The organism is Rhizobium sp. LEGMi-198b, assembly GCF_054114205.1.
The window spans coordinates 1-113192 of sequence record NZ_JBSYVH010000006.1 but is presented as its reverse complement, the minus strand read 5'-3'; the positions used below and the strand labels follow the sequence as shown (position 1 = coordinate 113192).

Here is a 113192-nt window from a genome sequence, read left to right as displayed (position 1 = left end):
CGTCGCAGGCCTTTTTCCCGAACAAAGACAGCCAAGCAGCGTTATCTCCCCATGAGCAACCGAGATAGCGAGGAGAAAATCATGGACTGGAATAGAGTCGAAGGAAACTGGAAGCAGGTTAAAGGCAAGGTAAAGGAGCAATGGGGTAAGCTCACGGACGACGACCTCGATCAAATCGACGGTCGCCTGGATCAGCTCGAAGGCAAAATCCAGGAACGCTATGGTTTGGAAAGAGATCGCGCGCGGCGCGACATTGATAGCTGGTATAACAGACAGACCTGGCACTAACAGGTCGTATTAGGCAATTGCCCCGCGCCGCGGGGCATTTTTTTGATTCCCGGCACCGAGTCGAATGCCACCCTTCAAAGCCGCAACGACGCTCTGGACAAGATCAGGTCGACGAAGGCGCCGACCCGACCCAATGGAAATCATTGAATGTCCCCGCCCAGGTTTCGTCATTCAAGGATGAGGTAGGACGAGCAGGTTCTCTCTGCCGTTCCTCATCGCGATCCGTGCTTTTTCGCGAACGAGCCCTCCGAGATCGATATCGGGGTCACGTTCCGGGTCCAGACCATCCCAGTCCAATGCCACCTGCAGCAGTGCCATGTTCGTCAGGTGGACAAGGTTGCGAAGCTGTAGCGCTTCGGCCGCCTCCTTCGCCGTGGAAATCAGCCTGAACATTCTGACAAATTCACGCACTCTCAGACTATCGTCTTCGGGCATGAGCACCTCCTAATTCGAAACACGAAGGTCACGTTTCTTACGCCGCGATCTCCAACAGTCGGGTCGTAACGGATCGGATCGGCTTCGGGCGAACATAAAGGGGAGCCGAGACTTTGAGCATGCGCCGCATGTTTGCGAGCACACGCTGCGAGACCTCGAACGCACCGCAGCAAACAGGATATTTTCCATATCCGTCGCAGCGGCCGAGTTCCTCAACTTCGGCACCTGCCCGCTTGTACACGCGCTTGAGATAGGGTTCATAGTTGGAAATCATAGTGTGGATGCCATGATCGAGCGCGCATTCGCAAAGCGCGAGCAACAACAGGCTGAATGCCCGGCCTGCATCGATGTCGGGAAACTCGCTCGCAATGGCAGCTTCATCGATGCACATGCGCGTTCCTTCCCAAATCCCCGGGGCAACGAGGTCCGTTGCGGCCGGAAACGTGTCTCTGAAGACGTCGTAAAGAAGCGTCGGCCCTGTCGTCGGCATGAGCCGTATCCCGCCGTAGAACCGCATGCGGCGCTCATCGCACCAAACAAGATAGGCGGGGCCGAGCGCATCATAGCTGTCGCGCTCGTAAGGTCCGATGACGTTTACGTCCCAGCCGAGCGTATCTGCGAAGATTGTCTTACGAAGGCGGAACATCTGATCGAGGATGTTCGCATATTTATGATATTCATGAGCCTGAATAACTATGAACATTTTCGCCTCCAACAGTTGCTGTCGTAAGGCGAGAATGGGCCGGAAAACCGCTATCGGAAATCCCGCAAATGGAGCCCCTCATTTGAGGGGATTGGTCAGGGGCGTGATGATGCGAAGCTGGACGGCTTTGGTGGTGGCAGCCGAGAGGGTGGCGCAGCCGAGCTTGAACCGCGCCGTCTTCAGATAATCGCGTGTCGTATGTTCGGAAATGTCGAGGATCAGCGCGATGTCCTTATAGTCCTTGCCAAGCGCTGTCCAATGCAGGCACTCGATTTCCCTTGGGCTCAAGGATGGCACCGGATCATGTTCGCCATAAAGTTCCAACACGGCTTTGCCATGGATGAGATGTGCAAGTTCCGTCCATTCCTCTCGGCAACTGACGACCAATTCCTGCCACTTATCGGCCGGCAAGCCTGAATTGATGGAAAGCAGCGACCGGCGTCTGGCCTTGTCGGCAACCGGAATGGAATAACCGTTGCCGCCGAGACCATGTTTCTGCGCGTCGACCAATAGTGCATAGGCCTCCGGTGTCGGCTCCACCTCGCTCCAGTCGAACGGAAGTTGACGGAGAAAGCCTTCCCTAACGACGGGATCGATCTTGACGTAGCCACTGAGAAGATATCGGGAAACCCAGGCGTCCGGATAGGTGGTACGCACAAATGGCGCGTCGATCGTATCCATGATGGTCTGCGCAAGATGGTAAGTCACGTAGTCGACGTGATATGCCGCCTGCAGAGACCGAATGGCGCTGTCGACATTCGGCGCCGCTTTGATCTCATTGAAGGCGTGCTCGAATCTTGGGCTATCGGAAGTTCCCCGCATGATGCACCACCTCGCTTCAATACCATCTTACCGCGAGATTGCTTCCACAAACAAGGGGATCCCCACATATGAGGGGAATGACGTTAGGAAAGGCGGTCGTATATCCTCACGTTAGGAGAGCGAGATGGGCCAATCGGACGAAGCCGAGGAGGCGGTGAACCAAGCCGCCACTGGATTAAAAACGAGCTGGCACGATATGGCCGGCTCGGAAGCGTTGATACGGGCGCTGATTGCCGAACGAAGCCAACGAACAAGCGAAGCGTTGTTTTGGATTAGGGTCTATCGTGCTCTATCCCCCGAGACGATCGATCCAATCCCTTCTTTTTTTCGATGAAAATCACGTTCCGGTCAGAATTGCGAACTGAGCGGCACACCTGCCTCTCATGCCATTCACAGGTCCTCGGCCTGCCTGTAACAGCCACCGGATGGCGAACCGATAATCCCATCACATGAAAATTGAAGCGATTCTCTCAACCTGTGATGCATAGGTTGAATGCCTCGTCTCGAAAAAACGCCTGAAAAGACATAATAATCAAATCACCGACAAGATTGCTTGAAGTATAAAGAGATATCCGCGCTTAACAAAGCGGCGGGCGGAATTTCCCGCGATTTCCTGCGACTTTAAGCAAAGCGTCACAAACCATGTGATCTTGTTAGTTTATGCTGTTATGAATTTTGATGGAATGCTATGAGGCCTTCCACGAAGTTTTCGGGAGGTTCCAGCTATCTTCGATCTCGCATCCGGCTACGACTTGCAGCCAATCTCCGGTGCAATCGAAATGACATCCCGATAAGTATCAAAATGATCGCAGTCGCTCACAATGGCAAAGGGAGAGAGCTTGAATGGCACGCATCACGTTGAGGCAGTTGCTCGATGACGCAGCAGAACATGGCTATGGCGTACCCGCTTTCAATATCAACAATATGGAGCAGGCGCTCGCCATCATGGAGGCTGCCGACGCTGTCAATGCGCCCGTCATCATGCAGGCATCACGCGGCGCCAGAGCCTATGCCAACGACATCATGCTGAAGCACATGATGGACGCGGTCGTCGAGATCTACCCGCATATTCCGGTCTGCGTGCATCTTGACCATGGCAACGATCCCTCGAGCTGTATGACGGCGATTCAGGCCGGCTTCACCTCGGTCATGATGGACGGTTCGCTGAAGGCAGACGCCAAGACGCCGGCCGATTGGGATTACAATGTCGGCGTGACGAAGACGGTCACCGACATGGCGCATCTCGGCGGCATTTCTGTCGAGGGTGAGCTTGGCGTGCTGGGCTCGCTGGAAACCGGCATGGGCGAGGCCGAAGATGGTCATGGTGCCGAAGGCAAGCTGTCGCATGATCAGCTTCTCACCAATCCTGACGAGGCGGTCAAGTTCGTTCGCGAGACCAAGGTCGATGCGCTTGCCATCGCCATGGGTACTTCGCACGGCGCCTATAAGTTCACGCGAAAGCCCGATGGTTCGGTGCTGGCAATGAACGTGATCGAGGAGATCCATCGCAAGCTGCCCAATACGCACCTCGTCATGCACGGCTCTTCCTCGGTTCCGGCCGAACTGCAGGAGATCATCAACAAGTATGGCGGCCAGATGAAACCCACCTGGGGCGTGCCGGTGGAAGAGATTCAGCGCGGCATTAAAAACGGTGTGCGCAAGATCAACATCGACACCGATGGCCGCATGGCGATGACCGGCCAGATTCGCCGCGTATTGCAGGAAGACCCGAGCGAATTCGATCCGCGCAAATATATGAAGCCCGCCATGGCGGCGCTGACGAAGCTTTGCAAGGAGCGGTTCGAGCAGTTCGGAACGGCCGGTCACGCCGTCCGCATTCAACCGCTTTCTGTCGCCGAAATGGCCAAACGCTACAAGTCCGGCTCGCTCGACCCGGTCTTTTCGTAAAAGCTGATGTCGGACGATAGACCGACTCCGGCACAAACGTAAAATGTCGATCCACAAAGCCTGCCGCGGATGGCAAGCTTTGTGGACGCTCCTTCCGGATATGCGAACGGCCGCTCCTCAGGCCGAAGCGCCGATGCCATTGCCGCCGTTTCCGAGGCCTATGATCCACTCCGTCAGAAGCCGCACCGCCTCCCCGCGCTCCGACGTCGTGGGAGAAACGAGGAAGAAGGCTTCCTTGGGATAGTAGGCAGTCGCGCCAAACACCACGAGCCTCCCCTCGCGAACGAGATCCCCCGCATTTGACTCCCATCCGAGCAGCACGCCCTGCCCTGACAAGGCGGCCTGGGTCGCCTGAACATAGTTGGTGAAGTAGCGGCCCAGCGCCCGATTTTCGGGCAATCCATTGAGACTGAGATAATCCTTCCAAGTGAGCCAGCTATTGTCGTCGCTTCTGACATGCAGCAAGGTCGCGGTCGACAGGCCGCCTTCGGATTCGATCCGTTTAGCGACGAGCGGACTGCAGACGGGAACGACCCTTTCGTCAAAGAGCTTAACGCTTCGACCGTCCGTCCACCTGCCCGTGCCGTAGCGGATGACAAGATCCACACCGGGCTGGAATTCCGGCGCGCCGGCGGTCGTCAGCACGTTCACGGCGATGTTCTGGTGCTCACTGTAAAAATCCGCCAGCCGCGGCATGAGCCAATAGGTCGCCGTACCGACGCTGCAGGCGACGGTGACGGATTGTTCGGCAGCATTCTGAAGCGAGCGTATCTGCACGAAGGCCTCCGCAATGCGCCCAAGCCCCTCCGAAACGCCAGCCTGTAGAATTCTGCCCGCCTCCGTGAGTGTTGCCGGGCGCTTGCTCCGATCAAGCAGGCGTGTGCCGACGTAGTCTTCCAGGGTCTTGAGCGCTTGGCTCACGGCCGGTTGCGTAACATTCAGGTCCGATGCAGCCTTCTGGACGCTGCCAGTCCGCAGCACGGTCTCGAAGACCGTCAGCAATCGAAGGGGTGGAAGACGAGCGCCCAATATAATCCCTACATTATACTAGATGTATTTTTTCCAGTATTCAGATTAGCGCCTACCCTCTCTATTGTCCACAAACAAGGGCCTTTTGAGATGAAGGCCAGCGGTAAAACATAAGCTAGCAAGAGGGTAGGATGGGCACGAGTCTTTTGAACGAACCACCGGTAAAACTGGGCGAGCTGGGTCTTCATCTCTGTCTGTCAGGTGGAACGGCAAGCTATTTCAACTACTATTGGTTGCGGGATAATTGCCCGACATCGTTCGACAGCCAGACGCGCGAGCGCGTGTTCGATATCTTCCATCTCGATGGTGCACCTGCACCGGAGCAGGCGGCGGTGGTCGAAAATGCCTTAGAAATCGTCTGGACGGGAGACGGGCACAAGAGCCGTTATCCGCTGAGCCTGCTGGCGCAGTATAGCAACGGCAAGCGCCGGCATGATCCTGCAGACCTTCCGCGACGCCCATGGTATTCGGATCACTATCCCGCCATTGCCAGGTTCTCACAGCCGGAGCTTCTGGCCGACAAATCCATCGTCGCCAAATGGCTGGAGGCGCTGATCGTCGAAGGTGTCGCGATCGTGACGGACATGCCCGACAGCAACGAGGGGCTGACGGAGCTGGTGCGCCTGATGGGACATGTACGCCCGACATTCTTCGGCGATTATTTTGACGTGCGCACGCATATCAAACCGACAAACCTTGCCTATACGGCAAAGGCTCTGGAACTGCATACCGACACTCCCGCGGAAGAAATGGCGCCGGGCATGCAATTCCTGCATTGCCGGGCCAATAGCGTCGAGGGAGGCAGGAATCTCTTTCTCGATGGCGTCGCCGTCGCGAACGATCTGAAGAAGGAGTTTCCGGACGACTTCAAGCTCCTGACGGAAACGGAAATTCCCTATTACTGCGAGCACGACGCCTATGACGTGCGCTCCCGTCAGAGGGTCATCGAACTGGACGAGCACGGCGAGGTGTCCGGCGTCACCATCAGCCAACACATGGCCGATATATTCGACCTGCCGCAGACTTTTCTGGATCGGTATTATCCGGCCTTCTGCCGTTTCGGCCGCATGTTGCAATCCGACAAGTACCTCATGCGCTTCACGCTGAAGGCGACGGAATGCATCGTCTTCGACAATCACCGCATCGTGCACGGGCGGGCGGCCTATTCGGCAAACAGCGGCGAACGCTATCTTCGCGGTTGCTACGCCGATCGCGGCGAGATGCGCAGCACCTATCGCGCGCTGACATCCGAAGGACGGTTCAAATGAACGGACAGGCTTCCCATGCCGATGTTGCCGGCGATGATCTCGCACAGTTGCGGATCGATCTGGCGGCCGCCTTTCGTCTCTGCGTCGAATTCGGCTGGAGCGAATCCGTCGGCAATCACTTCAGCGCAGCCGTGTCTGCGAATTGCAAACGGTTCCTGATGAACCCGAAGTGGAAACACTTCGGATTAATCCGGGCAAGCGATCTCTTGTTGCTTGATGCGGATGATCGGACGGTTATGAGCCGCCCAAATGCACCAGATCCGTCTGCATGGACTGTTCATGGCACAATCCATCGCGAATGCCCTGCGGTCCGCGTGCTGCTCCACTGCCATCCGCCCTATGCGACGGCACTTTCCACCCTCAAGGACCCGTCGATGAAGCCGATCGACAACAATACGGCGCGCTTCTTCGGCAGGCTAGGCATCGATCTCGGTTTCGGAGGAATCGCTGATGATGCCGAGGAAGGCGAAAGGCTGGCTCGCTCTCTCGGCAGCAACAAGACTCTACTGATGGGGAATCATGGCGTTACCTGTACCGGCGATACCGTAGCGGAGGCATTCGAGGATCTCTATTTCTTTGAAAAGGCTGCGAAGACGCTGATGTTGGCCTATTCCAGCGGCCAGGCATTGAACATCCTCTCCGACGAGATCGCCCGCAAAACCGCGGAAGGCTGGCATGCCTACAAAGGCATGGCGTTCGCACATTTCGATTATCTCAAATCGATGCTCGACCGCAGCGACGCGTCTTACAAAGAATAGGGTGAGCGGAAACAGAGGCTGGGCCGGTTCATATCCGCACTTCCACCGGCTGCTGACCAGACGCATCCGTCAGCCGGCCATTGTGGAACTTTGCGAGCGAATTCACCACGTCTTCGATCTCGGCCGCAAGCCTCTGTTCCGTCCACCCAAGCGCTTCGGCGGCAATTGTACCGATGTCGCGTAAGCCCTGCATGGTCAGCGCGCCCCCGATCGCAAGCGTCGTGCGCCGGAACACCACGTCCGAAAGATGGACGACGAGCTCTTGCCGCACGATCCAATCGATTTCGAGAGCGCTGTAATGCGAAGCCCCGGAGAGGCGCACGGTATCAGTATGCACCGATGGATATTCGAGGATCGCCGTCGCGGTAGTGCCGTAGCGGCTCAAGAGTTGGTCGATCCGCCCCGGCGTCGCACCCGTTCGTTTCGCCACGGCGCGCACCCATTCTGCGCGCGCCGTCGAATTCGCAGGGAAATCGCGGCCGCCCCCGATCGCGATATGCTTTGTGGATTGGCTCCGCGCTCGATTCAGGCGCTGGAGCGCAAGATCCGCAACTTCCTCGGCAAAGCCTCGAAAGGTTGTCCACTTGCCGCCCACGAGCGAAACGATCGCAAAGGGACGATCCGCCTTCGGCTCGATCACCGGAGCGGAATGGTCGCGGCTGATTAGCCCCGGCGACGATGCATCCGAAGCCGGCAAGGGACGAATGCCGCTGTAGCTATAGACCACCTGCTCCCGCCCGAAGCGAAGACCCGGCAGCAAGGTCCGGACGCTCTCGAGGAAATAGTCGATCTCCGGCTCATCGCACCGGACGTTGTCGGGATCGTCACAGGGAATATCCGTGGAGCCGACCAAAGCGAGGCCAAGATAGCCATAGACGAGGCAAATACGGCCATCATCCGCCTCGAAATAGATCATATGGCCATTGAGGCCGCGCACGAGCTCGGGGTGATCGAGCAGGATATGCGAACCTTTCGTGCCGCCGATCAAGTGCGAGGGCGCCCCGAGCGCTTCATTGACGCGATCGATCCAAGGACCGGCGGCGTTGACGACAAGCTTCGGAGAAACGGAAAATGTCGTGCCTTCGGCTCGCTCGAAGCTGAGCTTCCCACCCGCTGACGACGCCAGCATGGTGAAGTTTGCCGCCAGCGCATTCTTGTTGGCCTGAAGCCCGTCCATAACCAGTTCGTAAACGAGCCGTTCCGGCCGGCTGATCTTGGCATCGTAGTAAATGCCACCCGCTACGATATCGGGAGTGACATACGGCATTTCCTTGAGCGCGCGCTTCTTCAATATGAACCGGTGACGCGGCATGACGCGGTTGCGTGATCCGAAGAAGTCATAAAGCGCAAGCCCGATTTTGATAAGAACGGCGCCGCGGCTGCGGGGTGCCGTCGTCGAGCCCGTCAGCGTGCGCAAAGCCGCCCATATGCCCCGCGTCCATGAGAAAATCGGGATGAAGGTTGGCAGTGGTTCGACGCAATGCGGCGCGTTCTGAAGCAGGAGATTGCGTTCCAGCGTCGATTGGGCAACCAGACCGAACTCACCCGTCTCCAAATATTTCAAGCCGCCGTGGATGAGGCGCGACGGCGCCGCGCTCGTTCCAGACCCGAAATCGGCCTTATCGACGATGAGACAATTGACGCCCTGGGCGGCAAGATCGCGAAAGAGTCCCGCGCCGTTGACGCCGGCACCGAGAATGACGACGTCTATGTCCTTGTCCGGCAAGGTCGCAAAGCGTTGTTTCAGATCGGCGGCGGTATCGGTCATACCATTATTTCCTACGGAAGTACCGTCAGTGCGAGCTATCCGCACGCGGCGGCCTATTGTCCTAATCTTGTGATTCAGCGGAGGCGAGGCGACCGATCTTCGGCCAGATCGGGGTCATTGCCTCGGCGATCTCACGGAACAGCCCGTATCTCTCGCGATAATCGAGACTGCGTGATACATCCGGATGGAAGGTTGTAGCGATCTTGCGGACATCGCGAGGGTCGCTCTGCGGATCGGCATAGAGACCGACGCCCGCACCTGCACAGAGAGCCGCGCCCCAAGCCGCTGCCTCATCCGTCTCCGTCACAGTCACCGGCATCTCGAGTACGTCGGCAAACATCTGGACGACCCTCGGATTGCGGGAAATACCGCCAGCAAGCCTTGCCTCCCCAAAGGCGAAGCCATCACTCAAAGCATCGACATGGATCTTGTGATTGAAGGCAATTCCCTCGAGAACTGCCCGCAGCATGTCACCGCGATCATGCCAGCCGCCCAGACCGAAGAAGCCGGCGCTTGCGGAAGCGCCGTAGGGCGAACCGAACAGATAAGGGTGGAAAAGCGCCGTCGAGAAACGCGCGAACGCCGCCTCTATCTCCGGCGCCAACAGCGCATGGATCGACCCGCCAGACGCTTCGCTGCTTACGCGTTCGCTGGCGCAAAGGCGATCGAGGAACCAATCGTAATTCGCCGTCGAAGCCGGCGAGATCGACATGTTGTTCCACTGGCCGGGCGCAATGGCATTGCGGCAGAACCATCGCCTGTCGACGCGCGGTTCGGAGGACAGGGTTTCGTTGATCGAGTACGTGCCGGCAATCACGGCAACCACGCCGGATGCGTAACCGCCAGCACCGAGCGCCGATGCGGTGACATCGTGCAGCCCGGCCACGACAGGCGTTTCCTCGGCAAGGCCGGTACGCGCCGCAGCGGTCCGCGTCACATGACCGACGATCTCGTCGGAACGTGAGGCCGGCGGCAGGGCATCCGCCAGCGCTTCCAGTCCGAAGAGCCTGAGCGCATCCTGCGAATAGTCCTGGCTGGCGACATCGGTGAAGGAGGTGCTTGCTTCCGTTCTATCCGTTCCGATCACCCCGGTCAGGCAGAAGCGAAGCCAGTCCTTGCAGCTCATGATATGGCCGATTTCGGCAAAACGGGCCGGTTCCTTCTCCTTGATCCAGCCAAGCAGCGCCGACGGCGCCGAGACATGCGGCAATTGCCCGGTAAGCTCTATGGCTTCGTCTGCGACTGGGCTTTCGAGCCAGCGATCGACAACGGCCCCTGCCCGGCTGTCGAGCGACAGGATCGCGCGCCCCAGCGGTCTGTCGGAGCGATCGAGCATGTAGATGCCGTCGCCGTGGGCGGTTGCCGCGACCGCCTGGATATCGGAGGCAGGACGCTTGCTGAGGCTGATCGCCTCGGCGATCGCATCCGCCGTCGCCGACCAGAGCTCATCCATATCGCGCTCGATGTGGCGGGCCCTGGGTATGAACTGCGTGACGCGCCGCCGTGCCACGGCAATCGGCGTGCCGTCGATATCGAAGATGACGGCCTTTGTGACCGTCAGACCACTATCAATTCCGAGCAGACTCGGCATTCTCATGACTCCGGATAGTGGAAAGGCCGCAGGCATGATCCGGTCCGCGAACAGACTGGCCGCTTTTGGCCCCGTCTATCCTCGCCACTCTCATGACCGACCCCCATCGCCCTTGGCGATGACGACGTTGATATCTTTGGACCGCATGCGGTCGATGTGGATGGCGGGCGTCTTGTCATCGACGACCACGGCATCAAACTCACCGAGCGCCGCGAAGCTGTGCAACGCACGCCGCTCGAATTTCGTGTGATCGGCAAGCAGGATGCGCTTAACGGCGCAGTCGAACATCGCCCGTTTCGTGTCGACTATCTCAGGCGACTGATGGAAGACGATGTCGTCGGTGATCGCCGACATCGAAATGAAGGCGATATCGGCCCGCAGCCTAGTGATCTCGTTGATCGTCATGCGGCCCATGAAGGCGTTGCACCAGCTATAATACTGGCCGCCAAGGGCTAGAAGCGTCACGTCATGCATCCCCTTGAGCGTGTTCATCAGGGTCAGCGAGTTGGTGATCGCCGTCAGTGGCACCTTGGCGGAAAGATGGGCTGCCATCTGCAGCACGGTCGTGGAGTCATCGAAGAAAATCGCCTGGCCAGGCTCAACGAACTGCATTGCCGCGGCCGCAATCGATTTCTTTTCGGCCGCTTGCCGGTTTGAACGGTAGACGTCGCTCGATTCAATAAGGCTGGTGGCGGCGGCCGTGACGATTCCGCGCGTCTTGCGGAAAAGACCGCGGCTGACGAGTTCGTCGACATCGCGATGAGCGGTCATCAGACTGATGCCGAATCTCTCTGTCAGATCCTCGATACGCATGGAGCCTTCCGTCATCACCGCCTCGGCAATCATCTGCCGGCGAGCGAGCTGGCGGGTGTGCCGGCTGTCGCTTGGCAATTCGTCCAAGAGGGATGTTCCTAAGCTTGTCTTCTGTGTCACTTTGGCCCCTGCCGCTGAATCTCGTCGATGTCGGTTTCGTACAGCGAATGCAGTGCGAAGGCAAAAAGAGGAGATGGAACAACCCTTTGCATTGCGCATGTCCTGGCCGCCTTCCGCAAACTGCCGGCGGCCGAATGGGGGGCGCCGCGACCGGCGCCCCTGTTGTCATCACTGCGACAGCACGAACGGAGCGGTGTATTTGTCGACATTGTCCTTGGTGATCAGAATGCAATCGAAGAGCTGCTTCTCGCTCTTGGCGCCGGTGCTGCCCGTCTTGATGACGTTGTCGGCCTGCTTGACGGCTTCCGCGGAGAAGGTCGCGACCGGCTGCAGCACGGTGTACTGCAGTTCGCCAGCCTTGATCGCGGCAACCGCATCCGGCGAACCGTCGAAACCGCCGACCTTGATCTTGGCGAGCTTGCCGGCTTCCTTCAGCGCGGCGATCGCGCCGAGCGCCATTTCGTCGTTACCGGAAATGACGCCGACGATGTCGGGATTGGCCTGCAGCATGGACTGCATCTTGTCATGGCCCTGGGTGCGGTCCCAATTGGCGACTTCCTGTGCAACCTTCTTCAGGTCTGGATACTGCGTCAGCACCGTTTCGTAACCATTGGAGCGGGTTGCGGCATTGTTGTCTGAGGGAGCGCCGAGCAGCTCGGCATACTTGCCCTTGTCGCCGACGCTTTCGACCCATTGCTGCGCGCCAAGTGCTGCGCCCTGCGCATTGTTGGAAACGAGCTGAGCCTTGGCGAGACCTTCCTGGTTGATTTCAGCGTTGACCAGGACGACCGGAATACCGGCAGCCACAGCCTTCTTCACCGCGCCGACCGAGCCGTCGGCATTGGCCGGATCGAGGATGATGGCGACAGACTTGTTCGTGATTGCCGTGTCGATCAGATTGCTTTCAGTATTGGTATCGCCTTTGTGGGCGCTGACGGTCGCCGTATAGCCCAGCTTCTCGGCCGTTGCCTTGGCGATATTGCCTTCCGTCAGCCAGTATGGGTTGGCCGGATCGTTGACGATGATCGTCATCTGACCGGCGGCCCATGCCGCCCCGGTCAAAAGCGGCGCCACCGCGACAGCCGTCATAACAATGCGCAATCCCTTTTTAAACATTGGTCTCTCTCCCATTTGATGAGCTCAGATAATGCCGGCGAACCGGCGGTGCTTTCCGCAATCGGCGAGCTGTTTGAAGCAGGTCTGCCGTCGTGGACAAGTTCTGTCGCGATCGTCAGCCCGACTTGGTCCGACGTCCGTATTGGATGCTGTTCATGAGGACCGCGAGCACGATGACTGCGCCGGTAAACACGGTCTGCCAGTAGGCGGACACGCCGATGATCACGAGGCCGTCAGACAGGAAGCCGATGACGAAGGCGCCGAGCATCGTGCCGCGGACGGTGCCGCGGCCGCCGGTCAGCGCCGCGCCGCCGATCACGACAGCCGCGATTGCGGTCAGTTCATAGGTCGTGCCCGCTGTCGGACCGGCCGAAGTGAGCTGCGATGACAGGACCAGGCCGGCGATCGCGGCGCAGACGCCGGAAAGAACGTAGACGATGATCTTCACCCGCTTGACCGGCACGCCCGAAAGGTCGGCGGCGCGTTCATTGCCGCCGGAGGCATAGAGCCAGCGGCCGAAGGCGGTGCGGCTCAACACCAGACCGCAGATGATGGCGAGCGCCGCCAATACGATGACGCCGATTGGAATGCCTACCAGGCGGTTGAAGCCGAGCCAGTCAAAACCGGTATTGCCGAGTTCCGGCCGGCCGCCGAGATTGTTGTAGGTCAGGCCGTTGGTCATCAGCAGCGCGACGCCACGCGCCACATAGAGAACGCCGAGCGACGCCACGAAGGCAGGTACGCGCAAATAAGCGATCAGCACGCCGTTCACAGCGCCCACGACCGCGCCGAGCGCGCAGGTGATCACGACGACGGCCCAGACCGGCGGATACAGGATGACGCCGAAACTCGACAGCGTCACACCTTGCATCAGGAAGCCGGCGATGCAGCCCGCAAGGCCAAGCGTCGAACCGACGGAGAGGTCGATGCCGCCATTCAGGATCACCAGAAGCATGCCGATCGCCAGAATGCCGAAGATCGCGACATGCGAGGCCATGATCAGGAAGTTGTTGAGCGTGAAATAATAGGGCGACAGAAAGGAAAAGACTGCGACGATGACGATCAGCGCGAAGAACGCGCGGCCTTCGAGGATCAACCGAATGACATTGGTGTTCCGCCTCTGCCCGTTCGCAACCGCTTTCTTTTCAGTGACATTCGTGACTGACATAATCAGTGCTCCATAATTGCCGGCTAGTGCGCGACCACTGCTTCGCCCGAGGCGGCCATGATTTTTTCTTTGGTGACGTCGGGACCGAATTCGGCGGATATCCTGCCGCGATGCATGACGATGATGCGGTGAGCGATGCTGAGGCATTCGCCGACCTCCGAGGTCGAATAGATCACCGCCAGGCCCTGCTTGGCGCGTTCGGCCAAAAGCTTGAAGACTTCCGCCTTCGCGCCGACATCGATGCCGCGGCTCGGCTCGTCGAGCAGCATGACCTTGGGTTCGGTCGCGAGCATCTTGCCGATCACGACCTTCTGCTGGTTGCCGCCCGAAAGGGAGCCGATCGCCGCCTCGCCACCATCCGTCTTGATATGAACCTTGCGGATCGAGTTGTTCACCAGTTCCCGCTCGCGCCCGCCGGAGGTAAGCAATCCCTTGGTGAAAGCAGCGATGCTGGCGAGCGAAAGATTGGAGCCGACTGTCATCGTCTGCACGAGGCCGTCGCGCTGGCGGTCTTCAGGCACCAGCACCAAGCCGCTGGCGATACGTCCGGCGATGTTGAGATTGCCGATATCACGGCCTTCGAGCTGGACCCTGCCGCCGCTCGAGCGAAGACGTCCCGCGACGCATTCGAGCAGTTCGGTGCGCCCTGCCCCCATCAAACCGTATATGCAGACGATCTCACCGGCACGGACTTGCAGCGAAAGACGATCCACCGCGTTATAGGCAGCGCCGGAGGGGCCAGGAACCGTCAAACTCTCAAGTGCAAGCGCAACCTCGCCGATCTCATGGCCGGTCGGCGGACTTCCGAGGTCGAAGTTTTCGCCGACCATGTTACGGACGATCCATTCGAGATCGATGTCCTTGCGCTCGGCATAAGCGGTCATGTTACCGTCGCGAAGCACGACGGCATGGTGGGTGATCTGAAGCGCCTCTTCGAGATGGTGCGAGATATAGACGATGGAGACGCCCCGGCTCGTCAGGTCGCGAATGACCTTGAAGAGAACCTCCACCTCGCTGGCGCTAAGCGCTGAGGTCGGCTCATCCATGATGAGGATACGCGAATTGACCGACAGAGCGCGCGCGATCTCGACGATCTGCTGCTGGCCGAGGCGCAGATCCTCGACGGGGGTCAGCGGATCGATCTCCTCTTCAAGCTCCGCCATCAGGGCGCGCGTCTGGCGCTCCTCCTCGGCAAAGTCCACGCCGCCGCTCTTGATGATCTCGCGGCCCATGAAAATATTGTCGCGGACATTGAGGTTGGGAGCGAGGCTGAGTTCCTGATGGATGATCGAGATGCCGCATTCGCGGGCATGGGTGGAGGAAGAAAACGAGACCGGCTGGCCATCGAGGACGATCTCGCCGGAACTCGGCTGGACAACGCCGGAGAGGATCTTCATCAGCGTCGATTTCCCCGCGCCGTTCTCCCCGAAGAGAGTGGTCACCTGGCCGCGATGAATGTCGAAATTGACGCCCTTCAGGGCATGGACACTGCCATAGGATTTCGTGATGTGGCGGGCGGCAAGAACGACTTCGCCGCGTGCGCCCTCATTTTGCAGCGCTGCACTCATTTGACTTCGACCTTGACGGGAGTGATCAGCCAGTTCTTCGGATTGATGAGCTTGAAGACGCCGACGACGGATGCGGTCTTGCCCGACAGATTGTCGACGTCGAGACCCGCAAGAACGTTCTTCTTCATCTCGTTGTTGATCGCCGAACCGGCATCCTGATACTCGATCTGATTGGTGAACTGGCCGAACTCGATGGTGCCCGTGGCATCGCGCAGGTCCGCGCCGTTGACGGCCGGACCCGTCTGGACGCGGACAACGACGTCGTCCGGCAATCCATCCACCTTGATCTCGTTGTAATTGGCTTTTCGGACGCCGAAGACGCCGGCCAGCGAAACCGGCATGACCGGGCCGGTGCTCGTGGCAACGCCGTATTTGTCGCCTGCCGCCTTCTTGTCGGCCGCGATCGCATTGGCGAGATCGACGGCACCAACGGCGCGCTGCTCGACATTCGCCACTACCTTCGGGAATTCCTGTGCGCCATAGGCCTCTGGCGAGAATGCCTGTTCGCGCACGTCATGTTTGGAGCCGATCCTTACGACAGTCGTATCGAAGCCGATCGCCGCGATGACGATCACCGCCGCCGCCACGCTCGCCCATAGTGTGAATTTCGGCTTGGAGGCCGCGTTTTGAATTTGTGCACTCATATTCGAAAGACCTTCGGCGCTATCGGCCGGATTGCTCTGTTGACAAGGAAGGGAACCGCGAGCCGCGGCCGGCAATCATCGAAGCCGCTGTCGGCCTGCGCCAACGGAACGGCGCGTGCCTCGTTCACAGACGCGATCGCCTTGGCACCAAACCGGACCGGATCCTGAAACGAAATAGCTCATCGAAATTCCTCCTCGGTTGCCGGCGCTTGTCTCCCCCAATCACCTGACCTCATCATCACAGCTATGACGCTAGCTGCGATATATTTATGTTATTAACGCCATAAACCATGTTATAAATTTTCCGATGTGTCAATAGCCTCTCTTGATCCTACTGGCTTCCTGGCGCATTCGCCGTCCATGAGATAGGGCCGGCAACGATAGTCATCGCGCTTGCCGCCATCGCCAGCCTTTCGGCATTCACCAATGCTCGGCTTAGTGTCCATAAATCAACAGAGGCCAAAAAAATACCGTTGAAAACCAATAGTTTTTAGCGTCAATTTGCTGATTGCTCAATTGGCCGCATCCTGGCTGCGACCACTTCAAGGCCAAGCCATGCAATGCCCGCCAACCAAGCGCCGCTTGGCTCGCGGGATATCCGAAACAATTGACACCATCCATTTTATATGAAAAAAATTACATTGCCAGAAAAATATTGCGTACATTATGATATCTCTACGTTATAATCTGATCGAGCATTTCGGCAGCGAATGCAGTCGTTGAGATGGCGCCGCAGGCGCGGTTCAATGAAAGCGATTGGGGAGGAGCGAAGAATGGATGCGACACAAGGATTGACCGCCGTGGATGCAGGTCTTGGCGCGCCGGAGCTATTGCGCAATGCCTAGCAACGAAACGCTCATCATTGGCATTGATGCGGGAACCTCCGTCATCAAAGCCGTGGCCTTCGAGCTTTCGGGCCGGCAGATCGCGTCGGCCTCGGCGCGCAATCAGTACACGATGGGAGATGACGGCTCCGCTACGCAGCCGCTCGGCCGTACGTGGACGGACTGCGTCAGCGCCTTGCGCGGGCTCGCTGACATGGTCAACGACCTTGCCGCGCGTACCGCCATCATTGCCGTGACCGGCCAAGGAGACGGCACCTGGCTCGTCGGCTCCAATAACGAGCCCGTCGGCGATGCCTGGCTATGGCTCGACGCACGGGCCGCCCCGACCGTCAATCGCTTAAGCAGCCATCCGGACAATCGCGCGCGTTTCGAGGCGACCGGCACCGGGCTCAACACCTGTCAGCAGGGCTCGCAGCTCGCGCATATGGACCGCTATATGCCGGAGCTTCTCGATCGCGCCGAAACGGCGCTGCATTGCAAGGATTGGCTCTACCTCAATCTCACCGGCATTCGCGCGACCGATCCGTCCGAGGCAAGCTTCACTTTCGGCAATTTCCGCACGCGTCGCTACGATTCCGTCGTCATCGACGCGCTCGGCCTCAATCACAGAACATCCCTTCTGCCCGAGATCATCGAAGGGACCGAGCTCACGCATCCGCTATCGGCCGATGCGGCAAGCGCGACCGGGCTGCTGGCCGGCACGCCCGTCTGCCTTGGCTATGTCGATATGGTCATGACGGCGCTCGGCGCCGGAGTGCGTACCGCCGGCCAGAATGCCGCTTGCTCGACGATTGGCTCGACAGGCGTGCATATGCGCGCCAAGGCGGTCTCCGATGTCCAGCTCAATGCCGAGGGCACCGGCTATGTCATCACCCTGCCGATCCCCGGCATCGTCACCCAGGTTCAGACCAATATGGGTGCGACGATCAATATCGACTGGATTTTGCAGATTGCCGCCGATCTGATGTCCGAAGCGGGCAAGCCTGTAGCCGCCTCGGATCTCATCTCCCGGATCGACGCCTGGTTCGCTCAAAGCCGTCCCGGTTCCATTCTCTACCACCCTTATGTTTCCGAGGCGGGAGAACGCGGCCCCTTCGTCAATGCCCATGCGCGGGCCGGCTTTACCGGGCTCTCCATTCGCCACGGCTTTCCGGACTTGGTTCGCGCCGTGGTCGAAGGGCTCGGCATGGCGACGCGCGATTGTTACGCGGCGATGGGCGATATGCCGCTGGAGCTGCGGATGACAGGCGGAGCGGCACGAAGCCGCGCACTGCAGCAATCGCTCTCGGCCGCCGTCAATGCGCCGGTCAGAGTCTCTGAACGCCAGGAGGCGGGAGCCGCAGGCGTTGCCATGATGGCCGCCGTCGCAATCGGCGCCTATGCGACCATGGACGACTGCATTGCCGAATGGGTGACGCCGCTGCTTGGTGAAACCGAAGCGCCCGACGCGGACGAGGCTCGCCGTTATGACCGACTATTTGCGGCCTATCTAGAGGTGCGGCAGGCGATCGCACCCGCGTGGGACAAGCTCGCTTCGCAGCCACAGGGGCATACACATCCCGCGCGCGGTCGAGACAGATGATTTTGATGCGAAAGGCATCCTAAGGAGCGTGAAATGACTGAATCCGAAATCCTCGATCTCTTCGTGATCGGCGGCGGGATCAACGGCGCCGGCATCGCGCGGGACGCAGCCGGTCGGGGTCTCTCCGTCATGCTCTGCGAGAAAGATGATCTGGCGGAAGGCACGTCATCGCGATCGGGGAAGCTCGTCCACGGGGGTCTGCGTTATCTTGAATATTATGAGTTTCGCCTGGTACGCGAAGCCTTGATCGAGCGCGAGGTGCTGCTGAATTCCGCAAGCCACATTATCTGGCCGATGCGTTTCGTGCTGCCGCATAGCCCGACGGATCGGCCCGCCTGGCTCGTCCGCCTCGGCCTCTTCCTCTACGATCATCTGGGCGGCCGCAAGCGCTTGCCCGGCACCCGCTCCCTCGATCTCAGCCGCGATCCGGAAGGCACGCCGATCGTCGATCAATATACCAAGGGCTTCGAATATTCCGACTGCTGGGTCGACGATGCACGGCTCGTGCTGCTGAACGCACTCGATGCGGCCGAAAAGGGCGCTCAGATATTGACGCGCACGGCCTGCGTCAGCGCACGGCGCGACAATGGCAGTTGGATCGTTCAGATGCGCGACCAGCGCTCCGGCGACCTGCGCACAGTGCGGGCGCGCGTCCTTGTGAACGCCGCAGGCCCATGGGTCAATGACATCATCGGCCGCGTCGCCGGCTCTAACAGCCATCGCAAGGTCCGGCTCGTCAAAGGCAGCCATATCATCGTTCCGAAATTCTGGAGCGGGCAACATGCCTATCTGGTTCAGAATCATGACCGGCGCGTGATCTTCATCAACCCTTATGAAGGCGACATGGCCCTCATCGGCACAACGGATATTCCCTACGAAGGCCAACCGGAGGAGGTGAAGGCCGACGAGCAAGAGATGGATTATCTGATCGCCGCCGTGAACCGCTATTTCAAGGAGAAGCTGCGCCGTTCCGACGTGATCTCAAGCTTCTCCGGCGTTCGGCCGTTGTTCGACGACGGTCAGGGCAATCCTTCCGCCGTGACGCGCGACTACGTTTTCGATCTCGACGAAACCGGCGGCGCGCCGATGCTCAACGTTTTCGGCGGCAAGATCACGACGTTCCGCAAACTGTCCGAACACGCGCTGCAAAGGCTCGCCAAATTCTTCCCCAAGATGGGCGGCGATTGGACCCGTGCGGCGACATTGCCGGGCGGTGACATTCCGAACGCGGACTACACCAGCTTCGCAGACACGTTGCGCGAGGCCTATCCCTGGATGCCGCGCGTGCTCGTGAACCACTACGGGCACCTCTATGGGGCGCGGACCAAAACCATCATCGGCGACGCCACGTCACTTGCCGGCCTCGGGCGCCATTTCGGCGGCAATCTCTACGAGGCGGAGGTGCGTTACCTCGTTGCTTACGAATGGGCGCAGACCGTGGACGATGTTCTCCTGCGGCGCACCAAAGAAGGCCTGCATATGACCGCGAAGGAGAAGACGGATTTCTCGACTTGGTTCAAGAGCGAATTGGCTCAGGCCGCCTGAGACATCCGAGGAGCCGATCCCATGGCATTGACACTTTCACTCAACACCAATCCGCTGGTGAACCGTTTCGCCGAGCCGGATGATCTCATCGAGACGGTTGCGCGCGACCTCAGGATCCGCGACCTGCAATTGACGCATGAGTTCATCAATCCGAGCTGGCAAGCATCGGCAATCCGACGGCTGACCCGCAGGATGCGAGCCGCGTTGGAGCGCACCGGCGTTCGCGTAACCTCGGGCATGACCGGCCCCTATGGGCGCCTCAATCATTTCGGCCATCCCGACGCCGATGTCCGGCGCTACTATGTCGACTGGTTCAAGACCTTCGCCGACATCATCGCCGACCTCGGCGGCCAGTCTGTCGGCACGCAATTCGCCATCTTCACCTACAAGGATTTCGACGATCCGGCGCAGCGGGAGAGCCTCACCCAGATCGCCATCGATTGCTGGGCTGAGGTTGCCGAGCACGCCCGTTCGGCCGGTCTTTCCTATGTGTTCTGGGAGCCGATGAGTATCGGCCGCGAATTCGGCGAGACTATCAGCGAATGCATTGCGCTTCAGGATCGCCTGACGGCCGCCGATCTCGCGGTGCCGATGTGGATGATGGCCGATATCGATCATGGCGATGTCACGTCGGCAAATCCCGACGATTATGATCCCTATGCCTGGGCGCGCGCCGTTCCCCCGGTTTCTCCGATCATCCACATCAAGCAAAGCCTGATGGACAAGGGCGGGCATCGGCCCTTCACGGCGGAATTCAACGCCAGGGGCCGTATCCAGCCCGCCCCGTTGCTGCAGGCCTTCGCCGAGGGCGGTGCCGAGGACAATGAGATTTGCCTAGAGCTGTCGTTCAAGGAGCGCGAACCCAATGATCGCCAGGTCATATCACAGATCGCTGAAAGCATCGCCTTCTGGGCGCCTCATATCGACACCGGCGCGGGCAGCCTGCGCCTCTAGTTGCAAGAACCCGGCAAGGCTTTAGGACATCAACGTTGCGGCATTACATTTGATTCTTGGTCGAGCACCGATGCCGCAACAGCAACGAAGCCTGCCGCTGACCACCATCGAAAGGCACCGATGGCGAAAGCGCGATTTTGGGTGAAAGAATGGAAGGGGACAATCGATGGCCGATGCGGATGAGTCGCTCGCCGTGCGCGCCGCCTGGCTGCACTATGCCGGCGGACTGACACAGTCGGAGGTCGCCAAACGCCTTGGCGTGCCGTCGGTCAAGGCGCACCGCCTGATCGCACGGGCGGTCGCCGACGGCGTCGTCAAGGTGACGATCGACGGCGATATCGTCGAATGCGTGGAGCTTGAGACCCGCCTGGCGGAACGTTTCGGCCTGCAATATTGCGAGGTGGCGCCGGATCTCGGCGAGGAGGGCTTCGAGTTTCGCGCCCTCGGCCAAGCCGGCGCCGGCTTCCTAAAGCGGGAGATCGAGCGCGGCGACAACAAGGTCATAGGCCTCGGCCACGGTCGAACGTTGTCGTCCGCCGTGCACCATATGCCGCGGTTGAACGCCAAGGGGCTGCGGTTCGTCTCGATGCTCGGTGGCCTGTCGAGAAACTATGTGGCCAATCCCTATGACGTGATGCACCGCATCGCCGAAAAGACCGGCGCGCACGCCTATATGATGCCCGTGCCTTTTTTCGCCAATACCGGCGAGGACCGCGAAGTGATGCTTGCGCAGCGCGGCGTCAAGGAGGTGTTCGATCTCGCCAACAATGCCGACCTGAAGCTTGTTGGTCTCGGAACCGTCGATACCGACGCGCAGCTTGTCCTATCCGGGATGGTTGAGCCGCGTGAAATCGCGGAGATCGCGGCCGCAGGCGGCGTTGGCGAGATACTCGGGCATTTCTTCGATACTGACGGACACATTCTTGAGACGACGCTGACGGCGCGAACCCTGTCGGCTTCCCTGCCGCGGTCGAAGAAGGAAAGGCTGGTCGCCTTGGCCGGCGGCGTTGCGAAGGCCGAGGCCATCCGCGCGGTCCTGAAAAGCCGATGCCTCTATGGTCTGATTACCGACGAACGAACCGCCCAGGTGCTTCTGGGGCCTTCCTCGCCACATGAATTATAACAAAATAACAAAATTAATGTGGAACCATGTGATAAACGTGTTACATTCCCAGGCATCCGATCCGGAGAGAACCGGAGCACCAAGATGAAACGCGAAGAACGCCAACAATCGATCGTCAATCTGCTCGTCGAGCACAAAAGCGTCGACCTCGACGACTTGGCCGACCGCTTTGCCGTGTCCAAGATGACCATCCATCGCGATCTCGACGATCTCGAACAATCCGGCGTCCTGCGGAAGATCCGCGGCGGCGCGACGATCGACGCCGGCATGCAGTTCGAAAGCGACTTCCGCATCCGCGAACGCCAGGGACATGAGGCCAAGGTCAGCATGGCGCGTCGTGCGCTGGAGCTTGTCGAGCCGGGCATGACGGTCATGGTCAACGACGGCTCCATGGCCGCCGTACTCGGCGAGATGCTGTTGCAGAAGCGGCCGCTGACGCTGATCACCAACAATGCCGCGATCATCGAGAGGCTGAAGAACGAAAGCGGCATCACGTTGATTGCGCTGGGTGGCATATATTCGCCGAAATTCAACGCGTTTCTGGGCGTGGTGACGGAGGAAGCGCTGTTTCGCCTCAGGGCGGATATCGCCTTCATCTCGACGCCAGCCGTTTCCGGCACCCTTGCCTATCATATGGATGACAATGTCGTACGCGCGAAGCGGGCGATGATCGCGTCCGCGAGCAAGACATGCCTGCTGGTCAACCACCAGCGCATCGGACATACCGCCCTGCATGTCATGGCCGACCTTGCCGATTTCGACACCATCATCACCGACGACACCCCCGAGCCTGCCGCCCTGAAGCAGCTCGAACGCGCCAACATCACGCTGACCATTGCCTTGAACTGGGAGACGACATGAGCGCCGCACCTCGATTCTGGATTGGAACCAGTTGGAAGATGAACAAGACGCTGGCGGAAGCCAGCAGCTATGCCGAGGCGCTGCGCGCTGCCGATGCCGATGCCGGGCGAGACCTGGCCATTCAGCGCTTCATCATCCCGCCGTTTACGGCGGTGCGCGAGGTCAAGGCCCTTCTCGCCGGCACCTCCGTCAAGGTGGGTGCGCAGAATATGCACTGGGCCGATGAGGGTGCTTGGACCGGCGAGATCTCTCCCCTCATGCTCAGGGATTGCAATCTCGATATTGTCGAGCTTGGCCACTCCGAACGCCGCGAACATTTCGGCGAGACCAACGAGACCGTCGGCCTGAAGACCGAAGCCGCCGTCCGCCACGGTCTCATCCCGCTCATCTGCATCGGCGAGACGTTGGCCGACCGGGAAAGCGGCCGGGCAACGGATATTTTGAAAGCTCAGGTTCTCGGCGCTTTTTCGAAGTTGTCCGAGGCGCAGAAGGGCGCACAAATCCTTCTGGCTTACGAACCTGTCTGGGCAATCGGCGAAAGTGGAATTCCCGCCTCGCCAGACTATGCCGACGCACGCCATGCCGAGATCGTATCGGTCGCGCAAGATGTGCTCGGCCGCCGCGTCCCCTGCCTGTACGGGGGATCGGTCAATCCGGGGAACTGTGAAGACCTCATATCGTGCCCGAATATCGATGGGCTTTTCATCGGTCGTTCGGCCTGGAGCGCTGAAGGCTATCTCGGCATCCTCGCCCAATGCACCGCCAAACTCCAAGGAGATAGACGTTGAAGATTGCAATTGCAGGAGACAGTGCGGGCGAAGGCCTCGCAAAAATTCTCGCCGACCACCTGAAGGACCGCTACGACGTGCAGGAAGTGTCGCGCACGGACGCCGGTCCGGATCCGTTCTACGCGAACCTTGCCGATCGCGTCGCCTCGGGTGTCATCGGCGGCACCTATGACAAGGCGATCCTCGTCTGCGGCACCGGCATCGGCGTCAGCATCTCGGCCAATAAGGTCCCCGGCATCCGCGCGGCACTGACGCACGACACCTATTCGGCCGAACGTGCCGCACTTTCGAACAACGCGCAGATCATCACGATGGGCTCCCGTGTCATTGGGCCGGAACTTGCCAAGGCCATCGCCGACACCTTCCTTGCGCACACATTCGACGAAGAGGGCCGCTCGGCCGGAAACGTCAAGGCAATCAACGAAGTCGACGCGAAATATAACGCCCGCTGATCTGGGCTATGCAGACATCGCCGTGTGTCCTAGCTCTCAAAGCGACACACGGCGATAATGTGGCGTTATCAGCGCCCGTCATAACACCAATTTGCCGTTGGGGATGACAACGTCTGGTTCGTCGGTTATAAGATCCCTGCGACTCATGAGGGAGATCAGTTAGATGAGACATTTCGGCACCAATCAGCGCTGAACAGCGCCGCCGAATGCGGGCTGCTGTTCAGTCCATCCTTGTCTGACAATATGATCTCTCGTGCCCTTGGAGGGCATTCATGTTTCGTCGCTTTTTTTCCTATTATGCGCGCTACAAGACCCTGTTTTTTCTCGATTTCGGCTGCGCGGTTGTCGCTGGTCTTCTCGAACTGGGCTTTCCGCTGGCGGTCAAGCTCTTTGTCGATGAGTTGCTGCCGAGCCGTAACTGGGGTCTGATCGCCGCGACTGCCGCGCTGCTGCTGATCGTCTATGCGCTGAACACCGGCCTGATGGCCGTGGTCAACTATTGGGGTCATGCGCTTGGCATTTCGATTGAATCGGACATGCGCCGCCAGGCCTTCGACCATATCCAGAAGCTCTCGTTCCGCTATTTCGACAACAACAGGACCGGGCATCTGATCACCCACGTGACCAAGGATCTCGAAGAGGTGGGCGAAATCGCCCATCACGGACCCGAGGATGTCTTCATCGCCATCATGACCTTCATCGGCGCTTTCCTGCTGATGTTCTCGGTGCACTGGAAGCTGGCGCTGCTGACGACGATCATCGTGCCTTTCATGACCTGGCTGGTCAGCCGCTACGGCGCCAAGATGACACTGAACTGGCGCAGCCTGTTCACCAAGGTGGGTGACTTCAACATCCGCGTGCAGGAGAGCGTCGGCGGCATCCGTGTCGTCAAGGCTTTCGCCAACGAAGACTACGAAAGCCGGCTCTTTGCCCGCAACAACGAGGACTACAAGGCCACTAAGCTCAATGCCTATGCCTACATGACGGCAAGCATCGCGCTCAGCTATTTCAGCACACGCCTCGTGCAGCTCGTGGTCATGGTGGCCGGAACCTGGTTCGTGGTGTCTGGCGAGCTGACCTATGGCGGCTTCGTCAGCTTCCTGCTGCTGATCAATGTCTTTTTCCACCCGATCGACAAGATCACCTCAGTGCTCGAAATGTATCCGAAAGGCATCGCCGGCTTCAAACGCTTCCTGTCGCTGATCGATACGCAGCCCGACCTTGCGGACCGGCCGAACGCGATCACGGTCGACCATCTCAAGGGCGATATCGTCTATAAGGATGTCAGCTTCGGCTATTCGGATCAGGGTACGATCTTCGATGGTCTGAACCTGACAATATCGGCCGGAGAGACGGTCGCCTTCGTCGGCGCTTCGGGAACAGGCAAGACAACGATCTGCTCGCTGCTGCCGCGCTTCTACGACGTGACCGGCGGCAGCATCACCATTGACGGCATCGACATCCGCGATATGACGCAGGCCTCGCTGCGCAGCCAGATCGGCATCGTGCAGCAGGACGTGTTCCTGTTCGGATCGACCATTCGCGAGAACATCGCCTATGGAAAGCTCGGCGCGACCGATCAGGATATCATGGAGGCGCTGCGCCGCGCATCGCTCGATGAATTCGTTCGTTCGCTGCCCGACGGCCTGGACACGCCGACCGGCGAACGCGGCGTGAAACTGTCGGGTGGGCAGAAGCAGCGTCTTGCCATCGCGCGCATCTTCCTCAAGAACCCGCCAATCCTTATTCTCGATGAGGCAACGTCAGCGCTCGACACGGCAACAGAATATGCCATCCAACAAGCATTGGCGGATCTCTCCAAGGGGCGCACGACCCTGGTGGTAGCGCACCGGCTGACGACCATCCGCAACGCCGATCGCATGATTGTCATGGGGCCAGACGGCATTGTCGAACAGGGAGCGCATGCCGAGCTGCTGGCCCGCGGCGGTGGTTATGCCAGGCTTCGCAACGCTCAGTTCGATACGCTTCCCTGACGTCGATGAGCACGTGAAGATTGAGCCCGGGAGACCATCCTTCCGGGCTTAAATTTCTTCCGACAAAAACGCGTAGCCTTTGTGACGGAGGTGGTCAAATAGCATGTGGACGGGTTCCAGAAAGAGCCCGTCTAGCCTACCATCAAGGTTGCTGGCACTCGGCAATTCTGCCCGAGCCAGAAACGGCCTGCGCGCCGAAAGAGAAGACGATGGATGATCTGTTCCCCGCGACCTCTATGCCCGACCGAGATTGGTGGGCGGCACTTTGGCCGCGACCGGCGGAGGTCCTGGCTGATCTCGGCATTCAGCCCGGCATGACCGTGCTCGACCTGTGTTGCGGCGATGGTTATTTCACCGCGCCGCTTGCCGGTCTCGTCGATGGCCGTGTCTATGCCCTCGATCTGGATGCGGAAATGATCGAGCAGGCCAAAATCGAGGTCGAGCGCCTCGGAGGGACTGTTCGCCAATGGATCAACGCCGATGCGCGCGAAATTGCGTCGCTGCTGCCGGAACCGATCGATTACGTACTGATGGCCAACACCTTTCATGGCGTGCCGGACAAGCCAGATCTGGCGCGGGCAGTCTGGCATGTCCTGCGACCCGGAGGCTTGTTCGCGATCGTCAACTGGCATGTGATACCCAGAGAACAAACGGTCGTGCTGGATCAGCCACGTGGACCGAAGACGGACATGCGCATGTCGCCCGACGCCGTGCGCAGGATCGTCGAACCTGCCGGATTTGTCACTGCCCGCGTCGAGGAACTGCCGCCCTATCACTACGGCATCATCCTGCAGCGTGTGTAGCGGCGAAGGCCGTCCGAGAATGCCCGCGAACTCCTAATGCTTCATCATCAAGGGAAGCGTGGAATGCGATAGAAGGTGGCGCGTAATGCGGCCGAGAAGCAGCTCCATAAAATATCCGCGCTTGAACGCACCGATCAGCAGGCATGTCGCGCTCGTGGATCTGGCAAACTCGAGGATAGTTTCTCCGACCGGCCGGCCTCCGGCGCTGACCGCGACGACGTCGCCCCTAAGGCCGAGCTGATCAAGCAACTCGCTGGCCGTGCGCTGATAGTTTCCGTCCGCTTTATCGTCGATGCATAGAACAGTGACGCGATCGGCCGCAGCCAGCCAGCGTCTTGCCGCAACGACGGTGCGCAGCGCATGTTTGTGCGGCTTCCAGCCGATCACCACATGGCCCAGCAGATTGCCGGAGTAAGCCCCCGCAGGCGGCACCAGCACCAGCTTATGCTTCTTGAACAGAAGATCATAAAATGTGTCTTGCGCATCCATGTTGCCGTGACAGGGAGCGACGACAAGCGCCGTCTCATGGCATTCGGTCATCACGCAGCGCTCGATATCGCCCCGGCAATCATCCAGGAAAAGGCTCGCACGATCCGGCCGCTCCCGCTTCCAATCCTCAAAGGCATCGGCAATCCGCTCGAATCTTTGGTGCGGAGAGTTCTCGTCCATGTCCCGCAGGATCTGCAGGTCAATTTCCTCAGGCGCGGCAATCATCCTTTCGGGATCGGCCCCGATATGCGCTGCAGCCATGCTGCCATGTATGGCACCCGCGGCATCCTCGGCGAGATCCAGGCAGTTTCGGACGATGGCGGGATCGGGCAGCAAAGCGAGAACATCGGCATGGACAGTCAATTCACGCAGGGTGCCGGCCAACAGGAGACTTGTCTTTCCGAGTGGCGGTTTGGTGTCGCTTTCATGTGCGGGCGGGCCCATCATATCGGACCTCCTTCCGCGATGCTCCGTACCTCTTCTCGTGGCACGGTTGGCGGATTCTACTCTGAGATCGAACGGCCCGCAACGCGGCAGGCATTCTCCCTTGATCCGAAGCTCAAGCCCGCGATCGCCAATGTAAACAAGCTTAACCGCACTAATGGCGCGGATGCATGCACTGCCCGTGGTCGGCCAGAACTTCGATCACCCGGCACTGGTCGATACGGCCGTGGCCGCAACCTTCGACCATCGTCTCCAGCTCGGCTTTCAGGGCCGTCAGGCTGCGTATCTTTTGTTCGACTTCGATCAGGCGGGCCTTGGCGATGGTGTCGGCGGAGGCGCAGGATTGATTTGGATCGTCCTGGAGCGCCAGAAGCGTCCTGATCGCATCGACCTCGAAGCCCAATTCGCGGGCATGGCGAATGAAAGCCAGCCGGTGAAGGTGCGATTGCTCATAGGAACGCTGGTTGCCCTCGCTCCGGTCCGGTTCAGCCAGAAGTCCGATGCTTTCGTAGTAGCGGATCGTCGGCACCTTCACGCCGCTTTGCCGGGCCGCTTCGCCAATCGTGATCTTTTTCATGATTTTCCTCTTGCACCTCTAGCCACTAGAGGATGTAGGAGAGATGCCACGGTTTGACAAGGAAACGGATCATGGCAGCGACAGGGGAAGCACGGTATAGGGTGAGCGGCATGGACTGCGCCTCATGCGCGGCCAAGATCGACACGGCTGTGAGACGCATGCCGGGCGTAGAGGATGTCTCCGTTTCCGTCACTGCGGGAACGATGACCGTTCGTCACGACGAGACCAGCAATCTCACCGCGATCGAAAAGAAAGTGACGGGCCTCGGCTATTCCCTCGCGCCGCTGGCTGGCAAGGCTGAGCGCGCGCTCTCCGAACATCGACATGACCATCATGACCATGATCATGATCATCATCACAATCACGATAGCCATGATCATTCATCGCACGACCACGCCGATCATGATCATCACGACCATGCCGCAAAGGAAATCGAGGGGCTGCATGGTCACGACCATACGCCCATGGATAGCCCCTGGTGGAAGAGCAAAAAGGGGCGGCTGACCATCGTCTCGGGTGTGGCGCTGGTTGCCGCCTATATTGTCGGCCATCTCGTGCCCTCGATTTCATCCTATGCCTTCGTTGTCGCTATGCTGGTCGGTCTCGTGCCGATCGCGCGCCGCGCCGTGATGGCGGCGCTGGCGGGCACGCCCTTCTCCATCGAGATGCTGATGACGATTGCGGCCATCGGCGCGGTGATCATCAATGCCGGTGAAGAGGCGGCGACCGTGGTCTTCCTCTTCCTCGTCGGCGAATTGCTGGAAGGTGTCGCCGCCGGAAAGGCGCGCGCAAGCATCCAATCATTGACGACCCTGGTCCCGAAAACCGCCTTGATCGAAGACAACGGCGAGACCCGCGAAGTGCAGGCCGAAAGCCTTAAGGTGGGTGCGGTCATTCTCGTGCGTCCGGGCGACCGCATCGCAGCCGACGGCACGATCATCGAAGGCGAAAGCGCCATCGACGAAGCGCCGGTCACCGGAGAAAGCACGCCGGTACGCAAGGGCGTGGAGGCCAAGGTTTTCGCTGGCACCATCAACACGGATGCCGTGCTGCGTGTCAGAGTGACCGCGGCCGCGGCCGACAACACGATTGCCCGCGTGGTGAAGCTGGTCGAAGAGGCGCAGGAATCCAAGGCACCGACCGAACGCTTCATCGACCGCTTCTCGCGCTATTACACGCCCGGCGTGGTCGCCGTCGCGGCACTGGTCGCGGTGACGCCCCCGCTGGTGGCCGGCGCAAGCTGGCTGGAATGGATATACAAAGGCCTCGCTATCCTGCTGATCGGCTGCCCCTGCGCGCTGGTGATCTCGACGCCCGCCGCGATCGCGGCCGCCTTGTCGGCAGGCGCCCGCAGCGGCCTGCTGCTGAAAGGCGGCGCTGTTCTCGAAACAATGGGCAGGGTGACAAAGGTTGCCTTCGATAAGACGGGCACCCTGACCGAGGGCAAGCCCAAGGTGACGGACGTCCTGGGTTTCGGTCTCACAGAGGCACAGGTTCTCTCACGGGCGGCAGCTCTCGAAAACGGTTCGAGCCATCCGCTTGCTCTCGCAATTCTGGAGCGGGCGAAATCCGATGGTGCTCCGGTCCCGCCTGCGGCCGAAGCGAAGGCCCTGCCCGGCAAAGGCGTCAGCGGCCGTGTCGGAGGCGAGACCCTGTCGCTTCTCTCTCCGCAGGCGGCTCGGGAGAGTGCGCCATTGTCGGCCGAACAGGACGCCCGGATCGAAACCATGAACGACGAAGGCAAAAGCGTCTCCGTTCTCCTGGTCGACGGCAAGATCGCCGGCCTGATCGCCATGCGCGACGAACCCCGCGCCGATGCGCGCGCCGGAATCGAGGCGCTGCGGACGGCCGGCGTCGGTTCCGTCATGCTGACCGGCGACAATGCCCGCACGGCCGGTGCAATCGCGAAGGGTCTCGGGATCGAACCTCACGCGCAGCTCCTGCCGGAAGACAAGCAGCGCATCGTGCGCGAGCTGCAGGCGCAAAAGCAGATTGTCGCCAAAGTCGGCGACGGCATCAACGACGCGCCCGCCTTGGCGGCCGCCGACGTCGGCATCGCCATGGGTGGCGGCACCGACGTGGCGCTGGAAACGGCGGACGCCGCCGCTCTCCACGGCCGCGTGACCGATGTCGCCAACATGGTCGTGCTGTCGCGGACGACGATGAGCAACATCCGCCAGAACATCAGCATGGCGCTTGGCCTGAAAGCGGTGTTCCTGGTGACTACGATTGCCGGCATCACCGGCCTCTGGCCGGCGATCCTCGCCGATACCGGCGCGACGGTACTTGTCACCGCCAATGCGATGAGACTGTTGCGGTGGAAAGGCGTGTTCAGCGGTCGTTTGATGAGCGCGCGCTGATCCCAAATTTGCCCTGCAATGCGGCCCGGTATGCGGATTTCAAGGAATCCACAGCCGGGCCTTTGTTTTTTAACCAGTTCGGTAGTGACCTTGCCGTTACCGCGTGTCGCGGCTTGATCCCCCTAGAGGGTGAGACCGCAATCCCCATGTGAAAAATAGATTGATATATAAAAAATAGATTGACCTGATAGCAGATGTCAGACCAATTTAAAGTCATGACGAAAGCAATGCTAACCCCTCTCCCGTCGATCGACCGGACGCAGCAAGTTATCGACGCGCTGTCCGACTTTATCGAGTCTTCGAAGCTCCAGGCCGGTGACCGGTTGCCGACGGAGCGCGAGCTGATGGCTGCCCTTTCGGTTGGGCGCTCGACGATCCGGGAAGTCGTCACGCATTTTCAAGCCCTGGGTGTCGTGGAAACCCGCAAGGGCAGCGGCACGTATCTGCTGAAACCCGTTTCCAAAGCAACCATCCATATGCCCTTGTCGCTCGATACCGCGCATCTGCGCGATGCGCTGCTGCAGACCCTGGAGGTTCGCCGCGGTATCGAATGCGAGGCCGGAATGGTCGCCGCCAAGAGGCGCACGCCCAAGGATATCGCTATCATCGAGGAGAAGCTCGATGAGATGGAACGCGTCCATATCGCAAAGGGCACATCCGGGCCGGAAGATCTGGCGTTTCACCTCGCCGTCTACGACGCCACGCACAATCCCCTGTTCCGGCAGCTCCTCGAACAGATGCGCGGGAGCTTCGAGCGGTTCTGGACCCATCCCTTCGACCGGCAGGATTTTGCCCGCCGGTCCTTCCCCTTTCACCGCACGCTGTTCAACGCGATCGTTGCCCAGGATCCCGAGGCGGCGCGCGCCGAAACATTGAAAATTCTCGACGTCGTCGAGGAAGACATCAAGGAAATGTCCAAATGACTGACGGGCTAGAGCCGTTCGAACTCGCTTCCCTCATCACGGCCCATGACGACGGTAATTACGCCGATGCCGTGGTGCCGCCGATTTTTCAGACATCGCTTTTCACCTTTGCCAATTACGACGACATGATCGCTTCCTATCGCGGCGAGAAGGTGCGGCCGATCTATACGCGCGGCCTCAATCCGACCGTGCGCATGTTCGAGGAAATGCTGGCAAAACTCGAAGGTGCAGAGGATGCGCTCGGCTTCGCGAGCGGCATGGCGGCGATCTCTTCGGCCGTTTTGAGCTTCGTCGAACCCGGCGATCGGATCGTCGCGGTCAAGCATGTCTATCCGGACGCTTTCCGCCTCTTCGGCACGGTGCTGAAACGCATGAAGGTCGAGGTGACCTATGTGGATGGCCGCGACGAGGAAGCCGTTGCCAAGGCACTTCCCGGCGCGAAGGTTCTCTATCTGGAAAGCCCGACGAGCTGGGTGATGGAAGCCCATGATGTCGGCGCGCTCGCCGCACTCGCCAAGAAGCATGGCGCCGTTTCCATGATCGACAACAGTTGGGCCAGCCCCTATTTCCAGCGGCCGCTGACGCTCGGCGTCGATCTCGTCATCCATTCCGCCTCCAAATATCTGGGCGGTCATAGCGATGTCGTTGCCGGCGTTGTTGCCGGCTCGAAGGCGATGATTGCGCGGCTGAAAGCCGAGGCATATCCTTATCTCGGCGGCAAGCTTTCGCCTTTCGATGCCTGGCTTTTGATCCGCGGCCTGCGCACCCTGCCGATCCGCATGAGGGCGCATGAGGCAGCCGCAATGACGATCGCCAAGCGGCTGCAGGAGCTCGATGTCGTCGAGCAGGTCTGCCATCCGGGCCTTGCCAACCGCTTGCCCGCCGGGCTCAACGGCACCTCGGGCCTGTTTTCATTCATCTTCCGCGAAGACGTCGATATCCGCGCCTTCGCCGATCACCTCAAGCTCTTCAAACTGGGTGTGAGCTGGGGTGGGCACGAAAGCCTGATCGTACCGGGCGAGGTCGTGCTTCAGCAGAAGGCACAGCCGAATTCCGCGCATACCTTTGGTATCAACCCGCGGTCCGTACGTCTCCATGTCGGTCTCGAAGGAACCGAGGCGCTGTGGAGAGATATCGAGGAAGCGATCGCCGCCGCCTCATAAGACCATCAACCCGAGAGAAACACCTAAACAGGGGGAACTGACATGAAAACACTGATCACGGCAGCACTCTTCGCCACCATGATGGCGGGTACGGCGTTTGCCGATACCACGCTGAAGCTCGTCGAAGTCATTACCAGCCCGGAACGCACCGAGACACTAAAGTCGATCGTCGCCAAGTTCGAAGCAGCCAATCCGGGCACGAAGGTCGATATCATTTCCCTGCCCTGGAACGAGGCCTTCCAGAAGTTCGCTACCATGGTTTCGGCGGGTGACACGCCGGACGTGATGGAAATGCCCGATACCTGGCTGTCGCTCTATGGCAATAACGGCATGCTCGAAAGCCTCGAACCCTATCTCGCGAAATGGGATCAGACCAAAGAGCTGACGCCGCGGGCGCTCGAACTCGGCCGCGATGTGAAGAATACGGCCTATATGCTGCCCTACGGCTTCTATCTGCGCGCCATGTTCTACAACAAGAAGATCCTGAAGGACGCCGGCATCGCCGAACCGCCGAAGACGATGGACGATTTCGTCAAGGCATCCGAAGCAATCTCCAAGCTGCCCGGCAAATACGGCTACTGCATGCGCGGCGGCCCCGGCGGTCTAAACGGCTGGATGATCTTCGCGGCCTCCATGGCCGGCGACAACAAGTACTTCAAGGATGACGGCACCTCGACGATGAACAGCCCCGGCTGGGCCAAGGGCATTGAATGGATGGTCGATCTCTACAAGAAGGGTTATGCGCCAAAGGACAGCGTCAACTGGGGCTTCAATGAAGTCGTCGCCGGTTTCTATTCCGGTACCTGCGCTTTCCTCGATCAGGATCCGGATGCCTTGATTGCGATCGCCGAACGCATGAACAAGGACGACTTCGGCGTCACTCCGCTGCCGAAGGGTCCGGACGGCAAGTCCTTCCCGACGATCGGTTATGCCGGCTGGTCGATGTTCGCGACGAGCCAGAACAAGGATTTGTCCTGGAAGCTGATCGCAACCCTTGAAGGCAAGGAAGGCAATCTTGAATGGAACAAGAAGATCGGCGCCTTGCCGGCCTATACCTCGGCTGAGAAGGACCCCTTCTATGCCGGCGACCAGTTCAAGGGTTGGTTCGAGGAACTGGCCGACAAGAACACGGTTCCGACTGTCATGCCGACCTATCTCGAGGAATTCGCCTTCTTCAAGGATTCGCTCGCCATCAAGACGTCGCAGCAGGCGCTGCTCGGCGATATCTCGGCCAAGGATCTGGCTGATCAATGGGCCGATTATCTGACCAAGGCGCAGCAGAAATTCCTTGCCAAGAAATAAGATCGCCTGACCGGCGGCCGAGCGATCCGCCGCCGCTTTCCGCACATGACACAGACGGCGTCCGAACGCCGCGAATGGGAACATTGGCCGATGACCATGACCGCCGACACGCTCGACAGGCGTCACGACCGCAGGCCGTGGCTGAAGCGCTTTGCCGATGCCTCGGAGCCCTATCTCTACAGCGCTCCCGCGCTCATCCTCATTATCGCCGTCATGCTGGTGCCGCTGGTGATCGGCATTTCCTATGCGTTTCGGGATATTCAACTGCTCAATCCGTTTTCCGGCGGCTTTGTCGGCCTGGAGCATTTCCGCGATCTTTCAAAGGATGCCGCCTTCTATTGGGCACTGAAGAATACGCTCTGGTGGACTGGCGCCTCGGTGGTTTTGCAGTTCATCTTCGGGCTGATCCTTGCCCTCTTGCTGGACAAGCCGTTTTTCGGCAGGGCGATCGTCCAGGCGCTGGTTTTTCTGCCATGGGCGGTCCCCTCCTTCCTTGCCGGCCTCAACTGGTCATGGCTCTTCAATCCCGTGATCGGGCCTATCCCGCACTGGCTCTTCGGCCTCGGCCTGATGAAGGAGCCCGGCAACATTCTCTCCGATCCGCAATATGCGATGTGGGGCCCGATCGTCGCCAATGTCTGGTGGGGCATTCCCTTCTTCGCCATCACGCTGCTGGCCGCTCTCCAGGCGATCCCCAGGGATCTTTATGAAGCAGCTTCGATCGACGGTGCAGGCTGGTTCCAGCGCTTCCGCTCGATCACGCTCCCATTCCTGGCTCCGACTATTGCTATCACGGTGCTCCTGCGCACGGTCTGGATCTCAAACTTCGCCGATTTGATCGTCGTCATGACCGGCGGCGGACCTGCCGACCGCACCCAGATCGTCGCAAGCTATATCTTCACCCAGGCCTTCAAGCGGCTGGATTTCGGTTATGCCTCCGCCATTGCCCTCGTCCTGCTCCTGCTGCTGCTTGCCTATTCCATGCTGATCATCCTGCTGCGGCAGACCCTGCTGAACAAGGATTGAGCCATGAGACGATCCGTCATCCCCACCATCGCGCATCGCCTGGCAATCCTTTGTTATGTGGTTTTTGCGCTCTTCCCACTCTTCTGGCTGTTGAAGGTCTCGGTCACACCAAACGACCTGCTCTATACGGAAGGCGTGCGCATGTGGCCGTCGCGCACGACATGGGAGCACTATGCTTTCGTGCTGCAACACAGCGATTTCCCGACATTTTTTGAAAACAGCCTGATCGTCTCTGCTTCGACGGCGGTCGCGGTGACCGTCTGCGCGTCGCTCTCCGGCTACGCGCTCTCGCGCTTCACCTTCCGCGCCAAATACTGGATCGTGGCCTTGATGCTGCTGACGCAGATGTTTCCGCTGGTCATGCTGGTCGCGCCGATCTTCAAGATCCTGACGCCGCTGCATCTCACGAACAGCCTGACCGGACTTGTCATCGTCTACACGGCTTTCAACGTGCCCTTTGCCACCTTTCTGATGCAGTCCTTCTTCGACGGCATCCCGAAGGACCTTGAGGAGGCGGCGATGATCGATGGCGCGACGCAGTTCACCGCGTTCCGGCAGATCATTCTGCCGCTGACGCTGCCCGGCATTGCCGCGACGCTCGGCTTCGTCTTCACGGCCGCCTGGAGCGAGCTGCTGTTCGCGCTGATGCTCATCAACGGCAATCAGGCAGCCACCTTCCCCGTAGGCCTTCTCACCTTCGTTTCGAAATTCTCCGTGGATTTCGGGCAGATGATGGCGGCGGGCGTGATGGCGCTTATTCCGGCCGGCCTCTTCTTCCTGCTCATTCAGCGTTATCTCGTGCAGGGCCTGACGGCCGGCGCGGTCAAGGGTTAGTCAAATGGCATCGATCGATATCCAGAACGTCAAGAAAGCCTATGGCCATGTGCAGGTGCTGCACGACATCGACCTCAGGATCAAGGATGGCGAATTCGTCGTCCTCGTCGGCCCCTCCGGCTGCGGCAAGTCGACATTGCTCAGGATGATCGCCGGCCTCGAAGACATTAGCGGCGGCGAGATCCGCATTGCGGACAACCGGGTCAACGAGCTGCATCCGAAAGACCGCGACATCGCCATGGTGTTCCAATCCTATGCGCTCTATCCCCACATGAATGTCGCCGGCAACATGAGCTACAGCCTGAAGCTCCGGAAGATCGCGAAAGACAAGATTTCGCGTGCCGTCGCGGGTGCGGCCTCGAAGCTCGGGCTTGACCCATTGCTCGAACGCCGCCCAAAGGCGCTTTCGGGCGGCCAGCGCCAACGCGTCGCCATGGGTCGCGCCATCGTGCGCCAGCCGAAGGCCTTCCTCTTCGACGAGCCGCTTTCGAACCTCGACGCGCGCCTGCGCGAACAGATGCGGGCCGAAATCAAGAAACTACATGGCGACCTGAAGGCGACCTCAATTTATGTGACGCATGATCAGATCGAGGCGATGACGCTGGCGGACCGGATTGTTGCCATGCATGGCGGCGTGGTTCAGCAGGTCGGCAGTCCGCTCGAGCTATACGACCGTCCCGCCAATCTCTTCGTTGCCGGCTTCATCGGTTCTCCGGGGATGAATTTCCTCGACGCGACCTATGAAACCGGCGGTGTTAGGCTCAAGGACGGAACGGTTGTTCCACTTTCGGCAGCGCCGAACCTGCCGGACGGCGCCAAAGTGACGCTCGGCATCCGGCCGGAGCACGTGATTTTGTCCTCGGACGACTCCGGCATCAGCGCCGATGTGGAGCTTATCGAGCCGACCGGTTTCGGCATCATTCTCCACCTTTCGCTTCATGGTCTGCCATTCAAGGTCTTCACGCTCAATCGCGATGTGCTGAAGGCGGGGCCGACGGTAAATGTGATATTCCCGCCGCAGCATCTGCATGTCTTCGATAGCGACGGAAAACGCGCGGGATAACAATGGCAGCAAATTGCCGCATTGAGCTTGCGCGCCGAACATCCTAAAGGTTGCGCGCTAGAGGGATGAGGACGGCCGTGGGGAAGAAGCACTTCTGCACAACACAGTGGATGGTGCGCATCATGTGCGCCCTCGCGCTGGTGCTTGTCGGCTTCGCCCATCAGCCGCCGATTTCCGATGCCGATGAGCTCACCCCTGCGAAGCTGGTGCAATACCGGTTGCCGGACGGGACCCTGCCGATCCTTTGCGTCACCTACAAGGGCACCGACGGTAAGGAACACAGCAAGACACATGCGCCGGGATGCGAAGCCTGCCGGATCGCCACGGCAGTCCTGCTTCCCGTGCCGCCGACGGATGTCTGCGAGCATCTTGCCTCTGCCGATCAGGATGCGCTCGCGCCAAGAGCCGAAGCTTTCCATCGCCAGCTCTATCCGCCGAACACCGGCCCCCGCGCTCCGCCCATCCTCCAGATCACTGCTTGAGCCTGCGTTGCGGCGGAAGCCGTGACGCTTGTCGTCAACGGCGGCCGGACCATGCACGAGAACTGATCGTGCCGGCTGCGGGCGGATTGCCTCCATGCTGAACATCGCGACGCGAAACGGGCTGCCTCGGTATCCCAAACGCGCGTGCACATCCGCATAAGGCTGCGACCGGAACGGTCGCCATCTCCCCGCAGATATGACTTTCCGGACCGCCAGCCGATCTTCTGAGGATTTCCATGTCTACCTTCGCCGCCGCCGAGCCCAAGGCCTCCACCTCCCATAATGTATCGCTCTATCGCGCGATCTGGCGCTGGCATTTCTTCGCCGGGCTGCTCGTCATTCCCTTCATGCTCAATCTGGCGATCACCGGATCGCTCTATCTGTTCAAGGATCAGATCGCCGATACCTTCTACGCCCATCGCAACATCGTCGCGGATACCGGATCGATGCTGACACCGCAGCAGATCGTCGATGCCGCGGTTGCCGCCGTCCCTGGCTCAGAGCCGGCATCCTATCGCGAGGCCCCATCCGGCAATCGGTCTGCAGTGGTCACGGTATCGAAGGACGGCCAATCGACGATCGTCTATGTCAATCCGCACAACGGCGAGGTGCTCGCGTCGATCGGCTCGAAACAGGAATTCAATTGGGTCGTCAAACGCATTCACAGCCTGGAATATTTCGGCAAATGGACCAACCGCATTGTCGAGATCGTCGGCGGTTTCGCACTCATGCTCGTTGTCACCGGTATCTATCTCTGGTGGCCGCGACAGCAGAGAGGCGGCGTGCTCAGCGTGCGCGGCACACCTTCGCGCCGTGTCTTCTGGCGTGATCTGCATGCCGTCACCGGAGCGATTACCGGCATCGGCATCTTCTTCCTCGCCTTTAGCGGCATGCCTTGGTCAGGCTATTGGGGCGCCAATGTCAATGCCTGGCTGACGGCCCATGATCTCGGCACTCCGGCCGCGCTTTGGGACAGTGTGCCGAAGTCGGCGAAGGTAACACAGGATATCGTCAGCCCGGCCGGCTGGGTCGTCGAGAACGCGCCCGTACCGCTGTCCGACATCGCCGCTGCGCAAGCTGCAAAGCCGATCGATCTGAACAAGGCTGTCGAGATCATGCATGGGCTGGGCATGGCGCTGGGCTCTGACCTCGCGATCCCTACCGATGAAACGGGCGTCTACACCGCCAGCCATTATCTGGGGAATCTCGGTAACGAGCGCACCGTTCACATCGACCAATATTCCGGCAAGCCGCTGGTCGACCTCTCCTTCGCCCAGTATCCGGCGCTCGGTCAAGCAATCGAATGGGGCATCAACGTCCATCAGGGCCAGGAATGGGGTTTGTTCAACCAACTCCTGATGCTGGCCACCTGCATGGCGATCATCCTTTCCTGCGTGACTGCGATCGCCATGTGGTGGAAGCGCCGGCCGGCCGGGCGTCTCGGCGTGCCGCCGATGCCGCCACAGAAGTGCGTCTATGTCGGTCTATGGCTGATCGTGATCGTCTTTGGCGCGGCCTTCCCGCTAACCGGGCTGGCCGTCGTCGTGATGTTGCTCTTCGACCAAATCGTGGTGCGCTTGGTACCGCCGCTCCGGCGCTTCTTCTCCTGATGGACGGGAACGACACGAATGGCTCAGCTTACCTGCAAATTTTCAAGAAGGATATCGATCACGGACCGGATCACAAATCGGACCATTGGCAATCCGAAGACAACATCCCGCTTATGAAACCGGCCGCACTGAACCTGCGGATCATCAACCCCAGAAGGAAAACCAGCATGCTCGAGATGAAGAAGCTCCTTTTTGTTGCAACCGCAGCCAGCATTGCATTTGCCGGCCAGGCATTCGCCCATGCCCACCTTAAGTCCGCCGTTCCCGCCGCTGACAGCACGGTGAAGCAGGCACCTTCGGAACTCGATCTTACTTTCACCGAAGGACTAAACCTCAAGTTCAGCGGGGTGAAGGTTACCGGTCCGGAGAAGATGGCGGTGAAGACTGGTGAAACCATGCTGATGAACGGGGACACCACACTGATGGTGCCGGTTACTGACAAGCTGACGGCTGGCAAGTACACCGTGGAGTGGCATGCCCTTTCAGCCGACGGCCATAAGACCGAAGGGACCTATACCTTCACCATAGCGCCATAAGCCTACCGATACGGCGGCAACTTATCTGGGCGCGCAATCCCTTCTGCTGGCCAAAAAAGTTCTGGATCGCTCACCGAGCAATTGAACTCTGGTCGGCAGGAGCGGCGCGGCCATAGACCATAAACCGCTCATCCCTAGCAATGGGATGATATGCGGAAAGCAGCGCGGCAAAACGTGCTTGACCAAGCACGTAATCGGTCCAAAGCGGCTCGTCCTGCTGGATAACGATCAGATCGTAGTTGTGGCTGGCGAACTCGGCATATTTGGTGTCCAGATAAGCATCCGACCGCTTCTGGTAGCGAGCGGCATCCGCCACCTCTCCTTTTGCTGACGCCTTCCGAGCCAGAACATACGCAAGGGCGCCGAACCAGTCGCTGTTATTGGCAGACAAAAAGCGGGCCCCGACAATCCTGGCGAGCGGATGGGCAGCGGCGATGTCGCTGCCGATGACGCCGAGCGTCGGCTCCCCCTTCGATGCCGCTTTCACTGCCGCGACGAAAGCGTCGCTCGGCTTCTCCGTCTGTAAAAACGGCAGCCATGCAAACATGACGACAATGACACAAAGAATGCCACATCCGAGCGTTTCACGGTTGTAACGCCAGCCGGAAGACGCTGCGACCCTGCAAAGCACAGCAACAAGGGCCAGCGAGATCGCAGCGAAAGCATGGTAGGCCCACCCCTTACCCTGATAGAGCAACGGCGCGACGGCAGCGAGTGAAGCCAGAAGCGTCACTGCGCAAAGCGGCGTCACTGGTGCCTTGGGTGCAACAATCCGGAACAGAAGCAAAATCAACAGGTACGACGGCCCACAGTTCAGTGCGACCCTGACCGGATCACCTATCTTCATGTAGACATCCGCTACCTGCGGGAGGAGATCTCGCATAAATTCGGGCGTCAGCAAAAAAACGAGCGCGATATAGGCGACACCGACAATGCCGATGATGCAGTTCTCGGGCGCCAGAAGTAGCCACGGGTTTCGTCGCCGCCAGGCCACATAGAGCGCGGGCACGATGTAAGCCACGACATAGTAGGCCTTCACCAGAACAAGAATACTGCCGCAAAGGCCGGCGCCGACAATCAGGGCGATACCGGGTGCGACACGACGCGTGGTGTCGGCCCGCAATGCCATGAGCGCCAACAAGGGCAGAAACAGCACCGTGCCGACGTGATCTCTCTCGGTGAAGGTATTGCCGGGAAAAATCGTGAAAAGTGCGACGAAGAGAGGTAGCAGCCGAAGCAGGGCGTGATTTTCGGCAAAGCCCGCCCGCCGGACGATTACGGCCGATAAACCCAGACCCACGACCACTGCGAGGCAGGTGTAAAGATAGATACCGATTTCGGGAGCGATCCCTGCCCATCTCGACGCTATGATCGCCGGCAGGAAAAGCCAGATCGAAAACGGCGGATTGCTGTCGATCACATCGACATAAAGCCGCTCTCCACTGAGTACCCGCTCAGCCATTGTAATGAGCCAGCTCGTGTCGACGATGGTTCCCCATCGCTGCTGCCACACCGCCGCCACCAAGAAGACCACGGCACTCTGGATCAGCGCAATCCGTAGCACCGACGACGTCGTCGAACTGAAGCCGGCCGTGTCCGTCGCGCTACTCATGTTCGGCTGCCCCTGTTACCGCCCAACATGGCGGCTGAGGTGTCGCCGTCGCTGCACCATAGATCATGTAAAACGTACCAATGCCCGAGAGAGTTATGACGCGACTATAGCGCGAACTTGCTAAACTCGGCGTTAAGGCTTGGCATAGTGGCAGGGCAGTCACACTGATCGGCGCGGCCACGCTTGGGATACGGGTTCTACCAGACGAAAGGAATGAGCCGATATCGCACGCGGGCCGCATAGGCTTGATAGCCGCTCAGTTCTGCGCTTAGAGCACGCTCCTCATGCACCGCTCGCCAGGCGATACCGAAAATGAATATCACGGAGAATGCGAGACCCAGCCAGGAACCAAGCAATAGCGGCATGCCAATAAGGAAAAACAACGCGCTCGCATACATAGGGTGACGAACAATGGCGTAGGGTCCGGTATCGATCACCTTCTGATCCTTCTGGATCTTCACCACCGGCGCAGCGAAGGCGTTTTCGCGAAACGTCCACCAGGTACCGAGCATGTTGACCACCATGCCGAGCCCGCCAAGCACCTGCAGCCATGGCGGCACCGCTCGAAAGCCCGTCCGGGCCGCGTCCCAACCCATGAAGGATATCCAGCCTAAGAAGGCCAAAACGAAAAACATCAGCCAGACGCGATCCCATGGCTTTTGATCCCGTTGCAGCGGAGATGCCATACGTTCACGCAACAGACGCGGGCTGTGCTTCGACAGCCAAAGGATCATCGCCAAGCCGCCGAGCAGGAAGAATGCGATCACAACCCAGGCGCCCGGAAAAGCCAGCGTGCCCGCCGGCCACAGGATCAGGGCCGCGATGAAGACCGACCAGGCCAGGAGTTGGAGCAAATAGATCGCCATTGCACACTCCAAAAAACGTCAGCACGAAAAGTCTGGCGCGCGCCTGAACGCAAGCGCTTCTCCCGACAGTGCTGTTTTGACCGATGAATAAAATCCATTTCACGTTGATATTGTTCCTCAGACGATGCGCCCGCCCTTCTGTTGCTGAAACTCCCCCGAAAGCCCAATCCCCGATATGCGCTTGTCAGCCCCGGCTTCGAATGTCATTGGTCGAACAGTCAGCTAATTCACATGCAGTTTTCCAAATGAAACTCGATGCAATCGATTTGCGCATTTTGGATGCCATTCAACGCGATGGCCGCATCACCAAGCTCGCGCTCGCCGAAAAGGTAGGACTTTCGCCGACGCCATGCTGGCTTCGTCTGCGCAAGCTCGAGAAGACCGGGATCATTACCGGCTATCATGCCCATCTGGCGCCGCGTCGGCTCGCGCCGGTTGCAAGCGTTATGGTCGAACTCACTCTCGCCAACCATCGTCAGAGCGACTTCGAGCGCTTCGAGCGGGCAATCTCCTCCATTCCGGAAATCATCGCCTGCTGGTCCGTCGGCGGCGGCGTCGATTACATTCTGAAGATCATGACGCCCAATATTGATGCCTATCAGCGCCTGATCGATGGTCTTTTGGATCGCGACCTCGGCATCGAGCGCTATTTTACCTATATCGTGACAAAGACCGTGAAGGAGGAGACCGTGCTTCCGATCGCCGATCTCCTTTCTGCCGAACTTCACGACGACGAATAGAGAATCTCTCTACGGCTGCCCTTCTCTTTAGGCCCTTTCTCTCTTTCAGCGGCGACCAATGGACAATGTCTCGCGGCGTTCCGTGAGACCATTGCGGTACCTGAAAAAGAGAGGTTTGCCGATGACCGCAGTGCGCGCCCGTCCCGCCTATCATGAAGCTCTGTCACGACTGAACGATCGGCATCTGCTGCGGGATCTTTCCTATATCGGCGGCCGCTGGGTCGCCGGCAAGACCGGCGCGAGCTTCAACGTGGCCGATCCCGCCACCGGCACTACGCTCGCCTGGGTCTCCAGTCTCGGCAGGGATGAGACATTCGAGGCGATCGTCGCGGCGGCGGATGCCTTTTCTACCTGGCGCTCGCTCCTGCCGCAGCAGCGCGCATCGGTCCTGCGCCGGTGGTATGAGCTGATGCTCGCCGCCAAGGACGATCTGGCGCTGATCATGACGCTGGAACAGGGCAAACCGCTCGCCGAATCCCGCGGCGAGATCGACTATGCTGCGAGCTTCATCGAATGGTATGCGGAGGAAGCCAAACGCATCAATGCCGAAAGCGTCACCAGCCATCTGCCGGACACGGAAATGATCGTGCGCAGGGAGGCATTGGGCGTCGCCGGCATCGTGACACCCTGGAATTTTCCCTCCGCCATGATAACGCGCAAGGCGGCGGCAGCCCTTGCCGCCGGGTGTACCGTCGTTGCCCATCCATCGTCCGAAACGCCGCTGTCGGCGCTTGCCCTTGCCGAACTCGGAGAGCGTGCCGGCCTCCCCGCCGGCGTCTTCAACGTCGTCACCGGCAATGCTGCGACGATCGTCGGCGCTCTCTGCGAGGATGCTCGGGTGCGGGCACTGAGCTTTACCGGCTCGACAGGCATCGGCAAACTGATTGCCGGCCAATGTGCTGCGACCATGAAGCGCCTGGTGATGGAGCTCGGCGGGCATGCGCCCCTTATCATCTTTGACGACGCCGATCTCGATCGTGCCGTGGACATCGCCATCAATGCCAAATTTGCGACCTCCGGCCAGGACTGCCTGGCCGCCAACCGCATCTTCGTGCAGCGCTCGATCATGGAGCCCTTCGTCGCTGCTTTTGCCAAGCGGATAGCGGCCCTTAAGGTCGGTGACGGACTGACGGACGCGGTCGACATCGGCCCGCTGATGCACGAGCGCGCTGTGGCGAAAGTCGAGGACCATGTGGCCGACGCGCTGAAACGCGGCGCAAGACTTGCCATCGGCGGAAAGCGCCACGCAGCAGGGCCGCTCTTCTTCGAACCGACACTGCTTGTCGATCCATCCCCCGACGCACTGATCATGCATGAGGAGACATTCGGACCCGTCGCAGCGGTGAGTTCATTCGATACCGAGGCCGAAGTCGTCGCTCGCGCCAATGATAGCGAATACGGCCTCGTCGCCTATGTCGTGACGCAAAACGGCGCGCGCCAGATGCGCCTCGGCCGGGCGCTTGATTACGGGATGGTTGCGATCAATCGCGTGAAGATCACCGGCGGACCGGTTCCCTTCGGCGGCTGGAAGCAATCGGGTCTCGGCCGGGAAGGCTCGCGCCACGGCATCGAGGCTTTCACCGAGCTCAAATATCTCTGCATCGACACGGCTGCCTGACGCGCGCCCACTTTCAGCAAAGGAAAATATCATGTTGGACAAGCGGAACGAACTGAATGCGTGGGACAGGGATCACTTCTTTCATCCCTCGACCCATATGGGAATGCATGCACGCGGCGAAACGCCGACCCGCGTCATCGGCGGTGGCGAAGGCGTCTACATTACCGACATCAACGGCAAGAAGAGCCTCGATGCCTTTGCCGGCCTCTACTGCGTCAATGTCGGCTACGGCCGGCAGAAAATCGCCGACGCCATCGCTGCACAGGCAAAGAACCTCGCCTATTATCACGCCTATGTCGGACACGGCACAGAAGCGTCGATCACCCTTTCCAAGATGATCATCGACCGGGCGCCGGAAGGCATGAGCCGTGTCTATTTCGGCCTCTCCGGCTCGGACGCCAACGAGACGAACATCAAGCTCATCTGGTACTACAACAACATCCTTGGCCGTCCGGAAAAGAAGAAGATCATTTCGCGCTGGCGCGGCTACCACGGATCAGGCGTCATGACCGGCAGCCTCACCGGCCTCGAACTATTCCACAAGGCTTTCGACCTGCCGCGCGCACCCATCCTTCATACGGAAGCACCCTATTTCTTCCGCCGCGCCGATCGTTCGATGAATGAGGAACAGTTCGCCCAATATTGTGCCGACAAGCTGGAGGAGATGATCCTCGCCGAAGGTCCGGAAACGGTCGCCGCCTTCATCGGTGAACCGATCCTCGGCACCGGCGGCATCGTTCCGCCGCCGAAGACCTATTGGCAGAAGATCCAGGCCGTGCTCGACAAATACGATGTCCTTCTCGTCGCCGACGAGGTCGTGACCGGTTTCGGCCGGCTCGGGACAATGTTCGGCTCGGACCACTACGGCATGAAGCCAGATCTGATCACGATCGCCAAGGGCTTGACCTCGGCCTATGCGCCGCTTTCCGGTAGCATCGTCTCCGACAAAATGTGGCAGGTGTTGGTACAGGGTTCCGATCAGCTCGGCGCCATCGGCCATGGCTGGACCTATTCCGCCCACCCGATCTGTGCGGCCGCCGGCATCGCCAATCTCGAACTGATCGATGAACTCGGCATTGTCGAGAATGCCGGTTCGACAGGTGCCTACTTCCGGTCGGAGCTTGCCAAGGCTGTCGGCGAGCACAAGCATGTCGGCGAGGTCCGTGGCGATGGGCTGATGGCGTCGGTCGAATTCGTCGAAGACCGGGACGATCGCAAATTCTTCGATCCCCCAAAGAAGATCGGCCCCCAGGTGGCGGCAGCTCTGCTGGAGCGTGGGGTAATCGGCCGTGCCATGCCGCAGGGAGACATTCTCGGCTTTGCGCCGCCTTTGTGCCTGACGCGCGACGAAGCCGACGTAGTGGTCAGGGCCACGGCGGATGCGATCAGAAGCGTATTTTCAAATCTCTGACGTAGTGCGCGGCCGACAATAGAGGCAGCTCAAACGAAGATCGTTCAGTCCGTTGTTGACAATGGACTGAGCCTATCGGCTTGGCCATCGCCATGCCGCATTGAATGGTGTACATGGATATCCAGCAATTGTACCGGATCAATCCATGCTTCGTCATGATTCAAAAGGCCAGCGCAACGATGTCTGGAAGCCCGTCCTTCAGCACCGCAAGGGCGTGACCAAACATAAGCTGCTCACCGACAAGATCATTTCCGATATCGATGAAGGCATCCTGCCGGTTCATACGCGGATGCCGACACATCGCGATCTCGCCCATGCGCTGGGGATTTCGGTGCAGACCGTGAGCATCAGCTACAAGGAGGCCGAGCGGCGCGGCTATCTGCGCGGCGAAGTGGGTCGCGGAACTTTCGTGCGCAGCCGCATCACCGAGCGTGCCGACAGCTTCATGCTCGACCGCGACCCGAGCGGCAGCGCCGACCTTTCCATCATCCGCGCCGTCTATACCGAAGCGCATGAGCGATCAGCGCGCGAGCTGATGCAGGCGTTGGCCGAAAGCGACAACAGCAGTTTCATGCGCCCGTGCCGGCCGATCGCCGGCTTGGATGCCCATCGCACCGCGGCGCAGACCTGGCTGGCGCGCCTATCCGTCGATGCCGATCCCGAGCGCATCCTGATCACCAACGGTGCCGCTCATGGTCTTTTCCTGGCCGTGGCCTCGGTGGTGCGGCCCGGCGAGGTCGTCCTGACCGAGAACCTGACGGATCACGGCATTATCGGCCTTGCCAACGTGCTGGGCTTTACGTTGCGCGGTCTTCCGACCGATCGTGAAGGCATCTTGCCGGGAGCCTTCGAAGCCGCCTGCGCAGTCGGCGATGTATCGGCCCTGGTCATCGTTCCCTCGCTGAACAACCCCACGAGCCATGTGATGGGTGCGGAGCGTCGTCATGCCATTGCCAACATTGCGCGCCGGCACGGTGTTTTCGTCATCGAGGACGAAGTCTACAAGCCGATGCTGCGCGATCCCCTTCCCTCCATGCCGGACCTGCTGCCCGAGCTCGGCTTCTTCGTCACGAGCTTTACGAAATCGGTGATGACGGGCTTGCGCATCGGCTATCTCGTCGTTCCGGCGCACTATTCCATCCGTGTTGCATCGATCCTGCGCGTTACGGGATGGAGTGCCACCAATGTCGTCGCGGAGATGGCATCGCGCTGGGTACTGGATGGTACCGCCGACGCGCTGATCGCAGTTCAGAGAAGCGAGGCCCAGGCGAGACAAGCGATCGTATCGGACGTGCTGGGTCCATTTGTCGCCGGCAGCCATCCTCTCTCCCTATGCGCATGGCTGTCGGTTCCCGAGCGCTGGACGGAGGAAGGACTTGTTCGCGTTCTCGCCCGCAAGGGTGTTGCGGTCACGCCATCAGATCCATTTGTCGCTGGCGGAGAACGGCCGGTCGGCGGAATTCGCATCTGTCTGGGCGGTCGCCTGTCACACTCGGCGCTTCGCTCTGCGCTGGAAACGGTTCGCGGCGCCTTCGAGCAATTGCCGCCGATTTTCGACGTGGGATCGATCGCATAAACCCGCATAGCGGTTCATCGGTCACAGGACGGAATGCAGAAACTCCTTGGTGCGGTCTTCCTTCGGAGTACTGAATATCTGTTCCGGCTTGCCTTCTTCGCAAATGCGGCCCTTGTCGAAGAAGCAGACGCGATCGGATACCTCTCTTGCGAACCGCATTTCGTGGGTCACCAGCAACATCGTCAGATCATGCTCATGCGCGAGATCGCGGATGACGCCAAGCACTTCGCCGACAAGCTGCGGGTCGAGCGCGGAAGTCGGCTCGTCGAACAGCAGGACTCGCGGACGCATGGCGAGCGCCCGGGCTATGGCGACGCGCTGCTGCTGGCCGCCGGAAAGCTGGCTCGGATAGTGATCCTTCTTCTCGGAAAGACCGACCATGCGCAAAAGCTCGATGGCGCGGACCTCCGCTTCGGCTCGCCCAAGTCCCAGCACGCGCGTCGGCGCCTCGACGATATTGCGCAGCACAGTCATGTGCGGAAACAGATTGAAGCTCTGGAACACCATGCCGACATGGGTGCGGATCTGGCGCAGATGCGCTTCGCTGGCACGGAACCGTCCGCGGCCGTTTTCCTCGTGGTAGGACATTCCGGCCAGGTGCAATGTGCCTTCCTGAAAGGGTTCGAGTGTCATGAGGATGCGCAGAACCGTCGATTTGCCCGAGCCCGACGGTCCGATCAACGTTACCTTCTCGCCGGGTGCGACCTCGAAACAGAAGTCATCGAGAACGGTAAAATCGCCGTAGCGCTTGGTGACGTTGTGAAAGCGGATCAGGGGTTCGGTCATCTCAAAGCAATTCCGTTTTTCGGCAGCGTCTTCTCGAGCCAATGAATGGCCGCCGAGCAGACGAGCGTGAGGATGAGAAAGATCAGGCCGACGAGCGACAGCGGCACCAGATATTCGAAGGTCCGATCGCCGATGAGGTTGGCGAGGTTCAGCATGTCGACCACGGTGACGACGGACAGAACCGGCGTCTCCTTGAGCATGGAGACAAGATAATTGCCCATGGCGGGGATGATACGAGGGATCGCCTGCGGGATGATGATGTCCCTGTAGGTGAGACCGCGCCCCAGATTAAGCGCCGTCGCCGCCTCCCATTGGCCGCGCGGCACGGCGTCTAGGCCACCGCGATAGACCTCCGACGTATAGGCCGAATATTGCAGGCCGAGCGCCAGCGCGCCCGTAAGGAAGGCCGGTAGGACGATCCCGTAGATCGGCAAGACGTAATAGAGGAAGAAGAGCTGCACGAGCAGTGGCGTATCGCGCAGGAATTCGATGACGAACGCTGTCGGCCAGGAGATCGCCGCGAAACGGCTGCGCCGCAACAGCGCGAAGACCAGGCCGAGGACCAGGGCGATCGCAAATCCGGCTGCCGCCGCCTCCAGCGTCACGATCAATCCTATGCCGAGGATCGGCAGGATCGACAGCGCGAAGGAGAGCGTCGAGGACGTATCCCAGGTAAAGCCATACATCATGCCGGCGCCCTCCCCGGAAAGGCGGCGCCCCGGCGAAGGATCGTCTCAAGCCAGCGCATGAAGACGACGAGAATGAGCGCCATAATGAAATATCCGATAAGCGTCAGCGAATAGATCCTGACGCTGTCCAAGGTGATGTTGCGCAGTTGCTGCGCCTGGAAGGTCAGGTCGCTGATCGAAATCAGCGACACCAGCGCCGTGTCCTTCAGGTTCTGGACGGCGAGATTGCCGAATGGCGGCATCATCTCCACCACCGCCTGCGGCAGGACGATGTGAAAGAGCGTCTGCCCGTGCCCGAAGTTTAGGGCGCGCGCCGCCTCGTGCTGCGTATCGGGAACCGATTGCAACGCGCCGCGCACCACCTCGGCGCCATAGGCACCGATGTTCAGCGCCAGGCCGACGATGCCCGTCGTGATGGGATCGAAGGAGATCCCGATCAGCGGCAGCGCATAATAGAGCCAGAAGAGCTGCACCAGGAGCGATGTGCCCCGGAATATTTCTATGTAAACCAGCGCGATCCAGGAAAGCAGCCGACCGCCGGCGAACCGCGCAAGGCCGGCCGCGAAAGCAAAGATTGCGCCGAGCAGCATCGAGGTGACGCCGATGATCGCCGTCACCTCTGCGCCCTTCAGCAGTGCTGGAAGATAATGGGTCCAGCTCATGTCCGGGTCACCTCCGTCCGCAAGATGCAAGGGGCTGGTCGGCTAGGCCGTCGCCGATGGGCAAAGACCAAGCCGATGGATATTGCCGTCCTCATTTGCCCGCGCACAGGTCTTCCGTGTTTTTGGTTCGCGCGGCCTCGACGCTTTCGGCGCTAAGTCCGTAGGACATCAGGATCTTCTTGTAGTCATCGGTCTTCTTGAAGGCGATGAGTGCGGTATTGAACGCCTTGTAGAGATCCTTGTCTTCAGACCGGAAATCGAAGCCGCCATAGCTTCTAACCGACTTGCCCTCGATGACCGGATCGGTGAAGGGTGCCGCCTGCTCGACATTCGAGCCACCGCCTTGAACCAGCTTGGCGACCGTCAGCTCCGTCGCCGCATAGGCGTCAGCACGGCCGGTCTGGATGGTCGAGAGCGCATCGGCATTGGCCTGGATCATGACGATCTGGGACTCCGGAATGCCGAGGCCATGGAAGAAATCGAGCTGATCGGCGCCCGAGACGATCGCGACCTTGAGAGACGGATCCTTCTTGATGTCCTCATAGGAATGCAGCTTCTTCGGATTGCCCTTCGGCACCAGCAGGCCTTCGCCATAGCTCGAATTCGGCGTGGTGAACTGCACCTGCTTGCAACGCTCCGGGAGGATGTTCTGCTCGGCGGCGACGAAATCGAAGCGCTTGGCCTTCAGGCCGGGGATCAGCGATCCGAACGGCGTCACGGTCCAGTCGACCTCCTTCACGTCCATCGACTTCAGGACGGCAGCAGCAACATCAGGACCGATGCCCTTGGCAGCGCCGCTCTCGTCCATATAGCTGTAGGGAACCTCATTGGCGCTGGCGCCGCGGATATAGCCATCCTTCTTGATCTGCTCGAGGCTGGCGGCATGGGCAGAAGCGGCCAGGCCGATTGTCAGACCCATGGCGGCAAGGCTGCGGTAAAAATTCGATCTCATCGTTCACTCCTCTGTGGTTGAATTCCGTCATCGGCTGTCCGGTTTTCCGGATCTTTGCCGTTAGCGGGGTGGTGATCCGCGCCGCGCTATCGCGGCGCGGCAATTCAGGGGGCCTCCGTCAAGGCCGCGACGACGGCGAGGCAATCCCCGGTGTTGATGAGGCCGGGGAAATGACGCGCGGCAAGAACGCCGCCCAGCGCCGCCCGATAGTCAAAGGGTATTGATCCGGTGCGGCCGATCGGATGCACCCGGGCGATGATCTCTCCGGCCGCAACCATGTCGCCAAGATCCTTCACGGGTTCGAAAAGGCCGTCCGCTTCTGCAAAGACGAAGCAATTGGACGACGGCATGTCGAGCCACTGCGTTGTTCCCGTCTCCGGCGCGCCGGCAACGATACCGGCTTGCTTCAAGACATTCAGAACGCCGCGCTTGGCAATGGAAGCCGTGCGTGCCGATATGGTTCCACCACCCGAAAGCTCGGTCGTCACAAAGACCTTGCCCATCTCCTCGGCGGTCGTGTCGTACATGCCGACTGCATCGATCTCGATCATCCGCATGGAATAGGGCGCGGAAAACCCGGCGACCGCATCGAAGCAGGCCTTTTCCTGCCGTTTGTCCGGCAGCGCATGGGCGGCCGCATAGGGCAGGAAATCGAGTGTTCGGCCACCGGAATGGAAGTCGAGCACGATGTCTGCCAACGGCAGCAGGTAACGGGTGAAATAATCGGCGATCTTTTCCGTCACGCTGCCGTCGGGCCGACCGGGAAAACTACGATTGAGATTGCCCTTGTCGATCGGAGACGTGCGGGTACCGGCCTGAAACGCCGGATAGTTCATCGCCGGGACGATAATGACCCTCCCCTTGACCTCTTCCACCTTTAATGTGCGGGCGAGATCGAAAAGCGCGACAGGCCCCTCATATTCATCGCCGTGATTGGCACCGGTCAAAAGCGCCGTCGGGCCATCGCCGTTTTTGACGACGCAGACCGGGATCATGATCGAGCCCCAGGCGGAATCGTCACGCGACCAGGGCAGGCGCAGGTGACCATGTTGGACGCCATCCCGATCGAAATCGACGGTCGGCGTTATGGGTGATGGGCGTGTGATCATTGTCATCATGTTCATGCCGGCCGATCACTTCACGACGAGTTTGCGGGGTACGTTGGACAGGCATTCGACACCGCTCTCGGTGATCACGATGCTTTCCGTGATCTCCATGCCCATGTCTTCCAGCCACAGCCCCGTCATGAAATGGAAGGTCATGCCGGGCTGCAGCTCCGTGCGATCGCCAGGGCGCAGACTCATGGTGCGCTCGCCCCAATCCGGCGGATAGGACAGGCCGATCGGATAACCGGTGCGGTTGTCCTTGACGATCCCGTATTTCTTCAGCACCGCGAAGAAAGCGTTGGCGATGTCTTCGCAGGCGTTGCCAGGCTTGGCCGCGGCAAGGCCGGCCTCCATGCCTTCGAGCGTTGCCTTCTCGGCATCCAGAAAGGCCTGGGTGGGCTTGCCAAGGAAGACGGTTCGCGACAGCGGACAGTGATAGCGGCGATAGCAGCCTGCAATCTCGAAGAACGTCCCCTCGCCGCTCTTCATCGGCTTGTCGTCCCAGGTCAGATGCGGAGCCGACGCGTCAGCGCCCGATGGCAACAACGGCACGATTGCAGCATAGTCCCCACCAAAGCCATCGACGCCACGGATACCGGCATCATAGATTTCGGCGACGAGATCGGATTTGCGGATTCCGGGCTCGACTTTCTCGACGATCCGCTTGTGCATGGCCGCGACGATGCGGCCAGCCTTGCGCATATAGTCGAGCTCGGTCGGGCTTTTGACGGCGCGCTGCCAGTTGACGAGCCCCTGAGCATCCTTGAAGCGGGCATTCGGCAGGTGCTTGACCAAGGAGGCATAGGCCGCAGCGGTGAACCAGTAATTGTCCATTTCGACCGCGATCGAGGCATTGGCCCAGCCGCGTTCCTCGATGATCTGTGACAGGAGATCCATCGGATGGCGTTCGGTCGACTGCACATAATGATCGGGATAGCCGATGATGTTGTCGTGGCTGAGATAGGCCGTGCGCTTGGCGCCGTTGGCATCCTGGCCTCGGCCATACCAGATCGGCTCGCCGGAGCCGGGCACCAGCACGCATTGATGCACATAGAAGGACCAGCCGTCATAGCCCGTCAGCCAATGCATGTTGGACGGATCGGTCACGATGATGAGATCGATACCGGCCTTCTCCATGGCTCGCCGCGTCTTGGCAAGCCGATCGGCATATTCGGAGCGGGTGAAATTGAGGGTCGGTTCGCTCACGCTGGATCTCCTGATGCTTTTGTCGTTTCAATGGCTTGACCCGCACCGGCAGCGACGGCGCGACGATGGGCAAGCGTGGCAATGGCCGTGTCCTGCACCCCGGTGCCGGTCAGGTCGCAAAGCGTGATTGCCTCGCGTGACCGACGGCCGGCGGTCTGGCCGCAGATGATGGCGCCCAGTTCGGGAAAGATCGCATCTTCCCTCACAAGACCTGCTGCGATGGCATGATGCAGTTCGCCGAGCCGGCGGGTCTGCTTCAGGCTATCGGCGACATAAGGAGTGGCCCGCAGGATCGCCGTTGGATCGATCTCGTTCTTATGCTCGGCATCCGAACCCATGGCTGTGACGTGCTGGCCGGGCTCCAGCCAGGAGGCGTCGAGGATTGGTTTGTCGGACGGCGTGGTGGTGACGATGATGTCGGCGCCGCTGCAGGCCTGCTTGGCGTCAGCCTCGGCCGAAACCGGAAAGCCGAGCTCAGTGGTAAGCTCATCAGCAAGCCGTTTGGCCTTTTCCGCATCGCGTGCCCAGATACGGGCAGCTTCGATCGGCCGTACCAAAGTCAATGCGCGAAGCTGCAAGCGTGCCTGCATGCCGGCGCCAAGGATTGCCGCGACCCGGGCATCCGGGCGGGCAAGATGTTTTGCGGCAACCGCGCCCGCGGCGGCCGTTCGCACATCGGTCAGATAACCGTTGTCGAGCAGCAGCGCTTCAACCAATCCGGTATGCGCCGAGAGCAGCATCATCAGCCCGTTGGTGCTGGGCAGGCCACGCGAGGGATTATTGAAAAAGCCAGGGCTTACCTTGATCGCGAAGCTGTCGACATCCGGTACATAGGCCGTCTTGATATCAACTTCGCCACGATGGGCGGGGATATCCAGCCGCATGATCGGCGGCATCTCCACCGCCTTGGTCGCCAAGGCCGCGAAGGCTTGTTCGACGCAGTCGACGGCGTCCGCGTCAAGCTGCACGATTTTACGCAAATCACTTTCGGTCAGCACAAGCACGCGCGCCATCACCCCACCCCTGATTTGATGCCGTTGACGATTTGGCGATGGACCGCCGGATCGATGTTGCCACCGGAGACGACAATCGCCGTCGGGCCATCCGGCCTGATCTTGCCGGTAAGCAGTGCCGCGATACCAACCGCACCCGCGCCTTCAACGATCTGGTTTTCGATCGTCATCGCATGGCGGATGCCTGCCGCTATCTCGTCTTCGCTGAGCAGGATCACATCGTCGAGAAGGTCGCGACACATGGCAAACGTCAGGCGATTGTCGAGCCCGATGCCGCCACCCAGCGAATCCGCCAGGGTTTCGACCTCCTGGACTTCAAGCGGCGCACCGACGGCAAGGCTCGCCGCCATCGCCGCGCCCCGCTCCATCGACATGCCGATGACCATGGCCTGCGGCCGCTTGGCCTTGATGGCAGCCGCAACGCCCGACGCCAATCCACCGCCTGACAGGGGCACGAGGACAAGCGCCACATCCGGCAGGGCGTCCGCGATCTCCAGCCCGATGGTTCCCTGACCAGCGATCACGTTGGCATCATCGAAGGGCGGCACGAAGCTCATGCCCTCTTCCCTCACCAGGCGCTCGACCTCGCGCATGGCATCATCCTGGGATTGGCCAACGATGCGGACCTCGGCTCCAAGGCTGCGGATCGCCTCGACTTTATTGGCGGGAACGAGCGCCGACAGGCAAATGATCGCCCGCGCACCCAATGCCGCGGCGGCGTGCGCGACTGCTCTGCCGTGATTGCCCGTGGACGCCGTTGCCAACCCGCGCGAACGTGCCTCCTCGCTGAGACACAGGATCGCATTGGTCGCTCCGCGAAGCTTGAAGCTGCCGGTCGTCTGTTGATTTTCCAGTTTGAGAAATACGGGTGCGCCGGATTGGCGGGAGAGCGCGTGCGAGCGCATCAACGGCGTACGGACGACCTGTCCGGCAATGAGTCGCCGCGCCTCTTCGATATAGGGCAACGTCACCATCGCGGTCATCGCGCGGTCCGTCGCACAGGAAATGTTGTGACTGACGTCAGCACGATTTCATATCTCTTTCGCCACCGATGTTCATGACATCAGCGTGAAAGAGACAAAAGATCATGTCAATCTTATTATTGTTTCATTACAATTATGAATTGGCGCATGCGGCCAATCTCTCAATTTGGGAACGCGGACATCGTCATCTTATCCGCGTTCCAAATCGAACTTCTCCGCTCTAAGCACGACCGGTGAGTTTAACCTGCCCGGTCAAAACCTGCTGTCGGCTGGATCTATCGAAGCGTGCCCTTCACGCAGCCTGAACAACTGCATGCAGCGGGATTTCAACGTCGATTTCCAACGTCGAGACGTGTTCGTTGCAATCCATCTTGACTTGCACCTTATCGCCGTCGAGCTGCACGTGCTTTGCTATCACGGCGAGGATTTCCTCCCTGAGCAGCGATACCAGGTCCGAGCCTGCCGACGAGCGTTCGTGGGCAAGAAGCACCTGCAGGCGTTCTCTAGCCGCCGGTGCGGTTCTTTGTTTGCCGAAAAGACGAAAAATGTTCATGCCGCCCTCCGTCCGAATATCTTGCCGAAAATGTTCCGCTTCTCGCCGGGAATCGTGATCGGCAGAACTTCGCCGGTGAGCCGGCGAGCGGCATCGAAGTAAGCCATGGCAGGTGCGCTGCGGCTATCGGCCAGCGTGACAGGAGCGCCGATGTTGGAAGCGCGCAAAACATCCATGCTTTCCGGAACGATGCCGAGGAGCGGAATGGAAAGGATCTCCAGAACGTCGTCAACCTTGAGCATGTCGCCGCGCTCGGCGCGGTTGGCGTCGTAGCGGGTCAGGAGCAGGTGCTTCTCGATCCGCTCGCCGCGCTCGGCCTTGGCCGTCTTGGCATCCAGCAAGCCGATGATGCGGTCCGAATCGCGCACCGACGAGACTTCCGGATTGGTGACGACCACCGCCGTATCCGCATGGCGCATGGCCAGAGTAGCGCCGCGTTCGATCCCTGCGGGGCTGTCGCAGATGATCCAATCGAAGTGTTGCTTCAAATCGTTGATGACGCGCTCGACACCCTCGGCAGTCAGGTTGTCTTTGTCCCGGGTTTGCGAGGCCGGCAGCAGGAACAGCGTATCCAGCCTCTTGTCGCGGATCAGCGCCTGGGGGAGCTTGGCGTCGCCATGTATGACATTGATCAGATCGTAGACGACCCTTCGCTCCGCCCCCATGACGAGGTCAAGATTCCGCAGCCCGACGTCAAAATCGACGACAACGACCTTATCATTTCTCTGCGCCAGAGCCGCTCCAAGCGCGGCGGTCGAGGTCGTCTTGCCAACCCCGCCCTTGCCTGACGTGACTACGATGACTTTCCCCATCTTGCTCTCCTCTGTCGTGGCCGGCTGCCGGCTCAGATAAGTTTCTCTGCCATGATCGCATCGCCTTCGAGCCAGAGCTGAACAGCCTGTCCGCGAAGGTTGGGGGCCATGTCTTCTGCCATTTTGTAAATACCGTCGATCGCGACCAGTTCTGCCTCAAGCTTGCGGCAGAAGATGCGCGCCGATGCATTTCCGATCGAACCCGCCATGGCTCGGCCGCGCAAGCTGCCGTAGATGTGCACCGATCCGCCCGCGATGATTTCCGCACCCGAAGAAACCGATCCGATAACCGTGACATCCCCTTCGGGGAAGATCACCGATTGACCCGAACGCACCGGTTCCCTGATGACGATGGACTGCGTGGCTGGCCGGGCCTCGGGAGCCGTCGGTCTGCTGCGCACCTCGACGACTGGCTCCTGCACCGGAACCTCGTTTACAGGCACCTCGATATCGGAAACCGGCCGACCCCCTTTGAGCGCGGGAGGCATACCCGGCCCCAGGATAGAAGGGCGCGCACCCTCGATACCCATAATGCTGACATTGCGTCGGGCAAGTTCCCCGATCAGGTCCTTCAACCCCGATCGGTCGATCGACAGATCCGTGAGGTCGAGCACGACCGGGCGTCCCAAAAAGAAGCCCGCCGAACGTGCGGCGAGATCATCCAGCCTGATCAACCAATCATCGATGGGAAGATCCGGGGAAAGCATGACCGCCAGGAAGGAACGGCCTTTGATGCGGATCGAGCGAGCGTCTGTTAGCACTTTGGTCATCTGTGTAAATATTTCGTTGACCCTGTGTACCGCCGCTATGGTTAACAAATGGTTAACGCGATCAGGATGGCGCCCAGCATTGCATCGCCCTGCTGCAGATTTTATTGTTAAATTTCAGCTACTTACAACCATTACCGCCGATCAGGCCTGCGTTAATGAAGGCACCAAAATTTAAAGCGGCCACGAGAACTCATCGCTTCTATTATTGGGGTCGTCGATACCGGAGCGCCGAAAGAGGCCAATTGGCCGCTTGGTGCGAAAGCGTGAGCAAATCGTCTTCCGACTCAGTTCAATGATTTGGTAGCGCGGCTGGTTTTCCGAACAAAAAACCCTGCACATGAGTCGCGCCCGATGCGCGAGCGGCATCCAGGTGCTCGTTCTTTTCGATGCCTTCGGCAACGATGATCGGGGCGACGCAAGATGCAAATCCGACCAGATATTGCAGGCTGCTCTGTCCCTTTTCTGAGGTCCGCACATTCCGCACCAGCGAAGCGTCGATCTTGATTATATCGGCCGGGACCGTCAGCAGTCGCGCGGGCGTGGCCATACCCGCTCCAAAATTATCGATGGCCACCCGGCAGCCAAGCATGCGCACGGCTGCCAGCCTCTCGACGCCCTCACCCACCAGTGGGTAGGTTTCCGTGATCTCCAGCACAAGTCGCGGAGCGAGTTCCGAATGGCGCTCGATTTGCCGGAGCATCTGTTTCCAGTGATCTGTGACAGCCAAATTGGCGGCGGAAATGTTGCATCCGAGTACGAGATTTGGATCCCGAGCCAAGCTCGCCAGAATCAAGTCCAGCATGCGCGCATCAAGATCGAAGGACGCGAGGGAGGATTCCAAATAGGGCGCAAAGGACGCAGCACGATGGACAACGCCACGGGCATCCGCAATCCGGGCAAAGCACTCCCAATAGAGCACCTTTTCCGGAATATCGATTTGGCTGACCTTCTGTGCGGCGAAACTCAGTCCGCGATCGGAAACAGCCTTGGACATAGTGAGGAATACCTCCAGCGATGCTATTCCCAGTCATTGTTTTCGACTGTGGCAGGCCGCCAAATCGTTGGCGCGTACGTCCTTACACGGAAACCTACAACCGAACGGCGTCGTCGGGTTATTTGAATTTCGTATGTTAGTAACTTATAAGTACATCGGGACGACTAATGGTGTCAAATCCTCAATCACTGCGAGCTTTTCTGCAACCTTTCTTTTGCGTCGAAAGGCGGCCCGTGTTCCTTGTCCACAAGCAATCGGTCACCTAGAGCTTACACGACTCGGTCTTCCAAGACAGAATCCGAGGCCGCCAGCATTGCGTAGCTAGCTGAGTCGGAGATCGAGCTCGCGATAGAGCTTCTTCAAATTCGGCAGTGATTTGAGCTGCCACGAAATCTGTTTGGAACCGCGCACCGTCATCTGCACGTCGGCGCGTTTGCGGGCCTCTATCGTCAGTTTCGCAAGCAAGTTTATGCCCGACGAATTCAGAAACTGAAGGCCTGTCAGGTCGAGCGTCAACCGCTCCGGGTTTTTCTCGAGCAAATCGGTCGCCAACTGGAAGATCGGAGCATAGGCATCCGATCCGGCCAGACGCATGGAACCGTCAAAGAACACGACATGTCCTTCAGTCCAAACGCGAAATGCCTCTCCTCTGATTTCCATGGTCAAAACTCAGCCATTCTGGACGGAAGGGATCGGTAAGGAGGCATATGTCTCCAGATGAGTCGGACCATTCGGCCGATTCGCATCAAAAGTCCACGCCAAGTCAGTCTCATAGTCACTCATCAGCGTCAGCAGGCCAAGGCCCGACTCACTGCCGAAAGTCGACGCCGCATTCTTCTCGATTTGCCGAATGAGGAGGTCCGCGGGGTCATCATTGGTTATCTGGGCAAGCAGATGCTGAAAACGCGCAGCATTTTCGTTGTCGATAAAATTCGAAACCCTCATGCGAAACCGCTCTCCTTCTATCGAAGCCGCAATGCCAATTTCACCGGATACACGAAACTTCACGGCATTTTCAATAAGTTCGTTGGCGACGTAACCGATGTCATGGCGAACCTGATGATAGACCTGACGTAACCTCTTGTAACGCAAAGCCGTTATTTCAGCGATAAAATCGGATGTCATGGAACAATGGGACCAGCTTAAAGCGAGCGGTCCGTCAAGCAATCGGAGGAAAGTAGCGCTGTCTGCACTGCTGTTTGCTACAAGGTCTGCAAGCCCAAACACGACGGTCGCCATGCTATCACCTATGTCTCATTACAACCAGAGTTATATCGTCGTGAATCTTTTGCGACCCGATATAAGTCATGAGGTTTTCTAGAATACCGTTCATTACGTCCTGGGCAGTGCCGCCATAAAGATGGCGCGCCGATTCACAAAGCCGTTCAATTCCATACAATTCGCCGCTTCTGTTCTCAGCTTCCGTGACCCCGTCGGTGTGCAGAACGATGATGTCGCCACGGCCGAAGGCGACTTCTCTGGTATCGACAAATTCGGAAATATCCGAATCGAGCCCCACGGGAAGCCCGAGGTCGCCTGTTTCTATCCGCTCGACCTCTCCGCCTTGTCTCACGACAATCAGATCCTCGTGTTGGCCGGAAAGCGTCAGTCGCTCCCCGTCATAATCGAGAAAGGCGAGGGTCAAATGTTTGTCGGTCTTCGTTCGTTCGATGTTCTTGTAAATCGTGCGGTTGAGATCGGTCAGGAACTTCGTCGGATCGGTCTCCCCGGCCTCCTGCAAGGCGCGCGCGACGGACTGAACCATCAGCATGAGCACGCCGCTTTCAAGGCCATGGCCGGTGACGTCCCCTATTCCGATCTTCAGTCTTTTTCCGTCCTGCAGGATGTCATAATAGTCGCCGCCGACCTCGTCAGCGGGGCGCATAAAGGCAGCGATCTCCAACTCTTCGATGGCCGCAAGTTCGTTTTGGCGCGGCAGGACCATGAGCTGTATGCGCTGGGCGACGGCCAGCTCGGCACCAAGCCGCACGTTCTCGCTCTTCAATTGCGTGTTCAGTGCCGAGATTTCCTCTTTCGCCTCGGCAATTTCCTTGGTTCTTTCCTCCACCAGCGATTCCAGATTTTCCGTGTGGAAGCTTATCTCTTCCGCCATGCGGTTGAATGCAACGCCAGCCTGACCCACTTCGTCTTGCGACGGGATATCAACCCTGACCGAATAGTCTTTCGCCTGAATGCGCCGTGCTGCCCCTGCGAGCGCGCTGATACCGCTGGTAATACGCTTGGAAACCGCAAATACCGCCCCGATGACGATCATCAGCGATATGGAGATCGCCAGAATCTGGTAAATAAGGATGCGGTTTGTCGCTCGCGATATTTCTTCCTGCGCAGCAAAAAGCGAGGCATAAATCTCTCGCTCCGGCACCACAATTCCAAGCGACATCGCTTCCTTTTGAATCGGACCGGAAACCCAAAGGTTGGTCGGCGCTATCTGCTTGACGACAACCAGATACGGAATCTTCTCTCCCTGCTCGTCCAACATAATATGCTGAATGACGCCGTCACGGTCCAAGGGAAGCGTTGCCAGCGCCTTTTGCGTGCTGTTGCGGAAGGAACGATCAAGGCCGGTCACGCCCTTGTCGCCGGTCTCGCTCGAGGAGCGCAAGCCAATGGTCTTTTCGCCCGCGTGGTTGATGGCGACCACATTGCCGTTCGACATCGTCAAGAAGCCAAAGCCGGTGTCTGCAACCTTCACGCTTTCGACGATACCGGCCAGTTGATCCAGCGTGATATCGGCGCCGGCGATGCCGGCAACCTCCTTGCGGTCGGAAGACCAGAGAGGATTGAAGAAGCTGACGATCAGCTTACCCGTGATGGCGTCGGTATAGGGTGCGGTTTGCGTGATATCGTCCGCGACAGGACGCGAGCCCGGCTCACGGGCCCATTGTTGCCAGGATTCATAGATGCCCGGAAAGAAGAAATCCCAGAAATTGGCATCGTTGTGGCCCGGATATAGCTTGTCAAAGGTCTGCGCCTGGTCGGTATAAGGCACCGTCCTGAAGATCGGCCGCTCTTTGGGTCCGATGTAATACATCTGCAGCTTGGAGTAGCCGCTCTTCAGCAGGTTCGGCGCGACGAGATCGACAACCGTACTGGTCTCGATATCCTTTTGCACCGCAGGCAGCGGCTGATGATTTTGGTCGAGCAGGTAGCCCCAGACGCTGATTACGGACGGCGTACCGGGAAGATTCTGCGCCCATCGGCCTTTTGGATCGTAAGTGAGCTTGATGGCGCCAGGTTCGGATTGCGCCAGCGCCTCGCCAACCGCATTGTTTCGGTTGGGATGATCTATCTGCGACTGGAGAACGCCCGCGAGCGTTTTGACATCGGAATGCACCTGATTGAGAAGCAGCCCCACGCGAGCAGCCGTCGAGTCCGCATAGGATCGAATATAATCCTGGCTCGCACGTTCAAGACCCTGGCCCACTTCGGACGTCGCGTCGCGGGACAAACGTTGCACATTCCACAGTGCCAACCCGCCGCTGACGAGAAGGTCAAAAAGGACGGCTCCGCCAACCACGAGGACAAATTTCGCGCGAAACGACCGGATGCCGGGAAAGAAAAATCGGCCAGTTTTTCTGCTCATAGCGGCTTCCGCCCAGAGGCGGCCCAGATCGGCCAGCCGGCATAACCCTTCGGATGAAGGGCGGCGAAGATATGATCCTGGAAGCCTTGGCGGAAACGCTTGATGAATTCCGGCGTATCACCCCGGCGAACCGACATTTCGCCGGCATAGACATTTTCCCAGGCGGTGATGACATCGGCGAAATCTTGCGGATCGCCATCGAGGTTGCTGACCATGAAGTTTTCCATCTCAATGGCCTCGAAACCCGCATCCAACAGCAGCCGGCGGCTTTTCGGGCCCATTTCGACATCCATATCAAAATGGGCGAACAGCGTCGCCACCTCATTGTAGGTCCATTGTATGCTGGCCGCCCGCGGCTCGCCAAGACAATGAGAGTTTTTTTCATTGGTTATGTATACGCGGCCGCCCGGCTTGCAGATGCGGTAGAGTTCCTTGAGCAATATATCGGGCCGATTGAAGATTTGCAGTGAATGGCGACAGGTCACCAGATCGAACTGATTGTCTTCAAGCAGCATCTGTGATGCATCGCCATAGGTATATTCGATATCGCGGATATCGAAATCGGCGGCGACCTTGCGGGCGTATTCGAGACTGGCCACTGAATGATCGAGCGCCACGATCCTAGCCGGTTTGAATTCCTTATGGGCCAACACGGCGAAATCACCGATTCCACAGCAAATGTCCGCCATCGCAATGCCGGCCTGCATGCCGTGGCGCGGTAAAATCTCGCGTTCATGGCGCCAGGTCATTTTCGTCTGCGTCCGCAGGATGGGAATGAAGCTCTCGTCTTCGACAAAGGTCTGACCCGGATAAAAAGCGGAATCATACGCCTCGACGGCAATCCTCGGTTCGATGGCATGCAGATGACGGAATGTCCTCGTCGCCCAGCCAACAACACTGGACGTCACCACGACAAAGCGAATGTCCCGTCGCGTCCGGCTGGCATTGACCAAGAGCCGTGCCAAGGCGTGATACGCCGTCGCATTCATGTGAATGAGGCGTTTTACATTTATATAGAGGACGCCTCTGACTTGATTGATGCTCTTTTCGAGCAAGGCGGTCGTATCGGCGATGTCGACGGGTGATAACGGCCGCAGAATGCCTGAAAGTGAAAACTCCTGGCTGTTTAGATCGAACTGAGCCGAAAACAGCGGAACCGGTTCGTGTGAGCTCAATTCAGTAGTCCCTCCACTGGAATGTCCACGACCACAGTGAGAGCTCGATCTTCCACCTGCTGCAGCGATAGCGATGCGTCATAGTTGATCGCTAAGCCGAGCAGAATGACGTCCTCTTCCGAGACTGAGTTTTCATCGGCGAGTGCGTCGAGATATCTTTGCAGAGCGTCACCTCCCGTCGCCCTTGCACTTGCGTCACAGTACCGGTGCTGTTGTGCGGGGCCACAGGGAAAGGTCAGGGCAATCCGCTCCGAGCGATCCCCTCGGGAAACATTGCAGTGAAGTCGCCCGGAAGCGCAGCCGGAGCGAAACGAGATTTCAAACAGCTCGTTGAGTGCGGATGAAAGCAAATTGGCGTGCCGGACCGGATCGCCTCGGTCGTGGCTCACCATGCGCGCAACGTAGTTTGAGAGCTGATTGCAGTGGAGCCAATCCGACATGAAAACTTCCATTTCCATCTCCAGCTCCAGCATCGGATGAAATGGTAATGCAGTGCGGCCTGCGCTTTGCTCGCTCAATGCCGATCCCCTATCGCCTGGAACGGTCAGCTTCTCGTGGATGCACAGAACCGCTCTGTCTTCATGGTTTCACAATTCCGGACGGAAACCGCTGTGCAGTTTTCCTGGAATTGTTCTAGAGCATCTTATGAAAGAAGATACTCCAATATTCGCGACTACCCACGGAACAGGTCCGACGCGTCCCGTCAACTTCCCACCGCCTATTTTTCCTGACTTTGCCACTTTGCCGTATCGTTACGCTGGAGGAACTCCAGGACGGACGATGCAGGCAGAGGTCGACCAAGGAAATATCCCTGCAAACGATCACAGCCAGCGGCAATGAGCCATTCGGCTTGAGCTTGGTCTTCCACACCTTCGGCGGTGACCTTCATGCCCAGCCCATGCGCCAACGCGATGATAAAGCGAACGATCGTCTGGCTTTTATCGTCGTTCGTCAGGTCCTTTATGAAGTACTTGTCGATCTTTATGGAATCGAAGGGAAAGTTCTTCAGATAGCTTAGGGAGGAATATTCGGTGCCGAAGTCATCGAGCGAGATCTGAATCCCGAGGACATTGAGGGTATTCAACGTATCGAGATTGTTGATCGTGCGCTCGAGCAAAACACCTTCGGTGATTTCGAGCTCAAGACGTTCAGCCGAAAATCCGATCGTGTCGAGCGTCTGCGATACCCGGTCGGTGAAGCCTCCGGTCAAGAATTCGGCGGGCGAGAGATTGACCGCGACCATGCAGTGCGGCGGCCACGTCATTGCTTGGCGGCAAGCTTCTTCCAGGACCCATTGGCCAATTTCCGGCATCATTCCATCGGCTTCTGCCATTGGGATAAACGCGGAAGGTGGGATGATACCCATCATCGGATGATGCCACCGCAACAAGGCTTCGAAACCGGCGACAGACCCCGAACAATCCACCAACGGCTGATATTCGATAAAAAATTCGCCATGCTGCAGCGCCACGCGCAGGCTTCGCCTCAGCAATTCCCGCTGCTCCAGAACCATCATCATGGCCGGCTCAAAAGTGCGCGCGCGGCCTCTTCCCTCACTTTTTGCAGCGTAAAGAGCAATATCGGCGGCACGCATGAGCTGGTCCTCCTCATTGCCATCCCGCGGGGCAAGCGCTACGCCGATACTTGCGCCTGAAAACACTGCGATCCCATTCACCAGGAACGGCTTCTTAAAAGCGTTCACCAACGCATCAGCCAATCGCTCCGCCTCTGACGGCTGGTCCTTGCGGAGCTGAATTACGGCAAACTCATCGCCCGCCAGCCGGTATGCGGTCTCTCCCGGTCCCAAAACGTTGCGTATGCGCTCGGCGGTTTGCTGCAAGACGATATCGCCGGCAGCGTGACCCAGAGTGTCGTTGATCGGCTTGAACTCATCGAGGTCGAGCTGCATCAACGCGATACCGTTCTTTCCGCCTGATAAAGCCTCGTGCAGGCGCGCACCGAACTGCCGCCGGTTCGGCAGGCCGGTCAAAGCATCGTGATTGGCTTCATGCAGCAGAAACGCCCGGTCTGCTTCGTCAGGGGACGGATCCTGGCGAATCGGGTTCCTCGTCTCAACGACTGCGAAACCATTGGCGGGCCGGAATATGATAAGATCGCAGAGCGCCTCGCCTGCTCTTTGGAACTGCACATTTCGCAGCCATCCGGTATTGCCCGTCTGCTCAGTGAACATATCCATGCTGGGATCATCCAGCTCCGGGTATATTCCGAAAAGCGTGGCCTGAGAGGTCTTTTCGTCGCCGTAGAACGCCCGGAACCTCTCGGACGACATAATGAGATTCAAATCGCAGTCGTAAAACGAGAAAAGCACGTCGGGTGCGCTGCTGGCCGGCAAAGGAATGTCAAACTTAATGACGCTACTGGCTGCCATTCCGGTCTCCGTCCTGTCCTGGGAACTTTCAGGCTTCGTAATCGCTTTCAATCTCCTGTCGTCTTAGGATCTAACGGACCGAGCCGACACTTGCTATTGAACAAGTATCAAATGGTTATGTTTCAAATATTACGCATAAATAATTTAACAATTGCCGAACTTAAGCCCCACACCTGATTGATTCCGACGACGCTCCCCTCGTTGGGAACACTGTGTCCAGCAGTCATTTACATTATGCTAATGAAGTTAGTCCTGTCAAATGTTCAATCAAAAATTGCAGACCACCACAAAGACAGGCATGGGTTATGCCTGCGAAATAACGCGCTTTTCGCGCAATTTTTCCACGGGAATGATACCCACATGATAGCCTATCTGACATCCTCGAACGCCGAAAGCGGTTCGGCTTTTCAAATAGCCGAACCGCTCCACTTTTTTGGTCTTTCGCAATCCGAATGAGAAACCGCTCTGCGGCTTCCTTGGCCCCCCCTTCAAGCAACGCGTTCGAAGCGAGTACGGATATGTTCGATGTAGTGCTGGCCGGGCGAGGAAGCCTCAACCATGGCCTGGGCAGCCTCTTCTGGAACGCCGGTAAAGAGACGCTCCTCGCCGTTCTTGAAGCGAATATAAAGACGGCCATCGTCTGGATGAAAAAAAACGGATTTAATAATCCGCGATGAAACTGGGAGTTCTTTCATAGGTCACCTCGCCTTCGACGCGGTTCTGCCATGAAAATCAAAATATCGAATGAAGTGAACTAGTTAAGAAAACGTAGTGCTTTGGCGCAACCCTCCTAAATACCTCACGGGGCAAAAAGCGATTTGTACCAGCCCGGCACACGGCCGATCGCACCGCGAGACCAGGGCCCGGTTGCCCGAGCCCCATCGGAAACTCACTCGATGCCTGAAAAGACATTCTTGATCGCGGCTGCGATCTCCTCGCAGTGCGTTTCAAGGGCGAAGTGGCCCGTGTCGAAGAATCTGATGTCCGCGCTCGGAATATCTCGCTTGAACGCTTCCGCGCCTGGCGGCAGGAAGAACGGATCGTTCTTGCCCCAGACGGCCAGGAACTTCGGCTGGTGCTTCCTGAAATACGCTTGGAATTCCGGATAAAGAGCGACATTGCTCTTGTAGTCACCGAAGAGGTCGAGTTGGGCATCGGTCGCCCCTTCACGAGCGAGGTAGTGATTGTCGAGGGAATAACCGTCCGGCGAAACCAGCGTCGTATCCGTCACGCCGTAGGTATATTGCCATACCGTCGCCTCCGGCTGGAGGAACGATCTCAACGCATCGCGATTGGCAGGGGACGGATCGTTCCAGTAAGCCCTGATCGGGTTCCAGCCTTCGCTCAATCCCTCTTCATAGGCATTGCCGTTCTGCGAAATGATCCCCGCAATCCGATCCGGGTGCCAGATCGCCAGCCTGAAGCCGGTCGGCGCGCCGTAGTCGAATACATAGATCGCGAACCGCTTCAGCCCGATCACCTCCGTAAAGCGATCGATCACCTTGGCGACATTGTCGAAGGAGTAAGAGAACGCGGAACGCGGTGGCAGATCGGTCTGGCCGAAGCCTGGCAGATCGGGAGCCACCAGATGAAAATCCGCTGCCAGAGCCGGGATCAGGTCGCGAAACATGTGACCGGAACTTGGAAACCCGTGCAGCAGGAGAAGTGTGGGGTTCTTTTGATCGCCCGCCTCCCGGTAATAGACGCCGAGCCCATCCACATCCACCTTCCGATAGTGCACCTTCGTCATGGAACCATTCCTTTGGTAACCCGATTAATAACGCCAATATGGTTACACCAAGTTAGTAACCAGTCAAGTGCCTTTAAAAAGGTTACGTTAAAATCGCACGCCCATACGGCACAGCGTTGCAGACTGCTGCCCTGAAATCTGTTCGATCTCGGAAAGATAAGTTACTGATTTGGAAATCGAATTTTCGTCTTGGATCGCAGAATCGGCCGACCCATTTAATGGGTCTGAGTTATCTCAGCGAAGCGAGATGACTATGAGCGTTATGGCCGGCGTCTATTTTCTGCAGCCATCGGGAACCCCTATGGGCACCCCATGCATCTTGGCCGCCATTTTTCCATCAATTGGCTCGGGCGCGGTGGGCGGCCTGCTTCGCGCGGTTGCCGCAAACCGCCATGCTGCACCACCGGCGCTTCTTGCCGCGCGTGCGATCGATGAAGAGAAGCGTGCAGTTGTGACCTTCACACGCTTTGACATCAGAGAATTCCTCGGTGCAGACAAGTTCACCCATCGCTTCCGCAATCGGGGATAAAAGAGCGTCTGGCGATTTCCACTGGCGTTCCGTGCTCCAGCGCAATCCGATTGTCCCCTTCTCCTCTTCCGTGGTGACGATTTGGCGAAATTGTTCGTCTCGCGACAGCAGGCGGTTTAATGGTTCGAGCTGCTCGAGCGCGCTCGCATCGAGAGGCCTTCCTTTGTGTTCCCTGACGAATTCGCGGAACCATTCGCGCAACGAACGCGCCTGCGCCGCCAGCGAGTCGAGTTCTCCGGGCATGGCGTTCCTGGCAATGGACTGCAATCTGCGCTCCGGAACGAGACCCGCCTCGCGAAGCCACTGGATGAACCCCTCTCCGTCGTTGAGCCATTCGAAAGGCCTGTCGAGCGGGGTTGCTAAAGAATTTAGAAAATCAAGACCAGCGGCGTCCCCGACGAAGATTGCTGGTGGATTACGTTCGGCCATGCCCTACCTCACCTGAAGCTTATTTCATGCTATGATCGCTCCGCTCAGCCTTCACCGGCGTCGCTACTTTCAGATAGCGTAATAACCCCTTAAAATCCAGTAAAATGGTTATTATTTCATCGTTCGATCCGAGGACACGAAGCAGGTCGCGCGGAACTGCACGGATCGAACGTCATCCGATTTAGAAATAACTAATGAACAATGAGCATACTGGCAGCGTTTCTTGGCTAGGAGGAGTGTCCCATGAAGAGTATGCAAAACCGACAGGTCAAAAGACCCGGCCCGCGCGAGCTGGACGTGGAACAACATTGCAAGAAACACGGCGTTGACGCAGCCGAAACCAAGAAACTGGTCAAGCTGCTGGGCCGGCATGCTCCGCTGCACGAGCTACATGCCAACGCACCGCCGAAGCAACCTCGGTGGCGCTAAGGTTTCTGCCGGCGGCGTCCGGCTTTGCGTTTGAGACCGCCGCCGCGACGTGCCCGCGGTCTCAATGCTGCATTCGACGGTTGACGTGACTGCTCGCCTTTACGTCCGTCAGCCAAGATGAGGAAGCAGATGCATTCACATCATCCGAGGCGTACAATTGTGCATGGATAAGCAACTCGTAGAACAGCATTTAAAATTGGCAAAGCAGCATGTGGCTCAAGGCCGCAGACATATCACTCGGCAAAAGCAAATCATTTTCGAACTTACGCAAGGCCAACACGACACCTCGCAAGCGCGTCGGCTGCTATCGACCTTCGAGGAATTGCAGCAGATGCATGTTGCCGAACGGAACCGGCTCCAAAAGGAATTGGAGGCAATGAGGCCGTAGGCACAGCGGGGAGGCGGAGCTCGGGACAGACCGGAGATCGAGGTGGGCTGAGGCGCCATCTCCACCTTGCAAAGGCTTAGCCTACTACCCATTTAAAGCCGTGAGGGCTGCGAAGCCGTGCGAATTGTATCGCGCCAGATGCTTCGCCGGAACCATTGGCAAGAGCATTCGTTCGCAGCCAACGCCGCTCATTTGCATGATGGGCATTCCTGCTATTTCTTATCGATTACGCTGGCCAAACGGCCGGCGGAGGACTTCTATTGAACAAACCGAACATCGCTGCCGCGCCCGCGGCGGTGAAGCCGCGCGAGCGCGATGGGGCCGTTAACCGGCCTGACAAAAACTGGAAACCGTATCCCTGCCTTCTCACACGTCGAGAACTGCAGGAATTGATCGCCGAGCAGCTCGGCTGACCGGCAACCATTTTATCAACCGCAACAACAAGGAGAACAGAATGCAGGTTCTGGTCCGAGACAATAACGTCGAGCAGGCGCTCAGGGCGTTGAAAAGAAAGATGCAACGCGAAGGGCTGTTCCGGGAGATGAAGGAGCGGCGGGCTTACGAAAAGCCCTCTGAGCGCCGTATCCGTGAAAAGGCACAGGCGGTCAGCCGGTATCGCAAGGCCGCTCGCAAGAAGATGCAGCGCGAAGGTCTTCTTGCCGCATCCAAACGAAGATCATCGGCACGATAGCACCATAGAGAAATACCGCCCGGGCCGCCCTTCAATGCGGCGGCTCGAGGTTGAAGGAAAGGTTGAATGATGGACGAATTGTATAGCGTGACCGTTTCCGAAGAACGGCTTGAAGATTGCCGCGATGTCATTGAGCCCGACTTGCAGGACCTGATCGAACGAACGATCGGCTCCGGCTTCTCGCGTGAGGAGGTGTTGATCGCAATCAGCGAATTGGCGGCCGAGGATTTCGCCGCGGCCACAAAGATCCCGAGCGTCCACTGACCGCCGGCAATGCGGCGGCGAACGTCAGATCCCTATTCGCGGCGGAAGAGCTGCGACGACAGAGCGCTTTGCTGATCTCCAGGATGCAGGTGACCGACTGCTTCCAGGAAAGCTCGCCTGCCGCATACAAGTCACGATAGCAGATGTTGAGCGTTTTGAGACCTTAGTCCGTACCCCCAGGGACCAAGGTCTGACCACGCCCCGACTGAAGCCTCAAAACAGGAACAGACGAGGTTCTCAATGGTTTTACCGAAAGCTCCGTTACCCGCGGACAAGTAGGAAAGACAAAGGAGAATCTGATGAAAACCAAAGTATTTAGTATAGCAGCCCTCTCCCTTGCATTGGCGAGCGGGTACGCCTTCGCACAGCAGTCGACCGTCAACGGCGCGGCAGGCGGGGCAGTCACGGGTGCCATCGTAGGTGGTCCAGTAGGTGCCGCAGTCGGTGGTGTTGCAGGCGCTATCGTCGGCACCGCTATCGATCCGCCGCCACAGAAGGTTGTTACCTATGTGCAAGAGCAGCCGATGCCCGAGGACACAGTTGTCGTTAGGGAGAAGGTCGTGATCGGCCAACCGCTGCCGAGAACCATCAGAATCAGAACGATTCCGGAAAATCCGAAATACGCCTATGCGGTGGTCAACCACGAGCGTGTGATCGTCGAGCCATCCTCACGGAAAGTGATCCAAGTGCTCCACTGATCGACCAGAGGAGAGCCTGACGGCTCTCCATCATCCCTCACAGTAAGACGCAGAACCACGGCGCCTTTGGCGCCGCGGCCGGCGTGTGCCCTGAATGGAGAACGAATGAAAACACTCCTTATCGCATATGCGCTCGGATTGGGCGCTTTGACAAGCAGTTCCGACCCACGCCCGGTCGATTGCGATCACGACCAACGATAGCTCCGGCTATTACAACGAGGGCTATCACTCGGGATCGACGTATCGCGTCCGAGGCGATGTCCACCATCATGGCCGGCTCATCATGAAGCAACAGTGCTTTTGCCGTTGATTGGCATCAGCGCACCAGAAGGAGTTCAAGATGACTTGCAATCTGTTCTACATTCTCTTGGCGTCCGCCGCCCTTAGCCTCTCCCCGGTGGCTCAATCCGTTGCGACCGCTCAAGATTCACAGGATACGACTATCCTACCGAAAACCGGCACCAAGAGCGGATCGGGTGAGACGCAGAAGCAAAAAACGCCCGACACAAAATCCATGACCAAGCAGAGCTCTGGGGAATCCGGATCGTCCGACACTCAGTCAACAGTCAAACCCCCGAAGGCCGAGACGACCCAAAAATCCGGATCGGGCACCGATACCCAGCAATCGACAACATCAAGCAAGACGCAGATGGACACGGATCAGTCCAAGTCCGCCACTGACACCAGCGGTACGGCGAAGACTGGCAGTCAGACGAACACGACCCAGGAAAACACCGCCAAGAGCTCAACCACGAATACCAACATCACCGTTGAGCAGCAAACGCAGGTGCGGCAGGTGATCAAGGAAGTTCACACCACGCCGGTGCGCGAGTCGGAAATCAAGACCGTCTCCGTAGGCGTCAGCATTCCACACTCGATTAGGCTCGAGCCACTTCCGCCGAGAATCGTCAAGATCATACCGCAATACAAGTCGTATCGGTTCTTCGTTCTTGCCGATGGTCGTATCGTAATCGTCGATCCCAATTCGTTTACGATCGTCTATGTCTTGGAGGCTTAATAGAGCCAACAGCAGCGAGAGTCATCGAATACGCCACCGGCGGAACGATGACTCTCTCGCCGCGCCTCATGAACTACACCGTCACCATTTGATGCGATAATCGACCCGTACATTGCCCGCCGGCGTCAGCAGCAGCGGATCGGTGAGTGAAGCGGTGAGATTGAGGTTGGGCACAATCGCTTGGTTCAAGGCAAACGTACTTGAGAAGGTACCCTTGACGTCCGTCAGCTCTCCCCTCGCCGAGATCGACGTTCCGGTTGAGGGAAAGATCATCTTTACCGCCTGCGAGGCGGTGACAGAGGTTGGCGCGGTCTGCGCCGTAGTCACGTTCAACGATCGCAGCATCTGCATGTCGAGATCTTGTGAGACGATCCAGTTTCGCGAGCGGCCAAGATACAACATTCCGCTTCCCCTCAGCGTATCCACCCGCACGGCGACCTCGCGCCGCGAATTGCTGGCAAAATTGCTGCGATCGTCTACCGCTCGTCCCCATAGCGTGGCGAGTTCGGAACCGTTCAGGATCTTTCCACCGGCCGCGCCTGCGAGACCAAGATCGGCACCCGCGCTCATTTCCCAAGCCATGGGCAGCCGAAAGCCAATTGTCGTATGATAGGTCCGCGGAGCAACCTTAACCGGCGTCCAGATCACCAGATCGCCGGCATAGGCCTTATGCGAGAGCGGCGCAGCACTTACGAGGACACTAAGAAAAATACCCGTTAAAACGAATCTCATTACAAAAGCCCAATTGCATTTGTATCAATGCCAGCGCGCTGAAACGCTGCATCGACAGCCGAACACCATGCGAAAACGCACGTTCAGCCTTGGATTGATTTGGTTGGTTAGAGCCGACCCTACAGTGCGCTGCCTGTCTTTTGGCCTTCGCACCGCCGTCACGCGAGACAAATACTTCGCGCGCCTCAAGCAACTCTCGATGACCAGAGTCCCATTCAAGGGATTGCTTGTAAACCCCTCGGGCCGAAGTTTTTCGCTGCGATGCACATGTGCCGCACCTCTGCCAACTGGCGCTTCGTTATTTTCTGCGTCCTGGGAAAGCAGCAACGGTTTCGGATGTCAGTCCTCGTCGAGCTGAGCGGCGAGCTGCTGGCGAGCCCGGTTGATCCGGCTCTTTACCGTGCCGATCGCACAGCCGAATTTTTCCGCCGCATCGTCGTAAGAGCGGCCCTCGATGACCACATATTCCAGCACCGCCCGATAAGGCTCTGGCAGCCGCTTGCAGGCTCGCTCCAGTTCCTTGGCGCGGATCGTCCATTCCTGCGGCGGCGCTTCCACGCCGAAGCCGGAGACGCATTTCTTGCTGCCGGGCGACTCGCGCTTGGCTATGCGGAACTTCGTGCAGAATGTGTTGCGCATGATGGTGAACAGCCAGGATTTCAGCCGTGTACCGGGGTCAAACTGGCCAAGATTGGCGAGTGCCTTTGTCAAGGTTTCCTGAACCAGGTCGTCGGCATCGGCCGAGTTCCTATGGAAGGTTCTGGCGAAGGCGCGAAGAGCCGGAATGAGATTTACGATTTCAGTCTCTAAATCGGTGGATCGGGACGTATCGTGCACAACGCTCTCCTGATAGCCGCGTCATCGGCGAAATTGATGCGATGTTTGCGTCGCCCCGTAATGCAAACGTCACGAGTATCGGCCCGGCCTCCGTGCGGATGCCGGCTGGATCTTTCCGATGATCTGTATTGAACGAGTTGCCGTGATGAAGCCTGAAGCCCTTCAGACAGACTTTCTCAAGCACTCTTCACATCCCCTAAAAAACGACTCCGTCTCGCGCTTGGTTCCGTGCAGACTCTTAAAATTCTTCGACATCGTCTCATGCCGGTTGTGAGACAGAGGTCATGAATAGCGATGTGAATACGGGCTTGTCACAGTCTCAAAGGAGGGTGGACCGCGCAGGTGGCGACAGGGCCTAGCAGGAAGGGACAAAATCCACGCGATCCAGCTTCCGAACTTACGGCCCGGCCTAAGGTTCCCGTGCGACCAATGGAACAAACTCTGCCCCCGCTGGTTCCTCTTTCATGTGAGGTGTGATGGCCAATCGCGACATCATCGTTATCGGCGGATCGGCGGGATCGTCCGATCCTCTGAGAACCATATTAGCCGCCCTGCCCCACAATCTCAGGGCAGCAGTGATCATCATTGTTCACATTCCCCCAAACAGCGCCGGAATATTAAGGTCAGTCACTTCCGCTTCCAGCAATTTGCCTGTGAAGAACGCTGAAGATGGCGAGGCCATTCTGCCCGGCCAAATCTACCTTGCTCCCTCCGATTACCATCTGCTGGTGATAAAGGACAAGCTGACCCTGGGAAACGGGCCTCGCGAAAATCTCGCGCGTCCCTCGATCGACTCCCTCTTCCGATCAGCCGCTCTTTCCTGTGGTCCAAGAACGATCGGGGTGCTTCTCAGCGGCAAGATGAACGACGGCGCATCCGGCCTGGCGACGATCAAGCAGGCCGGAGGCGTCGCCCTGGTTCAAGCGCCGGAGGATGCGGCGACGCCTGAAATGCCGATTTCGGCATTGGAAGCCACTCCCGTCGATCTCAACGCCACATCGGAAGAATTGGCACAGGCGATCATTCACTTCTCGGCGGAGCCGCCGGGACCAGCGCGGCCATTGCCGGCAGGCGTCAGGATTGAAGTGGAGATTGCGGCAGGCGGCCGCTCGGACACGTCTAAAATCAAGCAACTAGCTGACGCTTCCCCCTTGACATGCCCGGAATGCGGCGGTGTCTTATCGGAAGTGCGGGATTCGCAACCCCTGCGGTTTCGTTGCCAGATCGGGCACGCCTATACCGCCAAGGCATTGATTGCCGAACAGCGCGATTCAGTCGACGTTGCCATGCGCGTGGCGCTTCGAATCGTCGAGGAACGTGCTGCCCTGGTCGGTCGCATGGCCAAGGAAGCCACAAAGGCAAATCGCCCGGGTATGGCGGAAATGCATGAAGAGCGGGCCAGCGAATACCGAAAGCATGTAGATATCTTGCGCACCGCCATTCTTCAGGGCATGGAAGACAAGGCTCCTAACGAGAGCGGGTCGGAGGTCATTGACCTGGAAATGCGTGCCGGAAGGAAGCCGAAATCGTAATGGGCCGTCTCGGCGGCTCAACACCATGGAACGCCAGACGTGACAAAGAAATCTCGGGTAAAAAAAAGCGACGAGCTTTTGACCGATGCTGGAGTTGAGATCAACGAAGGTGCTGCCTCGCGGTCGCCGATCATCGTGGGGATCGGAGCTTCCGCGGCTGAGACCGGCAGTCTCGAAATCTTCTTCGAGCAGATGCACTCTTCCCCAGGCGCCGCCTTTGTCATCGTGATGCAATATCGCGACGCTTTCGATCAGGAAGCATTCCAGGCCCGCTTGGCGGCGGTGAGCGGCCGCACGGTGCGGCTAGCCTCAAACGGGGAAACGATAGAATCCGAGCGCATCTATATCGTTCCGACCGGCGTGACCGCCACCTTGAAAAATGATCGGCTGCTGACCCATCATGCGTCCGACACATCGGGTGAACGCGGGACCATGGACAGCTTCCTGGTCTCCCTGGCCGAGCAGGAGCAAAAGCGGGCCATCGGGCTCGTCATGGGCGACTGCGGGACCGACGGAACCCTCGGCATCATTGCCGTCAAGGAGCAAGGCGGGTTGGCGCTTGCCGAAATCAGCCAGGAATCCGTCGATATTTCCCATCCGTCATCGCAGCCCAAGAGCGCGGCTGCGGTGGCGGATCTGGTTTTGCCTGCCGAGGAGCTGGCAACCCGCATCAAGGCTCAGATCCGCAGCCTCCAACGCCAGACGCTGGCGCAGGATTTCGACGAATTGGTCGTCCAAGTCGGCCCGCAATTGACGCGGATCGCCGCCGTGCTTCGCAACAGGACGGGGCACGATTTTCATGGCTACAAGCCCAATACCTTCCTGAGGCGGGTGCAGCGCCGCATCCAGGTAACGCAGACCGATACCATCGAAAATTACCTCGAATATCTGCGTTCCGACGCCGACGAGGCAAATAACCTGTTCAACGACCTGCTGATCGGCGTGACGCATTTCTTCCGGGATACCAAGGAGTTCGAACATCTCGAACGGGAGGTCATTCCCAAACTTTTCGAAGGCAAGGGCGCGAGCGATCACATCCGTGTCTGGGTGCTTGGCTGCGCCACGGGTGAAGAAGCCTATTCGATCGCCATCCTTTTGCGCGAACAGATGGCACGACTCGACATCGTGCCACATATCCAGATCTTCGCGACCGATATCGACAATCGCGCGCTGGCGCAGGCGCGTGTCGGGCGATACGCCGCCTCGGCGATCAAGGATGTTACACCCGAGCGGTTGGCACGCTGGTTCGTCAAAGAGGGCGAAACCTATTCCGTGGTCAAGGAACTGAGGGAAATGTGCTTGTTTTCGCAGCACAATCTCATCAAGGACGCGCCCTTCTCAAGGCTCGACATGGTGTCGTGCCGCAACCTTCTGATTTATCTGGGCGCAGAACTTCAGAACCGGGTCATTCCGCTCTTCCATTTCGCCCTCAGGCCGGGTGGTTATCTTTTCCTTGGCAATTCCGAGAATGTCAGCCGCCATGGGAAGCTTTTTACGCCCGTGGATCGCCGCTTCCGGATATTCCGGCAAATCGAAACCATGACTCGTCTGCTGCCGGATTTTCCATTGTCGGCGACCACCGAACGCAATGCGCCGCCCGGCATGCCGTCCGGAATACGTCCTTCCGTCAACAACGTATCCGTGCTCACGAAACAGGCCGAGCGGATCATGGAGCGATATGCGCCCGCTTACATGATTGTCGACGAAAACCATGACGTGCTGCATTTTTCCGGGCGCACCGGCAAGTTCATCGATCCGCCATCGGGCCATGCCAGCCTGAATGTCTTCAACCTGATCCATCGTGATCTGCGCATAGATCTGCGCGCAGCGCTCCATAAGGCTGAGACCGACAAGGCAACCGTCAAGGTTAGTGGCTTGAAGGCGGGGCAGAACGGCAGCGCCTTGCTGGTGACCATGTCGATTGAGCCGATCGACCCCGCGCCGGGACAGCCGCGTCGTTTCATGGTGATCCTCCAGGACGGCCAGGTGGTCGGCGAGGATGACGCTGGCACGGTCATTCCCTCCGCCGGTCAGGAGGAGCATGTACGACGCCTGGAGGACGAGCTTCGCCAGGCACGCGATCGGCTACAGGCAACAGTCGAAGAGCTGGAAAGCACCAATGAAGAGTTGAAGGCCTCGAACGAGGAGTACCAGTCCGTCAACGAAGAACTTCAATCGTCAAATGAGGAATTGGAGACCTCCAAGGAGGAGCTTCAGTCGCTCAACGAAGAGCTCCAGACGGTCAACGGCGAACTGGCTCATCGCGTGGAAGAGCTGGCACGGGCGAATTCCGATCTTAGAAATCTGCTCGACAGCACGCAGATTGCCGCGGTCTTTCTGGACAATGACCTGCGCATTAAGAGTTTCACGCCCGCAATCACCGACATATTCCACCTGATCGATACCGATCTCGGCAGGCCGATCCATCATATCGCCGCCAGAATTGCCTATGACGATCTCGAGCAGGATGCGCGGCGCGTTATCCGGACGCTGAGCAGCATGGAACGGGAGACGAAAAACCCGCAGACCGGCTCGCAGTATCTGATCCGCGTGCTCCCCTATCGCAGCGTCGACAATGTCATCGAGGGCGCCGTCTTGACCTTCATGGACGTAACCGCGCTCGTCCGAGCAGAGGAGCGCCTGCGGGATCGCGAAGCGCTTCTGCGCTCTGTTGTCGAAGGCATTCCGCAGCTTGTCTGGCGCGCGGCGGCGGAGGGCAATTGGACCTGGAGCAGCCCGCAATGGACGGCTTATACCGGCCAGACGGAGATTGCATCGCTGGGCAGAGGCTGGCTTGATCCCATACATCCCGATGATCGCAAGAAGGTCCTGGAAGCCTGGAAGGACGCCGAAAAAACCGGACTGCTCGAATTGGAGCATCGCCTCTTCAATGCCGAAACGAACACGTACAGGACCGTGCATCTTCGGGCCCGGCCAGTGAAGAACGATTCCGGCAAGGTGGTCGAATGGTTCGGCACAGCGACCGATGTGCACGAAATGCAGCTTCTTCAGGAGCATCAGCAAATCTTGCTGCACGAGCTTCAGCACCGGGTACGCAACACGCTTGCGATCGTCCGCTCGATTGCCGCCCATACCGCGGAAACGAGCGACACGGTCGTAGACTACGCCCGTCATCTGGAAGGCCGCATCAACGCAATGGCCAGAACGCAGACCTTGCTGACGAGCGCGCCCGATGCCGCCATGGACCTGAAAGACCTGATCAAAAGCGAAATATCCGCCCAGACTGGCAAGGATGAAAATCCGGTGACGATAACCGGCCCAAATGCGGCTTTGTTCGGCAAAGCGGCGGAGAACATGAGCCTCGCGATCCATGAGTTGACAAGCAATGCCGTTAAATACGGCGCGTTGTCGCAAGACGGCGGAGAATTGCACATCTCCTTCCATAATCACGGTGACGGCAAGAAGCCCTCTCTGAAGCTGGTCTGGCAAGAGACAGGGCTGACTGGATTGCCGAAGAGGCCGGCCCGGCGCGGATTTGGGTCCGAACTGATCGAAAATGTCGTGCCGTATCAGTTCGGTGGTAGCGGACGAATGGAGTTCACGCCGGAAGGATTGATCTGTACCATCGAACTTCCTCTTTCCGAAAAGATCAAACTGCATGAGCCAAGTCATTGAGAGTAATGCGCTGCAGAGGCCACACTCGCGAAACTTCCCCACCGTTTGTTCGCTCTGACGAGATGAGCCAGCGCTACAGCCACCTCTTTTCCGGCCGGCGGATTTTGATCGTGGAAGATGAGTATCTTCTTGCAAACGAGGCGCGCCGCCAGTTGCTGAAGCTCGGGGCTATCGTCATCGGGCCAACGGCAAGGGTCGACCAGGCTCTCGAACTGATCCAGGATGAAGATGTCGATGCGGCGATCCTCGATGTCCACCTCGACGGTGAAATGGTGTTTCCCGTGGCGGAGAGACTGGATGAACTGAAGATCCCTTATGTCTTTGCGACCGGTTATGATCCGTCGATCATTCCGGCCCGTTTCACCGGTTTTGTTCTTTGCGAGAAGCCGATCGAAATCGAGCATATTGCACGAGGCCTTTTTGGCCCTCGGCAGCAGGATACGTGACGAACGTCTTGCCAGGCATTTCCCGAGAACCAGACCGCGTTACGCATGCCCGCGCTTGACGCAGTGATTATGCGCCAAAGTGGAGATTTCCGTCGTAAGGCGTTCGATATCGAGCGGCTTCGAATAGACCTCGATGTCTGTGAACTGTTCGCCAAAAACGGATTTTTCATAACCGGTCGTAAATACGAACGGTATTCCTCGCTTCGAAAGCGCCTCGGCTACGGGAAAGACCATTTCACCTCTGATGCTGACATCGAGGATGGCGCAATCGATCTCATCGGTCGCAGCAATAAGAGACAAAGCCTGAGCGATCGTCGGCGCCGGCCCAAGAACAGCAAGATCGCGATCGCCGAGTGAAGCCGCAAGGTCGAAGGCGAGCAGATATTCATCCTCCACGACCAAAACGATTGGTTGCTCTGCCGGTTCTTTACTCATGAGATTCTGGACGTCCTAGATCGATTAACGATGGCCTTGGCCCAGGCTCGACGCGCCAGCTTTTCAAGACGTTCCGCGTCGATTTCATCTTCAATGATATGCAGGTGGCCTCTCATCAGATCCAGGGTGACGTTGAAGGTGTTCAACAACTCTACAGCCTGCGCACTCGGATGACCGCCGGCCTCCAACCGGCCGATGAGCGCCTCTTGCTTCAGAACGCGCTTTTCACCGTCGCGAACATGGCCCACAGCCATTGCAAGTTCCTCGCGTCTGTGCACGGTCGCCTCCTCAAGGAGATTCCTGCACATCATGAACTCAGTTATGCCTCAAATCCAGCCACTTCCATTGTAGGAACGCTGGATACGCCATTCCGTCAGGTTCGAGGACGGAGTTTACTCAATCCTCCGAAGTTTGTGGGATCTCCTTCCTGCAAACGGCTTCTATTTCCTCCTGGATCTTACTGGGAAATGTCGAACTTTCGCCGATAGATGTCGTGCATATTCGCAAACATCCAAGATTCGAGTGACATCTCGTCGGTGAACTGATCGAGGCTTGCAACGGCCCTCGCCATGGTCTCCTGCACCAGATCGTCCGCATCGGCCGGATTCCTGCAGAACGCTTCCGCCAATGATCGAAATCTCGGCATAAGTTCCTCGATTTCAGCCTGCAATCGGTGGTGTCGGGAAATATCAGTCACGATATTCTCTTTTCACTAACTCACGATTGTTCCGTCCATTTCCATTCGGAGGCATCCGCGCCTGTCCGATATTTTTTAACGGGTATGATCCTCGGCTTGTTCCTGATTGGCCCAAGAAATCTGGAGATCCTGCATCTTCCGCGATGTCGCGGCCAACCTTCCAACAACCGAGCGCCACCACCAGCCGCGGCGGGAACTTCCGGCCGTCTCCACCGTTGGGCTTGATTATTCGAGATACGAAGCGGCGATGCTCAATTTTGAGGTCGCCGACGAGGGTACAGATGTCATCAATCGACCCGCAAAACCGTGCCATGGAAATTGCGACCGAAGCGCATGCGGACCAGACTGATAAACTCGGCAATCCCTATGTCGAGCATTGCCGTCGCGTAGCATCGGCGGTTTCGGGTGAGGATCAGAAAATCGTGGCATATCTGCATGATGTCGTGGAAAAGGGGCCCGGCTGGACCATCGATCGCCTCCGGCAGCAAGGCTTTTCTCGTTCAGTGCTCGCAGCCGTCGATGCCCTCACCAAACGCGTTGGCGAGGATGACGATGCCTTTGTCCGCCGCGCGATCGCAAATGCCATGGCAAGGCCGGTCAAGAAGGCAGATCTCGAAGACAATCTTTGGCAACAGCAGCGGATTGGCGGTGACACCGGCAAGTATCGGCGTGGCCTCGATATCATGCGGGAACAAGATGATCGCTGAAGGTGGAATACTCTGACCGATTTCTGAAAGGACGACGATGTCGGCGACTATTCGTCTATTTGTATTCGGGACGCTGAAAAGGGGTTTTGCCTTGCATGAGCGGGGACTGGCTAGAGCGCACTACCGCGGTCTCTTCAAAACCCGCAAGCCCTATCCCATGCTGATCGCCGGTCGCTGGTTTGCACCCATGATGTTTGACGAACCAGGAAACGGCACGACCGTGAAAGGCGAGCTTTATGAAGTCGACGATCGGACTCTGCGACATCTCGATCTGTTGGAATCGATCGGTAAGCCGGGACATTTCCGCGGATTGATCGAACTGGAACGGGTAGCCGGCGGCGATCCCTGCATTGCATTCGCCTATTTCAAGTCGCGAAGCTTAGCAAAGCCCATGCATTCGGACTATCTTTCCACATATGACGATCGCCGTTTCATCCCACCGGAACAACGCATCGAAAGAGCGCCGGACCAGAGCGGCAGGACATATTCCAAAGATGCCGGGCTCCGATGAAGCCTTTCTGTTCCGACACGGACCAAACGATCGCTCTTCCGTAAGCTCCCCGGAACATTTGCCATTCGATACGGTTTACATCAACGACCTCAGCATATGCCGGCGGTCGAATGGCGCATAGTGCGACCAGCAATCTCGGGACCACGAGCGTGGTCAAAGAGAGCTGGCATCGGGTGCCCGCTCAGCGGCATGTTGCCCAATGTCGGACGCCCGAACGTGATTGATCTCTGGTACAAGAATTCTGTCATCTACAGCCTCAACGTCGGCACCTTCAAGGACAGTGACGGTGACGGAATTGGCGACTTCAAGGGCCTGACCGATCAGCTCGACTATATCGCACGGCTCGGCGTCACCTGCCTGTGGTTGCTGCCATTTTATCCCAGCCCCGGAATGGACTACGGCTACGATGTTACCGACTATTATAACATCGCCCCGGAGCTCGGAACGCTTGGCGATTTCGTGGAGTTCAGCCATCAGGCGCGGTTGCGCGGCCTGAAACTTATCATCGATCTGCCGATCAATCATACGTCCGAGCAGCATCCCTGGTTTCAACAGGCGCGGACCGATCCTCGCTCGCCCTTCCGCGACTACTACAACTGGTCGAGATCCAAGCCAGCAAACGTCAATCACGGCATGGCCTTTCCCGGCCACCAGTCAAGCGTATGGACCTTTGATCCGCTGGCGACGGCCTGGTACTATCATCGCTTCTATCCGCATCAGCCGGACCTCAACATCAGCAACCCGGCAGTCCGGGAAGAGATTTTCAAGATCGTCGGCTTTTGGCTCGAGCTCGGCGTGTCAGGATTTCGGATAGACGCTGCACCGTTCCTGGTCGAGGAAATCAGCCCCAACCGCCCCTCGTCGCGGCACTATGAGTTTTTCGGCGAGTTGCGCGACTTTCTATCCTGGCGACGCGGCGACGCCGTCCTGATTGCCGAAGCAAATGTGCCTCCGAAAGAGATGCCGCAGTTCTTCGGCGGCGGCTCCCGCCTTCACATGCTTTTTGCTTTTCTTACAAATCAGTATCTGTTTCTGGCGCTCGCCACTAATTCCGCCGCCCCCCTTGCGCGAGGTCTCGCACGGCTTCCGAAATTGCCGCAGCTTTGCCAATGGGTGCAGTTTCTGCGCAATCACGATGAGCTCGATCTCGGCCGCCTGACGGAGAAGGAGCGGAACGCGGTCTACACGGTCTTTGCTCCCGACGCCGACATGCGCCTTTATAACCGTGGCATTCGCCGCCGCCTTGCGCCGATGCTTGGCAACGAGCGCCGGAGGATCGAAATGGCATTCAGCCTGATGTTCAGCCTTCCGGGCATACCCGTCATTTACTATGGCGACGAACTCGGGCTGGGGGACGTGCTTTGCCTGCCGGAGCGCTGGCCGGTGCGCACCTGCATGCAATGGTCCGATGACGAAAATGCCAGCTTCTCCACCTGCGCGGAAGAATATCTAATCCACCCGGTCATCATGACTGGCGATCATGGAGCCGACAAGATCAACGCCGAGGCGCAGCAGCGCGATCCGGACTCGTTACTCAACTGGGTGCGGCGGCTTGTCGACACACGACAGTCTTGTCCCGAGGTCGGCTGGGGCGAATGGCGCTGTATCGAAACGCATAACCCAGCGGTATTCGCCCAGAGGTTCGCCTGGGAGCAAGGCACGGTCCTCATCGTTCACAATCTTGCGCCGCGAAATTGCTCCGTGAAGCTGGATCTCGATAAGGATGAGATGAAACAGCTTATCGGCTTGTTCGGCAACAGGGTCTATCCCGAGAAAAAACGCAAGGGCACCACGATCGAGCTCGATGCCTACGGTTACCGTTGGTTTCGGAGCAATCTACCGACCGCCTCATAGACAGCCCCCTTAAAAACGCGAAATGGCAAGCTCGGCACGGAACCTATGCGCGCGGCGCCGGTTGTGCCTAACCTATACCGCCGAAGGCGCCAGGATAACGCCAGAGAAAGGACGCGGCTTGCCGCGACAATCCGGAGAGGCTCCCATGACCGCCAAACCAGCCACCAGATGGTGGCATGCCAAGACGGCCTATCAGATCTATCCACGCAGCTTCTTCGACAGCAACGGAGACGGCATCGGCGACATTCCGGGCATAACCTCCAGGCTCGATTATCTGCACTCCCTCGGCATTGGTTTGATCTGGCTCTCGCCGATCTACAAATCGCCCATGGACGACAACGGCTACGACATCTCGGACTATCAGGATATTGCCCCGGAATTCGGAACGCTTGCGGATTTCGATGAGCTGCTTGCAGAAGCAAGCAAACGCGGGATCGGCATTATTCTCGATCTTGTCGTCAATCACACGTCCGATGAGCACCCCTGGTTCCTCGACGCCCGCGCGTCCAAGGACAGCCCATATCGCGACTTCTATATCTGGCGCTCTCCCAATGAAGACGGCAGTCTTCCGAACGACCTTCTCTCAGTATTCGGAGGGCCGGCCTGGACGTTCGAGGCCGCGACGGGCCAATATTATTTCCACCAATTCTCCCACCGGCAGCCGGATCTCAACTGGCACAATCCGAGCGTTCGGCAGGAAATCTACAAGATGATGAATTGGTGGCTGGACCGTGGCATCGCCGGCTTCCGCATGGACGTCATCGACCGCATCGCCAAGGATGTCGATCGCGCGATCACCGCCGACGGTCCATGTCTTCACGACTACATTCAGGAGATGCATCGAGAAACACTGAAGGACCGCGATGTCGTCACCGTCGGCGAAGCCTGGAGCGCCACCCCTGGCTCGGCTCTCTTATATTCCGGCGCGCAGCGCGGGGAATTGTCCATGGTCTTCCAGTTCGAGCATGTCCTCCAACAGTGGGATAAGGTCTATGGCAAATGGCGGCCACAGCCGTTTGACCTCGTCGGCCTGAAGGCGGTCCTCAGCAAATGGCAATATGCGCTCTCGGACGATGGATGGAATTCTCTCTTCTGGGGCAATCATGATTTGCCGCGCGCCGTTTCGACCTACGGCGACGCTACGGGTTACCATCGGGAATCCGCGACGATGTTGGCGACCGCCCTGCATTTCCTGAAAGGCACGCCCTTCGTCTATCAGGGCGAAGAAATCGGCATGACGAACGCCACCTTCACCTCCATCGATCAGTACAGAGATATCGAAACGCTGAATATGCATCGCCTGCATGTCGAGGCAGGACTTTCGTCGGAGGAATTCATCGCTGTCGCCAATCGAAATGCGCGCGACAATGCCCGTACCCCCATGCAATGGAGCACGGCGCCGCATGGCGGCTTCACCACGGGCGTTCCGTGGATACAGACAAATCCCAATTTCAGCCGCATCAACGCGGCACAGAGCATGGGTGACGACCGCTCGATCTGGAATTACTACCGGCGGCTGATTGCGCTGCGCGCCATGCATCCGGTCATCGTCTACGGCACCTATCAATCCTATTTCGATCAAGACCCGCAGGTCTTCGCCTATACAAGGACATTCGAGGACCAATGTGTGATCGTGCTCGCAAATTTCTCGGTGGAGACCGTAACACTGCCTCTGCCCGACGAATTGCAGGTGGAAGGTCGATGCCTTATTGCCAACTATCAGCCCGTAAGTCGTTTGCAAGGGACGGTCGAACTCAAGCCATACGAGACTTTGACCATCCTTCATACGATCGAGATGCCCAAGGAAAATGTGGCCGAGGCTTCGGCGTGAGCGATGTTTACGGGCTCTTCGGCGATGCAGCGCTACCGACGCCGGAGCGGACGCTGCACCAAACCTCGCCTTCTCGATAATGCTCCAGCACGTGACACATGCCGGCGCGTCGCCGTGCATTTCTACGGGAACCGACATCAATATTCGCGAGTTTGAATTCCTGAGTGGAAGCGAAGCGGGGCGAGCAAACGCATGCCATTTCACGAAGGAGATTGGTCATGGTCACGAAGGCAAACGGCGACCCGCGCCACCACACACAGAAGATGCAGGCGCGGCTGAAAGAAACGATGGATCATTTGCGCGAGGACATCGAAAAGGTCGATGAGCCGCAACTCAAGGCGATGTTCGAAACCGCTGCAGAAGTGCTTGGGGGACTAAGAAAGGCCTTCAGCGATTACGAGAAGAAGAACGAAAGCGCATGGCGATAGCGCGTCAGCACCAGTAGATCGAAAGATTGATACGGACCGGTCGCGTCAATCGCCAATGCCGATTTCGGCAATCAGTGGAAGATGGTCGGAAGCCAGGCTCGTCAGACGATTTCGCGGCACGCTCGTCCCAAGGACAGCAAGATCGGCGCTGACGAAAATATGATCCAGCCGCATCAGCGGATAGCGCGAGGGAAAGGTCGGTCTCGCCGGCTGATTGCCGGAAAGCTGGGCGTCCTTCAATGTGCGGACGGCGAGCCGGTAGGCTGCGGAGGCGGGAACGGCGTTGAAATCCCCGCAGAGAATGGTCGACGCAAGATCCTTGCCGCTACCCGGCAGCCATGCCGGCCCGAGAAGCGTCGTCATTTGCTGGACGCGATCACGTCCCCAAAGGCCGAGATGGGTGTTGACGAGGTGCAACTGCCTGTTTCCCACTATGACTTCGACCGAGAGCGCCCCACGCGGCTCGCCTAGCGAAGGCAGCGGCCCGGCCTTGATCGCCTTTGTCGGCAGGCTCGTTATGAGCGCGTCTCCATATTGCTCCTCGGCTATCGTCAGGGCCGGATTGAAATGCGCTTCCATCTTCAGCAAGGAGGCGATCATGCTCGCCTGATCGACGCCGCCGGTTCTGTGGCGACGCACATCGATCTCCTGCAGCGCTACGATATCCGCTTGCGTCTCCGCGATCACTGCGGCGATCCGGCCAGGGTCGATCTTGCGATCCGTGCCAATGCAACTGTGCACGTTATAGGTCAGAATTCTGATCGTTCTTCCGCGGGACATGGCCGGGGAACACCGAACTCGCCCAATCGTTCCGCTTCATCGGGGCGGTATTCCCAGCCGATGCAGAAGGATAGCCGATGACCTTGAAAAGCCTTATTTGGAATGGCCTGCTCATCGCAGCGACATGCCTTGCATTCTGGCTCCTGTATCGCATCCTCCATCACTACAGCTTGGATGACATCGGGAACTCGCTGCTAAGCATCCCGCTCCGGCATCTTTGCTTGGCGCTTCTCTGCGCGGCGGCCTCCTACCTTTGTCTCACCGGTTTCGATCTGCTTGCCATCTTGTCCCTCCGCAAGTCTTTGCCTTATCGCAAAATTGCGCTTGCCTCCTTCGTCAGCCTCTCGATAGGCCACAATATTGGCTTTGCCGGCCTCAGCAGCGGCGCCTTCCGATATCGCTTTTATTCACGCTGGGGCCTAAGCATCGAGGAAGTCACGAAGATAGTGCTTTTCTGCGGCGTCACGGTCGGCCTGGGGATGACCACGCTCGGCGGAATCGCGTTGCTGGTCGACCCTGCGGATGCCGCGGGCCTGCTGAGGTCGAATACCAGGGACATCCGAACGGCAGGTGTCATCCTTCTTGCCGTTCCGGTTCTCTATGCGTCCCTTACCATGATCCTGCGGCAAAGATTGACTTTATGGCGCTGGTCATTCGAGCTGCCGCGGCCCCACATAGCCTTGCTGCAAATCGTCATCGGTACTTTGGATTTCGTCTGCGTCTCGGCGTGCCTGCATCAGTTGCTTTCGGCCTTCGCGGATGTTGCATTGTTCCGATCGATCACCGCCTACGTGCTAGCCAATACGGCTGTCATGGCGACCCATGTTCCTGGCGGCCTGGGCGTGATCGAGACAACCGTCTCCTATATCGTGCCGAATGCGGCCTCCATTGGCGCCTTGATCGCCTTTCGCTGCATCTACTTCCTCATCCCCCTCATCCTGGGAACGACCCTTCTGATCGCCAGCGAACTGATGTTTCGGCATCGCTCAGCTCGAACGAAGGATCCGGCGAAGGTGGCCGACAAGACGACGAGGACCCAGGCGCCCCAGCGGACAGGCGGGATCGAATAGCGCGGTCCCCGCAATCGGCCCTGTCTTTTGGCAGGTCGTTGCCAGCGGCTTGAGGCATCGGGCTCCGACATTCAGCTCAGCGATTGCGTGGATTAGCGATCCGCTCTGTTGAAAGGCATTTCGAACGGCGCCAGCGGCGCAGCCGAGGTACTCCGCCACCAGCATATTGCGCAGCTCATCGATCGCCAAACGGTGAGTAGGCTTATGTGCCTGAAAAAGAATATCGCATTCGGTGTCGAGTCCCTCGGACCGGTGGTTGAGATTGGAGGAACCAATGCGGAGCAGATTGTCGTCGGCGATCAGAAGCTTCGAGTGAACGAGCAGTTCGACCTGCTTTTCGCCATCGGGGACCACCGGATAGAAGATGCGCAGCCGGCCGTGACGATCCGCATCCATGAGACGTCGGACGATCCTGTCGCGGTTCTTTCCCATTATAAAGTTCTCGATCAAGCCATGGGATTTGCGTGTGCAGATGATGACGACCTCCGGCCCGTCCTCTTCCCGCAGGCGAGCGGCAATGGCTTCCGCGACATTGAACGACGCAAGGTATTGCGTCTCGATGTAAAGCTGACGTCTCGCCTTGGCGATTACGTCCTTTGTCACGGCAATTCCCTGACGCAGACCGCGCTTGAAGAAGGTCACCGGTTCCGTTATCGCAAGCTTCACCGGCACATTTTCAAGCGATGCGCTGAGATCGTCTGGCCAGTCGATGGCAGTCTGCGCCGTCAAGACCCTGCACTCCTCTCCGGTAGCATCCATCCATCGTCGCCTCGCCACGGAGGCGATGAGCCTGGCCGCATCCCCCGTCACCATGGTTTGCAGGTCGTGAAGCGGTTCGTAAAACACGCCGTCGGGATCGCGCTTCAGCTTATCACGAACCCTGTGGACCCAGGTGTCCCAACGCCGCGACGTCAGATCGATTCCACCGATGAAGGCCACGGAATCGTCGATGCAGACAAGTTTCTGATGGTGACATCCGCGAATGGCGGGTTGCATGGCAAAGCGCAGGTCGATGCGAGAGTTCTTTGGAAAATTTATCTTGCGCAGGACCTTCAAGGATTTTTCGGAATAAAGCGGTCCCAAGGCCCAGATCAAAATTCGAACCTCAAGGTTGGGATTGGCATCCGTCAGCGCGTGCAGGAGATCGCCGAGTGTCTCCTTGGAGTTCTCAGGCTGCAGGCGGATATCGGGGTTGAAGTCCCATCCGACGATCCAGACCCGTCTCCGCGCACGGCGCAAAATGTGGGCCAATCGCGAGAAATAGGCGCTACCATTGATGAGGAAGGCCGTCCTTGCCGCAATACCTTCCAATCGCATATCTTCGGCTTTCAGCGACATGGCAGAACCATTTACACCTCTCTGTTTCCGACAGCCGATCGTGCCCCGACAGGTCCTTGTCGCTTGCCTCTTACGAGACGCAAACGCCTGAATTTTCCCAATGTTCCGCGGACGACCGCTTGATGATGCGTGGCTCCACAAAAGCGGGAGGAACAAGTGGCCAGTCGCGCAGTTCCTATGGAATGGCAAAGACAGGCACGATCCGCATCGGTATCTCGGGATGGACCTACGCCCCCTGGCGCGGCGTCTTCTATCCGGGGGATGTGGCGCAGAAGCGCGAGTTGGCCTATGCCTCGCGGCAATTCCCTTCCATAGAAATCAACGGCACCTTCTACGGCCTGCAGCGCCCCGACGTCTTTGCAAAGTGGCGCGATGAGACGCCCGATGATTTCGTCTTTGCGGTAAAAGGCTCCCGCTACATCACCCATCAGCGCCGGCTTCGCGATGTCGAAACCCCGCTCGCCAATTTCATCGCCTCCGGGGTGCTACGCCTGGGAGCAAAGCTCGGACCAATCCTCTGGCAGTTTCCAGCGCGACAGCGTTTCGATCCCGATCTCTTTTCCGCTTTCATGAGAATGCTGCCGAAAGACACAGCCGCTGCAGCGAGGCTTGCCACGCGGCACGACGAACGGCTGAACGGTCGGGACTGGCTGAAGGCCGATGGCGAAAGACCTATCCGCCACGCATTCGAAATCCGCCACGAGAGCTTCGTCGACGTGGATTTCATCGACCTGCTTCGCGAGCATGAAATCGGGCTCGTTTGCGCCGACACGGTCGAATGGCCGCTGCTGATGGATGTGACGGCCGACTTCGTCTATTGCCGCCTCCATGGCTCCGAAGAGCTTTATGTCAGCGGCTATGACGACAAGGCGCTGGATATCTGGGCGGAGAGGATCGATGACTGGGCCCATGGTCGTGAGCCGGCAAATGCCAACCGCGTGCTCAAGCCGCTGAAGCCGGCGCGCAGTGGCCGTGACGTCTATGTTTATTTCGATAACGACGTGAAAGTACGAGCCCCCGCGGACGCACGGGCGCTTGCCGCACGGCTAGGATTGGCAAATCCCGCCACTGCCAAAAGACGCTCAAAATTGGCTGTGGCCTGATTTTAAGGCGGTTGCAACTGCCGACGCAGTTGCTGAGGAACCTTCACCCCCGGCGGCAGTTAGGAAGTCCATTGGACCAACGGAGGTTATGATGAAAAGGATTCTCGTTGCCGTGAGTGCGGCACTCTTCGCATCTGGAACAGCATTTGCTCAGAGCACGACGGTGGTTATTCCCGGAGAGGTCAGGACGTATGTGACGGAACAAGACGTTCCATCGGTAGCTTATGAGGGCGACATCGTAGTCGGCAGCGAATTGCCAAGTTCGGTGGAAGTACACACCATTCCTAGCAACAGCGACTACGCCTATACGGTCGTCAATAAGAAGCGTGTGATCGTAAGCCAAAAGACTCATAAGATTATCGAAGTCGTGAAATAGCGAGGCACGAAGCCAGAATATGCCAGCCCTTCCTTTGTGGTTCTATCGTGGACTGGCTCCTAACGTTACGCGCACCCTTAGCGGTGCGCGTATTTTTGGTTTCGAGTCAATTCCTGCCTTGGTCGGTCAAGCGCCAGAGGCTTTACCTGGCGCCCCGTGAGCCGGACCTTCTTCCTTGACGTCACGCGGCGTAGGTGTGGTGATCGCGCCGTGGTCGGGGTCCTTTACATCCTGTCCCCTCGATCCGTCGGCGCCTGTTGCAAGTTCACGATCGCGGGTCTTCCGCCTGATGTCTCGCAAGGTCGTTGCTTCTTCGATCAGGGCGGTCAGTTCCTCTTCGGAAAGCTCTGAGAGATCAAAGGTCTTGGTCATAACAGTCTCCTGAATGGTCCGGTTTGTTCAGTGGCGAAAGGAAATCCCCCACACCCTCAATCGCGAGGATGCAGGCGCCGCGATCAAGGCCGGCAGAGGGGCATCCTTGCAATATGATCGAGAGCCGCTCCTACAGGATCGGCTTGCCTCCCGTCACGGCGACCGTAGTCCCTGAGACGTAGCTCGACAGCGGATCGGCTAGCATGACGTAGGTCGTAGCAAGCTCGGCGGGCTGGCCGGGGCGCTTCATTGGCACTTGCTTCCCGAAATTCTCGATCGCCTCCTTGGGCATGGTCGATGGAATGAGCGGCGTCCAGATCGGGCCGGGCGCCACGGCGTTGGCGCGAATTCCCTTCTCAGCAAGCAATTGCGCGAGACCCGCGGTAAAATTCTGGATGGCGCCCTTGGTTGTGGCATAGGCAAGCAAGGTGGGATTGGGGCTGTCCGAATTGATCGAGGCGGTATTGATGATGGCACTTCCCGGTTTCATATGCGGGACGGCGGCCTTGGTCAGATAAAACATGGCGTGAATATTGACCTTGAAGGTCAGTTCCCATTCCTGGTCGCTGATATCACCGATGTCGTGAAAGCTCGCCTGGTGAGCAGCATTGTTGACGAGAATATCGATCCCGCCGAGCTGCGCGACCGCCTTGTCCACGATTGCCCGGCAATGCTGCGGATCCTGGATGTCGCCGGGAACGAGAATGGCCTTGTGTCCCGCGTCTTCCACCCAGCGCCGGGTCTCCTCGGCGTCGTCGTCTTCATCCAGATAGGCAATGAGAACATCGGCACCTTCACGGGCAAAGGCGATTGCAACGGCACGGCCAATGCCGCTGTCGCCGCCGGTGATGATTGCCTTCTTGCCGGTAAGCCGGCCCGATCCTCGGTAAGACTTTTCGCCATGATCCGGTACCGGCCGCATGGCCGCGGTATGGCCAGGCATCGGCTGCTGTTGCGATGGGAACGGGGGCGTGGGATGGGTGGCCATGGCTTCCTCCTTGGTATCGGTGGGCTCCCATTCTCAACCACGTGCCTCGCGCTTGGTTCCCGAAAAGAGCAAAATCAACAAGAAGCTGATGAAGATGACGCCGCCATTTTCAAGGAACCTTCCCGCCCCGCTGCAGTTCTGAACTAGCACCAATATTCCAGTCGACGGAGGCATCTCCGCCTTCACCGGACAACCCGCACAGGGATAGCGAGGTCATTGCCATGAATTTCAAACAGATCAACGAAACGGACGGTCAGCGCACCTATATTGTCGTGCTCGATGCGAAGGAAGAAGCCTTCTCCACCCTCAGCAACTTCGCCACCACCTATGAAATGACCGCCGCCTCGGTCACCGCCATCGGCGCCTTCGAAAAGGCGACCGTCGGCTGGTTTGATTTCTCCGGCCGAAGCTACCGCAAGATTCCGGTCGAGGAGCAATGCGAAGTCCTGAGCCTTCTCGGCGATATCGCAACCGGCGACGACGGCAAGGCGAGCCTGCATCTTCACGCCGTTCTCGGCCTAAAAGACTGCTCCACGCGCGGCGGTCACTTCATCGACGGTATCGTACATCCCACTTTGGAAGTGACCATCATCGAGACCCCCGCCTACCTGCGCCGCCGGCATCACAAAGATCTCGGAATCTCCCTCATCGAACTCTGAGCCAACAACTTTGCGTTCGGGCACGGAAGCACGGTTCGATCGCAAATATCGCTAAAGCTGGCTCATAGCCCGCCTTGCCATTCTCTCCGATTTCGCAAGACGGCTACACTTTAAGTGCCCCCGCTGTTATGGTCATCGCGACTTGGTTGAGGAGGAAGAGTGATGTCTCTGCTTGCCTTGCATCATGTATCGATCGTCACCACCGATCTGGAAAAGTCGCTGCCTTTCTATTGCAAGGTGTTCGAGCTTGTTCAAATTCCGCGGCCGAATTTTCCGGTGGATGGGGCTTGGCTTGCCTGTGGCAGCCTGCAGATCCATCTCATCGTCAATCCCGAAGGCACGTTTCGCAAAAATCCCGCGATCGACCGCAATGATTGGCATTTCGCCTTTCGTACGGATGACTTCGAGGGTGTTGTCGAACGGCTGAAAACCCTCGGCTTTCGAGAGGACCTGCCTCAAGGCGATCCAAAGTGCCTGCTGATCTTTCGCACCGGCCATGCTGATTTCCCGCAGCTCTACCTTCGCGATCCCGATTTGAATATTGTGGAGGTCAATGGAGCGCCGTAGGCGGCGCGATCCGAGATAGGGCGGGTTTACCGCCGCACGCTCACCTTCATCGTCGATGGAACAATGTGTTCCGGCCGTGGGTTACATTCACCATGGCGGGATCGAAGAGCGCTGCTCACCTCCCGGCGGCGAGACCGGCGAAATGCCGGAACGCCAGTTCCATAGGAGACCCGCGATGAAACATCAGCAACCACGTGACGGCGCGCCGGGAACGACCGACCAGTCCCCGAGATGGGAAGGCACGGCAGGCTCCAAGCCCGCAGGTTACCTTCCTGCCAAGGATGGCGGGGAAGCAACGCGTGACGCCAATGACGAGAACATCAATCATCCACGCAAGCGGAAGGTCTCCGATGCGCTGAAGCAAAAAGGCGATGACTGAGAGCGGCCTGCAATTGGGACAGGAACCAAGTGCCGTCGATACCGGCGCAGCATGCGCCGGAGCCGCGCTAGCATCAGGGCAATTGCCGATCGCTGCTGGCCCTACCCCACCCGAGGCAACCGGTTCGAAAGCCCCATCAACAATGGGAGACGAATCTGAAGTCGTTTACCTCGCGGCGTTGGATAGCGGGATTACCCGCAGGAAGGGCAAAAAAGGCTTTCTCTATTACGATCAGCGGGGAAACCGGATCAACGATGAGGCGGAACTCGAGCGCTTTGCCGCACTCGTCATTCCCCCCGCTTATACCGACGTCATTATTTCGCCCGATCCGAGATCGCATTTGCAAGCCGTCGGCCGCGATGCCAGGGGGCGGAAACAATATCGTTATCATCCGAATTGGATTGCGGAGCGCGATCGGGAAAAATTCGCGCAACTGGTGGAATTCGCTCGGGCATTGCCTGATATCCGCAAACGGATCGATATCGATCTCCGCCGCAGGAAGCCCGGATTGGCCAAGGCGCTCGCCACCGTCGTCTGGCTGATGGACAAGCTTTTCATCCGCATCGGCAACGAGGCCTATGCGATGGAAAATGGCTCCTATGGGCTGACCACCTTGCGCAGCAGGCATGTCAAACTGGTTGGATCGCGCCTGCAGTTTCGCTTCAAGGGCAAATCCGGCAAGGAATGGCGATTGAGCTACACCGACCGCCGCATCATACGCGCCATACGCATGCTGCAGGAACTGCCGGGCCAGCAACTGTTCCAATATGTCGATGAGAACGGTGTTCTCCACCCGATCCGCTCGCAAGACGTCAATGCCTATATTCGCGAGGCCGCGGCTGGCAACTTCAGCTCACGGCAATTCCGGATCTGGGGCGCCACGCGGATGGCAGCTTCGGCACTGGCGATCATCGAACCCGGCAGCTGCGCCGCAGTGCGGGCAAGGCAGATCAACGAAATCATCGATGCAGTGGCAGGGAAGCTTGTGAACACGCGCGCCGTCTGCCGCGGATCCTACATACATCCAGGCGTGTTCGACGGTTTCGAGAATGGCAGCCTGGCGAAAATCGCCGAGACGAAAGTGAGGAAGAATTCCAGCATTCTGAAATGGCTGGATGAAGACGAGGTGGCGGTGCTGCGCTGGCTGGAAGAGCTGGAGTGAGTGCAGAGAGCAACAACGAGTCGGCGGCAAGCAATATACGGCCATCACTTCCTGGAAACATCCGTCAATGACCAGCTTGTCGTCTATTTGCTTGCGAACCAATAAGGCTTCACCGCACGCGCCCTTGAGTTGCGTTATCCGGCTCAGGACTTCGAGGCGTGCTCCGGCTTTCCCTTCCGCTTGGTGGACGCCATGTCGTGAAGTTCCTTCTCGCTCATGGAATCGACCATGCTCTTGGAAGCGCCTTTCAATTCGCTCTTTTTCTTTTCGCCGCGTTTGGCGGCAAGGGCCGCACCGGCGGCCTTCTGTTGAGACTTCGATTTCGCAGGCATCGTGGACCTCCTTCGATTAATGGTCCTCTGGCAGTAGAGCATCCCGTCTTCGGATCATCTGAAAACGGATAAGGCGCTTGAGATTCAAGAGACTAAAGCGATCTTTTACACGTTCAAATGAATGCATGGCGCATTGGAAAGCATGGCAAGCGCGCGCCTGAGGCACCGCCTTTGCGCTGCACGCGCCATTACCTTTCTCCTCACCCGGCAAATCGCAGCAGCAGGATGACGAGAACCACGGCCACCAGGCCACCGATGAAAACCAGACGCTGCCAACGGCGCTTCAGAATGATCTCGCCCTGCCGGACATCTTGAGCCGCGAATGTCGGAGGTTCCGCTCGCTTCTGGTCTGTCTTCTTATCGTCATTCATTTTCGCCTCACCTGTGTTCCGGCGAAGCCGCGATCTTACGTGCCCGCCATCTGCCGGCAGGTCTCGGCGCACTTACGGCAGGCGTCAGTACACTCCGCCATATCGCCGATCCGTTCACAATCGGCAGCACATTCAGCGCAGATCTCCGCGCATTCGCGGCAAACATGCAGATGGTGCCTTGAAGCGATCAGCATGAAATGTGCCGACGTGCGGCATATCTCCGCACAAGCCATCATCAACCTGAAATGCTGCGGCTCGGTATGCTCGCCACCGGCTTCCAGGCAATGGTTCATCGCCGTGGACAAACAAACGCTGTAGCAGCGCAGGCAGTTTTCGACGCATTGCTGCATCTTGCTATCCAAATGCATTGCCGTCTCCTTTGGGCTATTGCGTCTGGTACGTGCCTGTGACGCTCGCTTCCGCGAGCACATGCTTCTTCGCCTCAGCCCACATCGCACCTATGCCGGCAGCATCGGGAATCGAAAGCCTCGGGACGTCGAGGGCTACAAGGCGGAAAATGTAGTGATGAGGACGATCGCCGGGCGGCGGTTGCGGGCCGTCGTAGCGAGCATTGCCGAAATCATTCCTGTAGAACCGCGTCGCCCTATCCGGCGCCGTATCGGCGCTTTCGGTGAGATCGGTCCATTGCGCCGGGATGTTGGCGATGCCGCAGTGGCGAAAGGTGCCGCTCGGAGCGTCCGGATCTTCGACGATCAGAGCGAAACTCCTGGTTCCATTTGGAGCGCCGCTCCAGGCAAGCGGCGGAAAAAGGTTCTCGCCCGCTCGCGCATATTTCCGGGGGATCGGCTGATCCTGCGCAAAGGCTTTGCTGATCAATGTCAAAGCCATGACATTCTCCTTTTACTGTTGGGGATAGCCGTTCTTTCGACAGGCTTTCTTCACCTGCTCATTGCGGCAAAGATCTGCGGCCGCGTCGAATATCGGCTTCATAGTCGAACCCCTGCGCGTTCTCATTGTTCCCCTGCAAGTCCGGAGGAGCGTTTCTGCGCGAAGTTCCAATCTTAATGGCATCAATCATATTTCCGCGCGGCCGTGGGAACATTCCGCTTTTGCGAGAGTTGCGTCGCAATAAGCCGAACAAATCCTCCCAATCATTATTACCCGCCGCAGCCGAGGCTGCGGCGGCCAAGACGCGTCTTATGTGTAAGTGCCGGCTCCCTTCCCCAGGCAAAATCCATTCCGCCTTGCCTATCAATGGCGACTGACGAATTTCGTGAACCAGCTTGTGTCGCCGCTTTCCGTCTTATCCTGGTAAAGAAAGGCGAGTTCGTTCTCGTCGAATATCCGGAAAAATTCCTCCTAGGAAATCTCTTCGAGCGTCTCTTCAGGCTTGCCGAAATCAATCCGCAAAATTCCGCCCTTCTTCGCACCTTTGACCCGGGCTGGGCGGCCATTCCTGGCTTTCACCCAATTACGGATTTTGTCGTGTTCCGTCGTCGTTTGAGATGCGCTCATCTCAGCCTCCTCTTTGTCGTGACTACCCGGTCTAAGCTGGCAAGCCAGCCATTGTTCCCGCCCCTCGGCATTTTGATTGCGATCCATACAACCGAAGTCGCGGACCCTATGCTTGCCGCTTCCATAGGCAACAAACGCCCCCCTGAGGGGTTTGGTCGAATAAACCGAATAGAACAGGAGTTTCGGTGATGACCGTTATCAAGTTTTCGAAGGCTTGGCGGGAGGAGAGCAATCCGGAGGCCGAGTTTCGCACCGTCGACGACTTCGGGCTGCATATGTTTTCCTTCCTCGCCGACTATGAGTTCGACGGCAGGATCTTCAGCGTCAGCTTTTGGGCATATGACATAGCCGACGCCGAGCGGCGCGTTGCGCGCATGCGAGGCAGCCTCAACCTTCAGGGACAGATTTTTTGTGAGGCATGAAGTGACCGAGGCCGGGCACGATCCAAGAGACGAACTGGCGGGAACAAGACGAGCTGCTGATGGATTTATATTCCTGACGCCTCATGGCTTGATTTTCACCCAGCAACACTGGGCTGCACTTCCACAAGGAGAATTTCCGATGCTCAGGTCTCTGTTCAGAGAATTCGCCGGGGCGGGTGGCAAATTAGATGATCCCTGTCCCAGCCTCGCATCGTTTCGGAACAGGTGCAACGTCCTCGTGATCTTCGAGGACTCCAACGATGACCGGCCGATCAGGCAGGAGGAGGAGCTTCTACATCATGAAAAGAACCTGACCGATCGTAACGTGACCGTGCTGAGGGTCGCCGGCGGCGGAGTCTTTCAGCTCTTCGAGGAACCGTACGAACTCAATGCCGACGATATACGCCGCGATCTGCAAGGTCCGGAAAACGACGAATTCGAAATGGTATTGGTCGGAACGGATGGCATGACCAAACTCAGATCCTATGCACCTCTGCCGACAGTCGTCATTCTGGACGTCCTCGATGCACTCCCGCCATCGATATCATAGTTCGAAGCGGCGAGAGCCGGCATGGTCCGCGTCCCTGAATAGGACATTTGGCGATCCGAGCATGCGGTTGGAGCGTGTATCGAACATCTGCGGAAACCGGTTGTTCCCAAAGCTCTTCCCATCGCTCCGCCAATCACGTGACTGCGATTGCCGAAGGGGTATAATCAGCGGCCGATCGCAGGTGACGCGCCGAATCCACGCAGCCTCGATATCAAGACACGGCAACAGCGGCGTTGGACCATAGAGCGGCGATAATATTGGTTGTGGCTACCTTGGCGTGTGGATAGGGTGGGGCCCATGCGACCTCTACCGTCCGGGAGATGATGATGGGGAAAGGAAAGGCGATGGCGGCTGACGAAACGGTTTCTTTGGTCTCCGTGTCAGCATCAGATTCCGAGGGGGCAGCGAACGAAGACGAACCTACTCCGAGTAGAAGCTTGAGCGAGAATCTCACCCAGCAATTTGGACCGCAGGCACCTTCGGCGGATGCCTGGCTGGTCGCCATCGTTGAAAATTCCGATGACGCGATCATCAGCAAGACCCTTGGCGGCATCATCACAAGCTGGAACCGGGGCGCCGAACGCCTGTTCGGATTTACGGCGGCAGAAATGATCGGCCAGCCGATTACCATTCTGATCCCGGATGAGCGACTTCACGAGGAAACAACGATCATCGGGCGAATCCGCCGAGGCGAACGGGTCGATCACTATGAGACGGTGCGCCGACGCAAGGATGGCAGCCTGGTCGATGTCTCCCTCACCGTGTCGCCGATCCGCAATCAGGACGGCTCGATCATCGGAGCGTCGAAAATCGCGCGGGACATTTCCGAGCGCAAACGTGAACACGAACGCCAGACGCTGCTCCTGCGGGAGATGAACCATCGCATCAAGAATCTGTTCGCAATCACCAATGCATTGATCACGATGAGCCAGCGTTCGGCCACGAGTGCGCAGGATCTCGCCGACAATCTGCGCAAACGGATCGTCTCCTTGGCTCGCGCTCATGATCTGACATTGCCGGATCTTTCCGGAGATGTAGCCGCTCGATCGTCGACGACTCTCTTTTCCCTCTTTGACGCGGTTCTTGCCGTTCATCGGGAGGATGACCGGCAGAGGATACAGATTCATGGATCGGATGCGCCGGTTGGGGGCTCCGCGCTGACATCCTTGGCATTGCTGTTACATGAATTCGCCACCAACGCGATCAAATACGGGGCGCTTTCCCTCCCAGAGGGACAAATCAGAATCGACCTAGCGACGGACGGCGAGCTCAACCTCATCTGGACTGAAACCGGCGGCCCGGCTGTTACAGCGCCTGGACCGAGCTCAGGCTTCGGATCCCAGCTTGAGCGGGTGACCGTCGAAGGTTCGCTCAACGGATCGATCACACGGGAATGGAGGCCGGAAGGGCTTCGAATTCATTTGCGGGTTCCGATTGAGAACCTGACGCGCTGATCTCGCTCGGCGCACGAAGCGCGCGCCGATTGCCTCGACACGACCGCCAACCGATTGCTGTGTGTCGGCAAAAAATCGGCGGCGGTCCGGCCGGGTCCTGCAAACGGGCTCAGTGCTCCAATTCAATGATGGCGCAGTCATAGCCATCCAGATCGAGCCCGCCGGCGACAGCCTTTCCATTGTCGAGAAGGTTCTTGCCGGGCGCCACGGCGGTGAGGCTTGTGGGCTGATCGGTGTAGTTCTGGATGAACAGCAGCCTGCGCTCGTCATTCATGCGCATGGTGACCTCGACGCCAGCAGGAAGATCGTCCACAAGCGGCTGCACACCGGCCGCCGGGAAGAGCCGTTCGGCCAGTGCAGCCGTCAGCTCGGGCGTGAGATAGGTGCCGACATAGACGACTTGACCCTTGCCAACCTTGCGCGACGTCGCCATGGGCAGACCGTCCGCATAGCGATTGGACCAGGCGGAGACGACCTCGACATCCGGGTCGACCAAGAGGTTTTCGTAGAAGTGTCCGGCGGGCAGTTCCTGGTTGCCGATCTTGAAACGGCGCGTCCTGCGATGGGATTCAGCGGGCTTGTTTGGCGGCACCACCAGGCCCCCGGATCGCTCCATCACGTCGAACAGTCCGTTGGCGCCCGGCGCAGCGAGACGACCGAAGTCTTCGACCCGTACGCCGGTGAGGTTGGAAAGAGACGTGCCCGGGGCCGTCTGCCGGATGACGTGATTGTCCTCATTCCGCGTTCCGGTGCGTGCGCCGATAACGACTGTGCCGCCCTGCTCCGCAAAAGCTTTGAGTTTTTCAGTCCATTCATCCTTCCACATCACCCAATGCGGAACGTAGAACAGCTTCAGCTTCGACAGATCATCCTCGGGATGGATGAAGCCGCAAGCGATGCCGCGATCGTAGCAATACTGGTGCAGCAGAACCGCATCGTCTTGCGGGCTTGGCAGTCCGATTGCGTAGGTCTTATGGGCTTCCTGATTGTCGAAATCCGAACCGGCAATGCCCACATCCATACGCACGTAGGTGCCAAGGATCTTGTCCTTCAGCGCCGTCATTTCGGTCGCAAACTGCTTGGCTTCCTCATAGCGATGGCGCCCGACGTCGTCGTGGTCGATGATGCCCATCCAGTAGATCTCGGCGCCGAAATGGGCCGGCCGCCAGCGGAAGAACATCAGTCCGTCCGCGCCGTGTGCGACCGATGACATGGCCATGCGCCGAAGCTCGCCCGGCTCTGGCGTCAGCGTGCAGAAGCCCGGCTGGCTGCCGAAGCCGGACTGTTGCTCCGGCACGATGTAGTTCCCCGAAAAGCCGCGGCATATATCCAGGTGCAGTGCCTGAACCTTTGCGTGATTTCCGATGCGCTGAAACTCATCGTAGAGCATCGGATAGATGTCGTAGCCGACGAAATCGAGATCCGTGGTGAACTGGCCGCGGAAGTCGATATCCCGCAGGCCGCCGAGATTATGGAAGACGAACCACGACGGGTTCGTGGCCCGAAGAATTTCGACCTGATCGTGCTGGAACCGTGCGGTCGCAAATGCGAGGAAGCGGTGGTAATCCTGCACATGGCCGGGACTGGGGAAGGTCGGGCCGAATTCGATCGGAAGCACGACCTGGTCGAAACTGTCATAGGCAGTTGCCCAGAAGTCACCGCCCCATGCAGCGTTCAGCTTGCCGATATCGCCGTACTTCTCGGCGAGAAAGATCTGAAATTCGCTCAATGTCGCCTTTGAATAGCTCTCCGGCATGCTCGTGTTTAGCTCATTGTCGGTCTGCCAGCCGACAACATGCGGATTGTCCCGATAATGTTCGGCCATTGCCTTGGTGATGCGGCGGCTGTGTTCGCGGAAGACGGGACTTGCCGTATCGCAATGCTGACGCGATCCATGGCTCATGGGACGGCCTTTGCCGTCCACGCGCAGGATCTCCGGATGGGCAACGGTCAGCCAGCGCGGCGGCGTGGCCGTCGGCGTGCACATGATGGTATCGATCCCGTATCGCCCGAGCATGGTTATGGCGCGGTCGAACAGATCAAAATCAAAGGTGCCGAGCCTGGGCTCGAGGATATGCCAGGCGAATTCCGCCATTCTCACCACATTGAAGCCCGCCTTCGCCATGCGCTCGGCATCGCGCTCCCAGTAGCTTTCGTCGACATGCTCGGGGTAATGGGGGGCGCCGACGAGAAAGCGGTCGGTCTTAACGGTATTCCAAGCGGATGGCGTCGCAGCAATGTTCTTGTCAGACACGGTCTTATTTCCCGAATTCATTTGTCGATGATGGTTTTGCGAGCGCTGATCGTGCGTCCGCCGTTCGATGAGAAGAGATAAAGCTCCCTGGCGTCGAGCTTCAGAGCCACAGCCTGGCCAGATGTGAACGGCGCGACATAGCTAAGCTGGACGGTGATATTTCCGGTGCCGCTTTCCGAGGCGATGGTACGCAGGCTGCCGGCATCGACATAGAGGATGGTCTCGCGACCGAGGTGCTCAACCAGTTGCACCTGCCCTTCGATCGCGCCACCATGCGCGACGTCTGTGACGATCGATATGTTTTCCGGCCGGACACCCAGCGTCAGATCGGCGCCCTTTTGCAGCGCCACTCCATCGGACAATTCGACGGTCAATGGGACGATGCCGGGAGCCGAAACCCGGACCTGTCGGCCGGAGACTTCGTCCACGGTCACGGCAAGGAAGTTCATTCTCGGGGCTCCAAGAAAACCCGCCACGAAGAGATTTTCGGGATTTCTGTAGAGCTCCAGCGGTGAGCCTACCTGTTCGATCACACCCTGGTTCAACACCACGATCCGGCTCGCCATGGTCATGGCCTCCACCTGATCGTGGGTTACGTAGACCATGGTCGCGCCGAGTTCCGTATGCAGACTGCTCAATTCGACGCGCATCTGCGTCCTCAGCGCCGCGTCGAGATTCGAGAGTGGTTCATCGAAGAGGAACACGTCCGGAGAACGGGTAATGGCACGGCCGATGGCAACGCGCTGCCGCTGGCCGCCGGATAATTGCTTGGGCCGCTTCTCAAGCTGATCGGTGATGCGCAGGATCTTCGCGGCGCGCGCGACGGCGGCATCGATTTCTGGCTTCGGCCGCTTGGCCATGCGCAGGCCAAAGCCCATGTTCTCCGCCACGGTCATATGCGGGTAAAGGGCATAGGACTGGAAAACCATGGCGATGCCACGATCCCCCGGCTCTTCCTTGCTGACGTCGCGGCCATTGATCAGGATCTGGCCGGACGAAATCCCTTCCAGACCGGCAATGGTCTTAAGCAGGGTCGACTTGCCGCAGCCGGACGGTCCGACCATGACGATGAATTCGCCCTGCTCGACGGCAAGGTCGATCCCACGCAATGCATGGTATGCACCGTAGTTCTTGTTGATCTGTCGCAGTTCGAGGCTGGTCATGCTTCCTGGCTCTCTGCTGTTGGGCTCTTGAGTTTTGGGAAAGGAAATGCCGTCTCGCTCATCCTTTGACGGCCCCCATGGTCAGACCGGCGATGAAATGGCGCTGCATGAGGAAGAACATGACGACAGGCGGCACCGCGACGACGATCGTGCCTGCCGAGATGAGGTTCCATGCCGAAACCCATTCCCCGCGCAGATTGGCCAGACCGGCAGTCACGGGCTTCACGGAGTCGCTGACCGTCAGCACCACCGCCCAGAAGTAGTCGTTCCAGATGAACGTAAAGATCAGAATGGCCAACGCCGCGAGAGCCGGCCGGACCAGCGGCACCGCAACATGTATCAGCGTCTGGAAAGGTGTCGCGCCTTCCGCGCGGGCAGCCTGAAAGAGTTCATCGGGCAAGGCCGCGATGAAATTCCGCATGAAAAGCGTCGCAAATCCTGTCTGGAAGGCAACGTGGAAGATGATCAGCGCCGCCGTCGTATCGATCAGATTCAGCCGCACCATAAGATCGCGCACGGGGATCATCATGATCTGGTGCGGCAGGAAATTGCCGCCGACGAAGAGCGCAAAGATCAGCATATTGCCCGGAAAGCGGTAGCGGGAGAGAACAAAGCCCGCGAGCGTGCTCAGAACCAGGACGCCGATTACCGAAGGAATGGTAATCGTTAGGCTGTTCAGGAAATACTGGGCCATCGGGGTCTGGGTGAAGACCGCGGTATAATTATCGATCAGACCAAGCTCGGTCGGCCACCCCCACAGATTGCCACTCATGACATCGGTCGTCGAACGGAACGACGTCAGGATGATCGCAAACAGAGGGCAGAGCCAAAGCAGGAGAACAAGCAGCACCGCCAGCACATAAAACCGTCGCTGCCAGATGGCTGTTTCCGGAATAGGGCGAGGATACATCAGCCACCTCTCTCTTCTGTGCGAATGATGCGTGACAGGTACCAGGCGATGAATGCGGCCATGATCACGAAGAGAACGGATGCGATCGCCGCTCCGTAGCCGAAGCGATAGGAGAAGATCGATTGCTCGTACATCTGATAGGCCAGCACGGAAGACGATCCGAACGGGCCGCCGGCCGTCATGACGGAGATCATGTCAAAGGATCGAAGCGCGCCGACCACCGTCACCGCGATGGCGATGAAGGTCACCTGCGTCAGTTGAGGCAGGACGATGTGCCAAAGCATGTTCCATCCCCTCGCCCCGTCGACGCGGCCAGCACCTATGAGTTCCTCACTCAGATTGTTCAGCCCCGCGAGATAGAGAACCATGCAGAACGTGACCTGCGGCCAAAGTGCTGCGATGACGATCGCAAACGTCACGAAATGCTCGTCCGAAAGAACGGCTGGGGCGGTCGCGCCAAATGCCTTGAAGATCAGGGCAAGAAGTCCGAACTCCGGCGTATAGACCCATGTGAACACGACCCCCACCGTGACCGAAGCCAGCACCAGCGGGATGAAGAACAGGGATTTCAGGAAGCGCATGCCTCTTATTTTCTGGTTGACCAGCAATGCTATGGCCAACCCGAGCGGCGGCGCGGCCATGAACATGATCAGCCAGATGAGGTTGTTCTTCAGCGAAACGTAAAATTGCGGGTCGTTGAAAAGCTCGATGTAATTTCCAAAACCGATCCAGTTCATCGGGCCGAAGCCGTCCCACTCATGAAAACTGATCCAGACGCTCCGCACGGCCGACAGCAGGATCACCGTGAAAAAGAGCAGGATCGCGGGGGCAATAAGCAAAGTGGGGGTGAGCCACCAACGCTGGCGGCGCCAAATCATCAACATATCCAGAGCCTCATTGGAGTTATGAAGGAGCGGAAGCGCGCTTCCGCTCCTCGGCCGCCGGGAGGAGAACTAGAGTTTGTAGATGCGCTTGCGGGTCCCTTCGAGGCGCTGAAGAATAGAGTCGCGCCGATCGGGCTTCGCCATGAACTCCTGGAAGCCGACAAGGCCGGCCTGGGCCATATCGGGGTCGCTGTCGCGGTCGTAATACTGCGAAGCTCCCTGCAGCGTCTTCAAGGTCTCGACTGCCACGTTGACGAGTGGGTCCTTGCTGGGCGGAAGATCGTTGCGCGGTGGTACGTTTCCGCCGGGCTCCAGATAGGCCGCGAGATTTTCCGGTTTATAGAAATAGGCAAGGAATTCGCGCGCGCCCTGCTTGTTCTTCGCGTTTGCGGGAATATGGATCGAATTGACCGAGAATTCTTCGAAGTGACCGACCTTCGGGTCCAGAACCGGGAAAGTGGCATAGGACAGTTGCGGCAAATCCTCGGCGGTGAAGGCGGACTTCAAAAAGGCGCCGAGATTCATCATGCCGGCCTTCTTCTGGGCAAGCAGCGCTGCGGCCTCCTGCCAGCCGAACGATGTATGATTGGCGGTGAAGAACTCCTTGTTGATCATCCCTTCCCATTGATCGAAAACCGGCTTCAGGGATGGGTCGAGATAGCTCATCTCGCCGTTCATCAGCGCCATGTGCTTGTCGAGGCCATTGATGCGCAGGTTCATTTGATCGAACCAGCCGGCAGCCGGCCAAAGCTCCTTGGTTCCCATGGCGATCGGCGTGAGGCCGGCGGCCTTGCACTTGTCGCCGTAAGCCACAAATTCCTCGGCCGTCGTCGGCACAGTCAGGCCATGCTGATCGAAGACATCCTTACGGTAGAACATCCCCCAAAGGGTGCCGCCGGTCGGCAGGCCATATTGCTTGCCATCGACCGTGACCGTTCCCGTCGTCGCACCGAGCACATCCTTGTATTTTTCCTTCTCGAGCAGATCGGAAATATCATCGAACAGGCCGCGCTTTACGAAAGCACGCATGCGATTGCCCGAAAACCATGTGCAAATGTCGGGCGCCCCTGCAACAAGGTAGTTGCGAATGGCTGTCTTGTGGGCCTCGTGATCCATGTTGTTGATGACGACGCTGACCCCGGCTTCCTTTCCGAAGGCCTCGGCGATTTTCTTCAGCGCTGCAAGCGCCTCCGCATTGTTCTCCGCCGAGATCACCGTGACTTTCTGCGCCTGGGCAATTGCGGGCGCGGACAGGCCGCCCGCCAGAGCTGCCGCCGATACGGCACCTGCGCCTTTCAGGAAGTTGCGGCGAGTGGACGGAAAAATTTGCTTGAAATGCACCATGGAGTTCCTCCCAGTTGATCGATCAACACGTCCTGGCAAGCCCTCCCCTCGAGATGCATGTCAGGCATTTAACGCGCCGATTTTGTCGCTTATTCTCAGGGCGGAAACCGCATCCGGAGTTGATCGGCGGGTGGAGTTATGCATAGATCGATAGAGCCTGCAATAATTAATTTACAAAATTAAGGAACTAAAAGTGAAGCTGAAGGGCGACCAGAGCACGGCAAGGGCGCTAAATCGACGCCTGATCCTCAATCTTTTGCGCATGGAGGGGCCGCGAAGTCGCGCCGATATCGCAACAATTACAGGGCTAAGCCCTGCAGCCGTGACCTTCGTTGTCGGCGATCTCTGTGAGGAAGGCATCGTTGTCGAAGGCCAAGCCGTAACCGGCCTCACCGGCAGGCGCCCGATCCCGGTACAGATCAATTATGAGCACGGGCTCGTGGTCGGGTTCAAGTTGATGGTGGATTCCGTGGAATGCGTCGCAACAGACCTTGCGACCAATCCCGTGGCGGCCATGCGGATACCCCTTGCCGGTCACCAGCCGGACTACGTTGCCGACCTGCTGGCCAGCACTGTTCCCGAAATGGTCAAGCTCGCCGGACGACCGCATGCCAAGCTTGCAGGGATCGGCATCTCCATGCCCGGCGTTATCAATGATGAACAGACCGCATGCGTCCGCAGTCATCGCTTCAATTGGGACAATATTCCCCTCGCCTCGCTCGTGGCGAATCGTGCCAACGTGCCGGTCTGGCTGGAAGACGACACCAACGCCTATGCCATCGCCCAGCAACTTTTTGGCTTGGGGAGACAGCATCGCAATATGGCCGTTCTCGCTGTCGGCGTCGGCATAAGCTGCGCGCTCGTCATCGAAGGAAAGCTCTATCGCGGCGCAAATGGTGCGGCCGGCAAGTTCGGGCATACGCTTTATGAAGAAAATGGCCGGATATGCGAATGCGGCAAACGCGGCTGTCTCATGGCATATCATTCCGAAGCGTCGATCTTGCGACGTTGGCGCGAGGCAACCGGACATGGCGAGGATCGAGGCCTTCCTGAACTGCGCAGCGCTTTGGCTGCCGGCGATCCGACGGCAGTCGCGCTTGTCGAACATTCCGGCAAGAGCATAGGAACGGCGCTCGCCAATCTCGTCAATGTCACGGATCCGGAAGTCATCGTTGCCGGCGGCGAAGCCGTCTCGCTTGGCGAACATTTTCTCGGGCCACTTCGGGAAGCCCTGACCGCCAGGACCTTCAGGACAGCACCTCCCCTGCTTCCGGACTGGGAAGATAATTCTTGGGCCCGCGGCGCGGCCGCTCTGGTAACCCAAAGAATGTTTGATTTTGAATCATCGAGCGGCTTTACCGACATTAGCCGGACATATACCGGCAGCACGCAGAAATCCGCCAGGTAGCCGGGCTTGCCGCCCCAAGAAGGAGCGGCTTTGCTCGAACGACAGCCGCCTTCGCGGTCGTCGGTGACCGCGCGCCGCAACAGCCGTAGAATAACCGGGGAAAACATCGCGCAAGGTAACGGTGTTGTAAGCACAATAATCGACGTTATGACTATTGTGACAGAGCTGAAGGGGCGCGGCGCGGAAATTGGAGGGGAATGAATGAGACGCACAAAGGAGGAAGCGGCTGAAACCAGACGTGAGATATTACGCTCGGCGGAGGCGCTGTTTCTCGACAACGGCTATGAAAATGTCACGCTGGACGAAATAGCCTCGGCGGCCGGTGTTACCCGCGGCGCAGTTCATTGGCATTTCAAGAACAAGCAAGGTCTCTTGTTTTCGATCCGCGACAAGGCGCAGCAGCCCTTCCAGGAACTTGCGGAGCGAATTGCCGAAGGACATCCGCCCAATCCGCTTGAGCTGCTCATAGACACGATTTCGGCGACATTCGCAGAGATTCAGCAGGAGCCGCGCAAACGTGGGCTACTGAAAGTCATCATGTATCTCGACATGGCATTTTGTGATGACGTGGCGGAAAACACAGACTCTTTCCGGCACGATATGCAGGAGCACTTTGCGAGAATTTTCCACTCCATGGATGCCGACAAGCCGTTGCCTCCGCCGTGGTCGGCAGATACCGCCGCTTCCGCTTTGACTGCGGTCATTGGAGGATTGGTCGCCGAATGGGCTCTCGATAAGGGCGATTTTGAATTGGTTCCCTGTGGGCAAGCTCTTATCAAAATGATCCTGACCACATGGTTTCCGACGCATTAGGTAAGCTACAGCGGAGTGCCTAGTGAAAAGGGTTCGGCAGGGAAAGCCGAACCCTTTCCGTATTTGATCGGAGGTCAACCGATCAGTGTGAGAAGCCCGCAGGATTGGAAACCGCAGGCTTCTCTTACCCGGCAAAGGGGGGCCGGATAATTTCAGATTAGAAGCTACGCTGGAAGCGCAGGATACCAGCCCACTGGTCCTGATTGACCGAATCCCAATCGGTGTAGGAGACTTCGGGTTCGATCAGCAGGTTCTTGACCGGGTTCCACTTGATGTTCGTCGTAGCGGCGAAGATCTTGGAGTCGGTGTAAGCGAGCTGCAGGTTCCACTTCAGCTTGTCGTTGATCGGAACGCCAACGCCACCCCAGACAGCCCAGTCACCCCAGCCGCAAAGATCAGGACGGCCTGCCGGGCAAGCGGAACGATCCAGGTTCGTACCGGCGTACTTGTTCAGCTTGTCGCCGTCCGTGTTCCAGCCACCCATCAAGAAGGCAGAGAAAGCGCCGAAATCGGCGTCGACGCGAGCCTTGACGGCACCTTCTTCGACGATCGAATCGTAACCGCCGACGACCTTGACACCCCAGATGCCAGACTTGAACCCAGCACCGGCAACGACGTCAGGAGCGTAGTGATCCGCCTTGTCGTCACCCCACCAGCTCGCTCCATAGGATGCATCCGAGCCGCTGGAGTAGCTATCTTCGACCGAGATCACAGCCGTGAAGCCGTTGCCGGCGTCATAGTTGTAGGTCAACTGGTTGAGTTCATACGGGCCGTCGTAGATCACGTCGTCGTTGATGACGTCGCCGGCGTAACCGATGTACGAGTTGTACTGGGAGTCTGCCTTACCGACAGTGAATCCGCCGAGGCTGATATTGGCAAACAGCAGCTTGGTGCTTGTCGAATTGCCTTCACTCCAGTCCCAACGGAGAACCGTGTTGGTCTTCAGAGGGCCGTATTCGGTGTCGGTTGCGGTGTCGAGGCTCAGCTCGGCGCGGGTGTGCCACAACGTTCCGGTCTTGTTCGTCGGGCTGTAGGCATCGTACCATTCACCTTCGGTACGAACTTGGCCGCCGATCTTCAAGCAAGTCTCGGTACCCGGAATGAAGAAGTAGCCAGCACCATAAGCGTCGCAAATGCGAACGTACTGAAGAGGCTCCGGCTCGGCAGCGACAATAGCGTCCGCGGCATGGGCCCCGGAAACTGCTGCGAGCGAAGCAGCAGAGCTGATCAGAAGGCTTTTCAAATTCATTTTAAACTCCTGGTTGCAATATGCATTTCAGAGATTCCGCACGCATGGAGGTTCACTACCAACCCCATGCAGAATTGACCTCGCATCAACGCGATCGAACAGATCTGCGATTGCCCTGCTTGATGCTGGCTTGAGTCCCTCTTGTTCCGCCCAATCAGCCCCGCGACACGGCCCTGAAATACCCTACCGATGCGGCCGATGCTTCGACCGCAAGACATATTCATGTCCTGAGCTTTGTTTACAAACCAACGGTATGTTTGTCAATTATATGAAGGTCCCCTTACTACAAGCTTCGGGCGCTGTGACCAATATGCAACTATCAGCTTCACGCTGCCACCTGGGTCGTCAGGTGCCGCGGCGGGTAGCACATTTTATTCAACGGCATTTGGTGTCGGCGTTTACGAATTTCAAATCGTCGCAGAACGATCCAGACGCGTGATTCGGCGTCTGTCGCATTCTGTCTGCACCATTGTGAAAAACGATCGCCGAGCGGCTGATCGGCGAGATCAAGCAGCTCGAGACATTTCCCGAGCAGGAGCTTTGGAAAACCGAGCTGATCGTGCGTGCCTCGACCGGCGTGGCGCCGGCCGATTGATATGATTTAGGTGGCGTGATCTCAGAACCGCGGCGCCGGCTTGCCGGCGGCACGATGGGCGGCGATCACCGTATTGGCCATCAGCATGGCGATGGTCATCGGCCCGACACCGCCCGGAACCGGGGTGATGGCGGCGGCCACTTCCGCCGCCTCGGCAAAGGCGACATCGCCGACCAGCCGGCTCTTGCCCTCGCCGCGTTCCGGTGCGGCAATGCGGTTGATGCCGACATCGATCACCGTCGCTCCCGGCTTCACCCAATCCGCCTTGACCATTTCCGGCCGGCCGACCGCCGCCACCAGAATATCGGCACTGCGGGCAACCGCCGGCAGGTCCTTGGTGCGGGAATGGGCCGTCGTCACCGTCGCATTGGCATTGAGCAGCAGTTGCGCCATCGGCTTGCCGAACAGGTTCGAGCGGCCGATGACGACGGCATTCAATCCCGACAGGTCCTCGCCATGGATGCGGCGCACCAGCAGCATGGCGCCGGCCGGCGTGCAGGAGATCAGCCCGGTGGCAAGATCGCCGGTTGCCAGCTTGCCGGCATTGACGACATGCAGGCCATCGACATCCTTGTCCGGCCGGATCGACTGGATGATCGCTTCGGCATTTAGATGCTTCGGCAGCGGCAGTTGCACCAGGATGCCGTGAATGCCGGCATCCTCGTTCAGGGACTGGACAAGCTTTGCCAGCTCGTCCTGCGTCGTCTCGGCCGGCAGCGTATGCTGGATGGAGGTAAAACCGCATTCCTTGGCCATGCGGCCCTTGGCGCCGACATAGGTGTGGCTGGCCGGATCATCGCCGACGATGACGACGGCAAGGCCGGTCTTCACACCCGTCTCTTTTTCCAATGCTGCGGTCGCCGTCTTCACCGCATCAATTACCGAAGCAGCCACCTGCTTGCCATCGATGATGTCAGCCATCGCCTACCCCATCCGCTCCGAAGCATAGCTTCCGGGGCTTGCCGGGAAGACGATGGTGCGGTTGCCGTTGAGGAAGGTGCGGTAGTGGATGTGGGCATGGATGGCCCGCGCCAGCACCTGGCTTTCGACATCGCGGCCGATCGAGACATAATCCTCGGCAGACTGCGCATGCGTGATGCGGGCCGTGTCCTGCTCGATGATCGGACCTTCGTCGAGATCGCCGGTGACGTAATGTGCCGTCGCCCCGATCAGCTTGACGCCGCGCTCATAGGCCTGCTTGTACGGGTTGGCGCCCTTGAAGCTCGGCAGGAAGGAATGGTGGATGTTGATGATCTTGCCCGACATCTTCTTGCACATGGCGTCCGACAGCACCTGCATGTAGCGGGCCAGCACGATCAGTTCGGTGCCTGTCTGCTCGACGAGGTCCAGCAGTTGCGCTTCGGCCTGCGGCTTGTTGTCCTTCGTCACCTTGATGTGGTGGAAGGGGATGTCGTGGTTGACGACCACCTTCTGGTAATCGAAATGGTTGGAGACGACGCCGACGATGTCGATCGGCAGCGCGCCGATCTTCCAGCGATAGAGCAGGTCGTTGAGGCAATGGCCGAAGCGCGACACCATCAAGAGCACCTTCATGCGCTTCTGGGTATCGTAGATCTCGGCATCCATCTCGAATTTCTCGGCGACCGGCTTGAAACCTTCGACCAATGCCTCCTGCTTGACGCCTTCCTCGGAGATGAAGGAGACCCGCATGAAGAACTTGCCGGTATCGAGATCGTCGAACTGGCTGGAGTCGACGATATTGCAGCCCTGGTCGGCCAGATAATTCGCTATCGCCGCAACGATCCCGCGCGTCGATTTGCAGGATACGGTCAGTACGAAATTTTTCATCTTATGTCGTCCGATTGGAAAAAATCATGAAACGCCACCTGTGGCGTTATCGACCGCCTTCGGAAAGCAGCCGGAGAAACGCCTGTAGCTCCCCTTCGTCGATTGCGACGAGATGCCCTTTTGCCGGATAGGCGCCCGAGCGAACGTCCTCGGCAAATTCCTTGAAAGCGGCGGTGCGTTCATTCTGCAGCCGGTCATATTCGGCCGCAAAATCGCGATACACCTTGGCGTGACGCGGCCTATGACCGCGATTACTGCCCAGCACATCGTCGGCAAAGAGATATTGGGCATCGCATCCGCTTCCGGCACCCATGGAAATCATCAGCATCGATGTGTTCGCGCTGATCGCGGAAGCGACATCGCCAGGCACGACTTCAATCTCCGCCGCAAAGGCGCCCGCCTCTTCCAGTGCCTTGGTTTGGCGCCAGATCTCGAAAGCGCTTGCCGCGGTCTTGCCGACGGCGCGAAAGCCACCCGTCCAGGTCGCCTTAGACGGAATGAGGCCGACATGGCCGCAGACCGGAATGCCCTCTTCGCGCATCCGCCGAATCGTTTGCAGCCCGGCGGCGCAATAAACGGCGTCGCCACCGGCCTTCAGCGCCCTGAACGCCTCCCGCATGTACTCTTCCGCCGAGACGTAATCGCCATATTCGAGGCCAGGAACAGCAAAGGGGCTCGGAGCAGCCTCGCGGAATACGGGGCCAAGCAGTGCCGGCGGTACGGAAAGCATATCAATCCCGGCCTTCTCCGCCGCTTCGGCTTCCTCCAGCGAGGTGACGCGCAACATGGTGAGCTGCCGCTGTCCTTTGAGCGCCAGCAGGTCGGCGACCGTTGCACGATTATGTTTCTTCATTGGAAACTCCTGGGGTAAGGGCTCTTCACGCGGCAAGAAGTGATTTGAGTTTGACATGGCTCGCCGTCAGCGCTTCCGGATCGGGATGAGCGCGGGCGGCAATCAGCATTTCGGCGAGACGAATATCGCGGGCGACGGCATTGCCGCGACCGATGCCGCTGGCCGCCAGCAGCCGGCCGGTCTCATCGAGATGGAAGAGGATGAAGGCTCCTTCGCCAAGGTCACGCCTCAGCATCGTCGTCGCGCCATCGGCAAGGCCGGCAATTTGCAGCGTCAGATCATATTGATCGGACCAGAACCACGGCACGGCCGAGATGCTGTCCCCCGCGCCCAGCAAATTGGCCGCAGCCAAGGTTCCCTGCTCCTGTGCGTTGCGCCAGGATTCCAGGCGAACCCGTCGCCCGCCATAAAGTGCGAGCGGAAAGGAGCAGCAATCGCCTGCGGCGTAGATATCCGCAGCAGAGGTTTCCAGCCGCTCGTTGACGGCAATGCCGTTGTCGACCGCAAGACCCGCTTTCTCGGCGAGCGTGACATTCGGTTGAGCACCGATGCCGATGAGCACGAGATCAGCGGAGAGTTCCTGGCCGTCGCCCAGGCGGACAATCGCACCGGTCGCACCTTCCTCCACCGCCGCAATGGTCTCGCCGCAGCGGATATCGACGCCTTCGTCCCGATGACGTTGCGTTATCACCTCGGCAACCGCTTCCGGCACGCCCCGCTTCAGGACGCGCGGCAGGCCTTCGATCACGGTGACATCGGCGCCAAGCTTGCGCGCCGTCGCCGCCAGCTCGAGACCGATAAAACCGCCGCCGATGATGGCGATATGGCGGCCGGGGAGAAGCGCCGGCCGCAGCCCCGTGGCATCGGCATGGGTGCGGAGCATGCGAATGCGCTCGCCGGTTCCCACAATGCCGGGAAAGCTGCGCGCAGATGCACCGGTCGCCAGCAGCAGTTTGTCGTAGCTAAGTTGCTCTCCGTCCGAGAGTGTGACCACCGTGCCGATCGGATCGATGTCGGTCGCATGCGTGGCGAGCCGAAGGTCGATGCGCTGGTCGGCATAGCGTTCCAAGGTGGCCACGAACTTCGGCTCATGCGCGAGGACAAGTCCCTCCTTCGACAGTGGCGGACGTTCATAGGGCGCAACCGGCTCGGCGCCGATCAGTGTGATGTCACCGTCAAAGCCCTTTTCCCTGAGCGCAAAGGCGGCGCGGGCGCCGCACTCTCCAGCCCCGATAATGACGAAATGCAGCATGGCTTTCCCCTTATAGCGCAATAAAAACGGCACCGTTTTCGACCTTGACGGGATAGGTTTTGAGGTTGACGCAGACGGGGGCGCCCTTGGCCTCGCCGGTGCGGTAGTCGAAGCGGCCGTTGTGCTTGGGACATTCGATGATGTT

Annotated in this window: 114 protein-coding genes and 2 pseudogenes; 55 read left to right on the top strand and 61 right to left on the bottom strand. The window is 58.7% G+C overall.

The window, feature by feature from the left end; translation table 11 throughout:
- Window positions 1–81: 81 nt before the first annotated feature.
- The gene (locus ACXHXG_RS22260) at window positions 82–288 is read left to right on the top strand and encodes a CsbD family protein (protein WP_104826865.1); all 207 of its coding nucleotides are present in this window, start codon (window positions 82–84) and stop codon (window positions 286–288) included.
- Window positions 289–459: 171 nt separating this feature from the next.
- On the opposite strand, the gene ACXHXG_RS22255 is transcribed toward ACXHXG_RS22260, so the two are convergent.
- The 3 genes from ACXHXG_RS22255 to ACXHXG_RS22245 all read right to left on the bottom strand — a co-directional run bounded on the left by ACXHXG_RS22255 (window position 460) and on the right by ACXHXG_RS22245 (window position 2248).
- Window positions 460–723: a hypothetical protein gene (locus ACXHXG_RS22255; protein WP_104826866.1), complete on the bottom strand. Its 264-nt coding sequence runs from the start codon at window positions 721–723 to the stop codon at window positions 460–462.
- Between the two features lie 37 nt (window positions 724–760).
- Complete coding sequence (locus tag ACXHXG_RS22250; protein WP_104826867.1) at window positions 761–1426, bottom strand: acyl-homoserine-lactone synthase; 666 nt, start codon at window positions 1424–1426, stop codon at window positions 761–763.
- Between the two features lie 78 nt (window positions 1427–1504).
- The gene (locus ACXHXG_RS22245) at window positions 1505–2248 is read right to left on the bottom strand and encodes a LuxR family transcriptional regulator (protein WP_260305179.1); all 744 of its coding nucleotides are present in this window, start codon (window positions 2246–2248) and stop codon (window positions 1505–1507) included.
- Between the two features lie 124 nt (window positions 2249–2372).
- Between ACXHXG_RS22245 and ACXHXG_RS22240 the strand changes: the two genes are divergently transcribed.
- Both ACXHXG_RS22240 and fba read left to right on the top strand, forming a co-directional pair.
- Window positions 2373–2582: a hypothetical protein gene (locus ACXHXG_RS22240; RefSeq protein ID WP_260305180.1), complete on the top strand. Its 210-nt coding sequence runs from the start codon at window positions 2373–2375 to the stop codon at window positions 2580–2582.
- 509 nt (window positions 2583–3091) lie between these two features.
- On the top strand, window positions 3092–4156 hold the full coding sequence (fba, locus tag ACXHXG_RS22235; RefSeq protein ID WP_104826870.1) for a class II fructose-bisphosphate aldolase: 1065 nt from the start codon (window positions 3092–3094) through the stop codon (window positions 4154–4156).
- 117 nt (window positions 4157–4273) lie between these two features.
- Here fba and ACXHXG_RS22230 read toward each other — a convergent pair whose 3' ends face one another.
- Complete coding sequence (locus tag ACXHXG_RS22230) at window positions 4274–5185, bottom strand: LysR substrate-binding domain-containing protein (protein WP_457900754.1); 912 nt, start codon at window positions 5183–5185, stop codon at window positions 4274–4276.
- 131 nt (window positions 5186–5316) lie between these two features.
- Here ACXHXG_RS22230 and ACXHXG_RS22225 point away from each other — a divergent pair, with 131 nt between their 5' ends.
- Together ACXHXG_RS22225 and ACXHXG_RS22220 are read left to right on the top strand one after the other, a co-directional pair.
- Window positions 5317–6453, top strand: coding sequence for a TauD/TfdA family dioxygenase (locus tag ACXHXG_RS22225; RefSeq protein WP_457900753.1), 1137 nt, complete (start codon window positions 5317–5319; stop codon window positions 6451–6453).
- Window positions 6450–7211 carry a class II aldolase/adducin family protein gene (locus ACXHXG_RS22220; RefSeq protein ID WP_457900752.1) on the top strand — a complete coding sequence of 254 codons (762 nt, stop codon included), beginning with the start codon at window positions 6450–6452 and terminating at the stop codon, window positions 7209–7211. The genes ACXHXG_RS22225 and ACXHXG_RS22220 overlap by 4 nt, the downstream gene beginning before the upstream one ends.
- A gap of 28 nt (window positions 7212–7239) precedes the next feature.
- Here ACXHXG_RS22220 and ACXHXG_RS22215 read toward each other — a convergent pair whose 3' ends face one another.
- The 7 genes from ACXHXG_RS22215 to ACXHXG_RS22185 all read right to left on the bottom strand — a co-directional run bounded on the left by ACXHXG_RS22215 (window position 7240) and on the right by ACXHXG_RS22185 (window position 15999).
- Window positions 7240–8979: a glycerol-3-phosphate dehydrogenase/oxidase gene (locus tag ACXHXG_RS22215; RefSeq protein ID WP_457900751.1), complete on the bottom strand. Its 1740-nt coding sequence runs from the start codon at window positions 8977–8979 to the stop codon at window positions 7240–7242.
- A 61-nt stretch (window positions 8980–9040) separates the two neighbouring features.
- Window positions 9041–10570, bottom strand: coding sequence for an FGGY-family carbohydrate kinase (locus tag ACXHXG_RS22210; protein ID WP_457900750.1), 1530 nt, complete (start codon window positions 10568–10570; stop codon window positions 9041–9043).
- Between the two features lie 90 nt (window positions 10571–10660).
- A complete protein-coding gene (locus ACXHXG_RS22205; RefSeq protein ID WP_283053906.1) occupies window positions 10661–11503 on the bottom strand; it encodes a DeoR/GlpR family DNA-binding transcription regulator in 843 nt (280 codons plus the stop codon).
- Between the two features lie 168 nt (window positions 11504–11671).
- Entirely contained in the window at window positions 11672–12619 is a 948-nt protein-coding gene (locus ACXHXG_RS22200; protein ID WP_199773653.1) for a D-ribose ABC transporter substrate-binding protein, read from the bottom strand.
- A 115-nt stretch (window positions 12620–12734) separates the two neighbouring features.
- A complete protein-coding gene (locus tag ACXHXG_RS22195; RefSeq protein ID WP_457900749.1) occupies window positions 12735–13787 on the bottom strand; it encodes an ABC transporter permease in 1053 nt (350 codons plus the stop codon).
- Window positions 13788–13810: 23 nt separating this feature from the next.
- Complete coding sequence (locus tag ACXHXG_RS22190; RefSeq protein ID WP_457900748.1) at window positions 13811–15355, bottom strand: sugar ABC transporter ATP-binding protein; 1545 nt, start codon at window positions 15353–15355, stop codon at window positions 13811–13813.
- Window positions 15352–15999, bottom strand: coding sequence for a DUF2291 domain-containing protein (locus ACXHXG_RS22185; RefSeq protein ID WP_457900747.1), 648 nt, complete (start codon window positions 15997–15999; stop codon window positions 15352–15354). Before ACXHXG_RS22185 ends, ACXHXG_RS22190 begins: the two co-directional genes overlap by 4 nt.
- Window positions 16000–16836: 837 nt before the next feature.
- Between ACXHXG_RS22185 and ACXHXG_RS22180 the strand changes: the two genes are divergently transcribed.
- From ACXHXG_RS22180 to ACXHXG_RS22140, 9 genes are all read left to right on the top strand, one after another.
- Window positions 16837–18426: an FGGY-family carbohydrate kinase gene (locus ACXHXG_RS22180; protein WP_457900746.1), complete on the top strand. Its 1590-nt coding sequence runs from the start codon at window positions 16837–16839 to the stop codon at window positions 18424–18426.
- Window positions 18427–18459: 33 nt separating this feature from the next.
- Complete coding sequence (locus ACXHXG_RS22175; RefSeq protein WP_457900745.1) at window positions 18460–19971, top strand: glycerol-3-phosphate dehydrogenase; 1512 nt, start codon at window positions 18460–18462, stop codon at window positions 19969–19971.
- A gap of 21 nt (window positions 19972–19992) precedes the next feature.
- Window positions 19993–20925, top strand: coding sequence for a sugar phosphate isomerase/epimerase family protein (locus ACXHXG_RS22170; RefSeq protein ID WP_283053898.1), 933 nt, complete (start codon window positions 19993–19995; stop codon window positions 20923–20925).
- Between the two features lie 166 nt (window positions 20926–21091).
- Complete coding sequence (locus ACXHXG_RS22165) at window positions 21092–22048, top strand: sugar-binding transcriptional regulator (protein WP_283053897.1); 957 nt, start codon at window positions 21092–21094, stop codon at window positions 22046–22048.
- Window positions 22049–22132: 84 nt separating this feature from the next.
- On the top strand, window positions 22133–22909 hold the full coding sequence (locus ACXHXG_RS22160; protein ID WP_457900744.1) for a DeoR/GlpR family DNA-binding transcription regulator: 777 nt from the start codon (window positions 22133–22135) through the stop codon (window positions 22907–22909).
- Complete coding sequence (locus ACXHXG_RS22155; protein ID WP_457900743.1) at window positions 22906–23697, top strand: triose-phosphate isomerase; 792 nt, start codon at window positions 22906–22908, stop codon at window positions 23695–23697. The genes ACXHXG_RS22160 and ACXHXG_RS22155 overlap by 4 nt, the downstream gene beginning before the upstream one ends.
- On the top strand, window positions 23694–24149 hold the full coding sequence (derI, locus tag ACXHXG_RS22150; protein WP_104826885.1) for a D-erythrulose-4-phosphate isomerase: 456 nt from the start codon (window positions 23694–23696) through the stop codon (window positions 24147–24149). The genes ACXHXG_RS22155 and derI overlap by 4 nt, the downstream gene beginning before the upstream one ends.
- Window positions 24150–24421: 272 nt before the next feature.
- Window positions 24422–26143, top strand: coding sequence for an ABC transporter ATP-binding protein (locus ACXHXG_RS22145; protein ID WP_457900742.1), 1722 nt, complete (start codon window positions 24422–24424; stop codon window positions 26141–26143).
- A gap of 209 nt (window positions 26144–26352) precedes the next feature.
- The gene (locus ACXHXG_RS22140) at window positions 26353–26946 is read left to right on the top strand and encodes a class I SAM-dependent methyltransferase (RefSeq protein WP_457900741.1); all 594 of its coding nucleotides are present in this window, start codon (window positions 26353–26355) and stop codon (window positions 26944–26946) included.
- Window positions 26947–26979: 33 nt separating this feature from the next.
- Here ACXHXG_RS22140 and ACXHXG_RS22135 read toward each other — a convergent pair whose 3' ends face one another.
- Window positions 26980–27882 (bottom strand): universal stress protein, encoded by a 903-nt coding sequence (locus ACXHXG_RS22135; protein WP_457900740.1) that lies wholly within the window; start codon window positions 27880–27882, stop codon window positions 26980–26982.
- Between the two features lie 151 nt (window positions 27883–28033).
- Window positions 28034–28456 (bottom strand): MerR family transcriptional regulator, encoded by a 423-nt coding sequence (locus ACXHXG_RS22130; RefSeq protein ID WP_457900739.1) that lies wholly within the window; start codon window positions 28454–28456, stop codon window positions 28034–28036.
- A 71-nt stretch (window positions 28457–28527) separates the two neighbouring features.
- Between ACXHXG_RS22130 and ACXHXG_RS22125 the strand changes: the two genes are divergently transcribed.
- From ACXHXG_RS22125 to copC, 10 genes are all read left to right on the top strand, one after another.
- Window positions 28528–30816 carry a heavy metal translocating P-type ATPase gene (locus ACXHXG_RS22125; RefSeq protein ID WP_457900738.1) on the top strand — a complete coding sequence of 763 codons (2289 nt, stop codon included), beginning with the start codon at window positions 28528–28530 and terminating at the stop codon, window positions 30814–30816.
- Between the two features lie 227 nt (window positions 30817–31043).
- Window positions 31044–31739, top strand: a complete 696-nt coding sequence (locus ACXHXG_RS22120) for a FadR/GntR family transcriptional regulator (RefSeq protein WP_349254320.1) — start codon at window positions 31044–31046, stop codon at window positions 31737–31739.
- Window positions 31736–32902, top strand: a complete 1167-nt coding sequence (locus tag ACXHXG_RS22115; RefSeq protein ID WP_457900737.1) for a PLP-dependent transferase — start codon at window positions 31736–31738, stop codon at window positions 32900–32902. Before ACXHXG_RS22120 ends, ACXHXG_RS22115 begins: the two co-directional genes overlap by 4 nt.
- A gap of 42 nt (window positions 32903–32944) precedes the next feature.
- A complete protein-coding gene (locus ACXHXG_RS22110; protein WP_104826890.1) occupies window positions 32945–34204 on the top strand; it encodes an ABC transporter substrate-binding protein in 1260 nt (419 codons plus the stop codon).
- Between the two features lie 90 nt (window positions 34205–34294).
- Complete coding sequence (locus tag ACXHXG_RS22105) at window positions 34295–35230, top strand: carbohydrate ABC transporter permease (protein WP_104827901.1); 936 nt, start codon at window positions 34295–34297, stop codon at window positions 35228–35230.
- Window positions 35231–35233: 3 nt separating this feature from the next.
- A complete protein-coding gene (locus ACXHXG_RS22100; RefSeq protein ID WP_104826891.1) occupies window positions 35234–36064 on the top strand; it encodes a carbohydrate ABC transporter permease in 831 nt (276 codons plus the stop codon).
- Window positions 36065–36068: 4 nt separating this feature from the next.
- Window positions 36069–37127: an ABC transporter ATP-binding protein gene (locus tag ACXHXG_RS22095; RefSeq protein WP_104826892.1), complete on the top strand. Its 1059-nt coding sequence runs from the start codon at window positions 36069–36071 to the stop codon at window positions 37125–37127.
- Between the two features lie 65 nt (window positions 37128–37192).
- A complete protein-coding gene (locus ACXHXG_RS22090) occupies window positions 37193–37609 on the top strand; it encodes a hypothetical protein (RefSeq protein WP_285168466.1) in 417 nt (138 codons plus the stop codon).
- A gap of 236 nt (window positions 37610–37845) precedes the next feature.
- Entirely contained in the window at window positions 37846–39219 is a 1374-nt protein-coding gene (locus ACXHXG_RS22085; RefSeq protein ID WP_285168465.1) for a PepSY-associated TM helix domain-containing protein, read from the top strand.
- A gap of 167 nt (window positions 39220–39386) precedes the next feature.
- The gene (copC, locus tag ACXHXG_RS22080) at window positions 39387–39755 is read left to right on the top strand and encodes a copper homeostasis periplasmic binding protein CopC (protein WP_285168725.1); all 369 of its coding nucleotides are present in this window, start codon (window positions 39387–39389) and stop codon (window positions 39753–39755) included.
- Window positions 39756–39825: 70 nt separating this feature from the next.
- On the opposite strand, the gene ACXHXG_RS22075 is transcribed toward copC, so the two are convergent.
- Window positions 39826–41289, bottom strand: coding sequence for a hypothetical protein (locus ACXHXG_RS22075; RefSeq protein WP_457900736.1), 1464 nt, complete (start codon window positions 41287–41289; stop codon window positions 39826–39828).
- Window positions 41290–41564: 275 nt separating this feature from the next.
- Window positions 41565–42233 carry a methyltransferase family protein gene (locus tag ACXHXG_RS22070; protein WP_283053883.1) on the bottom strand — a complete coding sequence of 223 codons (669 nt, stop codon included), beginning with the start codon at window positions 42231–42233 and terminating at the stop codon, window positions 41565–41567.
- 245 nt (window positions 42234–42478) lie between these two features.
- On the opposite strand from ACXHXG_RS22070, the gene ACXHXG_RS22065 reads away from it, so the two are divergent.
- The 4 genes from ACXHXG_RS22065 (at window position 42479) to ehuR (ending at window position 47578) form a co-directional block, all read left to right on the top strand.
- On the top strand, window positions 42479–42973 hold the full coding sequence (locus tag ACXHXG_RS22065) for an Lrp/AsnC family transcriptional regulator (protein WP_457900735.1): 495 nt from the start codon (window positions 42479–42481) through the stop codon (window positions 42971–42973).
- A gap of 121 nt (window positions 42974–43094) precedes the next feature.
- Window positions 43095–44591, top strand: coding sequence for an NAD-dependent succinate-semialdehyde dehydrogenase (locus tag ACXHXG_RS22060; RefSeq protein ID WP_457900734.1), 1497 nt, complete (start codon window positions 43095–43097; stop codon window positions 44589–44591).
- Window positions 44592–44622: 31 nt separating this feature from the next.
- A complete protein-coding gene (locus ACXHXG_RS22055; protein ID WP_457900733.1) occupies window positions 44623–46002 on the top strand; it encodes an aspartate aminotransferase family protein in 1380 nt (459 codons plus the stop codon).
- 145 nt (window positions 46003–46147) lie between these two features.
- Window positions 46148–47578 (top strand): MocR-like ectoine utilization transcription factor EhuR, encoded by a 1431-nt coding sequence (gene ehuR, locus ACXHXG_RS22050; protein ID WP_457900732.1) that lies wholly within the window; start codon window positions 46148–46150, stop codon window positions 47576–47578.
- A gap of 21 nt (window positions 47579–47599) precedes the next feature.
- Here the strand turns inward: ehuR and ehuA are convergent, their stop codons facing one another.
- The 21 genes from ehuA to ACXHXG_RS21945 form a co-directional block, all read right to left on the bottom strand.
- Window positions 47600–48364: an ectoine/hydroxyectoine ABC transporter ATP-binding protein EhuA gene (gene ehuA, locus ACXHXG_RS22045; RefSeq protein WP_457900731.1), complete on the bottom strand. Its 765-nt coding sequence runs from the start codon at window positions 48362–48364 to the stop codon at window positions 47600–47602.
- Window positions 48361–49053, bottom strand: a complete 693-nt coding sequence (gene ehuD / locus ACXHXG_RS22040; protein WP_283053878.1) for an ectoine/hydroxyectoine ABC transporter permease subunit EhuD — start codon at window positions 49051–49053, stop codon at window positions 48361–48363. The genes ehuA and ehuD overlap by 4 nt, the downstream gene beginning before the upstream one ends.
- Window positions 49050–49715: an ectoine/hydroxyectoine ABC transporter permease subunit EhuC gene (ehuC, locus tag ACXHXG_RS22035; RefSeq protein ID WP_104826903.1), complete on the bottom strand. Its 666-nt coding sequence runs from the start codon at window positions 49713–49715 to the stop codon at window positions 49050–49052. Before ehuC ends, ehuD begins: the two co-directional genes overlap by 4 nt.
- Window positions 49716–49806: 91 nt before the next feature.
- Entirely contained in the window at window positions 49807–50667 is an 861-nt protein-coding gene (ehuB, locus tag ACXHXG_RS22030) for an ectoine/hydroxyectoine ABC transporter substrate-binding protein EhuB (RefSeq protein ID WP_457900730.1), read from the bottom strand.
- A gap of 104 nt (window positions 50668–50771) precedes the next feature.
- The gene (doeB, locus tag ACXHXG_RS22025) at window positions 50772–51785 is read right to left on the bottom strand and encodes a N(2)-acetyl-L-2,4-diaminobutanoate deacetylase DoeB (RefSeq protein ID WP_457900901.1); all 1014 of its coding nucleotides are present in this window, start codon (window positions 51783–51785) and stop codon (window positions 50772–50774) included.
- Window positions 51786–51800: 15 nt separating this feature from the next.
- Window positions 51801–52979 carry an ectoine hydrolase DoeA gene (doeA, locus tag ACXHXG_RS22020; protein WP_285170327.1) on the bottom strand — a complete coding sequence of 393 codons (1179 nt, stop codon included), beginning with the start codon at window positions 52977–52979 and terminating at the stop codon, window positions 51801–51803.
- On the bottom strand, window positions 52976–53992 hold the full coding sequence (gene eutC, locus ACXHXG_RS22015; protein WP_457900729.1) for an ectoine utilization protein EutC: 1017 nt from the start codon (window positions 53990–53992) through the stop codon (window positions 52976–52978). Before eutC ends, doeA begins: the two co-directional genes overlap by 4 nt.
- Window positions 53992–54966 carry a hydroxyectoine utilization dehydratase EutB gene (eutB, locus tag ACXHXG_RS22010; RefSeq protein ID WP_457900900.1) on the bottom strand — a complete coding sequence of 325 codons (975 nt, stop codon included), beginning with the start codon at window positions 54964–54966 and terminating at the stop codon, window positions 53992–53994. The genes eutC and eutB overlap by 1 nt, the downstream gene beginning before the upstream one ends.
- A gap of 301 nt (window positions 54967–55267) precedes the next feature.
- A complete protein-coding gene (minE, locus tag ACXHXG_RS22005; protein WP_457900728.1) occupies window positions 55268–55528 on the bottom strand; it encodes a cell division topological specificity factor MinE in 261 nt (86 codons plus the stop codon).
- The gene (minD, locus tag ACXHXG_RS22000) at window positions 55525–56340 is read right to left on the bottom strand and encodes a septum site-determining protein MinD (protein ID WP_104826908.1); all 816 of its coding nucleotides are present in this window, start codon (window positions 56338–56340) and stop codon (window positions 55525–55527) included. The genes minE and minD overlap by 4 nt, the downstream gene beginning before the upstream one ends.
- Window positions 56341–56372: 32 nt before the next feature.
- The gene (gene minC, locus ACXHXG_RS21995; protein WP_283053872.1) at window positions 56373–57110 is read right to left on the bottom strand and encodes a septum site-determining protein MinC; all 738 of its coding nucleotides are present in this window, start codon (window positions 57108–57110) and stop codon (window positions 56373–56375) included.
- Window positions 57111–57399: 289 nt separating this feature from the next.
- Window positions 57400–58104: an EAL domain-containing protein gene (locus ACXHXG_RS21990; RefSeq protein WP_457900727.1), complete on the bottom strand. Its 705-nt coding sequence runs from the start codon at window positions 58102–58104 to the stop codon at window positions 57400–57402.
- Window positions 58105–58425: 321 nt separating this feature from the next.
- The gene (locus tag ACXHXG_RS21985) at window positions 58426–58764 is read right to left on the bottom strand and encodes a slr1659 superfamily regulator (RefSeq protein WP_104826911.1); all 339 of its coding nucleotides are present in this window, start codon (window positions 58762–58764) and stop codon (window positions 58426–58428) included.
- A gap of 9 nt (window positions 58765–58773) precedes the next feature.
- Window positions 58774–59343, bottom strand: coding sequence for a slr1658 superfamily regulator (locus tag ACXHXG_RS21980; protein ID WP_260305215.1), 570 nt, complete (start codon window positions 59341–59343; stop codon window positions 58774–58776).
- A 4-nt stretch (window positions 59344–59347) separates the two neighbouring features.
- A complete protein-coding gene (locus ACXHXG_RS21975) occupies window positions 59348–61708 on the bottom strand; it encodes a SpoIIE family protein phosphatase (RefSeq protein ID WP_457900726.1) in 2361 nt (786 codons plus the stop codon).
- A complete protein-coding gene (locus tag ACXHXG_RS21970) occupies window positions 61705–62883 on the bottom strand; it encodes a class I SAM-dependent methyltransferase (RefSeq protein ID WP_260305217.1) in 1179 nt (392 codons plus the stop codon). Before ACXHXG_RS21970 ends, ACXHXG_RS21975 begins: the two co-directional genes overlap by 4 nt.
- Window positions 62880–63401, bottom strand: coding sequence for a ubiquinone biosynthesis methyltransferase UbiE (locus tag ACXHXG_RS21965; protein WP_260305218.1), 522 nt, complete (start codon window positions 63399–63401; stop codon window positions 62880–62882). The genes ACXHXG_RS21970 and ACXHXG_RS21965 overlap by 4 nt, the downstream gene beginning before the upstream one ends.
- A gap of 200 nt (window positions 63402–63601) precedes the next feature.
- The gene (locus ACXHXG_RS21960; protein WP_285170334.1) at window positions 63602–65272 is read right to left on the bottom strand and encodes a putative bifunctional diguanylate cyclase/phosphodiesterase; all 1671 of its coding nucleotides are present in this window, start codon (window positions 65270–65272) and stop codon (window positions 63602–63604) included.
- A gap of 488 nt (window positions 65273–65760) precedes the next feature.
- Window positions 65761–65967, bottom strand: coding sequence for a KTSC domain-containing protein (locus tag ACXHXG_RS21955; protein ID WP_260305219.1), 207 nt, complete (start codon window positions 65965–65967; stop codon window positions 65761–65763).
- A gap of 194 nt (window positions 65968–66161) precedes the next feature.
- The gene (locus tag ACXHXG_RS21950) at window positions 66162–67022 is read right to left on the bottom strand and encodes an alpha/beta fold hydrolase (RefSeq protein WP_457900725.1); all 861 of its coding nucleotides are present in this window, start codon (window positions 67020–67022) and stop codon (window positions 66162–66164) included.
- Window positions 67023–67359: 337 nt separating this feature from the next.
- On the bottom strand, window positions 67360–67980 hold the full coding sequence (locus tag ACXHXG_RS21945; protein ID WP_457900724.1) for a CGNR zinc finger domain-containing protein: 621 nt from the start codon (window positions 67978–67980) through the stop codon (window positions 67360–67362).
- A 243-nt stretch (window positions 67981–68223) separates the two neighbouring features.
- On the opposite strand from ACXHXG_RS21945, the gene ACXHXG_RS21940 reads away from it, so the two are divergent.
- The 6 genes from ACXHXG_RS21940 to ACXHXG_RS21915 all read left to right on the top strand — a co-directional run bounded on the left by ACXHXG_RS21940 (window position 68224) and on the right by ACXHXG_RS21915 (window position 71468).
- Window positions 68224–68409: a hypothetical protein gene (locus tag ACXHXG_RS21940; RefSeq protein ID WP_104826920.1), complete on the top strand. Its 186-nt coding sequence runs from the start codon at window positions 68224–68226 to the stop codon at window positions 68407–68409.
- A gap of 648 nt (window positions 68410–69057) precedes the next feature.
- Window positions 69058–69210 carry a hypothetical protein gene (locus ACXHXG_RS21935; protein WP_260303997.1) on the top strand — a complete coding sequence of 51 codons (153 nt, stop codon included), beginning with the start codon at window positions 69058–69060 and terminating at the stop codon, window positions 69208–69210.
- Window positions 69211–69251: 41 nt separating this feature from the next.
- Window positions 69252–69488, top strand: a complete 237-nt coding sequence (gene rpsU, locus ACXHXG_RS21930) for a 30S ribosomal protein S21 (protein WP_104826922.1) — start codon at window positions 69252–69254, stop codon at window positions 69486–69488.
- 69 nt (window positions 69489–69557) lie between these two features.
- Window positions 69558–69752 carry a hypothetical protein gene (locus tag ACXHXG_RS21925; RefSeq protein ID WP_283054254.1) on the top strand — a complete coding sequence of 65 codons (195 nt, stop codon included), beginning with the start codon at window positions 69558–69560 and terminating at the stop codon, window positions 69750–69752.
- Window positions 69753–70051: 299 nt separating this feature from the next.
- Window positions 70052–70450 carry a DUF1236 domain-containing protein gene (locus ACXHXG_RS21920; protein WP_283053868.1) on the top strand — a complete coding sequence of 133 codons (399 nt, stop codon included), beginning with the start codon at window positions 70052–70054 and terminating at the stop codon, window positions 70448–70450.
- 340 nt (window positions 70451–70790) lie between these two features.
- Window positions 70791–71468 carry a DUF1236 domain-containing protein gene (locus ACXHXG_RS21915; protein ID WP_457900723.1) on the top strand — a complete coding sequence of 226 codons (678 nt, stop codon included), beginning with the start codon at window positions 70791–70793 and terminating at the stop codon, window positions 71466–71468.
- A gap of 81 nt (window positions 71469–71549) precedes the next feature.
- Here the strand turns inward: ACXHXG_RS21915 and ACXHXG_RS21910 are convergent, their stop codons facing one another.
- Together ACXHXG_RS21910 and ACXHXG_RS21905 are read right to left on the bottom strand one after the other, a co-directional pair.
- Window positions 71550–72200 carry a hypothetical protein gene (locus ACXHXG_RS21910; RefSeq protein ID WP_457900722.1) on the bottom strand — a complete coding sequence of 217 codons (651 nt, stop codon included), beginning with the start codon at window positions 72198–72200 and terminating at the stop codon, window positions 71550–71552.
- 339 nt (window positions 72201–72539) lie between these two features.
- Complete coding sequence (locus tag ACXHXG_RS21905) at window positions 72540–73037, bottom strand: sigma-70 family RNA polymerase sigma factor (protein WP_283053865.1); 498 nt, start codon at window positions 73035–73037, stop codon at window positions 72540–72542.
- Between the two features lie 476 nt (window positions 73038–73513).
- Here ACXHXG_RS21905 and ACXHXG_RS21900 point away from each other — a divergent pair, with 476 nt between their 5' ends.
- From ACXHXG_RS21900 to ACXHXG_RS21890, 3 genes are all read left to right on the top strand, one after another.
- On the top strand, window positions 73514–74569 hold the full coding sequence (locus ACXHXG_RS21900; protein ID WP_457900721.1) for a chemotaxis protein CheB: 1056 nt from the start codon (window positions 73514–73516) through the stop codon (window positions 74567–74569).
- Between the two features lie 39 nt (window positions 74570–74608).
- Complete coding sequence (locus tag ACXHXG_RS21895) at window positions 74609–78205, top strand: CheR family methyltransferase (RefSeq protein WP_457900720.1); 3597 nt, start codon at window positions 74609–74611, stop codon at window positions 78203–78205.
- Window positions 78206–78267: 62 nt separating this feature from the next.
- Window positions 78268–78651, top strand: a complete 384-nt coding sequence (locus ACXHXG_RS21890; RefSeq protein WP_260304005.1) for a response regulator — start codon at window positions 78268–78270, stop codon at window positions 78649–78651.
- A gap of 39 nt (window positions 78652–78690) precedes the next feature.
- Here the strand turns inward: ACXHXG_RS21890 and ACXHXG_RS21885 are convergent, their stop codons facing one another.
- The 3 genes from ACXHXG_RS21885 to ACXHXG_RS21875 form a co-directional block, all read right to left on the bottom strand.
- Window positions 78691–79086 (bottom strand): response regulator, encoded by a 396-nt coding sequence (locus tag ACXHXG_RS21885; protein WP_457900719.1) that lies wholly within the window; start codon window positions 79084–79086, stop codon window positions 78691–78693.
- Entirely contained in the window at window positions 79083–79364 is a 282-nt protein-coding gene (locus ACXHXG_RS21880) for a hypothetical protein (protein ID WP_283053862.1), read from the bottom strand. Before ACXHXG_RS21880 ends, ACXHXG_RS21885 begins: the two co-directional genes overlap by 4 nt.
- A gap of 179 nt (window positions 79365–79543) precedes the next feature.
- Complete coding sequence (locus ACXHXG_RS21875; RefSeq protein ID WP_457900718.1) at window positions 79544–79783, bottom strand: sigma factor; 240 nt, start codon at window positions 79781–79783, stop codon at window positions 79544–79546.
- 281 nt (window positions 79784–80064) lie between these two features.
- Here ACXHXG_RS21875 and ACXHXG_RS21870 point away from each other — a divergent pair, with 281 nt between their 5' ends.
- The 5 genes from ACXHXG_RS21870 to ACXHXG_RS21850 all read left to right on the top strand — a co-directional run bounded on the left by ACXHXG_RS21870 (window position 80065) and on the right by ACXHXG_RS21850 (window position 85114).
- Window positions 80065–80490, top strand: a complete 426-nt coding sequence (locus ACXHXG_RS21870; RefSeq protein ID WP_457900717.1) for an HD domain-containing protein — start codon at window positions 80065–80067, stop codon at window positions 80488–80490.
- 37 nt (window positions 80491–80527) lie between these two features.
- Window positions 80528–81001: a gamma-glutamylcyclotransferase family protein gene (locus ACXHXG_RS21865; RefSeq protein WP_457900716.1), complete on the top strand. Its 474-nt coding sequence runs from the start codon at window positions 80528–80530 to the stop codon at window positions 80999–81001.
- 216 nt (window positions 81002–81217) lie between these two features.
- Window positions 81218–82855, top strand: a complete 1638-nt coding sequence (locus ACXHXG_RS21860; RefSeq protein ID WP_457900715.1) for an alpha-amylase family protein — start codon at window positions 81218–81220, stop codon at window positions 82853–82855.
- Between the two features lie 145 nt (window positions 82856–83000).
- Complete coding sequence (locus tag ACXHXG_RS21855; protein ID WP_457900714.1) at window positions 83001–84686, top strand: glycoside hydrolase family 13 protein; 1686 nt, start codon at window positions 83001–83003, stop codon at window positions 84684–84686.
- 218 nt (window positions 84687–84904) lie between these two features.
- Complete coding sequence (locus ACXHXG_RS21850; RefSeq protein ID WP_028750383.1) at window positions 84905–85114, top strand: hypothetical protein; 210 nt, start codon at window positions 84905–84907, stop codon at window positions 85112–85114.
- A gap of 45 nt (window positions 85115–85159) precedes the next feature.
- Here the strand turns inward: ACXHXG_RS21850 and ACXHXG_RS21845 are convergent, their stop codons facing one another.
- Window positions 85160–85894 carry an endonuclease/exonuclease/phosphatase family protein gene (locus ACXHXG_RS21845; protein WP_457900713.1) on the bottom strand — a complete coding sequence of 245 codons (735 nt, stop codon included), beginning with the start codon at window positions 85892–85894 and terminating at the stop codon, window positions 85160–85162.
- A gap of 77 nt (window positions 85895–85971) precedes the next feature.
- Between ACXHXG_RS21845 and ACXHXG_RS21840 the strand changes: the two genes are divergently transcribed.
- Window positions 85972–86964 (top strand): lysylphosphatidylglycerol synthase domain-containing protein, encoded by a 993-nt coding sequence (locus ACXHXG_RS21840; RefSeq protein ID WP_457900712.1) that lies wholly within the window; start codon window positions 85972–85974, stop codon window positions 86962–86964.
- Here ACXHXG_RS21840 and ACXHXG_RS21835 read toward each other — a convergent pair.
- Window positions 86881–88302: a phospholipase D-like domain-containing protein gene (locus ACXHXG_RS21835; protein WP_457900711.1), complete on the bottom strand. Its 1422-nt coding sequence runs from the start codon at window positions 88300–88302 to the stop codon at window positions 86881–86883. The genes ACXHXG_RS21840 and ACXHXG_RS21835 overlap by 84 nt on opposite strands.
- 182 nt (window positions 88303–88484) lie before the next feature.
- On the opposite strand from ACXHXG_RS21835, the gene ACXHXG_RS21830 reads away from it, so the two are divergent.
- On the top strand, window positions 88485–89405 hold the full coding sequence (locus ACXHXG_RS21830) for a DUF72 domain-containing protein (RefSeq protein WP_457900710.1): 921 nt from the start codon (window positions 88485–88487) through the stop codon (window positions 89403–89405).
- 91 nt (window positions 89406–89496) lie between these two features.
- Window positions 89497–89781 (top strand): DUF1236 domain-containing protein, encoded by a 285-nt coding sequence (locus tag ACXHXG_RS21825; RefSeq protein ID WP_260304017.1) that lies wholly within the window; start codon window positions 89497–89499, stop codon window positions 89779–89781.
- A gap of 126 nt (window positions 89782–89907) precedes the next feature.
- Here the strand turns inward: ACXHXG_RS21825 and ACXHXG_RS21820 are convergent, their stop codons facing one another.
- Both ACXHXG_RS21820 and ACXHXG_RS21815 read right to left on the bottom strand, forming a co-directional pair.
- Window positions 89908–90153 (bottom strand): hypothetical protein, encoded by a 246-nt coding sequence (locus tag ACXHXG_RS21820; RefSeq protein ID WP_260304018.1) that lies wholly within the window; start codon window positions 90151–90153, stop codon window positions 89908–89910.
- A 130-nt stretch (window positions 90154–90283) separates the two neighbouring features.
- On the bottom strand, window positions 90284–91141 hold the full coding sequence (locus tag ACXHXG_RS21815; protein ID WP_457900709.1) for an SDR family oxidoreductase: 858 nt from the start codon (window positions 91139–91141) through the stop codon (window positions 90284–90286).
- Window positions 91142–91362: 221 nt separating this feature from the next.
- Between ACXHXG_RS21815 and ACXHXG_RS21810 the strand changes: the two genes are divergently transcribed.
- The 4 genes from ACXHXG_RS21810 to ACXHXG_RS21795 all read left to right on the top strand — a co-directional run bounded on the left by ACXHXG_RS21810 (window position 91363) and on the right by ACXHXG_RS21795 (window position 93908).
- On the top strand, window positions 91363–91800 hold the full coding sequence (locus ACXHXG_RS21810; RefSeq protein ID WP_457900708.1) for a PPC domain-containing DNA-binding protein: 438 nt from the start codon (window positions 91363–91365) through the stop codon (window positions 91798–91800).
- Window positions 91801–91962: 162 nt separating this feature from the next.
- Window positions 91963–92367: a VOC family protein gene (locus tag ACXHXG_RS21805; protein WP_260304995.1), complete on the top strand. Its 405-nt coding sequence runs from the start codon at window positions 91963–91965 to the stop codon at window positions 92365–92367.
- 175 nt (window positions 92368–92542) lie between these two features.
- Complete coding sequence (locus tag ACXHXG_RS21800) at window positions 92543–92746, top strand: hypothetical protein (RefSeq protein WP_457900707.1); 204 nt, start codon at window positions 92543–92545, stop codon at window positions 92744–92746.
- A gap of 142 nt (window positions 92747–92888) precedes the next feature.
- Window positions 92889–93908, top strand: a complete 1020-nt coding sequence (locus ACXHXG_RS21795) for a DNA topoisomerase IB (RefSeq protein ID WP_457900706.1) — start codon at window positions 92889–92891, stop codon at window positions 93906–93908.
- A 143-nt stretch (window positions 93909–94051) separates the two neighbouring features.
- Here ACXHXG_RS21795 and ACXHXG_RS21790 read toward each other — a convergent pair whose 3' ends face one another.
- The 5 genes and pseudogenes from ACXHXG_RS21790 to ACXHXG_RS21770 form a co-directional block, all read right to left on the bottom strand.
- The gene (locus ACXHXG_RS21790; RefSeq protein ID WP_260304992.1) at window positions 94052–94240 is read right to left on the bottom strand and encodes a DUF3008 family protein; all 189 of its coding nucleotides are present in this window, start codon (window positions 94238–94240) and stop codon (window positions 94052–94054) included.
- Window positions 94241–94440: 200 nt separating this feature from the next.
- Window positions 94441–94611, bottom strand: coding sequence for a hypothetical protein (locus tag ACXHXG_RS21785; protein ID WP_457900705.1), 171 nt, complete (start codon window positions 94609–94611; stop codon window positions 94441–94443).
- Between the two features lie 35 nt (window positions 94612–94646).
- Complete coding sequence (locus tag ACXHXG_RS21780) at window positions 94647–94979, bottom strand: four-helix bundle copper-binding protein (protein ID WP_457900704.1); 333 nt, start codon at window positions 94977–94979, stop codon at window positions 94647–94649.
- 16 nt (window positions 94980–94995) lie between these two features.
- On the bottom strand, window positions 94996–95460 hold the full coding sequence (locus ACXHXG_RS21775; protein WP_457900703.1) for a YbhB/YbcL family Raf kinase inhibitor-like protein: 465 nt from the start codon (window positions 95458–95460) through the stop codon (window positions 94996–94998).
- A 363-nt stretch (window positions 95461–95823) separates the two neighbouring features.
- Window positions 95824–96087, bottom strand: a pseudogene (locus ACXHXG_RS21770) (hypothetical protein).
- 188 nt (window positions 96088–96275) lie between these two features.
- Between ACXHXG_RS21770 and ACXHXG_RS21765 the strand changes: the two are divergent.
- From ACXHXG_RS21765 to ACXHXG_RS21755, 3 genes are all read left to right on the top strand, one after another.
- Entirely contained in the window at window positions 96276–96509 is a 234-nt protein-coding gene (locus ACXHXG_RS21765) for a hypothetical protein (protein WP_457900702.1), read from the top strand.
- A 1-nt stretch (window position 96510) separates the two neighbouring features.
- A complete protein-coding gene (locus ACXHXG_RS21760) occupies window positions 96511–97059 on the top strand; it encodes a DUF4174 domain-containing protein (protein WP_457900701.1) in 549 nt (182 codons plus the stop codon).
- 437 nt (window positions 97060–97496) lie between these two features.
- Window positions 97497–98513 (top strand): PAS domain S-box protein, encoded by a 1017-nt coding sequence (locus ACXHXG_RS21755; RefSeq protein ID WP_457900700.1) that lies wholly within the window; start codon window positions 97497–97499, stop codon window positions 98511–98513.
- 109 nt (window positions 98514–98622) lie between these two features.
- On the opposite strand, the gene ACXHXG_RS21750 is transcribed toward ACXHXG_RS21755, so the two are convergent.
- From ACXHXG_RS21750 to ACXHXG_RS21730, 5 genes are all read right to left on the bottom strand, one after another.
- The gene (locus ACXHXG_RS21750) at window positions 98623–100767 is read right to left on the bottom strand and encodes a beta-galactosidase (RefSeq protein ID WP_457900699.1); all 2145 of its coding nucleotides are present in this window, start codon (window positions 100765–100767) and stop codon (window positions 98623–98625) included.
- Between the two features lie 17 nt (window positions 100768–100784).
- Window positions 100785–101930, bottom strand: a complete 1146-nt coding sequence (locus tag ACXHXG_RS21745; RefSeq protein ID WP_260304983.1) for an ABC transporter ATP-binding protein — start codon at window positions 101928–101930, stop codon at window positions 100785–100787.
- Window positions 101931–101988: 58 nt separating this feature from the next.
- The gene (locus ACXHXG_RS21740) at window positions 101989–102840 is read right to left on the bottom strand and encodes a carbohydrate ABC transporter permease (protein WP_260304982.1); all 852 of its coding nucleotides are present in this window, start codon (window positions 102838–102840) and stop codon (window positions 101989–101991) included.
- Window positions 102840–103724, bottom strand: coding sequence for a carbohydrate ABC transporter permease (locus ACXHXG_RS21735; protein ID WP_457900698.1), 885 nt, complete (start codon window positions 103722–103724; stop codon window positions 102840–102842). The genes ACXHXG_RS21740 and ACXHXG_RS21735 overlap by 1 nt, the downstream gene beginning before the upstream one ends.
- A 69-nt stretch (window positions 103725–103793) precedes the next feature.
- Entirely contained in the window at window positions 103794–105068 is a 1275-nt protein-coding gene (locus ACXHXG_RS21730; protein ID WP_457900697.1) for an ABC transporter substrate-binding protein, read from the bottom strand.
- Between the two features lie 193 nt (window positions 105069–105261).
- Between ACXHXG_RS21730 and ACXHXG_RS21725 the strand changes: the two genes are divergently transcribed.
- Window positions 105262–106476 (top strand): ROK family protein, encoded by a 1215-nt coding sequence (locus ACXHXG_RS21725; RefSeq protein WP_457900696.1) that lies wholly within the window; start codon window positions 105262–105264, stop codon window positions 106474–106476.
- Between the two features lie 201 nt (window positions 106477–106677).
- On the top strand, window positions 106678–107289 hold the full coding sequence (locus ACXHXG_RS21720) for a TetR family transcriptional regulator (protein WP_457900695.1): 612 nt from the start codon (window positions 106678–106680) through the stop codon (window positions 107287–107289).
- Between the two features lie 157 nt (window positions 107290–107446).
- On the opposite strand, the gene ACXHXG_RS21715 is transcribed toward ACXHXG_RS21720, so the two are convergent.
- The gene (locus ACXHXG_RS21715) at window positions 107447–108538 is read right to left on the bottom strand and encodes a porin (protein ID WP_104826553.1); all 1092 of its coding nucleotides are present in this window, start codon (window positions 108536–108538) and stop codon (window positions 107447–107449) included.
- A 481-nt stretch (window positions 108539–109019) separates the two neighbouring features.
- Here ACXHXG_RS21715 and ACXHXG_RS21710 point away from each other — a divergent pair.
- A pseudogene (locus ACXHXG_RS21710) lies at window positions 109020–109133 on the top strand (transcriptional regulator); the annotation flags it as partial.
- Between the two features lie 21 nt (window positions 109134–109154).
- Here the strand turns inward: ACXHXG_RS21710 and folD are convergent.
- The 5 genes from folD to ACXHXG_RS21685 all read right to left on the bottom strand — a co-directional run.
- Window positions 109155–110054, bottom strand: coding sequence for a bifunctional methylenetetrahydrofolate dehydrogenase/methenyltetrahydrofolate cyclohydrolase FolD (gene folD / locus ACXHXG_RS21705; RefSeq protein WP_104826552.1), 900 nt, complete (start codon window positions 110052–110054; stop codon window positions 109155–109157).
- Window positions 110055–110057: 3 nt separating this feature from the next.
- Window positions 110058–110942 (bottom strand): formyltetrahydrofolate deformylase, encoded by an 885-nt coding sequence (gene purU / locus ACXHXG_RS21700; protein ID WP_285169117.1) that lies wholly within the window; start codon window positions 110940–110942, stop codon window positions 110058–110060.
- 46 nt (window positions 110943–110988) lie between these two features.
- Entirely contained in the window at window positions 110989–111795 is an 807-nt protein-coding gene (locus ACXHXG_RS21695) for a 3-methyl-2-oxobutanoate hydroxymethyltransferase (RefSeq protein WP_104826550.1), read from the bottom strand.
- A 25-nt stretch (window positions 111796–111820) separates the two neighbouring features.
- A complete protein-coding gene (locus ACXHXG_RS21690) occupies window positions 111821–113047 on the bottom strand; it encodes an NAD(P)/FAD-dependent oxidoreductase (protein ID WP_457900694.1) in 1227 nt (408 codons plus the stop codon).
- Between the two features lie 10 nt (window positions 113048–113057).
- The coding region (locus ACXHXG_RS21685; protein ID WP_457900899.1) for a Rieske 2Fe-2S domain-containing protein at window positions 113058–113192 on the bottom strand (135 nt) is incomplete at its 5' end.

What these genes read in the sequence shown, in the direction of transcription:
- ACXHXG_RS22260 (WP_104826865.1), top strand. Translation starts at nt 82, where the DNA reads ATGGACTGGAATAGAGTCGAAGGAAACTGGAAGCAGGTTAAAGGCAAG.
- ACXHXG_RS22255 (WP_104826866.1), bottom strand. Translation starts at nt 723, where the DNA reads ATGCCCGAAGACGATAGTCTGAGAGTGCGTGAATTTGTCAGAATGTTC.
- ACXHXG_RS22250 (WP_104826867.1), bottom strand. Translation starts at nt 1,426, where the DNA reads ATGTTCATAGTTATTCAGGCTCATGAATATCATAAATATGCGAACATC.
- ACXHXG_RS22245 (WP_260305179.1), bottom strand. Translation starts at nt 2,248, where the DNA reads ATGCGGGGAACTTCCGATAGCCCAAGATTCGAGCACGCCTTCAATGAG.
- ACXHXG_RS22240 (WP_260305180.1), top strand. Translation starts at nt 2,373, where the DNA reads ATGGGCCAATCGGACGAAGCCGAGGAGGCGGTGAACCAAGCCGCCACT.
- fba (WP_104826870.1), top strand. Translation starts at nt 3,092, where the DNA reads ATGGCACGCATCACGTTGAGGCAGTTGCTCGATGACGCAGCAGAACAT.
- ACXHXG_RS22225 (WP_457900753.1), top strand. Translation starts at nt 5,317, where the DNA reads ATGGGCACGAGTCTTTTGAACGAACCACCGGTAAAACTGGGCGAGCTG.
- ACXHXG_RS22220 (WP_457900752.1), top strand. Translation starts at nt 6,450, where the DNA reads ATGAACGGACAGGCTTCCCATGCCGATGTTGCCGGCGATGATCTCGCA.
- ACXHXG_RS22215 (WP_457900751.1), bottom strand. Translation starts at nt 8,979, where the DNA reads ATGACCGATACCGCCGCCGATCTGAAACAACGCTTTGCGACCTTGCCG.
- ACXHXG_RS22210 (WP_457900750.1), bottom strand. Translation starts at nt 10,570, where the DNA reads ATGCCGAGTCTGCTCGGAATTGATAGTGGTCTGACGGTCACAAAGGCC.
- ACXHXG_RS22200 (WP_199773653.1), bottom strand. Translation starts at nt 12,619, where the DNA reads ATGTTTAAAAAGGGATTGCGCATTGTTATGACGGCTGTCGCGGTGGCG.
- ACXHXG_RS22195 (WP_457900749.1), bottom strand. Translation starts at nt 13,787, where the DNA reads ATGTCAGTCACGAATGTCACTGAAAAGAAAGCGGTTGCGAACGGGCAG.
- ACXHXG_RS22190 (WP_457900748.1), bottom strand. Translation starts at nt 15,355, where the DNA reads ATGAGTGCAGCGCTGCAAAATGAGGGCGCACGCGGCGAAGTCGTTCTT.
- ACXHXG_RS22185 (WP_457900747.1), bottom strand. Translation starts at nt 15,999, where the DNA reads ATGAGTGCACAAATTCAAAACGCGGCCTCCAAGCCGAAATTCACACTA.
- ACXHXG_RS22180 (WP_457900746.1), top strand. Translation starts at nt 16,837, where the DNA reads ATGCCTAGCAACGAAACGCTCATCATTGGCATTGATGCGGGAACCTCC.
- ACXHXG_RS22175 (WP_457900745.1), top strand. Translation starts at nt 18,460, where the DNA reads ATGACTGAATCCGAAATCCTCGATCTCTTCGTGATCGGCGGCGGGATC.
- ACXHXG_RS22170 (WP_283053898.1), top strand. Translation starts at nt 19,993, where the DNA reads ATGGCATTGACACTTTCACTCAACACCAATCCGCTGGTGAACCGTTTC.
- ACXHXG_RS22165 (WP_283053897.1), top strand. Translation starts at nt 21,092, where the DNA reads ATGGCCGATGCGGATGAGTCGCTCGCCGTGCGCGCCGCCTGGCTGCAC.
- ACXHXG_RS22160 (WP_457900744.1), top strand. Translation starts at nt 22,133, where the DNA reads ATGAAACGCGAAGAACGCCAACAATCGATCGTCAATCTGCTCGTCGAG.
- ACXHXG_RS22155 (WP_457900743.1), top strand. Translation starts at nt 22,906, where the DNA reads ATGAGCGCCGCACCTCGATTCTGGATTGGAACCAGTTGGAAGATGAAC.
- ACXHXG_RS22145 (WP_457900742.1), top strand. Translation starts at nt 24,422, where the DNA reads ATGTTTCGTCGCTTTTTTTCCTATTATGCGCGCTACAAGACCCTGTTT.
- ACXHXG_RS22140 (WP_457900741.1), top strand. Translation starts at nt 26,353, where the DNA reads ATGGATGATCTGTTCCCCGCGACCTCTATGCCCGACCGAGATTGGTGG.
- ACXHXG_RS22135 (WP_457900740.1), bottom strand. Translation starts at nt 27,882, where the DNA reads ATGATGGGCCCGCCCGCACATGAAAGCGACACCAAACCGCCACTCGGA.
- ACXHXG_RS22130 (WP_457900739.1), bottom strand. Translation starts at nt 28,456, where the DNA reads ATGAAAAAGATCACGATTGGCGAAGCGGCCCGGCAAAGCGGCGTGAAG.
- ACXHXG_RS22125 (WP_457900738.1), top strand. Translation starts at nt 28,528, where the DNA reads ATGGCAGCGACAGGGGAAGCACGGTATAGGGTGAGCGGCATGGACTGC.
- ACXHXG_RS22120 (WP_349254320.1), top strand. Translation starts at nt 31,044, where the DNA reads ATGCTAACCCCTCTCCCGTCGATCGACCGGACGCAGCAAGTTATCGAC.
- ACXHXG_RS22115 (WP_457900737.1), top strand. Translation starts at nt 31,736, where the DNA reads ATGACTGACGGGCTAGAGCCGTTCGAACTCGCTTCCCTCATCACGGCC.
- ACXHXG_RS22110 (WP_104826890.1), top strand. Translation starts at nt 32,945, where the DNA reads ATGAAAACACTGATCACGGCAGCACTCTTCGCCACCATGATGGCGGGT.
- ACXHXG_RS22105 (WP_104827901.1), top strand. Translation starts at nt 34,295, where the DNA reads ATGACCATGACCGCCGACACGCTCGACAGGCGTCACGACCGCAGGCCG.
- ACXHXG_RS22100 (WP_104826891.1), top strand. Translation starts at nt 35,234, where the DNA reads ATGAGACGATCCGTCATCCCCACCATCGCGCATCGCCTGGCAATCCTT.
- ACXHXG_RS22095 (WP_104826892.1), top strand. Translation starts at nt 36,069, where the DNA reads ATGGCATCGATCGATATCCAGAACGTCAAGAAAGCCTATGGCCATGTG.
- ACXHXG_RS22090 (WP_285168466.1), top strand. Translation starts at nt 37,193, where the DNA reads ATGAGGACGGCCGTGGGGAAGAAGCACTTCTGCACAACACAGTGGATG.
- ACXHXG_RS22085 (WP_285168465.1), top strand. Translation starts at nt 37,846, where the DNA reads ATGTCTACCTTCGCCGCCGCCGAGCCCAAGGCCTCCACCTCCCATAAT.
- copC (WP_285168725.1), top strand. Translation starts at nt 39,387, where the DNA reads ATGCTCGAGATGAAGAAGCTCCTTTTTGTTGCAACCGCAGCCAGCATT.
- ACXHXG_RS22070 (WP_283053883.1), bottom strand. Translation starts at nt 42,233, where the DNA reads ATGGCGATCTATTTGCTCCAACTCCTGGCCTGGTCGGTCTTCATCGCG.
- ACXHXG_RS22065 (WP_457900735.1), top strand. Translation starts at nt 42,479, where the DNA reads ATGAAACTCGATGCAATCGATTTGCGCATTTTGGATGCCATTCAACGC.
- ACXHXG_RS22060 (WP_457900734.1), top strand. Translation starts at nt 43,095, where the DNA reads ATGACCGCAGTGCGCGCCCGTCCCGCCTATCATGAAGCTCTGTCACGA.
- ACXHXG_RS22055 (WP_457900733.1), top strand. Translation starts at nt 44,623, where the DNA reads ATGTTGGACAAGCGGAACGAACTGAATGCGTGGGACAGGGATCACTTC.
- ehuR (WP_457900732.1), top strand. Translation starts at nt 46,148, where the DNA reads ATGCTTCGTCATGATTCAAAAGGCCAGCGCAACGATGTCTGGAAGCCC.
- ehuA (WP_457900731.1), bottom strand. Translation starts at nt 48,364, where the DNA reads ATGACCGAACCCCTGATCCGCTTTCACAACGTCACCAAGCGCTACGGC.
- ehuD (WP_283053878.1), bottom strand. Translation starts at nt 49,053, where the DNA reads ATGATGTATGGCTTTACCTGGGATACGTCCTCGACGCTCTCCTTCGCG.
- ehuC (WP_104826903.1), bottom strand. Translation starts at nt 49,715, where the DNA reads ATGAGCTGGACCCATTATCTTCCAGCACTGCTGAAGGGCGCAGAGGTG.
- ehuB (WP_457900730.1), bottom strand. Translation starts at nt 50,667, where the DNA reads ATGAGATCGAATTTTTACCGCAGCCTTGCCGCCATGGGTCTGACAATC.
- doeB (WP_457900901.1), bottom strand. Translation starts at nt 51,785, where the DNA reads ATGATGACAATGATCACACGCCCATCACCCATAACGCCGACCGTCGAT.
- eutC (WP_457900729.1), bottom strand. Translation starts at nt 53,992, where the DNA reads ATGGCGCGCGTGCTTGTGCTGACCGAAAGTGATTTGCGTAAAATCGTG.
- eutB (WP_457900900.1), bottom strand. Translation starts at nt 54,966, where the DNA reads ATGGTGACGTTGCCCTATATCGAAGAGGCGCGGCGACTCATTGCCGGA.
- minE (WP_457900728.1), bottom strand. Translation starts at nt 55,528, where the DNA reads ATGAACATTTTTCGTCTTTTCGGCAAACAAAGAACCGCACCGGCGGCT.
- minD (WP_104826908.1), bottom strand. Translation starts at nt 56,340, where the DNA reads ATGGGGAAAGTCATCGTAGTCACGTCAGGCAAGGGCGGGGTTGGCAAG.
- minC (WP_283053872.1), bottom strand. Translation starts at nt 57,110, where the DNA reads ATGACCAAAGTGCTAACAGACGCTCGCTCGATCCGCATCAAAGGCCGT.
- ACXHXG_RS21990 (WP_457900727.1), bottom strand. Translation starts at nt 58,104, where the DNA reads ATGTCCAAGGCTGTTTCCGATCGCGGACTGAGTTTCGCCGCACAGAAG.
- ACXHXG_RS21985 (WP_104826911.1), bottom strand. Translation starts at nt 58,764, where the DNA reads ATGGAAATCAGAGGAGAGGCATTTCGCGTTTGGACTGAAGGACATGTC.
- ACXHXG_RS21980 (WP_260305215.1), bottom strand. Translation starts at nt 59,343, where the DNA reads ATGGCGACCGTCGTGTTTGGGCTTGCAGACCTTGTAGCAAACAGCAGT.
- ACXHXG_RS21975 (WP_457900726.1), bottom strand. Translation starts at nt 61,708, where the DNA reads ATGAGCAGAAAAACTGGCCGATTTTTCTTTCCCGGCATCCGGTCGTTT.
- ACXHXG_RS21960 (WP_285170334.1), bottom strand. Translation starts at nt 65,272, where the DNA reads ATGGCAGCCAGTAGCGTCATTAAGTTTGACATTCCTTTGCCGGCCAGC.
- ACXHXG_RS21955 (WP_260305219.1), bottom strand. Translation starts at nt 65,967, where the DNA reads ATGAAAGAACTCCCAGTTTCATCGCGGATTATTAAATCCGTTTTTTTT.
- ACXHXG_RS21950 (WP_457900725.1), bottom strand. Translation starts at nt 67,022, where the DNA reads ATGACGAAGGTGCACTATCGGAAGGTGGATGTGGATGGGCTCGGCGTC.
- ACXHXG_RS21945 (WP_457900724.1), bottom strand. Translation starts at nt 67,980, where the DNA reads ATGGCCGAACGTAATCCACCAGCAATCTTCGTCGGGGACGCCGCTGGT.
- ACXHXG_RS21940 (WP_104826920.1), top strand. Translation starts at nt 68,224, where the DNA reads ATGAAGAGTATGCAAAACCGACAGGTCAAAAGACCCGGCCCGCGCGAG.
- rpsU (WP_104826922.1), top strand. Translation starts at nt 69,252, where the DNA reads ATGCAGGTTCTGGTCCGAGACAATAACGTCGAGCAGGCGCTCAGGGCG.
- ACXHXG_RS21925 (WP_283054254.1), top strand. Translation starts at nt 69,558, where the DNA reads ATGGACGAATTGTATAGCGTGACCGTTTCCGAAGAACGGCTTGAAGAT.
- ACXHXG_RS21920 (WP_283053868.1), top strand. Translation starts at nt 70,052, where the DNA reads ATGAAAACCAAAGTATTTAGTATAGCAGCCCTCTCCCTTGCATTGGCG.
- ACXHXG_RS21915 (WP_457900723.1), top strand. Translation starts at nt 70,791, where the DNA reads ATGACTTGCAATCTGTTCTACATTCTCTTGGCGTCCGCCGCCCTTAGC.
- ACXHXG_RS21910 (WP_457900722.1), bottom strand. Translation starts at nt 72,200, where the DNA reads ATGAGATTCGTTTTAACGGGTATTTTTCTTAGTGTCCTCGTAAGTGCT.
- ACXHXG_RS21900 (WP_457900721.1), top strand. Translation starts at nt 73,514, where the DNA reads ATGGCCAATCGCGACATCATCGTTATCGGCGGATCGGCGGGATCGTCC.
- ACXHXG_RS21890 (WP_260304005.1), top strand. Translation starts at nt 78,268, where the DNA reads ATGAGCCAGCGCTACAGCCACCTCTTTTCCGGCCGGCGGATTTTGATC.
- ACXHXG_RS21885 (WP_457900719.1), bottom strand. Translation starts at nt 79,086, where the DNA reads ATGAGTAAAGAACCGGCAGAGCAACCAATCGTTTTGGTCGTGGAGGAT.
- ACXHXG_RS21870 (WP_457900717.1), top strand. Translation starts at nt 80,065, where the DNA reads ATGTCATCAATCGACCCGCAAAACCGTGCCATGGAAATTGCGACCGAA.
- ACXHXG_RS21865 (WP_457900716.1), top strand. Translation starts at nt 80,528, where the DNA reads ATGTCGGCGACTATTCGTCTATTTGTATTCGGGACGCTGAAAAGGGGT.
- ACXHXG_RS21855 (WP_457900714.1), top strand. Translation starts at nt 83,001, where the DNA reads ATGACCGCCAAACCAGCCACCAGATGGTGGCATGCCAAGACGGCCTAT.
- ACXHXG_RS21850 (WP_028750383.1), top strand. Translation starts at nt 84,905, where the DNA reads ATGGTCACGAAGGCAAACGGCGACCCGCGCCACCACACACAGAAGATG.
- ACXHXG_RS21845 (WP_457900713.1), bottom strand. Translation starts at nt 85,894, where the DNA reads ATGTCCCGCGGAAGAACGATCAGAATTCTGACCTATAACGTGCACAGT.
- ACXHXG_RS21840 (WP_457900712.1), top strand. Translation starts at nt 85,972, where the DNA reads ATGACCTTGAAAAGCCTTATTTGGAATGGCCTGCTCATCGCAGCGACA.
- ACXHXG_RS21835 (WP_457900711.1), bottom strand. Translation starts at nt 88,302, where the DNA reads ATGTCGCTGAAAGCCGAAGATATGCGATTGGAAGGTATTGCGGCAAGG.
- ACXHXG_RS21830 (WP_457900710.1), top strand. Translation starts at nt 88,485, where the DNA reads ATGGCAAAGACAGGCACGATCCGCATCGGTATCTCGGGATGGACCTAC.
- ACXHXG_RS21825 (WP_260304017.1), top strand. Translation starts at nt 89,497, where the DNA reads ATGAAAAGGATTCTCGTTGCCGTGAGTGCGGCACTCTTCGCATCTGGA.
- ACXHXG_RS21820 (WP_260304018.1), bottom strand. Translation starts at nt 90,153, where the DNA reads ATGACCAAGACCTTTGATCTCTCAGAGCTTTCCGAAGAGGAACTGACC.
- ACXHXG_RS21815 (WP_457900709.1), bottom strand. Translation starts at nt 91,141, where the DNA reads ATGGCCACCCATCCCACGCCCCCGTTCCCATCGCAACAGCAGCCGATG.
- ACXHXG_RS21810 (WP_457900708.1), top strand. Translation starts at nt 91,363, where the DNA reads ATGAATTTCAAACAGATCAACGAAACGGACGGTCAGCGCACCTATATT.
- ACXHXG_RS21805 (WP_260304995.1), top strand. Translation starts at nt 91,963, where the DNA reads ATGTCTCTGCTTGCCTTGCATCATGTATCGATCGTCACCACCGATCTG.
- ACXHXG_RS21800 (WP_457900707.1), top strand. Translation starts at nt 92,543, where the DNA reads ATGAAACATCAGCAACCACGTGACGGCGCGCCGGGAACGACCGACCAG.
- ACXHXG_RS21795 (WP_457900706.1), top strand. Translation starts at nt 92,889, where the DNA reads ATGGGAGACGAATCTGAAGTCGTTTACCTCGCGGCGTTGGATAGCGGG.
- ACXHXG_RS21790 (WP_260304992.1), bottom strand. Translation starts at nt 94,240, where the DNA reads ATGCCTGCGAAATCGAAGTCTCAACAGAAGGCCGCCGGTGCGGCCCTT.
- ACXHXG_RS21785 (WP_457900705.1), bottom strand. Translation starts at nt 94,611, where the DNA reads ATGAATGACGATAAGAAGACAGACCAGAAGCGAGCGGAACCTCCGACA.
- ACXHXG_RS21780 (WP_457900704.1), bottom strand. Translation starts at nt 94,979, where the DNA reads ATGCATTTGGATAGCAAGATGCAGCAATGCGTCGAAAACTGCCTGCGC.
- ACXHXG_RS21775 (WP_457900703.1), bottom strand. Translation starts at nt 95,460, where the DNA reads ATGGCTTTGACATTGATCAGCAAAGCCTTTGCGCAGGATCAGCCGATC.
- ACXHXG_RS21765 (WP_457900702.1), top strand. Translation starts at nt 96,276, where the DNA reads ATGACCGTTATCAAGTTTTCGAAGGCTTGGCGGGAGGAGAGCAATCCG.
- ACXHXG_RS21745 (WP_260304983.1), bottom strand. Translation starts at nt 101,930, where the DNA reads ATGACCAGCCTCGAACTGCGACAGATCAACAAGAACTACGGTGCATAC.
- ACXHXG_RS21740 (WP_260304982.1), bottom strand. Translation starts at nt 102,840, where the DNA reads ATGTATCCTCGCCCTATTCCGGAAACAGCCATCTGGCAGCGACGGTTT.
- ACXHXG_RS21735 (WP_457900698.1), bottom strand. Translation starts at nt 103,724, where the DNA reads ATGTTGATGATTTGGCGCCGCCAGCGTTGGTGGCTCACCCCCACTTTG.
- ACXHXG_RS21730 (WP_457900697.1), bottom strand. Translation starts at nt 105,068, where the DNA reads ATGGTGCATTTCAAGCAAATTTTTCCGTCCACTCGCCGCAACTTCCTG.
- ACXHXG_RS21720 (WP_457900695.1), top strand. Translation starts at nt 106,678, where the DNA reads ATGAGACGCACAAAGGAGGAAGCGGCTGAAACCAGACGTGAGATATTA.
- ACXHXG_RS21715 (WP_104826553.1), bottom strand. Translation starts at nt 108,538, where the DNA reads ATGAATTTGAAAAGCCTTCTGATCAGCTCTGCTGCTTCGCTCGCAGCA.
- folD (WP_104826552.1), bottom strand. Translation starts at nt 110,054, where the DNA reads ATGGCTGACATCATCGATGGCAAGCAGGTGGCTGCTTCGGTAATTGAT.
- purU (WP_285169117.1), bottom strand. Translation starts at nt 110,942, where the DNA reads ATGAAAAATTTCGTACTGACCGTATCCTGCAAATCGACGCGCGGGATC.
- ACXHXG_RS21695 (WP_104826550.1), bottom strand. Translation starts at nt 111,795, where the DNA reads ATGAAGAAACATAATCGTGCAACGGTCGCCGACCTGCTGGCGCTCAAA.
- ACXHXG_RS21690 (WP_457900694.1), bottom strand. Translation starts at nt 113,047, where the DNA reads ATGCTGCATTTCGTCATTATCGGGGCTGGAGAGTGCGGCGCCCGCGCC.